General features: G+C 66.7%; 104 protein-coding genes and 1 riboswitch (1 of these 105 only partly in view). Of the genes, 33 read left to right on the top strand and 71 right to left on the bottom strand.

The annotated features are described in order from the left end of the window. The 3 genes in view from astD to BLR19_RS00500 are tightly spaced (at most 7 nt apart) and all read left to right on the top strand, a layout consistent with a single transcriptional unit that may run on beyond the window. Positions 1-678 carry the 3' portion of a succinylglutamate-semialdehyde dehydrogenase gene (astD, locus tag BLR19_RS00510; RefSeq protein ID WP_091745949.1) on the top strand. It extends 738 nt beyond the left edge of the window, so only the last 678 of its 1416 coding nucleotides appear in the window; its start codon lies beyond the left edge, outside the window; it ends in the stop codon at positions 676-678. Continuing rightward, the gene (gene astB / locus BLR19_RS00505) at positions 675-2012 is read left to right on the top strand and encodes an N-succinylarginine dihydrolase (RefSeq protein WP_091745947.1); all 1338 of its coding nucleotides are present in this window, start codon (positions 675-677) and stop codon (positions 2010-2012) included. Before astD ends, astB begins: the two co-directional genes overlap by 4 nt. 7 nt (positions 2013-2019) lie before the next feature. After that, positions 2020-3306 carry an MFS transporter gene (locus tag BLR19_RS00500; protein ID WP_091745945.1) on the top strand — a complete coding sequence of 429 codons (1287 nt, stop codon included), beginning with the start codon at positions 2020-2022 and terminating at the stop codon, positions 3304-3306. 6 nt (positions 3307-3312) lie between these two features. Here BLR19_RS00500 and phhA read toward each other — a convergent pair whose 3' ends face one another. Beyond that, positions 3313-4188 (bottom strand): phenylalanine 4-monooxygenase, encoded by an 876-nt coding sequence (gene phhA / locus BLR19_RS00495; RefSeq protein ID WP_091748993.1) that lies wholly within the window; start codon positions 4186-4188, stop codon positions 3313-3315. A 55-nt stretch (positions 4189-4243) separates the two neighbouring features. After that, positions 4244-4552, bottom strand: coding sequence for a heat shock protein HspQ (hspQ, locus tag BLR19_RS00490; protein WP_091745943.1), 309 nt, complete (start codon positions 4550-4552; stop codon positions 4244-4246). A gap of 145 nt (positions 4553-4697) precedes the next feature. Here hspQ and BLR19_RS00485 point away from each other — a divergent pair, with 145 nt between their 5' ends. Continuing rightward, a complete protein-coding gene (locus BLR19_RS00485; protein WP_091745939.1) occupies positions 4698-5798 on the top strand; it encodes a Ppx/GppA phosphatase family protein in 1101 nt (366 codons plus the stop codon). Here the strand turns inward: BLR19_RS00485 and BLR19_RS00480 are convergent, their stop codons facing one another. The 5 genes from BLR19_RS00480 to gyrA are packed head-to-tail and all read right to left on the bottom strand — an operon-like array spanning position 5799 to position 11768. Continuing rightward, positions 5799-6674: a peptidylprolyl isomerase gene (locus BLR19_RS00480; protein WP_217431764.1), complete on the bottom strand. Its 876-nt coding sequence runs from the start codon at positions 6672-6674 to the stop codon at positions 5799-5801. It lies immediately after the preceding gene. A 26-nt stretch (positions 6675-6700) separates the two neighbouring features. Continuing rightward, positions 6701-7564 carry a peptidylprolyl isomerase gene (locus BLR19_RS00475; protein WP_091745933.1) on the bottom strand — a complete coding sequence of 288 codons (864 nt, stop codon included), beginning with the start codon at positions 7562-7564 and terminating at the stop codon, positions 6701-6703. 13 nt (positions 7565-7577) lie between these two features. Next, positions 7578-8063 carry a pantetheine-phosphate adenylyltransferase gene (coaD, locus tag BLR19_RS00470; RefSeq protein ID WP_017504115.1) on the bottom strand — a complete coding sequence of 162 codons (486 nt, stop codon included), beginning with the start codon at positions 8061-8063 and terminating at the stop codon, positions 7578-7580. 53 nt (positions 8064-8116) lie between these two features. After that, on the bottom strand, positions 8117-8956 hold the full coding sequence (locus tag BLR19_RS00465; protein ID WP_091745930.1) for an aminotransferase class IV: 840 nt from the start codon (positions 8954-8956) through the stop codon (positions 8117-8119). 34 nt (positions 8957-8990) lie between these two features. Next, positions 8991-11768 (bottom strand): DNA gyrase subunit A, encoded by a 2778-nt coding sequence (gene gyrA, locus BLR19_RS00460; RefSeq protein WP_091745927.1) that lies wholly within the window; start codon positions 11766-11768, stop codon positions 8991-8993. Between the two features lie 122 nt (positions 11769-11890). Here gyrA and BLR19_RS00455 point away from each other — a divergent pair, with 122 nt between their 5' ends. Further along, positions 11891-12466 (top strand): superoxide dismutase family protein, encoded by a 576-nt coding sequence (locus BLR19_RS00455; protein WP_091745925.1) that lies wholly within the window; start codon positions 11891-11893, stop codon positions 12464-12466. A gap of 39 nt (positions 12467-12505) precedes the next feature. Here BLR19_RS00455 and BLR19_RS00450 read toward each other — a convergent pair whose 3' ends face one another. From BLR19_RS00450 to BLR19_RS00365, 19 genes are all read right to left on the bottom strand, one after another. After that, positions 12506-12922, bottom strand: a complete 417-nt coding sequence (locus tag BLR19_RS00450; protein ID WP_255366345.1) for a DUF1003 domain-containing protein — start codon at positions 12920-12922, stop codon at positions 12506-12508. Positions 12923-13069: 147 nt separating this feature from the next. Continuing rightward, positions 13070-14008 (bottom strand): DMT family transporter, encoded by a 939-nt coding sequence (locus BLR19_RS00445; RefSeq protein ID WP_091745919.1) that lies wholly within the window; start codon positions 14006-14008, stop codon positions 13070-13072. 118 nt (positions 14009-14126) lie between these two features. After that, entirely contained in the window at positions 14127-14624 is a 498-nt protein-coding gene (gene ssb / locus BLR19_RS00440; RefSeq protein ID WP_017504124.1) for a single-stranded DNA-binding protein, read from the bottom strand. Between the two features lie 168 nt (positions 14625-14792). Continuing rightward, positions 14793-15215, bottom strand: coding sequence for a hypothetical protein (locus BLR19_RS00435; protein ID WP_091745916.1), 423 nt, complete (start codon positions 15213-15215; stop codon positions 14793-14795). Continuing rightward, complete coding sequence (locus BLR19_RS00430; protein WP_055753196.1) at positions 15215-15886, bottom strand: hypothetical protein; 672 nt, start codon at positions 15884-15886, stop codon at positions 15215-15217. Before BLR19_RS00430 ends, BLR19_RS00435 begins: the two co-directional genes overlap by 1 nt. A gap of 81 nt (positions 15887-15967) precedes the next feature. Beyond that, entirely contained in the window at positions 15968-18676 is a 2709-nt protein-coding gene (locus tag BLR19_RS00425) for a glycoside hydrolase family protein (protein ID WP_091745913.1), read from the bottom strand. Between the two features lie 60 nt (positions 18677-18736). Beyond that, the gene (locus BLR19_RS00420) at positions 18737-19561 is read right to left on the bottom strand and encodes a flagellin (RefSeq protein ID WP_055753194.1); all 825 of its coding nucleotides are present in this window, start codon (positions 19559-19561) and stop codon (positions 18737-18739) included. Between the two features lie 135 nt (positions 19562-19696). Then, positions 19697-19978 carry a FlaG family protein gene (locus tag BLR19_RS00415; protein ID WP_200932932.1) on the bottom strand — a complete coding sequence of 94 codons (282 nt, stop codon included), beginning with the start codon at positions 19976-19978 and terminating at the stop codon, positions 19697-19699. 84 nt (positions 19979-20062) lie between these two features. Further along, entirely contained in the window at positions 20063-20800 is a 738-nt protein-coding gene (locus BLR19_RS00410) for a flagellin (RefSeq protein ID WP_055753193.1), read from the bottom strand. Positions 20801-20911: 111 nt separating this feature from the next. Then, positions 20912-21715: a flagellin gene (locus tag BLR19_RS00405; RefSeq protein ID WP_066629912.1), complete on the bottom strand. Its 804-nt coding sequence runs from the start codon at positions 21713-21715 to the stop codon at positions 20912-20914. 140 nt (positions 21716-21855) lie between these two features. Next, on the bottom strand, positions 21856-22599 hold the full coding sequence (locus BLR19_RS00400; RefSeq protein ID WP_055753191.1) for a flagellin: 744 nt from the start codon (positions 22597-22599) through the stop codon (positions 21856-21858). A gap of 287 nt (positions 22600-22886) precedes the next feature. Then, positions 22887-23705: a flagellin gene (locus BLR19_RS00395; protein WP_055808061.1), complete on the bottom strand. Its 819-nt coding sequence runs from the start codon at positions 23703-23705 to the stop codon at positions 22887-22889. Between the two features lie 218 nt (positions 23706-23923). Next, on the bottom strand, positions 23924-24115 hold the full coding sequence (locus BLR19_RS00390) for a hypothetical protein (RefSeq protein WP_091745911.1): 192 nt from the start codon (positions 24113-24115) through the stop codon (positions 23924-23926). Next, positions 24066-24545 carry a hypothetical protein gene (locus BLR19_RS00385; RefSeq protein WP_176758242.1) on the bottom strand — a complete coding sequence of 160 codons (480 nt, stop codon included), beginning with the start codon at positions 24543-24545 and terminating at the stop codon, positions 24066-24068. The genes BLR19_RS00390 and BLR19_RS00385 overlap by 50 nt, the downstream gene beginning before the upstream one ends. After that, positions 24542-24925, bottom strand: coding sequence for a M15 family metallopeptidase (locus BLR19_RS00380; protein WP_091745908.1), 384 nt, complete (start codon positions 24923-24925; stop codon positions 24542-24544). Before BLR19_RS00380 ends, BLR19_RS00385 begins: the two co-directional genes overlap by 4 nt. Continuing rightward, positions 24922-25191: a hypothetical protein gene (locus BLR19_RS00375; protein ID WP_255366342.1), complete on the bottom strand. Its 270-nt coding sequence runs from the start codon at positions 25189-25191 to the stop codon at positions 24922-24924. Before BLR19_RS00375 ends, BLR19_RS00380 begins: the two co-directional genes overlap by 4 nt. Continuing rightward, positions 25188-25343, bottom strand: coding sequence for a hypothetical protein (locus BLR19_RS14735; RefSeq protein WP_176758241.1), 156 nt, complete (start codon positions 25341-25343; stop codon positions 25188-25190). The genes BLR19_RS00375 and BLR19_RS14735 overlap by 4 nt, the downstream gene beginning before the upstream one ends. Continuing rightward, positions 25340-26776 (bottom strand): DUF2793 domain-containing protein, encoded by a 1437-nt coding sequence (locus BLR19_RS00370; protein ID WP_091745903.1) that lies wholly within the window; start codon positions 26774-26776, stop codon positions 25340-25342. Before BLR19_RS00370 ends, BLR19_RS14735 begins: the two co-directional genes overlap by 4 nt. Positions 26777-26919: 143 nt before the next feature. After that, entirely contained in the window at positions 26920-27381 is a 462-nt protein-coding gene (locus BLR19_RS00365) for a DUF4112 domain-containing protein (protein ID WP_091748990.1), read from the bottom strand. Positions 27382-27449: 68 nt separating this feature from the next. Here BLR19_RS00365 and BLR19_RS00360 point away from each other — a divergent pair, with 68 nt between their 5' ends. Next, the gene (locus tag BLR19_RS00360; RefSeq protein ID WP_091745900.1) at positions 27450-28403 is read left to right on the top strand and encodes an endonuclease/exonuclease/phosphatase family protein; all 954 of its coding nucleotides are present in this window, start codon (positions 27450-27452) and stop codon (positions 28401-28403) included. Here BLR19_RS00360 and BLR19_RS00355 read toward each other — a convergent pair. Genes BLR19_RS00355 through BLR19_RS00330 form a run of 6 tightly spaced genes read right to left on the bottom strand, consistent with a single transcriptional unit; the run spans position 28381 to position 33242 of the window. Next, complete coding sequence (locus BLR19_RS00355; protein WP_091745897.1) at positions 28381-29592, bottom strand: CCA tRNA nucleotidyltransferase; 1212 nt, start codon at positions 29590-29592, stop codon at positions 28381-28383. The genes BLR19_RS00360 and BLR19_RS00355 overlap by 23 nt on opposite strands. After that, positions 29589-30251: a CoA pyrophosphatase gene (locus BLR19_RS00350; RefSeq protein ID WP_091745894.1), complete on the bottom strand. Its 663-nt coding sequence runs from the start codon at positions 30249-30251 to the stop codon at positions 29589-29591. The genes BLR19_RS00355 and BLR19_RS00350 overlap by 4 nt, the downstream gene beginning before the upstream one ends. Continuing rightward, positions 30248-30793: a DUF1285 domain-containing protein gene (locus BLR19_RS00345; RefSeq protein WP_091745891.1), complete on the bottom strand. Its 546-nt coding sequence runs from the start codon at positions 30791-30793 to the stop codon at positions 30248-30250. The genes BLR19_RS00350 and BLR19_RS00345 overlap by 4 nt, the downstream gene beginning before the upstream one ends. A gap of 38 nt (positions 30794-30831) precedes the next feature. Beyond that, positions 30832-31326, bottom strand: a complete 495-nt coding sequence (locus BLR19_RS00340; protein WP_091745888.1) for a GNAT family N-acetyltransferase — start codon at positions 31324-31326, stop codon at positions 30832-30834. A 60-nt stretch (positions 31327-31386) separates the two neighbouring features. Continuing rightward, positions 31387-32160: an enoyl-CoA hydratase gene (locus BLR19_RS00335; protein WP_091745884.1), complete on the bottom strand. Its 774-nt coding sequence runs from the start codon at positions 32158-32160 to the stop codon at positions 31387-31389. Then, on the bottom strand, positions 32157-33242 hold the full coding sequence (locus BLR19_RS00330; protein WP_091745880.1) for an MBL fold metallo-hydrolase: 1086 nt from the start codon (positions 33240-33242) through the stop codon (positions 32157-32159). Before BLR19_RS00330 ends, BLR19_RS00335 begins: the two co-directional genes overlap by 4 nt. A gap of 126 nt (positions 33243-33368) precedes the next feature. Here BLR19_RS00330 and BLR19_RS00325 point away from each other — a divergent pair, with 126 nt between their 5' ends. The 4 genes from BLR19_RS00325 (at position 33369) to BLR19_RS00310 (ending at position 36721) form a co-directional block, all read left to right on the top strand. Then, complete coding sequence (locus BLR19_RS00325) at positions 33369-34307, top strand: hypothetical protein (protein WP_218119289.1); 939 nt, start codon at positions 33369-33371, stop codon at positions 34305-34307. A gap of 101 nt (positions 34308-34408) precedes the next feature. After that, positions 34409-35194: an exodeoxyribonuclease III gene (gene xth / locus BLR19_RS00320; RefSeq protein WP_091745877.1), complete on the top strand. Its 786-nt coding sequence runs from the start codon at positions 34409-34411 to the stop codon at positions 35192-35194. Positions 35195-35199: 5 nt separating this feature from the next. After that, positions 35200-35715 (top strand): hypothetical protein, encoded by a 516-nt coding sequence (locus tag BLR19_RS00315; protein WP_091745874.1) that lies wholly within the window; start codon positions 35200-35202, stop codon positions 35713-35715. Between the two features lie 88 nt (positions 35716-35803). After that, entirely contained in the window at positions 35804-36721 is a 918-nt protein-coding gene (locus BLR19_RS00310) for a cobalamin biosynthesis protein CbiG (protein ID WP_091745871.1), read from the top strand. A gap of 9 nt (positions 36722-36730) precedes the next feature. Here BLR19_RS00310 and recN read toward each other — a convergent pair whose 3' ends face one another. Next, on the bottom strand, positions 36731-38428 hold the full coding sequence (gene recN / locus BLR19_RS00305; RefSeq protein ID WP_091745868.1) for a DNA repair protein RecN: 1698 nt from the start codon (positions 38426-38428) through the stop codon (positions 36731-36733). A 76-nt stretch (positions 38429-38504) separates the two neighbouring features. Beyond that, positions 38505-39359, bottom strand: a complete 855-nt coding sequence (locus BLR19_RS00300; protein ID WP_091745865.1) for an outer membrane protein assembly factor BamD — start codon at positions 39357-39359, stop codon at positions 38505-38507. 190 nt (positions 39360-39549) lie between these two features. On the opposite strand from BLR19_RS00300, the gene BLR19_RS00295 reads away from it, so the two are divergent. Beyond that, positions 39550-40485: a ribose-phosphate pyrophosphokinase gene (locus BLR19_RS00295; RefSeq protein ID WP_091745862.1), complete on the top strand. Its 936-nt coding sequence runs from the start codon at positions 39550-39552 to the stop codon at positions 40483-40485. 83 nt (positions 40486-40568) lie between these two features. Continuing rightward, a complete protein-coding gene (locus BLR19_RS00290; RefSeq protein ID WP_091745859.1) occupies positions 40569-41702 on the top strand; it encodes a hypothetical protein in 1134 nt (377 codons plus the stop codon). A 71-nt stretch (positions 41703-41773) separates the two neighbouring features. Here the strand turns inward: BLR19_RS00290 and BLR19_RS00285 are convergent, their stop codons facing one another. Both BLR19_RS00285 and aceA read right to left on the bottom strand, forming a co-directional pair. Beyond that, entirely contained in the window at positions 41774-41983 is a 210-nt protein-coding gene (locus BLR19_RS00285; protein WP_045810109.1) for a hypothetical protein, read from the bottom strand. 19 nt (positions 41984-42002) lie between these two features. Then, positions 42003-43283, bottom strand: a complete 1281-nt coding sequence (gene aceA, locus BLR19_RS00280; protein ID WP_017504162.1) for an isocitrate lyase — start codon at positions 43281-43283, stop codon at positions 42003-42005. Between the two features lie 156 nt (positions 43284-43439). Between aceA and BLR19_RS00275 the strand changes: the two genes are divergently transcribed. Beyond that, positions 43440-44870: a helix-turn-helix domain-containing protein gene (locus BLR19_RS00275; protein WP_091745857.1), complete on the top strand. Its 1431-nt coding sequence runs from the start codon at positions 43440-43442 to the stop codon at positions 44868-44870. A gap of 3 nt (positions 44871-44873) precedes the next feature. Here the strand turns inward: BLR19_RS00275 and BLR19_RS00270 are convergent, their stop codons facing one another. From BLR19_RS00270 to petA, 5 genes are all read right to left on the bottom strand, one after another. Next, positions 44874-46514 (bottom strand): M28 family peptidase, encoded by a 1641-nt coding sequence (locus BLR19_RS00270; RefSeq protein WP_091745854.1) that lies wholly within the window; start codon positions 46512-46514, stop codon positions 44874-44876. Positions 46515-46586: 72 nt separating this feature from the next. Further along, positions 46587-48254 carry a M28 family metallopeptidase gene (locus tag BLR19_RS00265; protein ID WP_091745851.1) on the bottom strand — a complete coding sequence of 556 codons (1668 nt, stop codon included), beginning with the start codon at positions 48252-48254 and terminating at the stop codon, positions 46587-46589. A 152-nt stretch (positions 48255-48406) separates the two neighbouring features. Further along, entirely contained in the window at positions 48407-49282 is an 876-nt protein-coding gene (locus BLR19_RS00260; RefSeq protein ID WP_255366338.1) for a cytochrome c1, read from the bottom strand. 5 nt (positions 49283-49287) lie between these two features. Further along, complete coding sequence (locus BLR19_RS00255; RefSeq protein ID WP_091745848.1) at positions 49288-50592, bottom strand: cytochrome b; 1305 nt, start codon at positions 50590-50592, stop codon at positions 49288-49290. A gap of 16 nt (positions 50593-50608) precedes the next feature. After that, on the bottom strand, positions 50609-51166 hold the full coding sequence (petA, locus tag BLR19_RS00250; protein ID WP_045810115.1) for a ubiquinol-cytochrome c reductase iron-sulfur subunit: 558 nt from the start codon (positions 51164-51166) through the stop codon (positions 50609-50611). A 194-nt stretch (positions 51167-51360) separates the two neighbouring features. Between petA and BLR19_RS00245 the strand changes: the two genes are divergently transcribed. Next, complete coding sequence (locus BLR19_RS00245; RefSeq protein ID WP_091745845.1) at positions 51361-51816, top strand: tRNA (cytidine(34)-2'-O)-methyltransferase; 456 nt, start codon at positions 51361-51363, stop codon at positions 51814-51816. On the opposite strand, the gene BLR19_RS00240 is transcribed toward BLR19_RS00245, so the two are convergent. Next, positions 51807-53066, bottom strand: coding sequence for a dipeptidase (locus tag BLR19_RS00240; protein ID WP_091745842.1), 1260 nt, complete (start codon positions 53064-53066; stop codon positions 51807-51809). The two genes, BLR19_RS00245 and BLR19_RS00240, sit on opposite strands and share 10 nt — an antisense overlap. 103 nt (positions 53067-53169) lie before the next feature. Between BLR19_RS00240 and hemF the strand changes: the two genes are divergently transcribed. Then, on the top strand, positions 53170-54051 hold the full coding sequence (hemF, locus tag BLR19_RS00235; protein ID WP_091748981.1) for an oxygen-dependent coproporphyrinogen oxidase: 882 nt from the start codon (positions 53170-53172) through the stop codon (positions 54049-54051). Here hemF and BLR19_RS00230 read toward each other — a convergent pair. Then, entirely contained in the window at positions 54048-54923 is an 876-nt protein-coding gene (locus tag BLR19_RS00230; RefSeq protein ID WP_091748978.1) for a LysR family transcriptional regulator, read from the bottom strand. The two genes, hemF and BLR19_RS00230, sit on opposite strands and share 4 nt — an antisense overlap. Before the next feature lie 79 nt (positions 54924-55002). On the opposite strand from BLR19_RS00230, the gene BLR19_RS00225 reads away from it, so the two are divergent. After that, the gene (locus BLR19_RS00225; RefSeq protein WP_176758288.1) at positions 55003-56061 is read left to right on the top strand and encodes a YeiH family protein; all 1059 of its coding nucleotides are present in this window, start codon (positions 55003-55005) and stop codon (positions 56059-56061) included. Here BLR19_RS00225 and BLR19_RS00220 read toward each other — a convergent pair. Together BLR19_RS00220 and rlmJ are read right to left on the bottom strand one after the other, a co-directional pair. Continuing rightward, positions 56058-56789, bottom strand: a complete 732-nt coding sequence (locus BLR19_RS00220) for a glutamine amidotransferase-related protein (RefSeq protein WP_091745834.1) — start codon at positions 56787-56789, stop codon at positions 56058-56060. The genes BLR19_RS00225 and BLR19_RS00220 overlap by 4 nt on opposite strands. A 22-nt stretch (positions 56790-56811) precedes the next feature. After that, entirely contained in the window at positions 56812-57627 is an 816-nt protein-coding gene (rlmJ, locus tag BLR19_RS00215) for a 23S rRNA (adenine(2030)-N(6))-methyltransferase RlmJ (protein ID WP_091745831.1), read from the bottom strand. Positions 57628-57718: 91 nt separating this feature from the next. On the opposite strand from rlmJ, the gene BLR19_RS00210 reads away from it, so the two are divergent. Continuing rightward, positions 57719-58063 (top strand): hypothetical protein, encoded by a 345-nt coding sequence (locus BLR19_RS00210; protein WP_066550731.1) that lies wholly within the window; start codon positions 57719-57721, stop codon positions 58061-58063. Continuing rightward, on the top strand, positions 58063-59085 hold the full coding sequence (locus tag BLR19_RS00205) for a DNA topoisomerase IB (protein WP_091745827.1): 1023 nt from the start codon (positions 58063-58065) through the stop codon (positions 59083-59085). The genes BLR19_RS00210 and BLR19_RS00205 overlap by 1 nt, the downstream gene beginning before the upstream one ends. Positions 59086-59102: 17 nt before the next feature. Here BLR19_RS00205 and tdh read toward each other — a convergent pair whose 3' ends face one another. The 8 genes from tdh to BLR19_RS00165 all read right to left on the bottom strand — a co-directional run bounded on the left by tdh (position 59103) and on the right by BLR19_RS00165 (position 69941). Continuing rightward, positions 59103-60143 (bottom strand): L-threonine 3-dehydrogenase, encoded by a 1041-nt coding sequence (gene tdh / locus BLR19_RS00200; protein ID WP_369818838.1) that lies wholly within the window; start codon positions 60141-60143, stop codon positions 59103-59105. Between the two features lie 117 nt (positions 60144-60260). Further along, positions 60261-61451 carry a glycine C-acetyltransferase gene (locus BLR19_RS00195; RefSeq protein WP_091745821.1) on the bottom strand — a complete coding sequence of 397 codons (1191 nt, stop codon included), beginning with the start codon at positions 61449-61451 and terminating at the stop codon, positions 60261-60263. 42 nt (positions 61452-61493) lie between these two features. Beyond that, the gene (locus BLR19_RS00190; protein WP_091745818.1) at positions 61494-62408 is read right to left on the bottom strand and encodes a DUF4232 domain-containing protein; all 915 of its coding nucleotides are present in this window, start codon (positions 62406-62408) and stop codon (positions 61494-61496) included. A gap of 52 nt (positions 62409-62460) precedes the next feature. After that, a complete protein-coding gene (gene mce, locus BLR19_RS00185) occupies positions 62461-62883 on the bottom strand; it encodes a methylmalonyl-CoA epimerase (RefSeq protein ID WP_091745815.1) in 423 nt (140 codons plus the stop codon). Continuing rightward, positions 62880-65039: a methylmalonyl-CoA mutase gene (gene scpA / locus BLR19_RS00180; RefSeq protein WP_091745812.1), complete on the bottom strand. Its 2160-nt coding sequence runs from the start codon at positions 65037-65039 to the stop codon at positions 62880-62882. Before scpA ends, mce begins: the two co-directional genes overlap by 4 nt. Continuing rightward, positions 65036-66418 (bottom strand): methylmalonyl-CoA mutase family protein, encoded by a 1383-nt coding sequence (locus BLR19_RS00175; RefSeq protein WP_091745810.1) that lies wholly within the window; start codon positions 66416-66418, stop codon positions 65036-65038. The genes scpA and BLR19_RS00175 overlap by 4 nt, the downstream gene beginning before the upstream one ends. Continuing rightward, positions 66418-68397: an acetyl-CoA carboxylase biotin carboxylase subunit gene (locus BLR19_RS00170; protein WP_091745807.1), complete on the bottom strand. Its 1980-nt coding sequence runs from the start codon at positions 68395-68397 to the stop codon at positions 66418-66420. Before BLR19_RS00170 ends, BLR19_RS00175 begins: the two co-directional genes overlap by 1 nt. A gap of 8 nt (positions 68398-68405) precedes the next feature. Continuing rightward, a complete protein-coding gene (locus BLR19_RS00165; protein ID WP_091745804.1) occupies positions 68406-69941 on the bottom strand; it encodes an acyl-CoA carboxylase subunit beta in 1536 nt (511 codons plus the stop codon). Here BLR19_RS00165 and BLR19_RS14730 point away from each other — a divergent pair. The 3 genes from BLR19_RS14730 to BLR19_RS00155 are packed head-to-tail and all read left to right on the top strand — an operon-like array spanning position 69940 to position 72539. Further along, on the top strand, positions 69940-70077 hold the full coding sequence (locus BLR19_RS14730; RefSeq protein ID WP_153923009.1) for a hypothetical protein: 138 nt from the start codon (positions 69940-69942) through the stop codon (positions 70075-70077). The genes BLR19_RS00165 and BLR19_RS14730 overlap by 2 nt on opposite strands. Then, complete coding sequence (locus BLR19_RS00160) at positions 70070-71494, top strand: helix-turn-helix domain-containing protein (protein ID WP_091745801.1); 1425 nt, start codon at positions 70070-70072, stop codon at positions 71492-71494. Before BLR19_RS14730 ends, BLR19_RS00160 begins: the two co-directional genes overlap by 8 nt. Before the next feature lie 7 nt (positions 71495-71501). After that, entirely contained in the window at positions 71502-72539 is a 1038-nt protein-coding gene (locus tag BLR19_RS00155; RefSeq protein WP_091745798.1) for an oxidoreductase, read from the top strand. Here BLR19_RS00155 and pyk read toward each other — a convergent pair. The 5 genes from pyk to BLR19_RS00130 form a co-directional block, all read right to left on the bottom strand. Next, positions 72536-73981, bottom strand: coding sequence for a pyruvate kinase (pyk, locus tag BLR19_RS00150; RefSeq protein ID WP_055753148.1), 1446 nt, complete (start codon positions 73979-73981; stop codon positions 72536-72538). The two genes, BLR19_RS00155 and pyk, sit on opposite strands and share 4 nt — an antisense overlap. A gap of 136 nt (positions 73982-74117) precedes the next feature. Continuing rightward, positions 74118-75821: an alkaline phosphatase family protein gene (locus BLR19_RS00145; protein WP_091748975.1), complete on the bottom strand. Its 1704-nt coding sequence runs from the start codon at positions 75819-75821 to the stop codon at positions 74118-74120. Positions 75822-75893: 72 nt separating this feature from the next. After that, a complete protein-coding gene (locus BLR19_RS00140; RefSeq protein WP_091745794.1) occupies positions 75894-76838 on the bottom strand; it encodes a DUF808 domain-containing protein in 945 nt (314 codons plus the stop codon). A gap of 2 nt (positions 76839-76840) precedes the next feature. Beyond that, positions 76841-78049 (bottom strand): LL-diaminopimelate aminotransferase, encoded by a 1209-nt coding sequence (locus tag BLR19_RS00135; RefSeq protein ID WP_066554680.1) that lies wholly within the window; start codon positions 78047-78049, stop codon positions 76841-76843. A gap of 163 nt (positions 78050-78212) precedes the next feature. Next, positions 78213-80246, bottom strand: a complete 2034-nt coding sequence (locus tag BLR19_RS00130; RefSeq protein WP_091745791.1) for a TonB-dependent receptor — start codon at positions 80244-80246, stop codon at positions 78213-78215. Positions 80247-80369: 123 nt separating this feature from the next. Between BLR19_RS00130 and BLR19_RS00125 the strand changes: the two genes are divergently transcribed. Continuing rightward, positions 80370-80960: a class I SAM-dependent methyltransferase gene (locus tag BLR19_RS00125; protein ID WP_255366334.1), complete on the top strand. Its 591-nt coding sequence runs from the start codon at positions 80370-80372 to the stop codon at positions 80958-80960. Between the two features lie 3 nt (positions 80961-80963). On the opposite strand, the gene BLR19_RS00120 is transcribed toward BLR19_RS00125, so the two are convergent. Beyond that, positions 80964-82115, bottom strand: coding sequence for a glycosyltransferase family 4 protein (locus tag BLR19_RS00120; protein WP_091745789.1), 1152 nt, complete (start codon positions 82113-82115; stop codon positions 80964-80966). Between the two features lie 3 nt (positions 82116-82118). Next, positions 82119-83084 carry a glucosamine inositolphosphorylceramide transferase family protein gene (locus BLR19_RS00115; protein WP_091745783.1) on the bottom strand — a complete coding sequence of 322 codons (966 nt, stop codon included), beginning with the start codon at positions 83082-83084 and terminating at the stop codon, positions 82119-82121. 197 nt (positions 83085-83281) lie between these two features. On the opposite strand from BLR19_RS00115, the gene BLR19_RS00110 reads away from it, so the two are divergent. The 3 genes from BLR19_RS00110 (at position 83282) to BLR19_RS00100 (ending at position 87336) form a co-directional block, all read left to right on the top strand. Then, entirely contained in the window at positions 83282-83809 is a 528-nt protein-coding gene (locus BLR19_RS00110) for an RNA polymerase sigma factor (RefSeq protein WP_255366333.1), read from the top strand. Positions 83810-83918: 109 nt separating this feature from the next. Next, on the top strand, positions 83919-84875 hold the full coding sequence (locus BLR19_RS00105; protein ID WP_091745777.1) for a FecR family protein: 957 nt from the start codon (positions 83919-83921) through the stop codon (positions 84873-84875). Further along, positions 84862-87336: a TonB-dependent receptor gene (locus BLR19_RS00100; RefSeq protein WP_091745775.1), complete on the top strand. Its 2475-nt coding sequence runs from the start codon at positions 84862-84864 to the stop codon at positions 87334-87336. Before BLR19_RS00105 ends, BLR19_RS00100 begins: the two co-directional genes overlap by 14 nt. Before the next feature lie 27 nt (positions 87337-87363). Here the strand turns inward: BLR19_RS00100 and BLR19_RS00095 are convergent, their stop codons facing one another. From BLR19_RS00095 to BLR19_RS00085, 3 genes are read right to left on the bottom strand one after another with little or no spacing between them, the layout of a single operon-like run. Next, entirely contained in the window at positions 87364-89667 is a 2304-nt protein-coding gene (locus BLR19_RS00095; protein WP_255366332.1) for an ABC transporter permease, read from the bottom strand. Between the two features lie 8 nt (positions 89668-89675). Then, on the bottom strand, positions 89676-90737 hold the full coding sequence (locus BLR19_RS00090) for an HlyD family secretion protein (RefSeq protein WP_255366331.1): 1062 nt from the start codon (positions 90735-90737) through the stop codon (positions 89676-89678). Then, the gene (locus tag BLR19_RS00085) at positions 90734-92257 is read right to left on the bottom strand and encodes a TolC family protein (protein WP_091745767.1); all 1524 of its coding nucleotides are present in this window, start codon (positions 92255-92257) and stop codon (positions 90734-90736) included. The genes BLR19_RS00090 and BLR19_RS00085 overlap by 4 nt, the downstream gene beginning before the upstream one ends. A 294-nt stretch (positions 92258-92551) precedes the next feature. On the opposite strand from BLR19_RS00085, the gene BLR19_RS00080 reads away from it, so the two are divergent. Genes BLR19_RS00080 through BLR19_RS00070 form a run of 3 tightly spaced genes read left to right on the top strand, consistent with a single transcriptional unit; the run spans position 92552 to position 96271 of the window. Continuing rightward, the gene (locus BLR19_RS00080) at positions 92552-93541 is read left to right on the top strand and encodes an SDR family oxidoreductase (protein WP_091745764.1); all 990 of its coding nucleotides are present in this window, start codon (positions 92552-92554) and stop codon (positions 93539-93541) included. Further along, positions 93538-95385 carry a glycoside hydrolase family 15 protein gene (locus BLR19_RS00075; protein ID WP_091745761.1) on the top strand — a complete coding sequence of 616 codons (1848 nt, stop codon included), beginning with the start codon at positions 93538-93540 and terminating at the stop codon, positions 95383-95385. Before BLR19_RS00080 ends, BLR19_RS00075 begins: the two co-directional genes overlap by 4 nt. Next, positions 95378-96271 carry an SDR family oxidoreductase gene (locus tag BLR19_RS00070; RefSeq protein ID WP_091745758.1) on the top strand — a complete coding sequence of 298 codons (894 nt, stop codon included), beginning with the start codon at positions 95378-95380 and terminating at the stop codon, positions 96269-96271. The genes BLR19_RS00075 and BLR19_RS00070 overlap by 8 nt, the downstream gene beginning before the upstream one ends. Positions 96272-96330: 59 nt before the next feature. On the opposite strand, the gene BLR19_RS00065 is transcribed toward BLR19_RS00070, so the two are convergent. From BLR19_RS00065 to BLR19_RS00045, 5 genes are all read right to left on the bottom strand, one after another. Then, positions 96331-97134, bottom strand: a complete 804-nt coding sequence (locus BLR19_RS00065; protein ID WP_091745755.1) for an SDR family NAD(P)-dependent oxidoreductase — start codon at positions 97132-97134, stop codon at positions 96331-96333. Then, positions 97134-98678 (bottom strand): GMC family oxidoreductase, encoded by a 1545-nt coding sequence (locus BLR19_RS00060; RefSeq protein ID WP_091745752.1) that lies wholly within the window; start codon positions 98676-98678, stop codon positions 97134-97136. The genes BLR19_RS00065 and BLR19_RS00060 overlap by 1 nt, the downstream gene beginning before the upstream one ends. Beyond that, entirely contained in the window at positions 98675-100033 is a 1359-nt protein-coding gene (locus tag BLR19_RS00055; protein ID WP_091745749.1) for an alpha/beta hydrolase, read from the bottom strand. Before BLR19_RS00055 ends, BLR19_RS00060 begins: the two co-directional genes overlap by 4 nt. A 135-nt stretch (positions 100034-100168) precedes the next feature. Next, a complete protein-coding gene (locus tag BLR19_RS00050; protein WP_091745746.1) occupies positions 100169-103474 on the bottom strand; it encodes a DEAD/DEAH box helicase in 3306 nt (1101 codons plus the stop codon). Positions 103475-103658: 184 nt separating this feature from the next. Beyond that, a complete protein-coding gene (locus BLR19_RS00045; protein ID WP_255366330.1) occupies positions 103659-103883 on the bottom strand; it encodes a hypothetical protein in 225 nt (74 codons plus the stop codon). A 505-nt stretch (positions 103884-104388) separates the two neighbouring features. Then, positions 104389-104597: riboswitch (cobalamin riboswitch) on the top strand. A 106-nt stretch (positions 104598-104703) separates the two neighbouring features. Between BLR19_RS00045 and BLR19_RS00040 the strand changes: the two genes are divergently transcribed. The 4 genes from BLR19_RS00040 to BLR19_RS00025 are packed head-to-tail and all read left to right on the top strand — an operon-like array spanning position 104704 to position 107891. Beyond that, entirely contained in the window at positions 104704-105690 is a 987-nt protein-coding gene (locus BLR19_RS00040) for a DUF1852 domain-containing protein (RefSeq protein ID WP_091745740.1), read from the top strand. A 29-nt stretch (positions 105691-105719) separates the two neighbouring features. Beyond that, a complete protein-coding gene (locus BLR19_RS00035; RefSeq protein WP_091748966.1) occupies positions 105720-106781 on the top strand; it encodes a methionine synthase in 1062 nt (353 codons plus the stop codon). Next, positions 106778-107551, top strand: coding sequence for an acyl-CoA thioesterase (locus BLR19_RS00030; RefSeq protein ID WP_255366329.1), 774 nt, complete (start codon positions 106778-106780; stop codon positions 107549-107551). The genes BLR19_RS00035 and BLR19_RS00030 overlap by 4 nt, the downstream gene beginning before the upstream one ends. A gap of 1 nt (position 107552) precedes the next feature. After that, positions 107553-107891 (top strand): hypothetical protein, encoded by a 339-nt coding sequence (locus BLR19_RS00025; RefSeq protein WP_091745737.1) that lies wholly within the window; start codon positions 107553-107555, stop codon positions 107889-107891. A 540-nt stretch (positions 107892-108431) separates the two neighbouring features. Here the strand turns inward: BLR19_RS00025 and BLR19_RS00020 are convergent. Beyond that, positions 108432-109676, bottom strand: a complete 1245-nt coding sequence (locus BLR19_RS00020) for an MFS transporter (protein WP_091745734.1) — start codon at positions 109674-109676, stop codon at positions 108432-108434. Positions 109677-109883: 207 nt separating this feature from the next. On the opposite strand from BLR19_RS00020, the gene BLR19_RS00015 reads away from it, so the two are divergent. Further along, positions 109884-111740: a glycoside hydrolase family 9 protein gene (locus BLR19_RS00015; protein ID WP_218119287.1), complete on the top strand. Its 1857-nt coding sequence runs from the start codon at positions 109884-109886 to the stop codon at positions 111738-111740. Here BLR19_RS00015 and BLR19_RS00010 read toward each other — a convergent pair. Together BLR19_RS00010 and BLR19_RS00005 are read right to left on the bottom strand one after the other, a co-directional pair. Continuing rightward, positions 111724-113001, bottom strand: a complete 1278-nt coding sequence (locus tag BLR19_RS00010; protein ID WP_091745726.1) for a cation:proton antiporter — start codon at positions 112999-113001, stop codon at positions 111724-111726. The two genes, BLR19_RS00015 and BLR19_RS00010, sit on opposite strands and share 17 nt — an antisense overlap. Before the next feature lie 30 nt (positions 113002-113031). Next, on the bottom strand, positions 113032-114753 hold a 1722-nt coding region (locus BLR19_RS00005; protein ID WP_143007317.1), incomplete at its 5' end, for a glycoside hydrolase family 3 protein.

Here is a 114753-nt window from a genome sequence, read left to right as displayed (position 1 = left end):
GTCGCGGGCATCGCCGTTCAATCCGCCTTCATCACGACCGGCCAGCGTTGCTCGTGCGCACGTCGCCTGATCGTGCCGGAAGGGCCGCAAGGCGATGCCATCATCGAAGCCATCGCCGCCCTGTCCGACCGGCTGATCTTAGGCCCATGGGACAGCGATCCCGAACCCTATGCCGGGCCGCTGATCTCGGCGCGCGCGGCCGAGGCGGCGCTGAAGGCGTTGCAGGAACGGATCGACATGGGGGCCAAGGTCATCCGCGCCTCGGGCCCCGTCGCCAACCTGCCCGGCGCCTTCGTCAAGCCGGCCATCATTGATGTGACGGGGGTCGATGTGCCGGACGAGGAGATGTTCGCTCCCTTCCTGTCGGTGACGCGCGTCGGGTCGTTCGAGGCGGCGATCCAGGCGGCGAACGCGACCCGCTACGGCCTGTCCGCCGGTCTGGTCAGCGATGATCCGAAGAACTGGGACCACTTCATCCGCCGCATCCGCGCCGGCGTGGTCAACTTCAACCGGCCGACGACGGGCGCCGCCGGTGACATGCCGTTCGGCGGACTGGGGGCCAGCGGCAACCACCGGCCCAGCGCCTATTACGCCGCCGACTATTGCGCCTATCCGGTCGCCAGTTTCGAGGCCGACGCCGTCGCCAACATCGAAGGCGAGATCAAGGGATTGCGATGATTAGCGCTGTCGAGGCCAACGCCGACGGTCTGATCGGGCCGACACATTCCTACGCCGGGCTGTCGCCAGGCAATCTGGCGTCCAGCCTGAACAAGGGCGAGGCGTCCAACCCGCGCGCGGCCGTGCTTCAGGGCCTCGACAAGATGAAGACCCTGGCGGACCTGGGTCTGCCCCAGTTCGTCCTGCCGCCGCATGAGCGACCGAACATTCCCTTCCTGCGGACCCTGGGTTTCACCGGATCGGACGCCCAGGTCCTGGAGCGGGCCTGGCGGAGCGCGCCGTCGTTCGCCGCCGCCGCCTGTTCGGCCTCGCCTATGTGGGCCGCCAACGCCGCGACCGTGACGCCCAGCGCCGACGCCGCCGACGGTCGGGTGCATTTCACGCCGGCCAATCTGCACACCAATCTGCATCGCAGCCTGGAGCACCGGCAAACGAAGCGCGCCTTGGACGCCCTGTTTCCCGATACCAGCCGGTTCGCCGTCCATGACGCCCTGCCCGCGGTCGCGCATCTGGCCGACGAAGGCGCCGCCAACCACGTCCGCCTGTGCGCCCAACATGGCGGCCGCGGCGTCAATCTGCTGGTCTGGGGTCGCGAGGCGTTCGAGCCTTGGGACGGCCCCTTCCCGGCCCGTCAGACGCGCGAAGCGTCGGAAGCCATCGTCCGGCGCCACGAAGCCGGACGGCCGGTCCTGGCCCAGCAATCCCGCGCCGCCATCGCGGGCGGCACCTTCCACAACGATGTGGTCTGCGTCGGGGCGCTGGACACCTTGTTCTTCCACGAGCTGGCGTTCGAGGACACGGCCGCAACCCAGGCCGCCATTCGCCGCGCGGCCGATGGTCTGTTCGAGCCGATCTTCGTCGAGGTCTCGTCCGCCGACCTGCCGCTGGCCGATGCGATCTCGAGCTATCTGTTCAACTCCATGCTGATCCAGGTTCCGGGCGAGGATCGACTGACCCTGATCTGTCCGACCGAGACCCGCGACAACCCACGCAGCCATGCGGTGGCGCAAGCGCTGGCCGCCTCCAACGGTCCGATCGGAAGGGTGCAGTATGTCGATGTGCGCCAGTCGATGCGCAACGGCGGCGGACCGGCCTGCCTGCGGCTGCGCGTCGTCCTGACCGAGGCCGAGCTGGCGGCGACGAACCCGGCCATGCGCCTTACGGACGACCTGCATGCGCGTTTGTCGGATTGGGCCGGGCGCTGGTACCGCGACGAACTGCGCCCCGCCGATCTCGCCGACCCCCACTTGCTGGTCGAAAGCCGCAGCGCGCTGGACGAACTGACGACGATCCTGAACCTCGGAACCGACTTCTACCCCTTCCAGAGAGGCTGATCCGGCCATGACGACCACAGCGCCCATGAGCCCCGCCCGCCGATTGAGAAATATCGTCGGCGGATCGGCCGGCAATCTGGTGGAGTGGTTTGACTGGTACGCCTATGCGGCCTTCACCCTGTATTTCGCGCCCGTCTTCTTCCCCAGCGAAGACCCGACGGCGCAACTGCTGAGCGCCGCCGCCGTCTTTGCGGTGGGCTTCTTGATGCGGCCCATCGGGGCATGGATCATGGGTGTCTATGCCGACCGCAAAGGTCGCAAGGCGGGGCTGACCCTCTCGGTGACCCTGATGTGCACGGGTTCGCTGATCATCGGCGTGACGCCCGGCTATGCCACCATCGGCCTGGCGGCGCCGGCGCTGCTGCTGTTCGCACGGCTGTTGCAGGGGCTGAGCGTCGGCGGGGAGTACGGATCCAGCGCCACCTATCTGTCCGAAATGGCCGAGCCGCATCGCCGCGGCTTCTGGTCCAGCTTCCAGTACGTCACCCTGATCTCGGGTCAATTGATCGCCCTGCTGCTGTTGATCGTGCTGCAGAACACGCTCAGCGAGACGGCGCTGGCGTCATGGGGCTGGCGCATTCCCTTCTTCGTCGGCGCGGGCTTGGCGGTCGTCGTCTTCTGGCTGCGTCGCCGGCTGGACGAGACGCATAAGGCGACCGAGGCCAAGGACGCCCCGAAATCCAGCGCCGTGCAGTTGATCCTGAAACACCCGAAAGAGGCGTTGATGGTGCTGGGCCTGACGGCCGGCGGCACCTTGGCCTTCTACACCTACACGACCTACCTCCAGAAGTTCCTGGTCAATACGAGCGGGTTTTCCAAGAACACGGCGACCGAAATCAGCGCGGCGGCCTTGTTCATCTTCATGCTGCTTCAGCCGGCGGTCGGCGCGCTGTCGGACAGGGTGGGACGGCGTCCCGTGATGATCGCTTTCGGCGTGCTGGGGGTGTTGTGCACCGTGCCGATCATGACAACCCTATCGACGGTCGAGAACCCGTTCGGCGCCTTCCTCTTGGCACTAGCTGGGCTGGTTATCGTGTCGGGCTACACCGCGATCAATGCGGTGGTGAAGGCCGAGCTGTTCCCCGCCCACATCCGCGCCCTCGGCGTCGCGCTGCCTTACGCCATCGCCAATGCGGTGTTCGGAGGCACGGCGGAATATGTGGCGCTCTGGCTAAAGGGCGCGGGCGTCGAGAGCGTCTTCTTCTGGTACGTGACCGGGATGATCGGGCTGTCGCTGCTGACCTTCATCCGCATGCGCGACACCAAGCATAACAGCCTGATCACCCATACCTGAAGCCGATCAGGCCGCGAACCGCCCGCCGCGTTGGGCATAGGCCTGGGTGCCGCGGGTGAAGACCTGGTCGGTCGGCAGGACGGTTTCGATGGCGAGGTCGTCCTTGCCTTTCAGCGCCGCATAGACCGGCCCGAAGTCCTTGAGCGTCTCGTCCTTCAGGGCTTCCAGGCTGTCGATGACGAAATAGACCTGCTGGAAGTCGTCAATCCGGTAGAGGGTCCGCATCACCCGCTCCAGCTCGAAGCCCAGGCGGTTGGGCGACGGATCGTCCAGAGCAAAGACGCTCTCCGTCGCCGAGGAGACGATGCCGGCGCCATAGATGCGAAGGCCGTCCGCCTCCTTCATCAGGCCGAACTCGACCGTATACCAGTACAGGCGCGCCAGGTTCGGCAGCATGCCCAGGCCGGCCGCCCGCTGACCGCCCTTGCCATAGGCCTCCATGTAGGCGGCGAAATCGGGGTCGGTCAGCATCGGCACGTGGCCGAAGACGTCGTGGAAGATGTCGGGTTCCTGGAGGTAATCCAGCTGGTCCGGCTTGCGGATAAACTGGCCCGAGACGAAGCGGCGATTGGCCAGATGATCGAAAAAGACCTCGTCCGGGACCAGGCCCGGCACGCAGACGACCGTCCAGCCGGTCAGGGCCTGAAGCTTGGGATTGATCACGTCGAAGTCGGGAATGCCGCCCGCGTTCAAATCCAGCGCGTCCAGTCCCCGCATGAAGGCGTCGCAGGCGCGACCGGGCAGGATCTTCATCTGCCGGGCGTAAAGCGTGTCCCAGGTCTGGTGCTCGACCTCGGTATAGGCGGCCCAGTTCTGGGGAATGGTCCAGTCGGCGGCCGCGCCCTCGGGCGGCTTTTCGAAGACGTGTTCGAAGTCGGACATGGCGTATTCCTCTTTTGCCGCCATCCTAGCCCGGAGCCGCCACGGCTTCCAACCGTCAGTGCAGACGTTCATCCAGCGGTGCGTGGTGGCCCATGCCGTCGGTGGTGAACCACCGCTCGGCGTCGTCGGTCAGCAGCACGGAATCGCCATCTTCGAGAGCGCCCTCGGCGGCGTAGGCGACAAAGCCGCCATCATCGCCCAAGGCGAAGACGCGGTAGAAGGGCTGGTCCGGCCTGACCAGGCCGCTTTCACCGGCCGGTCCCTCATAGGCGTGATCGACATCCATCACGACGCCACGAAAGGCGTCGTCGCGGTGGCGGACGATCTGGCCGATAGCGAAACGTGCGGTCTGAATGCGGGTCATCGCACTTCATACGATTCAGCGCATGACCCTAATGCCTGCCGGTCTGTTCATCTTCCTGACAGAATGGCTTGGCGCGGACGATCTTGACGGGTTAGGCTGACCAAGACGGGCGCCGCTTTGGACCGCCCACAACGGATGACGGCCCATGCCGGAGACCCACGGCGCGCCCCGATGGCGCGACGAGCGGTCCCAGCCTTCCCGTTCGCGGGATGCGTCGGGTCGAGATGCGCCGCTGTATGGCGCGCTCGATCTGGGGACCAACAATTGCCGGCTGCTGATCGCGCGGCCGTCACGCGAAGGCTTTCGCGTGGTCGACAGCTTCAGCCGCATCGTGCGGCTGGGCGAAGGGCTGTCGCGGACGGGCCTTTTGGACCCGCGCGCCATGGACCGGGCGTATGACGCCCTGGCCCTGTGCGCCGAGCGGATCGTGCGTAAGGGCGTCGATTCGGCGCGACTGAGCGCCGTCGCCACCCAGGCCTGCCGCGCGGCCGAGAACGGCGCCGACTTCATCGACCGGGTGCGCAAGGGCACGGGCCTGCGCCTGCGGATCATCGATCCCGCCGAAGAGGCGCGGCTGGCGGTCGAGGGATGCCTGAACCTGATCGACCCCAAGGCCGAGGCGGTGCTGGTCATCGATGTCGGCGGCGGCTCGACCGAGATGTCGTGGCTGAAGCGCAGCGGGACCGACTGGACGACCACCGCCTGGATGTCGGCGCCGGTGGGGGTCGTGACCTTGGCCGAGCGGCATCCCGAGCCCCCGAACTCCGGCGAGGACTGGTACGAGGCGATGGTCGCCGACATGGGCGCGGCTATTGCAGCGGGCGGGATCGTCGACGAACCGATGCTGGACCTGTTTCGGCAGAACCGGGCGCATCTGGTCGGCACATCGGGCGCGATCACCAGCTTGGCCGGCATTCATCTGAATCTGCCGCGGTACAATCGAGACCGGGTCGATGGCTTGTGGATGACGCGCGCCGACTGCGAGGCGGCGGCGGATCGCCTGAAGGCGCTGGGCCCGGACGGCCGGGCGCGCGAGGCCTGCATCGGTCCCGATCGGGCGGACCTCGTTTTGGCGGGCGCGGCCATCCTGGAGGCCGTGCAACGCGCCTGGCCGTCGGAGCGGGTGCGGGTCGCGGATCGCGGCCTGCGCGAAGGCCTGCTGCTGCAACGGATGCGCGAAGACAAGAAGCCGCCGAGGGGACGGCGTCGTCGGCGCGGACGGGGGCGGCCGGCCCCCGCCGCCTGATCAGGCCGCCGGCGTGACGCGCACCGGCAGTTCGATGTCGCAGACCGAGAAATCCGCGCCACGCGCCTGACGCGCCTGCTGCGCCAGGGTCTGGAAGGTGGCGGAGTTGGTGTTGAGCACGGCCGCCGTCGGACGTTCGGCCGCGGGCAGATCCGACGCCACGCGAACGCGGGTCATCTGATCCGGTCCCTGGACCAGACCATCCGGCGTGTCGCTGGCCTTCAGCGATCGCACGACGTCCAGACCGGACACGACCCGGCCCCAGACGGTGTAGCGCTTGTCCAGCGCGGGATAGGCCTGACGCATCAGAAAGAACTGGCTGTTGGCGGTGTCATTGCCCTCGTCACGCGCCATGCCCGCGACGCCCGGGCAATATAGCGCCCAACCGTGCACCTTCTTGTCGCTGGTGCCGGACATCAAAGCGTCGGGCTGGGTCTGGACCGGGATGGAATCGACGAAACCGACCAAGGCGCCGACCGGAGCCGCCACCGGAGTGAAGGCCATGTCCGCGCCACGGCGGAAGGTGAACTCGGCCTTCAGGTCGGGATACCAGCTCTGCCCCTCGCCCGTGCCCAGCGGATCGCCGGTCTGGGCCATGAACCAGTCGATCACCCGGTGCCAGACCAGGTTGTCGAAGAATCCGCGCGACGCCAGCAACTTGATGCGTTCGACATGGGCGGGCGCGATCTCGGGCGCCAGTTCGACCAGAACCCGCCCCTTGTTGGTGTCGATGACCAGCAGGTTCTCGGGCGCGATGGTCCTCCATTCACCGGGCGGCGGCGGAGGCGCGGGAACGGCGGTCGCGTCTTGCGCCAGGGCGGCGCCCGCCGTGGCAGCCAGCACGGCCGCCGCCATCGCCATCGTTCGTATCGTCATCATCCCCTCCCCCGTTTGCGAAAGCCTCAGCCGCCAGTCACTTCGGCGACCGGCTGAACATCGCAGACGCTGAAGGCGGCGCCGCGCGCGGCGCGCGCCGTGGCGATCCGTTCGGCGAAGGCGGCGCTGCCGGCGTTCAGCACGCGCACCGTCGGACGCTCGGCTTCGGGCAGGGCCGAGGCCATGCGGACGCGGGTCATGGTGTCGGGATCGGTCACCTTGCCGTCCTCGGCGTCCGAACCCTTCTTCAGCTTGCCGACCACGTCGAGGCCGGACACCACCCGGCCGAAGGCGGTGTAGATGCCGTCCAGCTGTTCGCGCGCGCCCATCATCAGGAAGAACTGGCTGTTGGCGCTGTCAGGCGAACCCGAGCGGGCCATGCCCAGCACGCCGGGACAGAACAGGCCGTGGGCGTCGACCTTGAAGTCGGCGGTGACCATCATTTGGGCGTCGGGTTGGGTCTGGACCGGCAGATCGCCTACCAGACCGCGCACGCCCGCGCCGACGCTGGGCACCGCGACAAAGCCGGCGTCGCGCCCACGACGGAAACTGAACTCGGCCTTCAGGTCCGGCAGCTCGCTGCCGCCCTCACCCGTGCCCTTCGGATCGCCAGTTTGCGCCATGAAATCAGGGATGACGCGATGGAACTTCAGACCGTCGTAAAAGCCTTGGTTGGCCAGGGTGCGGATGCGTTCCGCATGGTTGGGCGCAGCGACGGGGATCAGTTCGACCAGCACCCGGCCCTTCGACGTATCGATAACCAGCAGGTTTTCCGGCGCAATGGTCCGCCAGTCGGACGCCGCCGGCGCCGTCTGCGCCACAGCCGGAGCCTGGGCCGCGCCAGCCGCGAGAAGAGCGGCGACGGTCGCTGCGATGATGGCCTTACGCATGGTCTTGTCTACCCTAACCGTTCTTTACCTTGGCCCGCACGCGCTCGGCGATGGCGGGGCTGACGAAACTGTCGATCGCGCCATCCAGTCGGGCGATCTCCTTGACGAGCCGCGAGGCGATCGCCTGATGGCGCGGATCGGCCATCAGGAATACGGTCTCGATGTCCTGATTGAGGCGCTGGTTCATGGCCGTCATCTGGAACTCGTATTCAAAGTCGGCGACGGCGCGCAGCCCCCGGATGATGACGCTGGCGTCCAGCTCTTCGGCGAAATGCATCAGCAGGGTAGAAAACGGCTGGACCACGATGTCGCCGCCGAGGGGCGCCATCTCGGCCTTCAGCATCTCGACCCGCTCGGCGGTGGAGAATAGCGGCCCCTTGTCATCGTTCTGGGCCACGCCGATGACCAGCCGATCGACCAGCTTCAGCGCGCGCTTGATGATGTCGGTATGCCCGTTCGTCACCGGGTCGAAGGTGCCCGGATAAAGTCCGATGCGCATGCGTGTCTCCCCGGCCTGTCGCGTGGCGTCAGCGTCGTTTAGCAGGTGCGAAATCAGCGGCCTAGCCGGCTGACGCCTTCGTCATCGTGATGCGCTGCGATGGGCTGCGGCGCCTGGGCGCTCCAAGCCGCTTCGACCTTGGCGAGCAGGGCCGGGTCATTGGCGAACGAGACATCGTCGATGGCGATGATCGGGCAGACGGGCGTGGCGCTGTTGCACAGGAAAGCGCCGTCGAAGGCGCCGATCTCGTCGAGACGGATCGGCCGCGTTTCGCTGGTCAGCCCGACGTGGGACAGCCCGCGCGTGATCAAGGCCTGGGTCACGCCCGCCAGCATCGGGGCCTGGGGCCAGACGATCCGGTCGCCCCGGACAAAGCCGATGTTCCACAGCGTGCCTTCGGTGACCCGCCCTTCGCCATCAACAAACAGGGCGTCGTCAAACCCGGCGGCGCGCGCGGCGCGGCGGGCCCGAATCAGGCCGAAGGTGGCGAGATGCTTCAGATGCGGCGCGTCGCGCTCATAGGGCATAGCGGTGATCCGCACCCGGTTCGCCAGCGGCGGCGGCGCAGGGGAGACACTGGTCATCACCTTCGGTCTGCCGACATAGGTCGGGTTGCGATGGCCGATCTCCGGCGAGAACAGGCTGACGCGCAGCCAGCAGGCGTCACGACCGGCGACCGCCAGCGCCATCAGACGCCGAAACTCCGCCTCGCCGGGGCTTTCGCCGAACAGTTCGACGGCGGCCTGCTCCAGACGCGCGAGGTGGAGGTCGAGGCCGCGCGCGGCGCCATCCTCGACGCGGAAGGAGGTGTAGGCGCCGTAGTTGACCAATGCCTGGTGCGCCAGGTCGTCAGGCGTGGCGGGAAGGCCGTCGATCAGAATCGTCGCGCTCAAACGACCCTCCCCTCTCCCGCTGGGCGGAGGCCGATCAGACCTCGCCGCCGTCTTCTCCGCCGACATCGGCATCATCTGCGCCGCCGCTTTCCGGCAGACGTTCAACCGAGACGACCTTCTCGTCCTTGCCGGTGCGGAAGATGGTGACGCCCTGGCTGGAGCGGCCGACGATGCGGACCTGGTCGATGCGCGTGCGGATCATCTGACCGCCCGAGGTGACCAGCAGCAGGTCGTCCGTCTCCTCGACCGGGAAGGCCGCCGCCAGACGCGTGCCGGCGCGACCGCCCAAACCGTGGGCCGTCAAACCCTGGCCGCCGCGCCCCGTACGACGATACTCGTAGGCCGAGGATCGCTTGCCGAAGCCGGTCTCGGTGACCGTCAGGATGAACTGTTCGGCGGCGCCCAGTTCGGCAATCCGCTCCACGGTCAGAGCCGCATCCGCGACCTCGTCTTCAGCCTCGACCGGGGCCGCGGCATCCTCTTCCGCTTCCGCGCCGGCCAGGGCCTTGCGCATGGCGTTAGCGTGTTTGACGTAGGCGGCGCGTTCTTCCGGCGTCGCGTCCACACGGCCCAGGATGGCCATGGAGATGACCTCGTCGCCGTCCTGCAGCCGCACGCCCCGGACGCCAGTCGAATCCCGGCCCTTGAACACGCGCACGTCGTCGGCCTTGAACCGGATCGCGCGGCCCAGCGCCGTCGTCAGCAGCACATCGTCGTCCGCCGTGCACAAGCCGACGCCGACCATGCGGTCAGAGCCTTCCAGCTTCATGGCGATCTTGCCGGCGCGGTTCACGGTGGCGAAGTCCGACAGCTTGTTGCGCCGCACGTCGCCGCTCGAAGTGGCGAACATGATGTCGTAGTCGCCCCAGGTCGTTTCGTCCTCGGGCAGGGGCAGGACGTTCATGATGCTGTCGCCCGGCTCGATGGGCAGCAGATTGACGAAGGCCTTGCCCCGCGATTGCGGATTGCCCAACGGCAGACGCCAGGTCTTCAGCTTGTAGGCCTTGCCGTTGGTGGCGAAGAACAGGACCGGGGTATGGGTCGAGGCGCTGAACACGCCGGTGATGGCGTCCTCGTCCTTCATCGACATGCCGCTGCGGCCCTTGCCGCCCCGATGCTGGGTCCGATAGGCGTTCAGGGCCACGCGCTTGACGTAGCCGCCATGGGTGACGGTGACGACCATGTCCTCGCGCGGGATCAGGTCTTCATCCTCCATCTCGCCGTCGCCTTCCCCGATCAGGGTGCGACGCGGAACGGCGAACCGATCCTTCACGTCGATCAGGTCTTCGCGGATGATGGCCAGGACGTTCTTGCGGTCCGACAGGATGGTCAGGTGGCCCTGGATGGTGTCGGCCAGGCCGTGCGCCTCGCCGAAGATGTCGTCGCGGCCAAGACCGGTCAGACGCGACAGGGTCAGGGCCAGGATGGCGCGGGCCTGTTCATCGGTCAGTTTCAGGCTGTCGCCATTTATCACGACGCTGCGCGGATCGGCGATCAGTTCGACCAGGGCCATCATGTCGCCGACGGGCCAGGCCTTGGCCTGCAGACGCTCGCGCGCCTCGGTCGGATCGGCCGACGAGCGGATGATATGGATCACCTCGTCGATATTGGCGACGGCGACGGCCAGACCGACCAGGACGTGGCCGCGATCACGGGCCTTGTTCAGCTCGAACTTGACGCGGCGAACCACGACCTCCTCGCGGAAGTCGAGGAAGATCTGCAGCAGTTGGCGCAGGCCCATCTGCTCGGGCCGGCCGTGGTTCAGCGCCAGCATGTTGACGCCGAACGAGCTCTGCATCGCGGTATAGCGCCACAGCTGGTTCAGGATCACGTCGCCGGACGCGTCGCGCTTCAGCTCGATGACGATCCGCATGCCTTGGCGGTCGGATTCGTCGCGAACGTCGGAAATACCTTCCAGCCGCTTCTCGCGCACCATTTCGGCGATGCGTTCGATCAGGGTCTGCTTGTTGACCTGATAGGGCAGTTCGGTGACGACGATGGCCTCGCGGTCCTTGCGGATCTCCTCCACCGAGGCGCGGCCGCGCACGACGACCGAGCCGCGACCGTCGCGCAGGGCGTTGCGCGGGGCTGTGCGGCCCATGATCTCGCCGCCGGTCGGGAAGTCCGGACCGGGCACGATGTCCAGCAGGGCGTCGTCGGAGACGTTGGGATCATCCAGCAGGGCCAGGGCCGCATCGACGACCTCGCCCAGATTGTGCGGCGGGATGTTGGTCGCCATGCCGACGGCGATGCCGCCCGCGCCGTTGACCAGCAGGTTCGGGATCCGGCTGGGCAGAACGACCGGCTCCAGCTCCTTCTCGTCGTAGTTCGGCTGGAAATCGACCGTGTCCTTGTCGATGTCGGCCATCAGGGCGACGGCGGCCGGGGCCATCCGGGCTTCGGTGTAACGCATCGAGGCGGGCATATCGCCGTCGACCGAACCGAAGTTGCCCTGGCCGTCGACCAGCATCAGCCCCATCGAGAAAGGCTGCGCCATCCGCACCAGGGCCATATAGACCGAGGCGTCGCCGTGGGGGTGGAACCGGCCCAGCACGTCACCGACGACGCGGGCGCATTTCGAATAGCTGCGCTCGGGCGTCATGTTCAGGTCGTGCATCGAATACAGGATGCGACGGTGAACCGGTTTCAGCCCGTCCCGGGCGTCTGGAAGCGCGCGCGAGACGATCACGCTCATGGCGTAGTCGAGGTACGAACGCTTCAGTTCGTCCTCGATCGTGATCGTGGAAATGTCGGAGCCGCCGCCTCCCGGAACGATCGGAGATGCGGCGTTTTCGTAGCTGTCGTCGGTCAATGAAGCGTGGCTTTATGCGGCCGGAATCGGAACGTGATCCGCTGTGACGATTTCTAGCATTCCAGGGCCTCGGTGGCAAAGCGACGTCGCCGTGAAAGCCCGTCTCTGAAAGGACTTTCGACATGCGCGCCACCCGCCTCGCCGCCGCCCTTCTCCTCGCCTCCCCCTTGGCCCTGACAATCGCCTGCGCCGCGACCGGAAACGCGCCCCAGGCGGCCGTCGAACGCGCCCCCGTCGGCGCGACGGGGCAAGCCGTTCTGATCAACGCCTCAGGCGCCAATATCGGCCGCGTCGACCTGCGTCAGGGGCCGACCGGCCTGCTGATGAAGATCGAGGCTTCAGGCCTGACGCCCGGTTGGCACGGCATCCACATCCATGCGACCGGCGAATGCGCCGCGCCGTTCACCTCGTCCGGGGCCCACATCAACCACGGCGAGCCCAAGGCTCCGCATGGCCTGCTGAACGCCGCCGGGCCGGACGACGGCGACCTTCCCAACGTCTGGGCCGGTGCGGACGGCAAGGTGAACGCCGAGCTGTTCACGACCCGCGCCCGGATCTCGTCCGAAGGCCCCGGCCAATGGCTGTGGGACGCCGACGGCTCGGCCATCATCATCCACGCCAACCCCGACGACCATTCGACCCAGCCCATCGGCGGCGCCGGCGACCGGGTGGCCTGCGCGGCGCTCAGCGCAAGCTAAGTCTTTCTCCGAAACGGAAGATGGCCCGCTGGACAGCGTTCAGCGGGTCTCTTTTTGTGCGAGCAGACGGCGGATCAGTTCAGTCTGCTCCTCCTGCCGGGCGGTCAGGTGCTCGACCTTTTCCAGCAGGGCCATGATCTCGATCTCGGCCTTCAGATTGACCTGATAGTCATTGCCCGCGTCCAGCCGATCCTTTGACGCCTGGCGGTTCTGGCTCATCATGATGACCGGCGCCTGGATCGCCGCCAGCATCGACAAGACCAGGTTCAGGAAGATGAAGGGATAGGGGTCGAAGGCTTCCTTACGCAGCAGCAGGTTCAGCCCGGTCCAGATCGCCAGGAAGACGCCAAACGCGATGATGAAGGGCCATGAACCGCCGAACGCCGCAACCCGATCGGCCAGCCTCTCTCCAAAGGTTTGGCGGTCGTCGAAGGTCTCGTTGATGTCTTCGGACACAGGGCGACGATCGGCGGTGCTCTGAACGACGACGGCTTCGTTCGCCGGAAGATCGTGCTTCGCCTTGCCCAGCCAGCGGCGGGAGACGTGGTCGGCGTCGAGGGGGGGCGTGATGCATGACGGGCTCCTGATAGGATCAGGAACAGATCAAGCCTTGGCGGCCCCCGCACGCAAGCCCCGTTCGGCCAGGGCCACAAGGGCCACCCCGCCCATGGTGATGGCCGATCCCGTCAGAATCTGCGGCGTTAGGATATCGCCCATGAAGCTCCAGCCGATGAACATCGACACCACGGGCGTGACCAGCAGATAGGGCGTCACCCGCCCCGCCTCGCGCCGCTGGACCAACCAAAACAGCAGGGTCGTCGCCAGCACGGACGACACGACGCCCGCCCACAGCAATGAGGCCCAGACCATGGGCGTGGCGCTCTTCACCGCCTCCCACTGGCCATGCTCGAACACCGCCGAGCCGAAGGCCATGACGGGAAAGGCGCCCAGCGCCAGCAGACCCTGCATCTTTAGCGGCGGGATGGAGGTGGTGCGACGCGCCACCACTGTGGTCACGCCCCAGGCGGCGCCGGCCGCGATGGCGACCAGAATGGCCTTCCAGTCCTGCAGCGCATGGGCGTCCAGCGTCATCCAGGCCACGCCGACGAAGGCCACGCCCATTCCGACCAAGGCCGCCTTGGACAGCCGCTCGCCCAGGATCAGAAAGGCGAACAGGGTGGTGAAGGGGATCCACAACTGGTTGGCCACGGTCACGGGGCTGACGTCCGTCGCCAGCCAGTAGGCGGTGTAGGCCAGGCCGTACTGGATCGGCCCGCCGATGATGACGATCAGCATCAGGCTCTTCCAGTCCGGAAACGGCGGCCGCACGAAGGCGATCAGACAGGCGGTGGCGATGCCGAACCGGATGGCGCCGACCAGCAGCGGCGACAACTCCTGCGTCGCCAGCTTGGCCCCGGCGTTGTTAACGCCCCACACCACGATGATCGCCACGATGGCGGCGATTTCCAGCCCTGTCAGGGCGTGAGGCCTGTTGGGCAGGGGCGCGGGCGCAGGCGCAACTTCGGAACGGACGTCGGTCATGACCGCCCTATGGCACGGTGCGACTGCCGCGTCGGCTCACTTTGGATGACCTCAGGTTTCCGCTCAGAAATCCGGCTTGGCGACCGCTCGCACCGATCGCCGAGCCAAGCAGTCAGTCTCAGAACGGGATGTCGTCGTTCAGGTCGTAGCTTTCCTTGGGGCCGCTCGGCTTGTTGGCGCCGCCGGTGGAGAAGCCCGAGGAATAGTCGTCATCGCCGCGACCACCGCCGCCGCCGTAACCACCGCCTGACGAGCCGCCTTCCGAACGGCCGCCCAGCATGGTCAGTTCACCCTTGAAGCGGCTGACCACGATCTCGGTCGAATATTTCTCGACGCCCTGCTGGTCGGTCCATTTGCGGGTCTGGAGCGCGCCCTCGATGTAGACGGTCGAGCCCTTCTTCACATAGTTCTCGACTACCTTGACGATGTTGTCGTTGAAGATGACGACCCGGTGCCACTCGGTCTTTTCCTTGCGCTCGCCCGAGGACTTGTCGCGCCAGGTTTCCGAGGTGGCGATGGACAGGTTGGCGATGCGGTCGCCGTTGGGCATGGAGCGGATTTCGGGGTCGCGCCCCAGATTGCCGACCAGAATGACCTTGTTGACGCTGCCCGCCATGGAAACTTCCTTCTCGTGTGAGGCGGCGACGACTTCGCCTGCCCCGTCAATTCAGTCCGATGTCTGACCGGGGCGGCGGCTCATCGCCAGCCCTTTCGACAGCAAACCCGCTAAATCAGTGGATAAGCATTAACCGAATGTTCCACTTTCGTTCTGGCCACGCAAGTCCTACTTCGCAGCGGGGTCGGCTGCGATGGCGATGGGACGACCCGTCTCGTCGCGCTGGATAGCGCCGGGGATGGCCAGACGGCCGTCGCCGGTGCGGGCCATAGCGAAGAAGCGGCTGCCGTTCAGGCTCTTGCCGATCTTGACCCCCTCGCGGTCCACGAAGATGAAGCGGCCCTGATAGGCGCCGGCGATTTCCTGGTTCGATCCTCCCATGCGCAGGAAGCGAAGACGCATCTCCTCCAGCCGCGCGGCGCATTGTTCAAGTTGCGGCTGGTCATCGGCGATCTTCTGCAGGCGCGGCGGCGCATTGTCCGGCGTCGCCACGAAGTAGCAGGCGCCCTCGGCGAACTCATATTTGGGTTCGTTGGAGCAAGCGCCCAGCAGAGCGATCCCGGCGACGGCGGCGAGGGCGACGAAACGCATCAGTTCATTCCCGTGAATTGGCAGTTGCGATCCTGCTCGGCCAGGGTCCTGAAACGGTTGTTGTCATTCGACTGTTCCACCCGACGTGGCACCAGACGCAGGGTCGTATCGCCCCAGCGGCCGTATTGGGCGTCGCCCGGTCCAACGCAGGTTCCGGCGTAAAGCGCCTGAACGCAGGCGTTCAGGCTCATGTTCGGCGAAAGGGTGCGCCAGTCGGAGCCGGTGTGGCGCAGGCAGGGGCTGCCGCTGGCCACGGGTGTGGGACGCGGCGCAGGCGTCTGTTCGACGGAAGCCGGCGGTGGGGTCTGGGCCATCTCGACGGCAGGCAGTTCGGGCGGGGGGGCGAAGGCGGCGGTCGGGGCGGCGGCCAAGGCGCCCGTCGCGTCCAGCCCGACGTCCAGAGCATCCGTCGCCAGTCCATTGCGCTGGGCGCAGACCGCCAGGGTCGCCATGCCGACGAACTGACCATCGACGAAGCAGCGCAGTTCCCGCGTCGGTTCCAGCGTCGGCGCCTCGGCCAGGTTGACCACAAGACCGCCCTTGGACGCCGGCGGCGCTTCCGTCGTCTTGTCGCCGCCGCCCGTAAAGATCAGGGCGAGCACGACGGCGATGACGATCGCCACGCCGGCGCCGACCAACAGGATGACGCGGTTGTCTTTCGGAAGGGCCATGAACGGGCTTTCGCGGATGAGGAGGTCAATAACTCCGACCCGGCCTCGGGCGTCAACCGCCTTGACCGGTCCCGACCGCGATCAAGCCGTCAGGCGGCTCAGCGCAGCCTGATAGTTGGCCAGTTGCGTCTGCTGGTAGGCGGTCGAGGAGCCGTTGCCGGTCTGTGTGTTGGTTATGCCGCCGGTCGATGGCGCGAGGGCGCGATAAGAAGACCGGACCGCCGTCATCGCCTGAGCCAGCGATTCGATGGCCGCCTTTATCGAGGCGGGATCGTTCAGGTTCAGCTTGTTCGACAGGTTCAGCCCATAGGTCTTGATCGCGTCCTTGTCCGGCTTCACCGGACCGACGAAACCGGGCGTCAGGCCAAGCGCGCCCAAGGCGTCCTTGCCGATCGCCCCAGCGGAGATGACGGCGCCGTCCTTGTTGGCCGCCGTCTTGATTTCCAGGCGCTGGACAATGGGTTTGGCTTTCAGGTCGGTGATGACCTTGGCTTCCAACTGGCGGCCAGAGGCGGCGTTGATCTTCTTGGCCAGGCTTTCCAGCGTGTCCTTGGCGTCGATGGTCACGGTAACGGCGCGGCCGCCGGCTGCGGGGCTGATCGAAAACTGATCGCCGACGCGGGCCGAGGTGGCGACGGTCAGCAGCTTGGAATCCGCCTGCATGATCTGGCCTTGAGGCAGGCCGAGGCGGTCGAGCACGCTGGCCCCGCCCGCTGCGATGCTCAGGCTGGTCGGCTTGGCCTGATCGCCGTCCGCGCGCCAGGTTCGGTTCGATTGGACCTGGCCCGTGGCCAGATCGATCTGCGCGAGATAGCCGGATGTGGGGTCGTCCTTGCCGGCGCCTTCCGCCCGGTTCGTGCCGGTGATCCAGACCTTGCCGTCCTTGATGGCGACGTCGGCGGCGGTGTCCGCGCCCGCCCCGCCGAAATAGGTCAGTTGGTCGCTGGCAGAGACCTGAAGGTCGGTCGACAAGGTGGCGATGAAGACGTCGCTGCCGCCGGCATGGACGTTGGTCACGGTAAAGATATCGAGGGCGGTGTTTTCAGTATGGCCGGTCACCACGACCTTGCCGTTCTCAACCGATATGCCGGCGATCGCGCCGCTGGCGTAGCCAAGGTCACGCGTCGAAGCCAGGCTCGGCACGCCGTCGGCGTCCAGGGTGAAGCGGCGCACGACCGCCTTCCCGTTCTCGACACCGGCCGTGTAGAGGTCGTTTCCTGACACCGTCATGGCCTGAACGGAATCGTCCCCGCTGGTGCCGAACTGCACGGTCGCGACGTTCACGCCCACGTCGGGGCCGTTGATCTTGATCGGCTTTTCCTGGAAGGCTTGAAGATAGGAATCCCAGCCGCCCAGGGCCGCATTGCCCGGCATGGCCGATTTCGACCGGCCGGCGACATAGACCATGCCATCGGCGCCGAAGCGAACCTCGGTCGCCTCATCGGCCGCCTTGGCCCCGCGACGCTGGGTCCACAGTTCCTGGCCTGAACTGTCGAAGACCGAAACGAAACTGTCGGCCACGGACGCGTTGTCGCCGCTCTTGCCGGGTTCCAGCGCCCCGGTCACGGATCCGGCCAGGGCAACCCGGCCGTCATCATCAATGGCGATCGAGAAGCCGTTGGCGCTGGAGGCGGCGCCGAGCAGCTTGGTCTGCATCAGATTGCCGGCGGAATCGTATTTCATCAGGGCGACATCGCGCGCACCCTTGATCGGCTGGCTGGCGTCGCCCGCCGTCAGTTCGGCGACGACCCAGACGGAGCTATCCGGGGCCACGGCGCTGGCCTTAACCGCGGCGATGCCGTCGGGAAGGTTGGCGTGCCCCACCCTGCCCTCGACCCAGAACGGATCGTCCACGCCCTGCTGGGCGGCCGGCGCCGCGCCGCCGTCGGCCTGGAACTTCAGCAGTTGGCCCGCCGTGCCGGTCTTGCCGACCCCTTGCGTCACATAGACGGCGTCGGAGGTTTCGACGGCCTGGAAGCTGATGGCCTCGCCGGTCCCGCCATTGACCTTCAACGCCCACCGATCCGGTCCGGCAGGCAGGGTGATGGTCTTGGTTCCGCTCTTGACCGTCTTGGGCTCGGCGGGGATCAACTGAGCGCTGATGCGCGTCGCGACGCCCGCGTCCTCCAGCTTGCCGTTCATATAGGCGGTGACATTGGCCAACGACCGATCGACCGCGCCCATTTCGGACAGGTCCATGGCGATCGCCTGCTCCCCGGCCGCCGTCTTGACGGTCACGGAAAACTTCACGTCACCCTCGAACGCCTTGACCGAGGCGGTGGGGTCGCCGTCGTGGATGGGGGCGGTGACGAAACTGGTCGGCGCCCGTTCCAGCGCATAGGTGCTCTTGACCGAGGTCTGGGCCACACCCTGCACCAGCCGCATGTCTTCAAAACTGGCGGTGCTCAAATAGGTCGACAGTTCGGCCAGGCCTTCGCCGAATCGCTTGGACACCAGGGCGGCTTCCGACGCGCTCAACCCCTTGACGCCGGCACGGTCGGCCAGAGCGCCCAGCGTGTTCAGGCCCTGATACAGGGCGAACATCTTGCGGTAGTCGGTGGAGACGCCAGCCAAATCCAGGCTGACATTGCTCTCGTCGATCAGGCGGCGGCCGCCCAGAGCCGCGCGGACCAGATCGCTGGCCTTCGCCGGTGTCGCCGTGGACGACCAAGGGGCCGTCGGCTGGGTCTTCTTGGTTTTGACAGTCGTGCTGGCGGTCGTGGTTACGCCTGACGACGACGTTCCCGTCGTCGTTCCGAAAAGACCCAGCAGATAGCTGTTGTTGATCATTCAGACGGCTCCGACCCTATCGTGCGGCGGGCGTCGATAAGGAACCGTTAAGCTGTCGGATCAGCCCTTGAACAGCGACAGGATGACCTGCGGCGCCTGGTTGGCGATCGACAGGGCCTGAACGCCGAGTTGCTGCTGGACCTGCAGGGCCTGAAGGCGGGCGCTTTCCTTGGCCAGGTCCGCGTCGACCAGATTGCCGATGCCGGCTTCCAGCGCGTCCGAGAGCTTGCCGACATAGGTGGTGTGGCGCTCGATTTGCTTGGATTGCGCCCCCAGTTCGGCCAGACGCGCGCTGCTGGTGGTGATGGCGGCGTTGACGGCGGCCAGTGCCGTGTTGGCGTTGGCCTGGCTGGTCAGGGTCGTGCCGGTCAGCGACAGGCCAGCGACGGTCAGGTTCTGACGATCCAGCGCGATGGTCTCGGCGCCGTCGGCGCTGGCCAGGAAGTTCAGCGTCGTCGTCGCCGAACCGTCCAGAATGTTGGCGCCGTCGAAGATGGCGTTGTTGGCGAACGAATCGATCGAGCTCAGCAGCGCCTGAAACTCATCATTGTAGGACGTGCGGGTGGCGGCGCTGGCGCTCGGGTCTGCCGCTGCGGTCGCCTTCTGCTTTAACTCCAGCAGGATGTCCGAAATCTGCTCGCCGGCCGCCAGCGAAACGTCGGCGATAGATGTCGCGCGGTTCAGGCTGGTGGTGACGGCTTCGAGCGATCCCCGGTCGGCGCGTTGACCTTGCGCGACCGCCCAGACCGCGGCGTTGTCGCGCGCGCCCTGAACCTTCAGCCCCGTGTTCACCCGGCTCTGCGTCGCCGCCAACTGGTCGTTGGTGCGGTTCAGATTCTGCAGGGCGATCATCGCCGAGGTGTTGGTGTGGATGCTGGTGGTCATGGCTTCAAGCCCCCGGACGTTCTGTGGGCTACAGGATTAACCATGAGTCGTAATCACATGGTTAACGCGCCGGAAACCATGATTGCGCCGTCCGGCGAGCCGGCGGCGTTAGAGAGTTTGAGCCCTCGCCTGTCGTCAGACGGCGGTATCGACCAGACGGCCTCCGCGGTAGGTCGGGTCGCTGTTCAACTTCTCGACATCCTCGCGCGGCAACTGGCGGATCACCTCGCCCGTCACCCGATCCAGGACCTTGTAGACGAAGCGGTTGTCACCCACGGCCTCGATGGTCAGTCGAAAGCGGCTGGCGTCGTGGTTGTCGTTCCTGGCCGCCGGCGCGGGCGTTGCAGGCTGAACGGCGATGGGACCAACGGGAGGGATCTGAGCTACGCTTACTGATCTTGCGACATTGTCTGTCATGGCTCCACGCACAGGTCGTCCTGCGCCCTCTAGAGAAACAAACGATCAGCCGGAGCGGTCGCGAAACCGCTCCGGCCGCGCGTCTTAGCGGAACAGGCCCAGCAGGATCGAGCTGCCCTGGTTGGCGATCGACAACGCCTGCACGCCCAGCTGTTGCTTGGTTTGCAGGGCGGTCAGCTTGGCGCTTTCCTTGGCCAGATCGGCGTCCACCAGATTGCCCACGCCGGCTTCAAGAGCGTCCTGAAGCTTGTTGACGAAGGTGATCTGACGGCCCAGCGACTTGGACTGGGTGCCCAAGGTGGCCAGGGCGCTCGTCGTCGCCGAGATGGCGGCGTCGACGTTCGCCGCGGTGGCGTTAGCGGCCGTGACGCTGCCGGTGTTCACGGCGGTGATCGCCGCGTTCGAACCCAGTGCCGTCAGGCTGTTCACGCCATCGAAGGTCGCGCCGGAGATGGCCGAGGCGACTTCCAGACCCAAGGCGTTGTAGTCGGCCAGATAGGCCGTCTGCGCCGAGCCTGTCGACGAGGCGATGTTGACGGCAAGCGACTTCATCTCTTCCAGGGCGGAAGTGACGGAATCGCCGGCGGCCAGAGCCACGTCGGTGATCGACTGGGTGCGTTGCAGGCCGGCGCGAACGGCGTCCTGCGAGGCGGCGTTGGCGCGTTGCGACGTGGCGATCGCGAAGATCGCACCGTTGTCCTTCGCCGACGACACCTTCATCCCGGTGCTGATCCGGTTCTGGGTCGTGTCCAGCTGTTGGCTGGTCTTGTTCAGGCTCTGCAGAGCGACTGCGGCGCCGTAGTTCGTATTGATGCTGGGCATTTCTAGCCCTCCTTTTCACTTCGTGAGAGCCCCGGCGTTTTGCCGGGGTGAGCGTTTTGCTCGGGGTTCAAGGCCACGACCCCGCCGCCGGGACGGCGAGGTCTCCGGGCCTTAGCGGAAGAGGCTCAGCAGGATCGAGCTGCCCTGGTTGGCGATCGACAGCGCCTGCACGCCCAGCTGTTGCTTGGTTTGCAGGGCGGTCAGTCGTGCGCTTTCCTTGGCCAGATCGGCGTCCACCAGATTGCCCACGCCAGCTTCCATCGCGTCCTGAAGCTTGTTGACGAAGGTGATCTGACGCCCGACCGACTTGGACTGTGTGCCCAGGGTGGCCAGGGTGCTGGTCACACCCGCGATCGCCAGATCGACGTTCGCGGTGGTGTAGTTGGCGGTGTTCGGCGTCGCCGCCGTGAACATCGCCAGTTGGGTGTTCGCGCTGACCGCCGTGGCGGTGCCCAGGCGATAGGTGCCGGAACCCGTCTGGACGTCGGTGGTCGTGCCTGCCGCCGTGTTCAACAGGTTGACCCCGTCGAAGCTGGCGCCGGCGATCGCGTCGTTGATTTCCTTGCCCAGGGCAGTGAAGTCGGCCTCGTAGGCCGTCTTCGCCGAACCCGTGGACGAGGCGATGTTGACCGCGAGCGACTTCATCTCTTCCAGGGCGGAGGTGATGGTGTCGCCGGCCGCCAGGGCCACGTCGACGATGGACTGACCGCGTTGCAGCGAGTTGCGAACCGCGTCTTGAGAGGCGGCGTTGGCGCGCTGTTGCGTGGCGATGGCGAAGATCGCGCCATTGTCCTTGGCCGAGGAGACTTTCAGGCCGGTGCTGATCCGATTCTGAGTCGTCTCCAGCTGGGCGCTGGTCTTGTTCAGGCTCTGCAGGGCGACTGCGGCGCCGTAGTTGGTGTTGATGCTGGGCATTTCTGGCCCTCCTTGTTCACTTCGTGAGATCCCCTGGCGTTTTGCCGGGGTGAGCATTTTGCTCAGGTCCGGGCGCCGGGAACCGACGACCGATCAGATGCGGCCTTGGCCCGACCGCCTTAGCGATCGGGCCGTGGGCCTTAGCGGAACAGGCTCAGTAGGATCGAGCTGCCCTGGTTGGCGATCGACAGCGCCTGCACGCCCAGCTGCTGCTTGGTTTGCAGGGCGGTCAGCTTGGCGCTTTCCTTGGCCAGGTCTGCATCGACCAGGTTGCCGACACCGGCTTCCATCGCGTCCTGCAGCTTGTTGACGAAGGTGATCTGGCGACCCAGCGACTTGGACTGGGTGCCCAGCGTCGCCAGCGACGACGTGACCGTCGCGATGCCGGCGTCGACCGCAGCCGTCGTGGCGCCCGCACGAGCGACGGAGCCGCCCGTCAGGCCCGTCACCGAGGCGACGCCCAGAGGCGTCGTCAGGCTGTTGGCGCCGTCGAACGAAGCGCCAGAGATCGCGGTGGCGATTTCCGCGCCCAAGGCGTTGAAGTCTTTCAGATAGGCCGTCTCCGCATCCGAACCGGCGACCGACGACTGGATGCTGACAGCGAGCGACTTCATCTCTTCCAGGGCGGAGGTGATGGTGTCGCCGGCGGCCAGGGCCACGTCGGTGATCGATTGGCTGCGTTGCAGCGAGTTACGCGTCGCGTCTTGCGAAGCGGCGTTGGCGCGCTGCTGGGTGGCGATGGCGAAGATCGCGCCATTGTCCTTGGCCGAAGACACCTTCATGCCGGTGCTGATCCGGTTTTGGGTGGTTTCCAGCTGGGCGTTGGTCTTGTTCAGGCTCTGCAGGGCGACTGCGGCGCCGTAGTTCGTGTTGATGCTGGGCATTTCTGGCCCTCCTTGTTCACTTCAGTGATTTCCGGCGTCGTTTTGCCGCCGGGAGCTTTTTGCTCGGTGAGTAAGAAGCAATTGCCGGGCCATTTCTGATCCGCACAAAAGCCTACAACTAACTGATTTTACTGGTTTACCTTTGATTTACCCTCCTTCCGACCCGGCAGCTCTTGCCGGGCTGGTCCGTGCACCAGGCAAGATTTGCCGGGTGCACGTCGAGTTGGTCTGCGCCTGTGCGGGTTCACCACACGGCGAAAGGCGAAGCCTTCAGCCCAATGGCGGGCTTAGTTGCGGAAGAGGCTCAGCAGTATCGAGCTGCCCTGATTGGCGATCGACAGCGCCTGCACGCCCAGCTGTTGCTTGGTTTGCAGAGCGGTCAGCTTGGCGCTTTCTTTGGCCAGGTCTGCGTCCACCAGGTTGCCGATGCCGGCCTCGGTCGAGTCCTGCAGCTTGTTGACGAAGGTCAGTTGACGCCCGACCGATTTGGACTGCGTGCCGATCGTGGCCAGGTCAGCGGTGATCTCGGTGATTGCCGCATCGACGATGGCGGTCGTGGCGCCGGCGCGGGCAGCAGTGCCGGCGGAGACGGCCGTGATCGGGGCGGCCGCTGCCTTGTCGGTCGTTCCGAAACCGATCTGATAGGTTCCGCCGCTGACGTTGGTGGTGATGTTGGTGGCCGTGGTGGTGTTCCACAGGTTGACGCCGTCGAAGGTTGCGCCCTTCAGCGCCGCGTCGATTTCCTTACCCAAGGCGTTGAAATCAGCCAGGTAAGACGTCTCCGCGGCCGAGCCGGCGACCGACGATTGAATGCTGACGGCCAGCGACTTCATCTCTTCCAGGGCGGCGGTGATGGTGTCGCCGGCGGCCAGGGCCACATCGACGATCGACTGTCCGCGCTGAAGTGAATTCCGAACCGCATCCATGGCGCCCATGTTGGCGCGCTGGGTCGTCGCGATGGCGTAGATCGCGCCATTGTCCTTGGCCGAGCCCACCTTCAGGCCCGTCGAGACACGGTTTTGCGTGCGCTCCAACATAGCGTTGGTCGCATTGAGGTTTTGCAGCGCGACAGCGGCGCCGTAGTTCGTATTGATGCTCGTAGCCATTTTGGCTTTCCTGTTCACTTCGTGTGATGTCCGACGCCATTTTAGCGTCAGGAGCGTTTTGCTCGGTCTTCAGGAGAGCAAGGGCGGGGCCAGTCCAAAATGCGACGCCAGCCAGACGCCGACATTGATTTCATTGAACTTATCTCGGCGATTTGCGAAACAACCCGGCAAGCCTGCACACCAGGCGGCAGAAGTTGCCGAGTCGTTTTTGCAGGGCGTCAGTCGCGGCGTCGCATCTGCGCGTCCTGCATCGCGCGTTCGGCCAACAAGGTCTCGACCGCCAGCCGCCGCGCCCCGTCGCAGGCCACGATTTGGGCGCCGCGCTGCACATAGGCCGCGTCCAGATCGCCGGCCGTCGGTTCAGCCGGCAGGGTCGCCAGCGCGCACGGGCGTGTCGTCGCCTCCGGCAAGACCAGTCGCGCCGGCGCAACCGTCGAGATTAGGGGCGATGCGGCACAGTTCGCCGTCATGGTCGCGCAGGCGATCAGCGCGGCGGTTGTCCAAGGTTTGGTCGGCATCTTCGGCGCTCCTGCTCTGGGCGACGGCGGCCGTGGTCGCCCGGTCCGCCGCCCCTGTGGTGTGGTGATAGTGATCGACGCGCTGGGCCTGAGCCGCGGCGCCTTCGGTCTCGATGCGTCGGGCGTCGGCCTGCGCCGCCGCCACGGCAGTCGCATCCCGCGCCTGAGTGCGCGCGGCTTCCAGACGCTTGTGCTGCAGGTTCAGCGGGTCCCAGCGAAAGCCGAGCCCGCCCAGCAGCACGACCCCCAGCGCCAACGCTGTCGCACCCACCACCAGCCAGCCGAGCGGCGTCACCGCCCGCAGTATCGATCCGGCGCTCATGGAAAAGCCTTTCGATCCAGCTCGAAATGCGGACCGTCCCGCAGCGTCTTCCAGTCGCCTCCCCAGATCAGAGGCGTCTTCAGGTCGAGCGCCGCCGCCTTGAACGCCTCGGCGATCCGGCCATACAGCGGCCAGTCCCATCGCACCTGCCCTTCGACCAGGGCGGCGACATCGACGGCATGGCCCGTCAGATGGCGCGAGCGCGTCGTGCGGCTGGCGCCCGCCTTGACCAGGGCGGCCTGACGTTCGGCCGAGCGCAGTCCCTCGGTGATCATGAAATCCACCGGCGTGCGCGCGATCGCCGCCTCGACCACCGCACTCAGGGCCGGATGCACGCCGACGAGCCGTGCCCGCGACCGGCTGGACAGACGAAGGCTCATGGTCGACCTCCGCTGATCCGCAGCCTTGCGGTGGCGATCAGGGTGATCAACTGCTGAGCGGTCGGCGCCACCAGATAGAGCACCAGGATCAGGGCCAGCAGGCCCATCAGCCCGTCCGTGATCCTGGGCAGCATCTCAGCCGGCGTCCGCCCGACCGTGCGCATCAACAGCACCCACAGTCCCGCACTGACGGCGAAGACATAGAGCCGACGGAACAGCCACCGCCCCTCCGCCAAGGGAATCGCCCCATGTCTGTGTCGGGTCATCGTTCGTCCTCCTCGTCATAGGTTTCGATGGCGCAGCGGCCGTCCCAGCCGGACTGGGCGCGCCATTCCCCGTCGCTGAGGCTGTCGGGCGCTTCCCACGCCTCGGCCTCCAGCACCTCGACCGGCTCAGCCGGATGTCCACGCCGGCTCATCCGACGACCGTGATCAGAACCGCGCCCGAAGCGCCCGAACCGCCTTGGCCGCCGAAGGTCAGACCCGCGCCGCCTCCCCCGCCCCCGGCCCCGAACAGCGCGCCTGAGCCGCCGGGGCCGCCCGCTGCGCTCGCTGATGCGTCGCCGCCCCCGCCGCCGCCGCCGACGATCGACAACAGCGGCTTGGGCGAAGCCTGCCCTGCAGCGCCCGCGAAGCCGCCGGCCGCGCAAAGGCCCGACCAGCCGCCCACGCCGCCCACGCCTCCGGCATAGGCGACACCGGCCGCGCTCAGACCGCCGCCTGCCCCGCCTCCGCCCGGCCCGTCCGCGCAGAGGGTTTCTGCGCCCGTCGCCGCCGTCGCGGTTGTCGAAGAGCTCCCGCCGGGATTGGCGAGCCGTTGGCCGATACCCCCTACTCCACCGACGCCAGGGCCGCCTGCGGTCCCGCCCGTCGCGCGCAACAGGACCGTGTCACCTGTCGCGACCTCACTATCGCCGCCCGACACGCCGCCGATCCCGCCGGCGCCGACCGTGATCGTCAGGACGCCGTCCAGATCGTCGGCCGACCAGCGTCCTAGGCTCAGCCCGCCGGCGCCGCCTCCGCCGCCGCCGAGACGCGACGCACCAGCCGGACCCGCCAGCCCTTCGCCACCACCGCCACCACCGCCCACGCAGGTCGCCTCGACCCAGCGCGCCCAGGCCGGCAGGGCATAGTCGTCATCGCTGGTGAATAGCGTCGTCTCGCGCCGGACCGCGCCTTGATCGAAGCCGATACGCCCCGTCGCGCGGTCCACGCGCCACACCGACCGCCATATCCCGGCGTCGTCGCAGGCCTTGAGGCTCAGGTCGTCGTCGCCGATCAGACCCAGCTCTGCGCGGGCGGCGTATCCGCTCTGGAACAGCAGCGACAGGACATCGCCCGCCGTCGTCTTGTTCAGCGTGAGGCGCAGGTCGCCGTCGCCGCCTTCCGCCTCACCGCGCGCCGTGAACAGGGCGGCGTTGATCTTGGCCGCCAGGGGATTGGCTTCGTCGGCGGTCGTCCCGAGACCCAGCCGCGTTAGGCCCTGCACCTCGCCCAGTCGCTGCCCCAGCGTGATCCAGCCCTCATCGGCCCGCACCACCACGACGCCTTCATCCAGGACGCCGGCGATCATGCCGTGCGGCGTCGTCACGACGGTCCAGCCGCCGCGCTCGAACCGCATCAGGGCGCCGGCCGCCTGCCCGGCCCAGGCTGCGCCTTCGGCCTCTTGCGGCAGGATATAGAGATCGCCATCCGACGCATCGGCCGGCTGGATGACCGTCGTGCGACTGACCACCGCCGTCTGCAACAGGGCGTCCAGCCGGGTCAGGGCCGAGTTCAGGGTCACATGCTTCTGCATCTGCCCCGCCGCCAGATAGGGCAGGTTAAGACGCGCGCTGAAATCGTCGCTCATTCTTCTCTCCGTTGTCGTGGAGATCAGTCTGGGCGCAGCCCTTCCTCAGGCCGGGAGACGGTCGGTGATTTGAATCAGGTCCTTGATTTCAGGCGGCTTAATTGCGGAGAAAACGATGGCTAGGCCGCCTCAGCCAGCGCATCTCAATCGTGCAGATAGATGATCCGCTTCAGCGTCTTGTCGTTTTGCACGCGGGCCTCGTGCATCTCGTGGTCGCCGGTGGCGCGCGCATTGGCCTCGGTGTCCTCGACCCAGTGGGTGCTTTCGATATGTTTTTGCAGCGCCCGCGCCGCCATCAGCTGTCCGGGAAAAAAGGTGTCGACGATGTCGCCTGCGATCGGCACCGTCCCAGTGGCGGTGTCGATGGCCATATAGGCCCCCATGCGCGCCAGCGTCGCCGGCGTCGCCTTGGCCCGCACGGCCTGAAGCATCAGCCAGCCGCCCGTCCCGACCGTGTATGCCGTGCCGACGACCGGCACCCAGGTCAGCATGGCGTCCAGCCCCATGCCGAACGGGCCGATGCCGATGACCCGGTCCGACAGTTTCTTGACGCCCTCGACATTGGACCAGATCTTCTCGATATCCCGGATCGACCGTCTGGCCATGTCGCCCTCCAAAGCGTCGCCTTAACGCTGGGCGAGGCTTCCTGTTCAATCCGTGAGATACGTCTTCGATGACCCTGATCAAGCTGGCGGCGAATGTGACGGCGAGCGCCCTGCTGCTGGGCTTGGCGGCTTTCGGCGTGGCGGCGCTCAGCGGCATCGGCCATCGCTGGGTGGATATCCTGGCGCAGTTCACATCGCCGGTGTTGCTGGCGGCCCTCGGCGTGACCGTGGTGTGTCTGCTCTTTCGCCTATGGCCGGCCTCGATCGTCGGTGGACTGGCGTGCGTGGTGCTGGCCCTGTCGGTCTGGCCGCAATGGACGCCGACCAAGGGCGTGCCGGTTCCCGACCAGCCGATCGTGCGGGTCTATTCGGCCAATCTGTATGTGTTCAACACCGACGTCGCAGCGATGCGCCGGTCCATCGCGGCCGCCGACGCCGACATACTGGTGCTGGTCGAGTTGGGGCAGGCGCCGGCGTCGAGGTTGGACCAGTTGCTGCCGGACTATCCCCACCGCGTCCTGATCGGCCAGGCGCGCGCCGGCGACCACGCGCGCTCGATCATCGCCTCACGCTATCCGATCCTGCAAGGCCTGCCCGAGCGTCCCGACGGCCTCAGCGCTGTAGGCGCGACGGTTCAGACGCCCGTCGGCCCGATCAACGTCTTCGGGGTCCACCTGACCCGACCCTGGCCCTATCAATATCAGTGGGGTCAGATCAGCCAGGTCATGGCCCTGGCCGAGCGGATGAAGGCCGCGCCAGACCATCCCGTCATCGCCGCCGGGGACTTCAACAGCGTCTCCAGCGCTCGAATCGGCAAACAAATCCAGTCCGACCTGGGCCTGGTCCCCGCGCCCGGCTGGCCCGGCACCTGGCCCAGCCAGATTCCCGCCTTCGCCGGCATCACCATCGACCAGATCTATCGCTCGCCTGATCTGGCCCTGATCACGCGCCGCCTGGGCGAGCCGACAGGATCCGACCACCGCCCCGTCATCACCGAGTTCACCCGCGCTCAGTCGCGATAAGGGTCTTCAGCCGCGCTTCATGACCCTCGGCAGGGAAGTCGTCAGCGACCCAGCCATCCTCGAACACCTTCAACACCCGTCCTGTCTCCGGCCCTGGCGTCAGGCCCAGACGCGCCAGATCGCGCCCCCCGACGGGCATCTTGGGCGGCGTCCAGTCGGCAGCCAGCGCCCGCAGCCGCGCGCCATCGCCCCCTCCGGTCGCCTCGGCGCGCATCAGCCGATCCTCGAACGCCCTGCGCCCCAACCTGTAGATCGCCGCCCGTGCTTCGGCGTCGCCCATCGTCGGCGAAACGGCAGGCCCGTCCGCGACCGCCGCCGCCAGCCGATCTCGGACCGCGTTCGACAATCTCAGACTACCCGCGATCTCCGTCACAACCGCCGCATTTGCTGGCAGCAAGGCCGACAGCCGCATCACAGGATCGTCGGTCAGATCACACAGCGCCTCGAACAACGGCAACGGCTGCACTTGCGGCAGCACCTGGGCCAGCACGCCGGTCTCGGCCATCGCCCGCACCGCCGCACACGGGTCGGGCGCCGCCAGCAGTTTCAACAGCTCCTTGGAAACCCGCTCGGCCGACAGCTGCGCCATGCCGCCCTTCAGCGCCGCGCACGCCGCCAGCCCGACCGCGTCCGGCTCTCCCCGCCCGTACCAGGCGTAGAAGCGGAAGAAGCGCAAAATGCGTAAGTAGTCCTCGCGGATGCGCGTCTCCGCCTCGCCGACGAAAACGATGCGCCCCGCCGCCGCATCCTCCAACCCGCCGCCGGTCGGATCGAACACCGTCCCTGCCGCATCGGCGTAAAGGGCGTTCAGACGAAAATCCCGCCGCGCCGCGTCCTCGGCCCAGTCCTCGGTGAAGGCGACCACCGCTCGGCGTCCGTCCGTCTCCACATCGCGACGCAGGGTCGTGATCTCATAGGGTCGCCGCTCCGACACGCCCGTCACGGTGCCGTGCTCAACGCCCGTCGGCACAGCCTTCAACCCGGCCGCCTTCAGCGCCGCCATGGTCTGTTCGGGCCGCAGGCGCGTGGCGATGTCGATGTCGTCGACCGGCTGGCCCAGCAGACTGTTTCTCACGCAGCCGCCCACGAACCGCGCGCAGCCCGCACCACCCGCCGCTTCCAGCGCCCGCATCACCGCCTGCGTCGCCTGGCTTTCCAGCCAGGGCTGTCCCTTCACAGAGACGCTCATGCCGCGTCCTCGTCGGCCGCCGACTCTGGCGCAGCCTCGTCGCCATAAAGCCTGACATGGAGAGCCTTCAAAATCCCCGCCGTCACGCCCCAGATGTAGCGCTCGCCCCAGGGCATGGCCCAGAACCAGCGCCGCAACCCCTTATCCAGATCGTAAAAGTCGCGACGATGGTTGGCGGCGTCCATCAGAAAGTCCCACGGCGTCTCGAACACCTCGGCGACCTCGTCCGGCGACGGCGTCGTTACCGGCGCCTCGCTCAGCCAGCCGATCACCGGGGTGACCAGAAATCCGGTCCCCGTCTCATAGGCGTCCGACAGGCCCAGCACCTCGACCGCCGACGGGTCCAGCGCCACCTCCTCGTCCGCTTCACGCAGCGCCGCCTGAACTGCGGTCTCGCCAGGATCCAGCCGACCGCCCGGGAAGGCGATTTGCCCCGTATGCCGCGCCAGGGTGTCCGCGCGCCGCGTCAGTAGCACCGTGGCCCCCTCGGGCCGCGCCACGATGGGGATCAGCACCGCCGCCGGCCGAAGTTCCTTGGCCGTCCGTGTCGCTTGCGGGTTCAGGTCGAAGTCCGACCGCGCCGCGACCAGTTCAGGCCGCCACGTCTCGACCGGCGCCAGCCGATCGACCAGCCGCGCCTTCAAGGTCTTCAGGCTCACGTCACCGCGCCCAGCGAGAAGACCTGGCCGCCCGACCGAACGACCAAGCGTCCATCGACCTCTTGGGCCATTTCGACCATTTCATAGAAGACCGACCGCGCGATGCGCGCCCACAAATCGCGTCGCACATGGATGCGCGGCGCCGGCTCGCCCGTCGTGGGATCGGTTTCAACGACGATGGGATCGGCCTCGCTCGCCCTCACCTCGTCCCCGACATCGGTGGTGAAAATCAGCGCGTCGCCTTCCCAACGCATCGCGACAGCCCGGAACGGCAAATCCTCGACGGTGATCTTCAGCTTTTCGACCGGCGTGACCAGGTGATAGCCGTCCGGGTCCTTCCTCAGCACCGTCGAGAACAGCCGCACCAATTCCTTGCGGCCAATGGGCGAGCCTTCGTGCATCCAGACGCCGTCCGTCCGGATGACGATATCGATGTCGCCGCAATGCTCGGGATGCCACAGGTGGACCGGCGGCAGCCCCTTGCCGGGCGCCTGTTTGGCCGCCTCGGCGACAGCGTTCAGTCCTGACTTGGGATTATCCATCCCCCTGACTTAGGCCCCGCGAACCGTGCGGGAAAGGGTCAGCCGATGCGAACCGAACCCGAAACCTGATCCACGCCGGTCCCCAACCACAGGACGCGGCGACGATCCACGGGTCCGGGCAGGATCGCCTCGGGCGCAGGTACAAATCCGAACCGCGCGAAATAGGCCGCGTCCCCGACCAGCAGCACGCCGCCGACGTCCAGCGTCCGTGCCTGATCCACGCACGCCTGAACCAGTTCGGCGCCCAGACCGTCGCTACGGCGGCCGGCGTCCACCGCGATCGGCCCCAAAAACAGAGCCGAGGTGTCTCCAACCACGACCGGCCATAGCCGCACCGAGCCCACGACTTCCCCGTCGCTCTTCACGACAAAGCCCGCGCTTGGCTGCGAACCTTCTCGCAGACGCTCGGCCGTCTTGGCGAACCGGCCAGGCCCGAAGGCGGCCATGACGAGTGCATCCACGCCTTCGGCGTCGGCCGGGGTCTCGGCTTGGATACGGCTTGCGGCCGGAGGTATGGAAAGGGCGTGCGACATCGGCGCGCGCACCTAGAAGCAAAGCTGCACCAAATCAAGGCAAGGCCTTGCGACGACCGCTCAACCCGCCTTCGAAAAGTCCGGCGCCCGCTTCTGCATAAAGGCCGTGAAAGCCTCCATCGCTTCGGGGCTCTTCATCTGAGAGCCGAAGGCTTCACCCTCACGCTGCATCAGCGCCCATAGACCTTCGACGTCACGCATCAGCCGCTTGGTCTTGCGGATAGAGTTGGGCGCTCGGGCCGCCACCTTGGCCGCCAGTTCCGCCGCCATCGCCTCGACCTGATCGGCCGGGACCGCGCGATTGGCGATACCCCACGCCAGGGCCGTCCGGCCATCCAGCGGCTCGCCCAGCGCGAACAGTTCGAAGGCCCGCTGATGCCCGATCACGGCCGGCAGCAAGAGGCTGGACGCCGCCTCGGGCGCCAGGGCCAGATTGACGAAGGGCACGGACAGCAGCGCGTCCTCCGCCACAACCACCAGATCGCAGTGCAGCAGCATGGTCAGACCGATCCCGACCGCCCGCCCCTTCACCGCCGCCACAGCCGGCTTGTCCAGATCCGCCAGCGCCTTCAGGAAACGAAACACAGGCATGTCGCCCGGCCCCGCCCCTTGCGACCCTAGGGCGATGAAATCCTGAATGTCATTGCCGGCCGAGAAGCTGTCGCCCTCGGCGCGCAGCAGCAGCACCCGCACCGCATTGTCGGTGCGCGCCCGCTCCGTCGCCTCGGCCAGGGCCGAATACATGGCCTGGGTGATGGCGTTCTTCTTGTCGGCCCGGTCCAGGGTGACGGTCAGGACGCCGTCGGCCAGTTCGCTGCGGATATGTTCGCTCACGTCGTTTCCTCGTCCTGTGCGACGGCGCTCCACCAATCGACGCCGCTCTCGTCCCGCGTCCGCTGGGCGCGGCCGCGTCGTTCCAGATAGTTCAGGTGCGCCTGGGCCTCGCCCGTGGCCATGCCCAGCACCCCGTCCCCGACCGCTCGACCGAAGACGGCGGAGAAGCCGTCGATCACCCTAGACGGTTGACGCAACGTCCGCTCAAGCCGTTTCAACGCGACCTCATGCCCTCGCTTCAGGGCATCGAGCCGCGCGTGGACGCCATAGAAGGGTTCGCCATGCGCCGGCAGGACGAACGCGCCCTCCGGCAACAGCGCCCTCAGCTTGTCCAGCGAGTCCATCCAGTCTCCCAGAGGGTCGGCTTCCGGCTCCGTCGACCAGACCGAAACATTAGACGAAATGCGAGGCAGGATCTGATCCCCGACTATGAAGACGTCGTCCGACCGCCGCCACAGGCAGACATGCTCCGGGCTGTGGCCTGACCCGACGACCACGCTCCAATCGTCTCCACCGATCTGAACAATGTCGCCGTCGGACAATCGCAGATAGCTGCGCGGCATTGTCGACACGCCCTTGCCGAACCCGCCGTAGTCGGCCCGCCAGCGCGCGATCTCCTCATCGCCCCAACCCGCCGCACGATAGTGCCGCTCACCGTCCACCGGCGCATCGCCCGCCTCCTCGGCCATCAGCATCCTCGCGGTCACATACTCCAGTCGCGACATCAGCAACGGCGCGCCCGACCGCTCGCAAAGCCAGCCCGCCAGTCCGATGTGATCGGGATGCATATGGGTGCAGATCAAGCGCGTCACGGGCCTGCCGCCCAGCGCGCCATCCAGCGCCGTCTCCCATGCAGCAACGGTCGTGGATGTCTTCAAACCCGTATCGACGACGACCCAACCGTCGCCGTCCCGGATCGCATAGACATTCACGTGATCCAGTTGAAACGGCAGGGCAAACCTCAGCCACCGCACGCCTCGCGCGACCTCGATCGCCTCGCCCGCGCCGGGCACGGCGTCGAACGGATAGGTCAGGCCCCGCCCATCCTTCGCGGCCGTCGTCGGCGCCGTTCCATCAGCCAAGTCAGTCTCCAATCGAAACGCGCAGATACTTAGCCCGTGTCCCTCGCCGCCGTCCACACCCGCCTTGACCCCGCCCAAATACACCGCCACGAAGCGGCCTTGCATTCAGAAACCCAAGGTGTTTCCATGAAGTCCCGCCTCGCCGCCGCCTTTGCGGCGCTTGTGTTCAGCGCCTTCGCCGTCGCGCCCGCCATGGCCCAAGAGCGCCAGCAACCTCGCAACAGCGGCGACGAAGCCGCCGTAACCCAGGGCACATCCCGCGCCGCCGCCGGCCGCCAACGCCGCGAACGCGCGCCTGCCCCGCCGACGCCCGAGCAAATCCTGGCCGCCGCCCAGGCGCAGATGGCTCTGACGACCACGGGCTGTCAGGTCAGCGAAGCCAAGTTGCTCGGCAAGACTGCGGCCGACACGACGGTTTATGAAGTCGCCTGCGGAACCGCACCGGGCTACATCGTCGAAACCAAGACCCCGCCCGAAGCGAGCAGCTGCATCATTCTGGCGCATTCCGCCGAGGTGGCGCGCGCCGCCGACCCGACCGCATCGCCTGCTCAGTGCACGCTGGCGGCCAATACCGATGTCCAGAAGTTCCTGCGCCAGTATGCGAAGGACGCAGGCGTTGCTTGCACCGTTGATCAGGCGAAGCTGCGCGGACAGTCCAGCGACGGCGCAGTCGTCTATGAGGTGGGCTGCTCGGACGGGCCTGGCTACTGGATCAAGCAGCAGGCTGCGACCTGGACGAAAACACCCTGCATTCAGATCGTCGCTGAGCGTGGGACGTGCGAGTTCACAACGACCGCTGAGAACGCCGCCTTCGTGAAGACTCTGCTGGCCGGTTCGGAAGCGGCGTCCTGCAACGTCACCGAAGCCCGCCTGATGGGTCAGAACGCCAACGGCGTCTTCTATGAGGCCAAGTGCGACGGCGCCGATGGCGTCATCGCTCGCTTGAACGCCGAAAATGTCGTTCAGCAGATCTATCCTTGCGCCACCGCCCAGCAGATCGGCGGCGGCTGCAAGCTGACGACGGCTCCGGCCGCTGCCGCGGCGCCCGCCGGCGGTCGCCTCTAAGCCAGTCAAAGGACTGATCCAAGGGCCGTCGGAGCGATCCGGCGGCCCTTTTCTTTTACGCCCTCTTTTCCAAAACCGAGACGCAGCCTAGCGTCGCCGTCATGCGCATCGCCACTTGGAACGTGAACTCCGTCAACGCCCGCCTGCCCACCGTGCTGGCGTGGCTGGAGCAGGCCGCCCCCGACGTCGCCTGTTTCCAGGAGATCAAATGCGTGGACGAGAAGTTCCCGCGCGAGGCTTTCGAGAGCCTGGGCTACAATGTCGAGACCCACGGGCAGAAGAGCTACAACGGCGTCGCCCTGCTGTCGAAGTATCCGCTGTCCGACATCCGACGCGGCCTGCCCGGCGACGAGACCGACGAACAGGCGCGCTATATTGAGGCCCTGGTCGAGGCGCCCCGGCCCATTCGCGTCGGCGCCATCTATCTGCCGAACGGCAATCCGATCGGGACCGAGAAGTTCGATTACAAACTCGCCTGGTTCGATCGGTTCAACCGCCATGCCCTGGATCTGCTGGCGTTCGAGGAGCCGCTGGCCCTGTGCGGCGACTACAACGTCATCCCCGAGGCGGAGGACACGAAAAATCCGGCCGCCTGGACCGACGACGCCCTGTTCCAGCCTCAGAGCCGTCAGGCTTTCCGAGCCCTGAAGAACCTGGGCTTGGCCGACGCGCACGAGATCGGCGGCGAACCCGCCGGCACCTACACCTTCTGGGACTATCAGGCCGGCGCCTGGCAGCGGGACCACGGCATCCGCATCGACTTCGCCCTGCTGTCGCCACAGGCCGCCGACCGGTTCCGGGGGATCGAGACCCATCGCGACGCCCGGGACATGGAAAAACCCAGCGACCACGTTCCCGTGGTGGTCGACATTGATCTAGAGGCCTGACGACCATGGCCGACGTCTTGCGGGTGGTGCTGCTGATCGCCCTCGCGGCGGCCCTGCTGACGACCCTGGCCCTGGCGCTGTCGTGGTGGATGGAGCCGCCGCGCCGCCTGCACCGCGCCATGCTCAAGACCCTGGGCGCCGCGCCGGAGGTCGAGGCCGTGTCGCCGGGCGAAGGTCGCGCCTGCGCCCTGAACTTCGACGTCGAACAGGTCGTCGTGCTGTGGGCCAACGGCGCCCACGGCCTGGTCTACGCCTTTGATGAGGTCGAGGGGGGCGAGGTTATCGTGGATGGCCACGTCGTCGCCCGCATTCGCCGAGGCGAGGCGCGCAAATCGCTGGACGTGCTGGCCCCCGACGCCGAACAGGTCGTGCTGCGCCTGATGTTCGCCGACGCCCGCCACCCAGAGTTCGAACTGGCCCTGTGGGACGCCGCCCTGCCCGTCCAGACCGGCTCGCCGGGCGAGGCGCTTCGTCTCGGCCGCCGCTGGTTGTCGCATCTGGAGGCCCTGCTGAAGGGCTGAGACGCCGCATGGGCCTTTCAGTCGCCGCGATGCGGCGTTAGAAGCCCGGCTCACTCCTAACCGACACGCCTTTATCAGGGAGGCCGCCTTGGCCCGCCTTTTCGACGCCTATATCGTCGCCGACTGGACCGCCGCCGAAACCAAGAAGCTCGGCGACACCTCGCTGTGGATCGGCGTGGCCAAGCGCGACGTGCGCTTCCGCCTCTATACCGAGACGCACAATGTCGCGACCCGGGCCGAGGGCGAAGCCCTGCTGGCCTCGATCCTGGCGGACCACAGAAAGCGCGGCGACCGGGTGCTGGTCGGGCTGGACTTCAACTTTGGCTATCCCGTCGGCACGGCCGCGCGCCTGGGGCTGGAGGGAACGGCGGGGCAGGCCCCGTGGCAGCTGATGTGGAAGTTCATCGCCTCCAACATCGTGGACAAGGCCGACAACACCAACAACCGCTATCAGGTCGCGGCCAAGATGAACCGGCTGATGACCGACGAGGCCTGGCCTCTGTGGGGCGCGCCCGCCAAACAGGCCCAGCGCTGGTTGACCACGACCAAACCGCCCGCAGGCTCCGGCGCCGACATCCCCGAGTTCCGCGCCACAGAAAACGCGGCTCGCAAGGGTCGGCTTCAGCCCAAGAGCGTGTGGCAGATGCACGGCGCGGGCGCCGTGGGCGGCCAGACCCTGGTCGGCATCCCCGCCGTGCGGCGGCTGCTGGAAAGCCTCGGCCCGTCAGGCGCCGTCTGGCCCTTCGGCACCGGCTGGCGCGCGCTGATGCCCGATGACGTGGAACCCTTGTCGGCCCTGGTTGTCGAGGTCTGGCCGTCGATGCATGAGACCAAGCCTCAACCCGGTGAGTTCAAGGACCAGGCCCAGGTCCGCTCCACGGCCGAGGCGCTCGCCCGGATGGACGAGGTCGGCGACCTGGTCAAGGCGTTCGCCCCGCCCAAGGACGCCTCGCCCGAGTTGATCGCCCAGGTCGAACAGGAAGAAGGCTGGATCCTGAGCGCCTAAAAAGTTTAGTCAGCCGATCAAGGCCCGCGCCGCTGCGCGTGCTTCGTCGGTGATCTCGGCGCCGGACAGCATTCGGGCGATTTCCTCCTGACGGCGCTGGTCGTCCAGGGCGACGACGGTGGTGGTGGTCAGGCCGTCGCGGTCGCCCTTCATCACCTTCCAGTGAGCATGGCCGCGCGCGGCGACTTGTGGACTGTGCGTTACGACCAGGACCTGGGCGCCGTTCGACAGGCGTTTCAGGCGCGACCCCACAGCCTCGGCCACCGCGCCGCCGACGCCTTGATCGACTTCGTCGAAGATCATCACGGGCTGACGGATGTCCTCACGGCTTGCGAGGGCCGCTTTCATCGCCAGGGCGAAACGCGCCAGCTCGCCGCCCGAGGCGATGGCGTCCAGCGGGCCGAAGCCGGTGCCGGCGTTGGTCGCGATCTGGAAGCGCACCGTCTCGACGCCGTCCGGCCCGCGTCGGCCCTCGATCGGCTCCAGCGCCACGCGGAACCGCGCGCGCTCCAACTTCAGCGGGCCCAGTTCTCCCATGACGGCGGCGGTCAGCCGCTCGGCGGCGGCTTCCCGTGCCGAGGTCAGGAAAGTGGCCGCCAGATCATAGGCTTCCGCCGCCTCGGCCGCCTCGCGCCCGGCGTTGGTCAGCGCCTCCTCCCCGTCCTCGATCAGCCGCAGCTGCTCGCGCAGGCGAATGCGCAGGGTCGGCAGGGCGTCGACCGTGGTGTGCAGCTTGCGGGCGGCGGCGCGCAAGGCGAACAACCGCTCCTCGGCCTTGTCCAGACGGCCGGGCTCATAGTCGAAGGCGTCGGCGGCGGCGTCCACGGCGGCGAGGGCTTCCGCCGCCTCGACCATGGTGCGGTCGATCGCCTCCACGGCGGCCGACAGTTTGACGATGACCGGATGATTGCCCTCGGCGCCCGCCTGCCCGGCCCGCTGGCGCGCATGTTCGACAGCCCTCAACGCCGCGCCCAACTTCTGGCTCAGCTTGTCGCCGCCAAGCTGAGTGCGCGCGTCGCCCAGATCGGCGATGGCCTTTTCGGCGGCGCCCAGCAGGGCGCGTTCACCTGCCAGTTCCGTCTCTTCGTCAGCCCGCGGATCCAGCGCATCCAGTTCGGACAGGTTCAGGCTGATCTCTTCGCGCCGCGCATCGGCGTCCGCCGCCTGCGCCTTCAGCTCGGCCAGCTTCGCCTCGGCGGCCTTGAGCTTGGCGGAGGCCGAGGCGACCGCCGACAACTGCGGCTGCAGTCCGCCATAGGCGTCCAACGACGCGCGGTGCGTGCGCCAATCCAGCAGGCCCACCGTCTCATGCTGTCCATGCACCTCGACCAGGGCCGCGCCGATCTCGCGCACGGCGGTCACGCCGGCCGGCTGATCGTTGACATAGGCCCGGCTACGACCGTCGGCGCCCAAGACGCGGCGAAGGATCAGATCTTCCCCCGGCTGCACCTCGAACCCCTTGTCGGCGATCAGGGCCAGCAGATCGGGATCGTCGGGGGCGGAGAAGACGGCGGTGGCCACAGCCTGTTTGGCGCCATTGCGCACCAGGCCCGCATCGCCGCGCCCGCCAAGCGCCAGGCCGAGCGCGTCCAGAATGATCGACTTGCCGGCTCCGGTTTCGCCGGTCAGCACGGTCAGGCCATTCTCGACCTCGAGATCGAGCACGTCCACCAGGACGACGTCACGAATGGAAAGGGCGGTCAGCATCGCGTCAGGCGCCGGCGGAACGAATCATGACCGACAGAATCCCGATCCCCGCCGGATTGCACAAGCCGTCGCGTGATCAGCCCGGAATGATCCGCTGGAGCCAGCTCTCGCGCTTGCCCTCGGGCGCCTTCTCCGGCGTCTGACCATTTTCGGTCAGCAGCGCATAGGCCTCGGCGTACCAGGGGCTGCCCGGGTAGTTGTAGCCCAGCACGGCGCCGTTGCGCGTCGCCTCTTCCTTCAGACCCAGCTGAAGGTTGACCTCGACCAGGCGATACAGGGCTTCGGGCGTATGCGAGGTGCGCTGGAAGTCCGGGTTGGCGATCACGGCCTTGTAGCGGTTCAGGGCCGCCAGCGGCTGGTTGGCGCGCTGATAGTAGCGGCCGATGTTCATTTCCTTGCCGGCCAGCTGGTCGTTGACCATGTCGATCTTGACGGCGGCGTCCGAGGCATAGGGCGTGCCCGGATAGCGGCGCGAGACATCCTTCAGACCCGCCAGGGCGGCGGTTGCGTAACCCTGGTCACGACCGACGTCAGTGATCTGCTCGAAATTGCAGACCGCCTTCATGTAGAAGGCGTAGGACGCCGACGGATTGCCGGGGAACAGCTGGATGAACCGGTCGGCCGCCGCGATGGCGTCGGCATAGGCGTTATTCTGATAGTAGGCGTAGATCTGCATCAGGATCGAACGACGCGCCCAGTCCGAATAGGGATGCTGGCGTTCGACTTCCTGGAAATAGTCCACGGCGTCGGACCAGCGGCGCTGCTGCAGCCGATCATAGCCGGTGTTGTAGAGCGCCTCGACCGGACGTTCCTCATAGGCCAGCTTGGGGCGGTTCTTGCCCGCGCAGCCTGAAATCGTCACTGCGGCGAGCGCCGCGGCCATCAGCACCATGCCGGAACGGAACTTAGAAGCGGACAAGGACGACCCCATGACGTGTGAAGGACGGCCCTGAAGCCGTTCCCCGGAAACCAACGCGGCGACCTCTAGCACCCGCAACCGAGCCGCGCCATGCCGAGGAAAACTCAGCATACGACTTGCCCTGCCCGGCTCCACTGGTAAAGAGCGCGCCAACCGACCGCCGTTCATGGGGGGCGGATGACGGCGAAAGGATGACCGGCCGATGAAGCTGCTCTCAGGCAACTCCAACCGCGCACTGTCCCAGGCGATCGCCGACCACCTGGATGCGCCCCTGACCAAGGCCCAGGTCAAGCGGTTCGCCGACAACGAGGTCTTCGCCATCATCGAGGAAAACGTCCGCGGCGAGGACGTCTTCATCCTGCAGTCGACCTCCTATCCGGCCAACGACAACCTGATGGAGCTGTTGATCATCACCGACGCCCTGGTGCGGGCCTCGGCGAAACGGATCACGGCCGTCATCCCCTATTTCGGCTATGCGCGGCAGGACCGTAAGACCGGCGGCCGCACGCCGATCTCGGCCAAGCTGGTGGCCAATCTCATCACCCGCGCCGGCGCCGACCGCGTCCTGACGATGGATCTGCACGCGGGTCAGATCCAGGGCTTCTTCGACATTCCGACCGACAATCTGGTCGCGACCCCGGTGCTGGCGCAGGACATCAAGGAAAACTACGCCCGCGGCGACGACCTGATGATCGTCTCGCCCGACGTCGGCGGCGTGGTGCGCGCCCGCGCCCTGGCCAGCCGCCTGGATGCCGATCTCGCCATCGTCGACAAGCGCCGGCCCAAGGCGGGCGAGAGCGAGGTCATGAACATCATCGGCGACGTGCAGGGTCGCCGCTGCATCCTGTTCGACGACATCGTCGATTCGGGCGGCACCCTGGTCAACGCCGCCAAGGCCCTGATCGACCAGGGCGCGACGGAGGTTTCGGCCTACATCAGCCACGGCGTCCTGTCCGGCCCCGCTGTCCAGCGCATCACCGACGGCCCGCTGAAGGAGCTGGTGATCACCAACTCTATCGAGCAACCCCACGAAGTTTTGAACTGCCCGAAAATCCGAACGGTTTCCGTGGCTCCGCTGGTCGGAGAGGCTATCCGACGGATCGCGAACGAAGAATCGGTGTCGAAACTGTTCGATTAACCTTCGGATAACCATAAGGCCCGCCTTATAAGCGCCAACAGTATTGGCGCTTTTTGCGCGCGTGTTCGCCTGAGGAAGTCTCCATGAAAACGGCCCTACTGAGCCGCGGCCTATCCGCTGCCGCCCTCGCCGCCGCTGTCCTGCTCGCCAGTTGTGAGAGCGGACCCTCGAAGGCCGAGCTGGAAGCCCAGCGTCTGGCGGCCGAACTGGCCGCCCGCAAGCCGCCCCCCGTGTCGCTGAACCAGGGCGTGGCCGACGCCGCCGCGATCTACGTCGCGTACTTGCGTGAAGCCCAGACGATCCAGCCGGGCGGCTTCCCCGATGCAGAATCGATCCAGGCCGCCCTGCGCAAGGGTTCGGCCTATGACGCCGACCAGCTGTCGCGCGGGCTGATCGCATACGGCGCCATCATCGCCCTGCAGGCGCCCGAGTTCGTCGCCGGCGTGCAGCAGTATGCGATCGATCCGGCGCAACGTCAGCGCATGGTCGCCCAGATCGTCGCCGATCCGGCCTATGCCGCCACCCTGCCCGGCGCCGACGCGGCCGCCGGCCTGATCTCGGCGACGGTGGGCAAGGACGCCATCGCCATGCGCGCCATCGCTGAGGCGATCGAGCAGGACGCCTACACCATCCAGGGCCGCAGCGATCCGCGCCGCCGCTGGGCCATTACGCCGATCCCGAACCGCGAAGTGCGGCTGGAAAGCGCAAAGACCTTGTCGGCAGCAAAGATGCTGCCCTCACCAGAAGAATCGAGCCGCCTGTTCGCCGCCGCCAACAGCGGCACGGGACTGGGGCTGGAGCCGTCGCGCAAGGGCCCGCCCTACACCCCCGCCGTCGTCCGCTCTCTGGCCATCGCGGCTCTGGGCGCGCTCGGCGCCGGCGGCGACGAGGCCCGGGTCAACACCGAGGCCCTGACGCACGAGCCGAACAGCGAGTTCTGCATGGATATGTCCAAGCTGATGCTGTTCCAGTGCCTGGCCGCCTCGCGCCCCAGCTATGAGGACATCTTCTGCCTGGGCCGCCACATCACCCGCGACCTGGCGACCTGCACCACCGAGGCGACGCAGATCACCACCATCGTCGTCGGCGATCCTCAAGAAACCGGCGCCGCGCCGGTGCGCACGCCCATCTCGGTCACCGTCCCGCAAGCGACGCCTGTTCCGACCCCGGCGGTTGCGACCACCCAATCGCTGAACACCGGCCCGACGACGCGCTAGGTCTTTCTGCCCAGATCGACAAAAGGCCCGCTCCGAGCGATCGGAGCGGGCCCTTTTCTTGAGCGGACGGTCTATTCGTAGCCGTGCGCCGCCTCGTTGATGACCTGTGACGGCATTGACGAAAAGTCCACGGCGACGGGCGTTGCGGTCTTGGACTGATAGGTCCGAAGCACGTGCGTCAGACGACGACGCACCTCACGTTCGGCCTCCGTGCCGGTGTCGAGCGCCAGGGGCGCCAGGCAGAAGTCGATGATGGCTTCGGTTCGGGTCAGCGGTTCCATTTGCGGGTTCCTTTCCGGTTTAAGCCGCGTGGGTGAACTGGGCGGTCTCGGTCGAGTCCTTCAGCGCCGTCGTCGAGGACGTGCCGTTGGAGATAACCGTGGCGACCTGGTCGAAATAGCCGGTGCCGACTTCGCGCTGGTGACGGGTGGCGGTATAGCCGATGGCCTCGTTGGCGAACTCGCGCTGTTGCAGCTCGGAATAGGCCGCCATGCCGCGATCGCGATAGCCGTCCGCCAGCTCGAACATGGAGTTGTTCAGGCTGTGGAAGCCGGCCAGGGTCACGAACTGGAACTTGTAGCCCATGGCCCCCAGCTCGCGCTGGAACTTGGCGATGGTGGCGTCATCCAGCTTGGCCTTCCAGTTGAAGGACGGCGAGCAGTTATAGGCCATCAGCTTGCCCGGATGGGCCTTCTGGACGGCTTCCGCGAACTTCTTGGCGTCGTCCAGATCCGGATGGGATGTCTCCCACCACAGCAGGTCGGCGATATTGGCGTAGGACAGACCCCGCGCGATACAGTGGTCCAGACCCGTGCCTTCCTTCAGGCGGAAGAAGCCCTCAGGCGTGCGGTTGTCCCGATCGATGAAGGGCTGGTCCCGCTCGTCGATGTCGGAGGTGATCAGTTGCGCGCTCTCGGCGTCGGTCCGAGCCACCGTGATCGTCGGCGTGCCCATGACGTCGGCGGCCAGACGCGCGGCGACCAGATTGCGCTCATGCGCCTGGGTCGGGATCAGAACCTTGCCGCCCAGGTGGCCGCACTTCTTCTCGGACGCCAGCTGATCCTCGAAGTGGACGCCGGCCGCGCCCGCCTCGATGAAGGCCTTCATGATTTCGAAGCTGTTCAGCGGCCCGCCGAAACCGGCTTCCGCGTCGGCGACGATGGGAACGAACCAATCGCGCTTGGCCCCGCCCTCGGCATGCTCGATCTGATCGGCGCGTTGCAGGGTGCGGTTGATGCGGCGGCACAGTTCCGGCGCGGCGTTGGCCGGGTACAGCGACTGGTCGGGATACATGGCGCCGGCCGTATTGGCGTCGGCCGCGACCTGCCAACCCGACAGATAGATGGCCTTCAGACCCGCGCGGACCATCTGCATGGCCTGGTTTCCGGTGACGGCGCCCAACGCATTGATGAAGGGCTCGTCGTGCAGCAACTGCCAAAGGCGGTTGGCCCCGCGCTCGGCCAGCGTATGGGTGATCGGCACCGAGCCGCGCAGACGCAGGACGTCTTCAGGGGTGTAGGGGCGCTCGATGCCGTCGAAACGGCCGGCGGGCGAAGGCACCAGATCGGCGAAGGTGGTCATGGTCGAACTCGGTCTCTGAAGGGCGCGGCCGCAGCCGCCGTCTCGGAGACAAGAACACGCGTCGGTCAAAACTGATACAGATCGAACCACGTCAACGAAGTCATCTTGTCACACTATGACTTTGCTTCGTCAGTCACGTTGTGACATCGTGCGACGATGAACGCCGCCGCTGACCGCAAACTGTTCCTGGGCGCCCGGCTCAAGCGGCTGCGGCGCGATCTGGGCCTGACCCAGACCGCGATGGCCGCCGATCTGGACGTTTCTCCAAGTTATCTCAATCACATAGAGCGTAACCAGCGCCCGGTCTCAGCCCAGCTCCTGCTGCGATTGGCCGACACCTATGACGTGGATCTGCGCGCTCTGAACCAGGGCGGGGCGGCGGACGAGGCGCGGCTCACGGAAATCCTAACCGACCCTCTGTTCAAGGGCCTGTCCGCGCCCCGGCATGAACTGGTGCAACTGCTGGAAGAAGCGCCCGGCGTGGCCGACGCCCTGCTGCGCCTCTATCAGGCTTTCGATGACGGTCGCACGCGCGCCCGCGCTGCGGCCGAGACGGGCGAAAGCCCGATCGAGACCAGTCCCGCAGAATGGGTGCGCGAATACATCCAGTCGCGCGGCAACCATTTTCCTGAACTTGACCAGATGGGCGAGGCCCTGTCCGACACCCTGTCCGCCGAGGCGCCCGCCCACGCCGACGGCTTCGAACCCGCCGCGCGCCATCGGCTGGCGGCCAGGCACGACCTCGGCGTCCGCACCCTGCCGGCCGAGGTCATGGTGGAATGGACCCGCCGTTACGACCTGCACCGCCGCCGTCTGCTGCTGTCGGAAACCCTGGGGCCGTCCTCGCGCGCCTTCGCCATCGCCTATCAACTGGCCCTGGCCGAGCAAGGGCCGGCGCTCAACGCGCTGGCAGAGGCCTCGAACGCCCCGGACGCGCCCACTCGATCGCTGCTGAAGGTCGCCCTGACCAACACGCTCGCCGCCGCGACCCTGATGCCCTACGCCGCCTTCCAGCGGGCGGCGGAAGAGACGCGCTACGATCTGGCTCGGCTCCAGGCCCGGTTCGGCGTCAGCTACGAACAGGCCGCGCACCGCCTGACCACCCTGTCGCGCCCCACCGCGCGCGGCGTGCCCTTCTTCCTGATGCGTGTCGATCAGGCGGGCAACATCTCCAAACGCTATGCGGCGGGCGCCTTTCCCTTCTCGCGTTTCGGCGGCGCCTGCCCGCGCTGGCGGCTGCATTCGGCCTTCCGCACGCCGGGCCGCATCGTCACCCAGATCATCGAAACTCCAGACGGCGGCCGCTGGTTCACCTTCGCCCGCACGGTCGAGCGGCAAGGCCACGACGGTTATGATGAGCGCCACGACCTCGCCGTCGGCCTGGGTTGCGAACTGCGTCACGCGCATCGCTTGGCCTACGCCCACGGCATCGACCTGCAGAACCCCGAGGTCACGCCCATCGGCCCGGCCTGCCGCCTGTGTCATCGTCACCCCTGCGCCGAACGCGCCGCCGCCCCCATCGACCGCCCCCTGGCGGTCGATGACTGGTCCAAGTCCGTCAGCCCCTATCCGTTCGGCGCGGCCTGAGGCCTAGCGTCTCTGGTCCGCCGTGCGGTCGCGGATGGCGTTGAACTCGGCCGTCGGCTTCCACGCGGGCCAGCTCTCGCTGTCGGCCACCGTCAGCCCCAGCCGATACAGCAGGTCTAGGTTCTGCAAGGCGGCGGTGAAGTCATAGTCGGCCCGCCATTCGTCGGTCAGCTTGTGATAGTATTTGGCCATGGCGCCCTCGTAATAGGGCTTGCCCGCCTCGATCCCGCCCTCGACGAAATCGCGGCCTGTCCACGGCATCAGGGCCGGCACCCCGCCGGCCGCGAAGTTGAAGTGGTCGGAGCGGTAGTAGAAGCCTTCCTCCGGATAGCCGTCGCCCGTCACCACCCGCCCCTGCACGGCGGCGAACCGGCCTAGGATGTCCTCCAGCTCTGACTTGCCGACGCCGAACACCGCCACGTCGCGCGTCGCTGGCGTGAAGGGCAGCATGTCGATGTTGATGTCCGCCGCCGTCTTGGCCAGCGGATAGACCGGATCGGCGGCATAGGCTTCCGACCCCAGCAGCCCCTGCTCCTCGGCCGTGACGTGCAAGAAGATCACGGTGCGCTTCGGCGCCGGTCCAGCCTTGAACGCCCGCGCCATCTCGATCAGACCAGCCGTCCCCGACGCATTGTCCCAGGCGCCGTTGAAGATGTCGTCACCCTCGGCGTTCGGGGTCCGGGCCTTGCCGACGTGATCCCAGTGGGCGGAATAGAAGACGTATTCGTCAGGCCGCTCGGTGCCGGGAATCTTGGCCAGCAGGTTGTTGGAGTGGATGACCTCGGTCGTCTCGGCGATATCGACGCTGAGACGCGAGCCCAGATCCAGAACGCCCCCCAAGGCGGTCGTCTTCGCCCGCTCGACGGCGGTTTCCAAGTCGGTGCCGCTGATCGCCGTCGCCGTGGCCATGTTGATGGATCCGCTGAAACGCGGGTCCTGAGCGCCCTTGACCGTCATCTGCGACCGGGTCGCGCCTCCCACGGCGCGACGCCAGCGGTTATCCTGGTCCTGAAGTGTAATGACGCCCACGGCTCCGCGCTTCAACGCCTCCTGGGTCTTGTGCGTTGTCGAGCCGTAGAAGTTGGGATCCTCGCCCATCACCATCGGCTGGCCGCGCAGAATGACCACGACCTTGCCGGTCAGGTCCGCATTGCCATAGTCGTCCCAGGTCGGCCCCGAAATGCCGTAACCGGCGAAGACCAGCGGCGCCTCGGCCGTCACGACCGGTTCCGCCGACCCGGCCCGCAGGGTGATGTCCGTCCCGGAAACCAACGGATGCGCCATGCCGTCCGCCCCGGTCCAGGAGGCCGTCGGCGGCCGCTCCGGCGTGAACCGGACCAGATCGACAGGCTGCAGCCATGATCCGTTGCGCCCGCCCGGCTCCAGCCCCATCGCCTCATACTGCGCCTGCAGATAGGCCAGGGTCAGCCGTTCGCCGACCAGGCCGGGAAACCGTCCCTCCATCTCGTCCGACGCCAGATATTTGATGTGGTCCGACAGGCGCTGGGCGCTGAACTGAGGCGTCGCGGCCGAGGCGACGGCGAAAGCGTCCAGCTTCGGCGCCGGCGATGCGACCGGCGTCGTCGCGCAGGCGGCAAGCGCAAGCGCCGCAAGGGCGATGAGGGGTGAACGGCGATGGATCATTGAACTGACTCGACAGGCGAAATGGCAAAGGGGCGGAGATTCCTCCCCGCCCCATCTTGATGTGTGAAAAGACTAGCGGCGTTCGGACGCGGTCGTGGCGCGCACCGGCGCGAACTCTGAGCCCGACTTCCACTGCGGCCAGTCGCGACCGTTCGCCAGGGCGCGACCGACATCGTAGAAGACGGTCATGTCCTCGATCATGCCGCTGTAGTCCCAGTCGGGCGACCATTCATCCGCCGCCTGGTGATAGCGTTTGGCGCCGTACTCCGACCGCGCCGCCTCGCGCGCGGCGATCGGTTCGTCGCGGAAATCGCCCCGGCTGCCGGCATAGGCCATCGGCACGCCGCGCTTGGCCAGCGGGAAGTGGTCCGAACGGTAATAGGTGCCGGCCGCATTCTCGTAGTCCGGGACCAGCGACCGCCCTTGCGGCTGAATTGCCGCCGCCAGACGTTCGTCGAAGTCCGACTGGCCATATCCGGTTACGCCCAGACCGGTGACGCGGCCATAGACGTTCATGGAGTCCATGTTGAACCCGCCCACCGTCTTGGCCAGCGGATAGACCGGGTTCACCGCATAGTATTCCGAACCCAGCAGGCCGCTTTCCTCGCCGGTGAAGCTGATCATCACGATCGAGCGTTCGGTGCGCGGCGCGCGACCGAACATGCGCGCCAGCTCCAGCAGACCCGCCGTGCCCGAGGCGTTGTCCACAGCCCCGTTGAAGATGCGGTCGCCGGTCGCATCCGGCTCGCCCATGCCGATGTGATCCCAGTGGGCGGTATAGAGGATCGTCTCGTCCGGATGGGTCGTGCCCGGCAGGCGGGCGATGACATTGTGGCTGGTGACCTGATTGGTGGCCACGTCGAACTCGGTCGAGAAGGATGCGCCGGTCAGGGCGACGGGCTGGAAGTCGCGGCTGCGCGCCTGGACCTTCAGCGCATCGAAATCCAGACCCGCGCGGCGGAACAGGTCGACCGCCACGTCACGCTGGATCCAGCCCTCCATCGGCACGCGTTCGGCCGCCGCATTCTGGCGCAGGATGTCGAACTGCGGCACGCCCCAGGAGTTGGCGACCGTCTGCCAGCCGTAAGACGCCGGCGCCGTCTCGTGCACGATCAGCACGCCCGCCGCCCCCTGTTTGGCCGCCTCTTCGTATTTGTAGGTCCAGCGGCCGTAATAGGTCATGGCCTTGCCGCCGAAGGTGTTCAGCGCCGGCTCCTCGAAGTCGGCGTCATTGACCAGCACGACCAGGATCTTGCCGCGCAGGTCCTGGCCCTTGAAGTCGTTCCACTGCCGCTCGGGCGCGTTGATGCCGTAGCCGACGAAGACCAGCGGCGCGTCCTTCAGACTGACGTGTTCGGCCGGGCGGCGGGTCGAGATGGCGACCTCGCGCCCTTGCGTCATCGGCAGGGTCCAGTCGCCCAGCTTCAGCGAGGCCCGCACATTGGACTGGGTGAAGCGGTTCAGGATCACGGCCTGCGTCCACTGACCGTTCGGCCCGCCCGGCTCAAACCCGGCGGCGGCGTAGCCTTCGCTCAGATAGCGGATGACCTTTTCCTCGGCCGGAGTAGCGATACCCCTGCCCTCGAAGCTGTCGTCCGACAGGGTCTTAATATCCTGCGAGATCCGCGCCGCATCGAAAGTCGGGACGGTGTGAACCGCAGCGGGATTGGACGCGGTGGCGCAGGCGGACAAGGCGGCGCTCGCCAACAAAACGGCGGCGAAAGAAGAGACAAGACGCATGAACTAATGGCCCCACAGCCGAAAACGATACGCGACCCTAGGGGGCGAACTTCGCCCTGTCGATGCTGCGCCCCGGACCTTTCGTCGCAAACGAAAAAGCCCGCCAAGGCGAACCTTGGCGGGCTTACGACTTTGATCCGGCGGCGATGGCCTTAGTGGGCGACGCCCTTCCAGATGCGGCGGTAGGCGACATAGGTGATGCCGGCGAACAGCAGCAGATAGATCATCACGCCGAAGCCCGCCTGCTTGCGCTCGACCATCTTCGGCTCGGACGTCCAGGCGATGAAGGCCGCGACGTCCTTGGCGTATTGATCCACCGTTTGCGGCGAACCGTCGTCATAGGTGACCAAGCCGTCCTTGAGGGGCGGCGGCATGGCGATGAAGCCGCCCGGCGGAACGTGCTTGTGATCGCCGGTCCAGAACGGCGTCAGGTCGCCGGCCATATAGGGGTTGTAGTGCTGCCCGTCGCGGATCTGCAGGCCGGCCGGGGCCGCCTTGTAGCCCGAAAGCAACGAGTAGATGTAGTTCGCGCCGTCGTGGCGGGCCTTGGCCATGACCGAAAGGTCGGGCGGGGCTGCGCCGCCGTTGCCCGCCGCCGCCGCCGTGGCGTTCGGATAAGGGGCGCGGAACTTGTCGGCCGGCGTGGCGTCGCGCTGGATCGGCTCGCCGGTCTCGCTGTCGATGTCGCCGACCTGCACTTCCTTGGCCAGAGCCTTCACGACGGGGTTGTCGTTAGGGTTCGGATACTTCGGATTCCAGAACGGCCCATGACGGTCGCCCAGGTTCCGATAGTGCATCAGGTTCATGCTGTGACAGGCCGAGCAGACCTCGTGATAGACCTTGTAGCCGCGTTGCAGCTGGCCCTGGTCATAGGTGCCGAAAGGCCCCTCGAAGCTGAACCCGCCCGAGCGGGGATGAGCGGCGGCGCCCGACGCCATGGCGGGAGCGGCCGCGCTCAACAGACCCAGCGCGATGGCGGCCGAGGTGATGATCGTCTTGAACGACACGGTCTTCATTCCAATCGTCATGATTTTCAGACCTTGTGCTCGACGGCGCCGGCGTCGGTCAGGACCGGCTCGGAGATCGTCGCCGGGATCGGCAGCGGCTGCTCCTTCAACCCGACCAACGGCATGATGATCAGGAAGAAGACGAAGTAGTACAGGGTGAAGACGCGCGTCAGCCACAGGTAGGAGTTCAGGTCGCCGTCGATCAGGGTGAAGGTCTTGAACGACCCGATCACCGGCGCGTCAGGCAGCTGACCACCGCACCAGCCCAGGCCCACGCCCACCACCAGGAAGATGATGAAGAAGGTCCGCATCGTCGGGCGATAGCGCATCGAGCGCACCTTGGACGTATCCAGCCAAGGCAGGACGAACAGCACGCCGATGGCGCTGAACATCGCCACCACGCCGCCGAACTTGTCCGGGATGGCGCGCAGGATTGCGTAGAAGGGCAGCATGTACCACTCGGGCACGATGTGCGCCGGCGTCTGCAGCGGGTTGGCCGGGATGTAGTTGTCGGCGTGGCCCAGCGCGTTCGGCTGATAGAAGACGAAGATGGCGAACAGGATCAGGAACAGGATGATCGCAAAGCCGTCCTTGACCGTGAAATACGGGTGGAAGGGCAGCGTGTCCTTCTTCTCGCGATCCTTCGGGATCAGGATGCCGACCGGGTTGTTCTGACCGGCCGAGTGCAGCGCCCAAAGGTGCAGCACGACGCAGCCCAGGATGGCGAACGGCAGCAGATAGTGCAGCGAGAAGAAGCGGTTCAGCGTCGCATTGTCGATCGCCGGGCCGCCGCGCAGCCAGATCAGGATCGGCTCGCCCAGCACCGGAATGGCGCCGATCAGGTTGGTGATGACTTCCGCGCCCCAGAACGACATCTGTCCCCACGGCAGGACGTAGCCCAGGAAGGCGGTGGCGATCATCAGGAAGAAGATCACGCAGCCGATGATCCAGATCATCTCGCGCGGCGCCTTGTACGAGCCGTAGTATAGGCCGCGCAGCATGTGCAGATAGACGGCGATGAAGAACATCGACGCGCCGTTGGCGTGGACATAGCGGATCAGCCAGCCGCCGTTCACGTCGCGCATGATGCGCTCGACCGAGGCGAAGGCCAGATCGACGTTCGGCGTATAGTGCATGGCCAGGACGATGCCGGTGACGATCTGCGTCATCAGGCACAGGGCCAGGATGCCGCCGAAGGTCCACCAGTAGTTCAGGTTCCGCGGCGTCGGCAGGGACATGTAGTCCGCGCCGAAACGGATAATCGGCAGCCGGGTGTCCAGCCACTTCTCGACGCCCGTCTTCGGGACGTAGGTGCTCTCGTGATCGCTCATGATTCCCCCTTGGTCCTCAGCCGATCTTGACGCGGGTGTCGGACAGATAATCGTATTCCGGCACCACCAGGTTCAGAGGCGCCGGCCCCTTACGAATGCGGCCGGAGGCGTCGTAGTGCGAGCCGTGGCAGGGGCAGAACCAGCCGCCGTAATCGCCCGCGCCGAAGGTCGGCACGCAGCCCAGGTGCGTGCACGAACCGATGACGACCAGATATTTCTCGTGACCCGGCTTGGTGCGCTCGGCGTCGGTCTGGGGCTGTTTCAGGTCCGGGGCGTGATCGTCCGCGATGACCTTCTGCAGCTCGGCCGGGGTGCGATAGCGCACGAACACCGGCTTGCCCTGCCATTTGATGACGACCTGCTGGCCTTCCTGAACCTTGGTCAGGTCGAACTCGATCGACGCCAGCGCCAGCGTATCGGCCGCCGGATTCATCTGATTGATCAGCGGCCAGGCGATCATGGCGCCCGCGCCGACCGCTGCGGCGCCCGCCGCGATGTAGATAAAGTCCCGACGATTGGGATCACCGCCCTCAGGGCTGTGACCGTCTTCCGTATGCACGACCGATTCGGCCACGTTTCCACCTCTCGAACGCCGCAGAAGACCCCCAAGGGCGTCCCCAGCCACGGCACGAACCAACAAAAGACGCCGGGAATCCCCGACGGCCCGTGACTTGCGCCGGTTTGGACGCAAGCTGCTGACGTTTCTTGCGAAACGCTCGCAAACAGACCGCGACAAACCCCCTCGCCGCGCGTATGTCAGGCCTTAGAATGCGTCTCGCCCTTTTTCAACCGGACATTCCTCAGAACGTCGGAGCCTGCATCCGATTGTCGGCCTGTTTCGGCGTCGATCTGCATGTGATCGAGCCGACGGGCTTCCGTTTCGACGACCGCGCCATGAAGCGCGCCGCCCTCGACTACGGCCCGCTGTCCCACATGACTCGCCACGCCGACTGGGAGGCCTTCCAGGCGGATCGTGCGGCCGGGCGTCTGGTGCTGTTGACGACCAAGGGCGCGACGCCCCTGCCCGATTTCGTCTTCCAGCCTGACGACACTCTGCTGTTCGGCAAGGAAAGCGCCGGCGCCCCCGACTATGTCCACGCCGCCGCCGACGCCCGTGTCGTTGTGCCGCTGAGGCCCGACGCCCGTTCGCTGAACCTGTCGGTCACCGCCGGAATCGCCCTGTGGGAAGGCCTGCGCCAGACGGGCGCCGTCGGTCAGTTCTGACTCGAAGCGGGCTCCAGCCGCGCCATCGACGGCCGCTCGCCGGCCTTTGACGCCGCGACGGTCTCGACCGCCCGCATGACCCGCAGCAGGTTCTCGCCGGCGATCTTGCGGATGTCGGCCTCGGTCCAGCCCGCCGCCATCAGGGCGGCCAGGATTCGCGGATAGGCGTCCACCCCGCCTATGCCTTCCGGCAGGCTGCCGATGCCGTCGAAGTCGGCGCCCAGGCCGACATGATCGATGCCCGCCACTTCGCGCACGTGCTGAATATGCGCCACCACGTCGGCCAGGGTCGCCTGGGGCGTCGGATTGGCGGCGGTCCAGGCGGTCACCGCGGCCTCCACCGCGCCGGGATCGCCGGGATTCAGCGTCTTCAGCCGCGCCTCCTCGCCCGCCTTGGCGCCGTTCCAGGCCCGCACCCGTTCGGAGACGAAGCCGGGCGCCAGGTTGATCATCACGATGCCGCCGTCCTGCGGCATCATCCGCAGTACCTGATCCGGCACGTTGCGCGGATGATCCGTGACTGCCCGCGCCGACGAATGGGAGAAGATCACCGGCGCATCGGACACGCGCATGGCGTCCAGCATCGTCTCCTCGGAGACGTGGCTCAGGTCGACCATCATGCCCAGCCGGTTCATCTCCTTGACCACCGCCTCGCCGAACGGGCTGAGCCCGCCCCACTTCGGCGCGTCCGTCGCGCTGTCGGCCCAGGTCGTGGTCTTGGAGTGGGTCAGGGTCATGTAGCGCGCGCCGGCTCGATAGAACTCCCGCAGCAGGGCCAGGGAATCGTCGATCGAATAGCCGCCCTCCATCCCGATCAGGCTGGCGAACCGGCCCGATCTGAACACCGCATCCACCTCGTCCGCCGTGGTCGCCAGGCCGAAGGTGTCGGGATAGGCCGCGATGATGCGCTTGGCCGTGTCGATCTGCTCAAAGGTTTCCTCGACCGCCTCCAGCGGCGTCAGGCTGGCGGGCACATAGACGGACCAGAACTGCCCTCCCACGCCCCCGGCCCGCAGGCGCGCGATATCGGTATGCAGTTTGGTCGACGCCGCCAGATTCTTCGTCATATCAACGGCGTAAACGTCATTTCCATATTGCTGTCGCAGCGCCCACGGCAGGTCGTTGTGCCCGTCGATCAGCGGCGTGGTCTTCAAAATCTCCATCACACGCGCCTCATCGGCGTCCTGAGCGTGGGCCACCCCTTCCAGCGCGAGCGAGGCGACGGCGACGGTGACGAGACGGCGGATCATTGGCGGGCTTCCTGAAAACGGCAGACGGCCATTAGCGCCCGCGATTCTGCTTATGACAACCTGTCCGGATGACGCCGCGGCCGCGACGTGGTTCAAGCGCGCCATGAGCGACGCCGTCTTCTCCGATCCGCTCGACCTTAAGAAGGTCGAGACCCGCGCCTGGTTCGAACATCTGCGCGACCGCATCCATGCCGCCTTCGAGGCGCTGGAGGATGCCGCCCCCGCCGACCTGTTCCCCGGCGAGCCCGGTCGCTTCGTCCGCACGGCATGGGAGCGGCCAGAGGGCGGCGGCGGCGTCATGGGCATGATGCACGGCCGCCTGTTCGAGAAGGTCGGCGTCCACGTCTCGACCGTGCATGGCGCCTTTCCCCCCGACTACGCCAAGAATGTGCCCGGCGCCGACGTCGATCCGCGCTTCTTCGCGACAGGGATCAGCCTGATCTGCCATCCCGTCAGCCCGCGCATTCCGGCCGTTCACATGAACACGCGCTTCATCGCCACGACCAAGAGCTGGTTCGGCGGCGGCGGCGACCTGACGCCGGTGCTGATGGCGGATCGTCGTCAGGATCACCCCGACACCGTCGCCTTTCACGCCGCCATGCAGGCCGCCTGCGACGCCCACGACCCGACCTGGCACGCCAAATACAAGGCCTGGTGCGACGAGTATTTCTATCTGCCCCACCGCAAGGAGCCGCGCGGCACCGGCGGCGTCTTCTATGACCATCACGACAGCGGCGACTATGACCGCGACTTCGCCTTCACCCGCGACATCGGCCTGGCCTTCCTGGACGTCTATCCGCGCATTGTCGCCGCCCGCATGGCCGAGCCCTGGACGGCCGAGGAGCGCGAGGAACAGCTGATCCGGCGGGGCCGCTACGTCGAGTTCAACCTGCTCTACGACCGCGGCACCATGTTCGGGCTGAAGACGGGCGGAAACGTCGACTCGATCCTGTCGTCCATGCCGCCGGTGGTGAAGTGGCCCTAGCCCATCGCCTCGACAAACACGTCGCCGGCGCGGCTGCGATACCGTTCGCGGTGTCGTAACAGGCGGAACGGCCGCTCGGGCAGGGTAAAGGGCGCCGTCACCAGCCGTCCGGCGGCCACCGACGCATAGGCCACGCTTTCCGACAGCGCCGTGGCCCCGGCCCCGGCCTCGGCCGCCGCCAGCACGGCCTCGTTCGACGGCAGGGTCATCGACACCGACAGGGTCGCGGGATCGACCCCAATGTCCCGCACCGCTGCCTCCAGAGTCGATCGCGTGCCCGAGCCTACTTCGCGCAACACCCAAGGCTGGTCCGCCAGATCATTCGCCTCCAGCCGACGTCGCGTCGCCCACGGATGGTCCGGCGTCACCAGCACGGCCAGCCGATCCGACCCCACCTGAACCTGCGACAGGGCCGGCTCGTCCACGGCCCCCTCGACCAGGCCGATCTCGGCAGCGCCGCTCAACACGGCCTGCGCCGCCTCGCGCGTGTTTCCGATCTCGACGGCCAGTTCGACGCCGGGATAGGCCGTATGGAAATCCACCAATCGGCGCGGCAGCCAATAGCTGGCGATGGTCTGGCTCGCGAACACCGCCAGCCGCCCGCGCCGCAGGGCGCTCATGTCCGCCAGCGCCGCCTCGGCCGCCGCCGCCCGCGCCAGCACCGCCTTGGCCTCAGGCAGGAAGGCGCGGCCGGTCTCGTTCAGCACGACGCCCCTCCCGACCCGATCAAACAGCCGCACGTCATGCTCGGCCTCGAGAGCAGCGATGGCGTTCGACACGGCCGACTGCGTCAGGTTCAGCGCCCTCGCCGCCGCCGTCACGTGGTCACGCTCGGCGACGGCGACGAAGATACGCAGGCGTTCCAAGTTCACGATTGATCTCCAAGTCGGATTGAAACGACCATAACTATCCGTTGGACCGCCGTCGAGGGCAGGCGCATCACGCTTGACGATGAAGTCCGCCGCCCTGCCCGCCCCCTTCCAAACGCCCACTTTGGCGTCGGTGACGGCGTCCGGACGCACGATCCGGCCGGGCGTCATGCTGTGCCTGCTGGTCACTCTGGCCGCCATCGGCCTGACCAGCATCGAGCGCGATGTGATCGGCCATGTGTGGCTGGAGCCGCTGGTGCTGGCCATCCTGCTGGGCGCCGCCGTCCGCACCGCCTGGACGCCCGATGCGCGGTTCAAGGCCGGGATCGACTTCTCGGCCAAGACCCTGCTGGAGGTCGCGGTGGTGCTGCTCGGCGCCTCGGTCAGCGCCGCCACCCTGTCGTCGTTAGGGGCCGGCTTCGTCCTGGGCATCTTCGCCCTGGTCGCGCTCGCCATCGTCGTCGGTTTCGGCGTCGGCCGCGCCCTGGGCCTGAACCCGCGCATGGCCCTGCTGGTCGCTTGCGGCAACGCCATCTGCGGCAACTCGGCCATCGCCGCCGTCGCCCCCGTCATCGACGCCGATGGAAAAGAGGTCGCCGCCTCCATCGCCTTCACCGCCGTGCTCGGCGTGATCGTGGTTCTGGCCCTGCCCCTGCTGGGGGGCCTGATCCATCTGAACGGCCTGCAATACGGCGCCCTGGCCGGTCTGACAGTCTATGCGGTGCCGCAGGTTCTGGCGGCCGCCGCGCCCTTCGGCGCCCTCGCCACGCAAACCGGCACGGTGGTCAAGCTGGTGCGAGTGCTGATGCTGGGTCCCGTCATCCTCGCGCTGTCGCTGATTTTCCGCGAGCGCGCGCCCGGCGCCGCAAAACCCGGCCTGTCGCGCCTGCTGCCCTGGTTCATCATCGGCTTCCTGATCATGATCGGCCTGCGCTCGTTTGACCTGATCCCGCAGGCCGCGCTGGCGCCCATGGCCGCCGCCTCGGGCCTTCTGACCGTCGTCGCCATGGCCGCCTTGGGCCTTCAGACTGACATTCGCGCGGTTGCACGGGCCGGCGGCCGCGTCGTCGCCGCCGTCATCCTGTCGCTGGGCGCCTTGGTGGTGCTAGCGCTGGCGCTGATCCGGCTGCTGGGGCTCTAGATCCCGCTGCCGTCATCCTCGACCGGCGGCGGGGTCAGCAGCAGGAAGGCGCGGATCCAGGCGGTCAGCACGGCCCGGTCGTTGGGCCGCTTCAGACTGTCGATCGCCTGATCCGCCACATCGTGCGGGATGCGCGCCCCGCGCCGTCCCTCGATCAGGGCCGCCGCATAGTCCGGCTGAAACTCCGGGTGACACTGGAACGAGATCGCATCGTCGCCCCAGGCCAGGCCGGCGTAGGGCGTAAAGCCGCTGGACGCGATCACCCGCGCATCGTCCGAAACCGCGACGACCTGATCCTGATGCGACACGGGAATGGCGATCGTCCGCGCCCGTGGATGCATCCACGGCGCATCCTCGCGCACGTCATAGCGGTGCAGCCCCACGCCCCAGCCCTTGGGCGATTTCTCGACCACGCCGCCGAACGCATGGGCCAGCGCCTGATGCCCGAAACAGATGCCGACTAGCCGCGTCCGCCCCCGCGCCGCCCGCAGCCAGTCGATCAACTGCGGGATCCACGGCAGGTCGTCATAGACCCCCGCCGCCGACCCCGTGACGATGGCCCCTTGGAAGACCGACGGATCTTCGGGCAGATGCCCCGACTGCACGTCAAACCGCGTCGTCGGCACGCCCTCGCCCAGCAGAGCCCGAAACCGCGCGGGATAGTCGTCGAAATCGTCCTTCAGATGCTCCGGCGGGTGTCCGGTTTCCAGAATGGCGATGCGCGTCATGCGATCAACCTAGTGACTGCGGTCAGAAGGTCCAGACCTCGGCCCGTCCGCCGGCTTCGCCCAGCGCCCCCGCGACCCAGCCGCAGATCTCGGTCGCGGCCGCTTCCGCGCCCGCCGGCGGATTGACCACCACCAAAGCGCAGCCGTTCATCTTCATCGGATTGGTCAGCGGCCTCAGCCGCGCCTCGGCGACCAAGGTCGGCCCCGCCTTGCCTTGCAGCCGCCGGATAAAGCCGTCGAAGGTCTCCAGATCCTTCAGCGGCGTCCAGATCGCCACCGTCGCCGTCGGATCGCGCTTCACCACCGAAATCGCGGTCTCGGCCGAGCGGATATAGTCATCGGGCTTTTCGAACGGCGGGTCGATCAGCACCAGCGGCCCGCGCACTTTCGCCGCCTCCCCCGCCACCGCCGCATAGCCGTCGCCCTCGCGCGCCTCGGCGTTCGCTCGCCCCGTCAGCGCCTCGGCCAGCACGGCCCGCACCGGCGGGTTCAGCTCGAACCCGACATACCGACCGCCGGGCGTCAGCGCGTCCGCGATCAGCAACGGCGACCCCGGATAGAACCGCGCCCCGCCGTCGGGATTCAGCGCCGCGACCTCGGCCGCCAGCGCGTCCATCAGCGGCGTCCGCCCCCCGGCGGACATCAGCCGCGCCACGCCGGCCTCGGCCTCCCTGGACCGCGCGCCGTCGCCCGACAGATCGTACAGCCCCGCCCCAGCATGGGTGTCGAAGACCGTCAGCGGCCCAGACGCCTGCCGCGCCTTCACCAGCCAAAGCACCAGGGCGTGCTTGACCAGGTCGGCGAAGTTTCCGGCGTGAAAGCTGTGGCGATAGTTCATGCCGCCTCGTCCCGCGCCCGGCCCGCGCGGTCAAGCGGAACTCGCGCGCCAGACACGGCGTTCGGTCTAAGTCCTTGTACGGAAAGATGCGATGGCCGCCAAAACCACCCTCACCGACGCGCAACGCAAGCCGCCCAAGGGGGTCGCGACCCAGGCCAAGCGCGGTCTCGACCTGCGCGACAAGCACGACCGGGGGGGCACCGAGGTCGGCGTACGCCGCGCCCATCAGTTGGCGGATCAGAAGCCCGTCTCGGACAAGGACATCAAGGACATCTACAGCTACTTCGCCCGCCACACCGTGGACAAGGACGGCAAGGGCTGGGGCAGCCGCACCGATCCTTCGGCCGGCTATATCGCCTGGCTGCTGTGGGGTGGCGACCCCGCCGAGCGCTGGATCAAACGGCTGCATGATCGCCTCGAAAAGGCGAACGGGTGATGGCCGACGGATCGCACGCCTTCGACATCGCCGCCGAAGTTCCCCAGGGCCTCAGCTATTGCAGCGACGAGTTCGCGGGCCTGACCCGCCGCCGCGCCGGCAAGGGCTGGTCGTATCGCGACGCCAAGGGCAAGACCGTGACGGACGCCAAGACCCTGGCCCGCATCCGCGCCCTGGCCATTCCGCCTGCCTGGACTGACGTCTGGATCTGTCCCAAGGCCAACGGCCATATCCAGGCCACCGGCCGGGACGTGAAGGGCCGCAAACAATATCGCTATCACAACGACTGGAGCACGGCCCGCTCCGAGAACAAGTTCGACAAGCTGCCGGCCTTCTCGCGCAACCTGCCGAAACTGCGCGAGAAGGTCGAACACGACCTGGCCCTTCGCGGCGTCTGTCGCGACAAGGTGCTGGCGACAGCCGTGCGCCTGCTGGAGATCACCCTGATCCGGGTCGGCAACTCCATCTACGCCAAACAGAACCGCAGCTACGGCCTGACGACCCTGCACAAGCGCCACATCGATGTGGATGGTGCGGCCCTGACGTTCGAGTTTCGAGGCAAGAGCGGCAAGGATCACAGCGTCAGCGTCAAGGACCGCCGCCTGGCCAAGGTCGTGCGACAGCTGGAAGGCCTGCCCGGCCAGCAACTATTCAAATACCGCGCGGCCGACGGCACGCTGTGCCCGGTCGATTCCGATGACGTGAACGCCTACATCCGCGAAGCGATGGGCGAGCAGTTCTCGGCCAAGGACTTCCGCACCTGGGCCGGCACCGTCTCGGCAGCGCGGGCGCTGCGCGAGACCGAGGCCCCGACCTCGCCCACCGACGCCAGGCGAAAGATCACCGTATGCGTGAAAGCCGTCGCCGGTCTGCTGGGCAACACCCCCACCGTCTGCCGCGCGTCCTACGTCCACCCCAAGGTCTTCGCCCTGTTCGAAAGCGGTGAAATCGGCAAGGCCTTGCCGGGCGCGGAGACCAAGGGGTTCGAAAAGGCGCTGATCAAACAGTTGCTCGCTGTCTGATCAGCGTTACTCGTCTCTTAGGCGGCCTTGTCCCAGTCCAGCACGACCTTGCCCGACTGGCCCGACTTCATCGCTTCGAAGCCTTCGCGGTAGTCGGCGTAACCCAGGCGGTGGGTGATCAGCGGGCTCAGGTCCAGCCCGGCCTTCAGCAGGCCCAGCATCTTGCGCCAGGTCGTGAACATCTCGCGCCCATAGACGCCCTTGATCGTCAGGGCCTTCAGGATGATGGCGCCCCAGTCCGTCTCCATCGGCTTGCCCGGAATGCCCAGCATGGCCATGCCGCCGCCCATGATCAGGGTATCGACGCACTGTTTGAAGGCCACGGGCGAACCCGACATCTCCAGCGCCACGTCGAAGCCGACCTTCAGGCCCAGCTCCTTCATCACGTCGTGGATGTCTTCCTTGGTGGTGTTCACGGTGCGCACGCCCGGCGCCACCTTCTGCGCCAGCTCCAGCCGGAAATCGTTGATATCGGTCAGGACCACGGTGCGCGCCCCCGCATGACGGGCCACGGCGGCGGCCATCATGCCGATGGGGCCGGCGCCGGTGACCAGGACGTCCTCGCCCAGCAGGTCGAACTGCTGCGCCGTGTGCACCGCATTACCGAACGGATCCAGGATCGAGCCGATCTCATAGGGGACGTCGTCCGGCAGTTCGATGACGTTGAAGGCCGGCGCCACCACGAACTCGGCGAAGGCGCCCTGGCGGTTCACGCCAATGCCGCGCGTCTTGGGGTCCAGGTGGAAATGTCCGGCGCGGGCCGCTTCGGAGTTCAGGTCGATGACGTGGCCCTCGGCCGAGACGCGCTGGCCGATCCTCAGCGGACGATCGACGTCCTTGCCGATGGCGACGATCTCGCCGGCGAACTCGTGGCCGGTGATCATCGGGGTCGGGACGTTCTTCTGGGACCATTCGTCCCAGTTCCAGATGTGGATGTCGGTGCCGCAGACGGCGGTGCGATGCACCCGGATCAGCACGTCTTCCGGTCCCGCCTCGGGGATCGGGGCGTCGATCAGTTCCAGGCCGACGCCGGGCGCGGTCTTGGCCAGGGCCTTCATCGTGTCGGTCATAGTCTCAACTCCCTGAAATCACGGCTCCGGGTTCATCCCGAAACCCGCAGCTGAGGCCCCACGCCTCCTCGCCGCTTGGTCTTCGTCGATGGCGGGCGAAAAGGGCTAAATGACGCCCAGCTCGCGTCCCGCCTGGGTGAACACTTCGACCGTCCGGTCGATCTGGTCGAAGGTATGAGCCGCCGACATCTGTGTGCGGATGCGGGCCTGGCCACGCGGCACGACGGGGAACGAGAACCCGATCACATAGACGCCCAGCTCCAGCGCCCGCGCCGCGAAATCCTGCGCCAGTTTGGCATCGCCCAGCATGACAGGGATGATTGGATGCTCGCCGTCCAGCAGGGTGAAGCCCGCGTCCGACATGGCCCCGCGATAGCGATGGGCGTTAGCCGACAGGCGGGTGCGCAACGCATCGCCCTCGGCGCCTTGTGCGATGCGGATCGCCTCCAGGCTGGACCCGCACACAGCCGGCGCTAGGGCGTTGGAGAACAGATAGGGCCGCGCCCGCTGTTTCAGCAGTTCGACCACCGACTTCTTCGCGCAGATGAAACCGCCCATGGCGCCGCCCAAGGCCTTGCCGAAGGTGCCAGTGACGAAATCCACCTCGACGCCATGGTGGGCGAACGAGCCCTTGCCTTGCGGGCCCAGGAAGCCGGTCGCGTGGCAGTCGTCCACCATGATCAGGGCGTCGTATTTGTCGGCCAGCGCCCGGATTTGATCCAGCTTGGCGATATAGCCGTCCATCGAGAAGGCGCCGTCGGTGGCGATGATGATGTCGCGGGCGCCGGCCGCACGGGCCTCCTTCAGCCGGCTCTCGAGCTCGTCCATGTCGGAGTTGGCGAAGCGATAGCGTTTGGCCTTGCACAGCCGCACCCCGTCGATGATCGAGGCGTGGTTCAGGCTGTCGGAGACGATAGCGTCGTTCTCGCCCAGCAGCGGCTCGAACAGACCGCCGTTGGCGTCGAACGCGGCGGCGAACAGGATGGCGTCCTCGAAACCAAGATAGGCGGCGATGGCCGCTTCCAGCTCCTTGTGGATCTCCAAAGTGCCGCAGATGAAGCGCACGGACGCGGTGCCCGCGCCCCACTTCGCTTGCGCCGCCATCCCGGCCTGGGTCACGCGCTCGTCACCGGCCAGGCCAAGATAGTTGTTGGCGCAGAAGTTCAGCACGTCGCGTCCGGCGACCTGGATCACCGGCCCCTGGCGCGAGGCGATGATGCGTTCGGGCTTGGTCAGGCCCTGGGCGTCAATCTCGGACAGTTCGCCGGCGACGCGGTCGTAGAAGCTCTGGGTCATGGGCCGCGACCTACGCCGATTTTCGATCGGTTTCCACCCGCCTCAGGTCGCCGGCGCCGGGTTGGCCTCGGCCCGGATCGGACTGACACGAATGCGGCCGCCGCAGGGACTGAACGAGAACGGCAGGCTGACGGCGGCGGTATCACTGGGCGCAGTGACCTTTATCGTGGCCGCATCGGGACACGTCTTTTGCATGGCTTCATTGGGCACGACGCTCCAGGCCATTTCGAAATAGGCCTTGGCGCGAGGCGCCAGCTGGACCGGCGTCGGGGCCTGGCCTTGGCGGAAATAGCTTCCTGGGCTCTGTTCGGCGCGAATGGACGACAGGGTGCGCCCGCGCGCGTCTTGCAAGGTCACTGTCGGATAGCCGGTCAGGCTGCAGGCCTGGGTTCCAATATTCTGAAGACTGAAGTTGCTGACCCGATTTCCCGCGCCCGCATCCCCGTCGCCCGCCGCCAGCGTCAGTTGCGGCCCCTTGCAGGGCAGCGCAGCGGGCAAGACCCCACCGGCCGCCTCGGTCGGCGTCTGACCCGGCGCCGGCAGCGGTCCGGGCGTCATTTCAGCGCCGGGGATCGGCCGCGAGCAGCGCTCCAGCACCGCGACGCCGGTCGTGCCGTCCGGCCCCAGTCGGCTCAGCGTGCCGCTCTCCTGTCCGTCACGCGTCGCCGTCCACCATTCCACCCCGCCGCCGACATAGCGCGCGCCGCTGGCGGCCTGCACCGAACGCAAGGCATAGGTCTGGTTCTGATGGGTCAGCCTGGCGTTGTCGCTGTCGATATACTGGACCTGAAGCGTCGCGCCGCTTTCGCAGGCATAACCGATCGAGGGCGCATCGGATGCAGGGGCGGCCGCTGGCTCGACCGGGGCGGCGGGCTGTTCGGGCTCGGTGCGAGAGCAGGCTGCGGCGCCGGTCAGGGCGGCTATGGCGACGAATGCGGTCAGGCGGTGCGACATCATGTCATGTCCTCTGGTTTCGCCTTCAACGGCCCAACCTGACCAAAGGCTCCGCTTAATGCCCCGCTTTTGGCGTCTCCATCAGCTCGATCAACACGCCGCCCATGTCACGCGGATGCAGGAAGACGACCGGCGTCCCGTGCGCCCCGATGCGCGGCTCGCCTGTGCCCAGGATCGTCACCCCCTTGGCGCGCATCTCGGCAACGGCGGCGTGGATGTCGGCGACCTCGAAACAGACGTGATGCTGGCCGCCCTTGGGATTCTTGGCCAGGAAGCCGACAATGGGACTGGTGTCGTCATAAGGTTCGATCAGCTCGATCTGAGCCGTCGGCGTATCCACGAAACAGACCTTCACCCCCTGCGCCGGCAGGTCAAACGGCTCGCCGATCTTCGTCGCGCCCAGGATATCGCGATACAGTTTGATCGAGTCGGCGATGGAGGGCGTGGCGACGCCGACGTGGTTCAGGGCGCCGATCATGACTTGTCCTTGTCGGGGGTCGGCTGGGCGTAACCCAGACGCTGGTTCAGCTTCTCGATCAGGTCGACCGCCGTATCGGCGATGGCCGAACCGGGCGGATAGACGGCGGCTGCGCCCATATCGAGCAGGGGCTGGACGTCGGACGGCGGGATCACGCCGCCGACCACGATCATGATGTCGGGCCGGCCCAGTTTCTCCAACTCGGCCTTCAACTCGGGCACCAGCGTCAGATGCCCGGCCGCGAGCGATGATGCGCCGACCGCGTGAACGCCCTTTTCCACCGCATCCTTGGCCGCCTCGGCCGGCGTCTGGAACAGGCTGCCGGCCGTGACGTCGAAGCCCAGATCGCCGTATCCGGTCGCGACGACCTTCTGGCCCCGGTCGTGCCCGTCCTGGCCCAGCTTCGCGATCAGAATGCGCGGTGGGCCGCCGTCGTTTTCGACGAAGGTCGCAACCATCTCGCGGGCGCGGGCGAAGCGGGCGTCGGTCCCCGCCTCCTTGGCGTATACGCCCGACACGGTCTGGACCGTCGCCACGTGGCGGCCGAAGGCGGCCTCCAGCGCGTCGGAGATTTCGCCCACCGTCGCCTTGGCGCGGGCCGCCTGAACCGCCAGTTCCAGCAGGTTGGCATTCCCGCGCGCGCCCTCGGTCAGGGCGTTCAGCGCCGCATCGGTCGCCGCCTGATCTCGCTCGGCGCGCAGGCGCTTCAACTTGTCAATCTGGGCCGCCAGCACCGCCGCATTGTCGACCTTCAGCATCGGAATGTCGTCGACGACAGGGTTCAGATATTTGTTCACCCCCACCACCGTCTGCTGGCCGGTGTCGATCCGGGCCTGGGTCTTGGCGGCGGACTCCTCGATCCGCAGCTTGGGGATGCCGGCTTCGATCGCCTTCGCCATGCCGCCCAAGGCCTCGACCTCGGCCATATGGGCGCGCGCCCGTTCGGCCAGTTCGTGGGTCAGCCGTTCGACATAGAAGCTGCCGCCCCAGGGGTCGATCACCCGCGTCAGCCCCGTCTCCTGCTGCAACAGGATCTGGGTGTTGCGCGCGATCCGTGCCGAGAAGTCGGTGGGCAGAGCCAGGGCCTCGTCCAGCGCATTGGTGTGCAGGCTCTGCGTCTGGCCGCCCGCCGCCGCCATGGCCTCGACCATGGTGCGGGGCACATTGTTGAACACGTCCTGCGCGGCGAGGCTCCACCCCGAGGTCTGGCAGTGGGCGCGTAAGGACAGCGACTTGGGATCGACCCCGCCTTCCTTGCGCACCGCCTCGGCCCACAGCAGGCGGCCGGCGCGCATCTTGGCCACCTCCATGAAATAGTTCATGCCGATGGCCCAGAAGAAGCTGAGGCGCGGCGCGAACCGGTCGATGGGCATGCCCGCCGCGACGCCCGCCCGCAGATATTCGATCCCGTCCGCCAGCGTATAGGCCAGCTCGATATCCGCCGAGGCTCCCGCCTCCTGCATATGATAGCCGCTGATCGAGATCGAGTTGAACTTCGGCGTCTCCTGCGCCGTCCAGGCGAAGATGTCGGCGATGATCCGCATCGAGGGTTCGGGCGGATAGATGTAGGTGTTGCGGACCATGAACTCCTTCAGAATATCGTTCTGAATGGTTCCGGTCAGCTTGGCGTGCGGCACGCCCTGTTCTTCCGCCGCGACGACATAGAGGGCCAGGATCGGCAGCACCGCCCCGTTCATCGTCATCGACACCGACATCTGGTCCAGCGGGATCCCGTCGAACAGGGTGCGCATGTCATAGATGCTGTCGATGGCCACGCCCGCCATGCCGACGTCGCCCTTCACCCGCGGGTGATCGCTGTCATAGCCCCGGTGGGTCGCCAGATCGAAGGCGATGCTCAGCCCCTTCTGACCGGCCGCGAGGTTGCGGCGATAGAAGGCGTTCGACTCCTCGGCGGTCGAGAAGCCGGCGTATTGCCGGATCGTCCAGGGATTGCCCGCATACATCGTCGGATAGGGCCCACGCACAAACGGTGCGAACCCCGGCAGGCCATGCGGGTGATCCAACTCGTCCAGGCCCTCGGACCCATACGCGGTCTCGACCGTCAGTCCCTCGGGCGTCAGCCACGGCGCGCGGGTTGGCCCCTGCCCGGTCGCATCAAGGTTTAGGGCGATCTTGCTGAAGTCTGGAAAGCTCACTGAGCCGCCTCCTCGAAGGCCGCGGCGAACCGGATCGGAGCCAGGGGCTCGCACACCCGCTCGACCGCCACAGCCGTCTCATCGCCCGCCTCGACCGGCGCCGGCCGCACGTCCGCATCGACATATTTGGTCACGCCGATGATCTGCGCCGCGCCGTTCGTCAGCGCGGCCTCGCGGACCGCGCGGGCGCGGGCGATACGCGGCTGAATGACCGAGCCCTTCAGGGCCTCGACCAGACCGCGCTCGGCCTCGATCATCTGGAACTCGGCCCAGCCGGCTTCGGCGAGGTCGCGGGTGCGGGCGTCGAGATACCAGGAGCCGGCGGCGGGATCGTCGACCCGGCCCAGATTGGCCTCCTCCATCAGCACCAATTGCGTATTGCGCGCCTGACGCCTGGCAAAGGCGTCAGCCCGCCCCGAGGCGCGGGTGAAGCCATCCAGCACCACGACGTCCGCCCCACCGACCGCGCCGGCGAAGCCCGCCGCCGTCAGCCGCAGCAGATTGGGCCAGGGATCGCGCGCCGACAGCATCCGCCGCGACGAGCGCGCTTCGATCACCGCCGGAACATCCACGTCGAACGCCTTCGTCAGGCTGGCCCAGATCAGCCGCATGGCCCGCACCTTGGCCAGGCTGTCGAAATATTCCGCATCGACCGACAGGCCGACGACCGTGCCGCGCAAAGCCGCCTCGACCGACATCCCGGCCTCCACCGCCGCCTTCGCATGGGCCACGACGCTGGACGCCGCAAAGGCCAGCTCCTGCGCCGCCGATCCGCCCGCCTCGTGCGCCACGCGCCCGCTGGCCAGGAAAAAGGTCGCATCGGGATAGGTGCCCGCATGACGCGCCGCTGTATTGGCCGCCAGGCTCAGATGCTCTTCTACCGAACGCGGGGCCCCGCCCGCCTCAGCGAAGGCCGAGACCGGGTCCATATTAAATCGCAGCTTGGCGCGCGGAGAGCCCTTGGCGCCGACCGCCAGGGCATTGGCTGCATCCGGCCCGTCGATCCCGGCGTCCAGCGCGACGGGCGCCAACTCCAGCGCCACGCCTTCCAGCGCCCGGCCCAAGGGCGCGGAATCCGCCAGCACCCGCCCCTTCAACACCACCGAGGCCGCGCCGTTCTCCAGATCGGTCAGGACGGCGGCGTTGACCGCCTCGGCATCGTCGCCCTCCACCAGCGTCCGCAGATCCCAGGCCCGGCCTTCGGAGTCGGACGGACGCGGGGCGAAGATCGGCTGCACGCCCGTCGCGCCTGCGTACAGCGGCCGCGTCACCAGTTGATCGGCGTCGAGATGCATCAGCGACTCGATCGGCCGATCCTTCAGCGCCTTCTGGGCCGCCTCGCGCCATTCCAGCGGCGTGGGCGCGGGAAAGCCCGTCATCACCCGAACTCCACCAGCACGTCGTCCGCCGCCACGGGATCGCCGTCCTTGGCGCCGACGGCCTTCACAACCCCGTCGCGCTCGGCCTTCAGGATGTTCTGCATCTTCATGGCCTCGATGATGGCCACCGTCTCGCCGGTCTTGACCTCCTGACCCACGACCACCGGGATCGAGACCACCAGACCCGGCATCGGCGACAGCACCATCTTGGAGGTGTCCGCCGCGACCTTCTCCGGCAGGCGCGCATACAGTTCGGCGACGTGGGGCCGCAGCACCCGCACCCGCGCCCTGGCCGCACGGTGGCGGATGTCGAAGCCGTCGGCGACGCGTTTGACCTCGGCGGTGAAGGGCTCGCCGTCCAGATCGGCCTTGAACTGGGCCAGACCTGGCCGCCAGTCGATGTCCGACAGGCGGATTTCGCCACCGCCCGTCAGGGTCAGGATCATCTCCTCGTCCTCGTCATAAGACAGCCCGACGCCGTGAGGGGTCTTGTCGATCATCACGATCCAGTCGGTGCGGTCCGACGGATCGCCGTCCTGTTCGGCGATGACCTCGTGCATGGCTAGGGCCGAGGCGATCAGGATGCGCTCCTGGTCCTGCGTCGGTTTCAGGCCGTGGAAGCCGTCCGGGAACTCGTCCTTGATGTAGCTGGTCGACAGATTGCCCGACTTGAACCGGTCCTGGTCCATCACCGCCGCCAGGAAGGGCACATTGTGGCCTAGGCCCGACAGGTGGGTGTCCTCCAGCGCGCGAGCCATGCCCTCGACCGCCGCCTCGCGCGTCTCGCCCCAGGCGCACAATTTGGCGATCATGGGATCGTAGAACATGCTGATCTCGTCGCCCTCGCGGACGCCGGAATCGTTTCTGACCGTATAGTCCCCCTGATCGCCTTCTTCGGGTTGCTCGTAGCGAACCAGCCGGCCGATGGACGGCAGGAAGCCGCGATAGGGATCTTCGGCGTAGATGCGGCTCTCGATGGCCCAGCCGTCGATCTTCAGGTCCTTCTGCTCGAAGGCCAGCGTCTCGCCCCAGGCCGAACGGATCATCTGCTCGACCAGATCGACGCCCGTGATCAGCTCTGTTACCGGATGCTCGACCTGCAGCCGGGTGTTCATCTCCAAGAAGTAGAAGCTCTTGTCTTGCCCCGCGACGAACTCGACCGTACCGGCCGAGTCATAGTTCACCGCCTGGGCCAGGGCGACGGCCTGCGCCCCCATGGCGGCGCGGGTGGCCTCGTCAAGCAAGGGGCTGGGCGCCTCCTCAATGACCTTCTGGTTGCGGCGCTGGATCGAACATTCGCGCTCGAACAGATGGACCACATGGCCGTGCTTGTCGCCCAGCACCTGGATCTCGATATGGCGCGGATCGACGATGAACTTCTCCAGGAAGACCCGGTCGTCGCCGAAGGCGTTCAGCGCCTCGGCCTTCACCGCCGCAAACCCCTCGGCCATGTCGGCGTCCGAATGGGCCACCCGGATGCCCTTGCCGCCGCCGCCGGCCGAGGCCTTGATCATGATCGGATAGCCGATCTCGTTGGCGATCCTGACCGCCTCGTCCGGCGTCTCGATCAGCCCCATATGCCCCGGCACGGTCGAGACGCCCGCCTCGGCCGCCAGCTTCTTGGAGCTGATCTTGTCGCCCATGGCGTCGATGGCCTCGGGGTTCGGGCCGATGAAGGCGATCCCCTCGTCCCTCAGCCGCCGCGCGAATCCGGCGTTCTCGCTCAGGAACCCAAAGCCCGGATGCACGGCCTGCGCCCCCGTCTGGCGCACCGCCTCGACGATCTTGTCCGCCAGCAGATACGACTGCGCCGCCGGCGCTGGCCCGATCAGCACCGCCTCGTCGGCCATCTCGACCGCCAGCGATCCAGCGTCGGCCTCCGAATAGACCTGCACCGTCTGGATGCCCATGTTGCGGCAGGTCTTGATGATCCGAACCGCGATCTCGCCCCGGTTGGCGATGAGGATTTTGGAGAACATGTCTGAGCCTACAGCGGAATGTTGTCGTGCTTCTTCCAGGGGTTCTCCTGGACCTTGTTCTTCAGCGTCCGCAGCGCCTTCACCAGCCGCCGCCGCGTACCGTGCGGCATGATGACGTCGTCGATATAGCCCAGGCCCGCCGCCACGAACGGATTGGCGAACCGGTCCTTGTACTCCGCCTCGCGCGCGGCCAGGGCCTCGGGATCGCCGGCCTCCTTGCGGAAGATGATCTCGACCGCCCCCTTGGCGCCCATGACCGCGATCTCGGCGGTGGGCCAGGCGTAGTTGACGTCGCCGCGCAGGTGTTTGGAACTCATCACATCATAGGCGCCGCCATAGGCCTTGCGCGTGATCAGGGTCAGTTTCGGCACCGTCGCCTCGGCATAGGCGAACAGCAGCTTGGCCCCGTGTTTGATCAGGGCGCCGTACTCCTGCTTGGTCCCCGGCATGAAGCCCGGCACATCCACCAAGGTCACCAGCGGAATGTCGAAGGCGTCGCAGAAGCGCACGAACCGCGCGGCCTTGCGGCTTGAATCGATGTCCAGCACGCCCGCCAGTACCTGGGGCTGGTTGGCGACGATCCCGACCGTCTGGCCGTCCAGACGCCCGAAGCCGGTGATGATGTTCTTGGCGAAGTCGGCCCCGATCTCGAAGAAGTCGGCCTCGTCCACCACCTTCAGGATCAGTTCCTTCATGTCATAGGGCTGGTTCGGATTGGCCGGGATCAATGTGTCCAGCGACGGCTCATCCCGCTCCGGTTCGTCATAGCTTTCGCGCACCGGCGGCTTTTCGCGGTTCGACAGCGGCAGGAAACCGATCAGGCGGCGCACCTCCGACAGGGCCTCCAGATCGTTCTCGAACGCCCCGTCCGCCACGCCCGACTTGCCGGCGTGGACGCGGGCGCCGCCCAGGTCCTCGTGGCTGACCACCTCATTGGTGACGGTCTTCACCACATCGGGTCCGGTCACGTACATGTAGCTCGTGTCCTTCACCATGAAGATGAAGTCGGTGATGGCGGGCGAATAGACGTCGCCGCCCGCGCACGGCCCCATGATCACGCTGATCTGGGGAATGACGCCGCTGGCGAGCGTATTCTGCAGGAAGATGTCGGCGTAACCGGCAAGGCTCTCGACCCCCTCTTGGATCCGCGCCCCGCCGGCGTCGAACAGGCCGATGATCGGCGCGCCCGTGGTCAGGGCCATCTTCTGCAGCTTGACGATCTTGGCCGCATGGGCGCCCGAGAGACTCCCGCCGAAGACCGTAAAGTCCTTGGAGAAGACATAGACCAGCCGCCCGCCGATGGTGCCGCGCCCCGTCACCACGCCGTCGCCGGGGATACGCTGGTCCTGCATGCCGAAGTCGTGGCTGCGGTGCTCGACGAACATGTCGGTCTCCTCGAAGGAGCCTTCGTCCAGCAGCACGTCGATGCGTTCGCGCGCCGTCAGCTTGCCCTTGGCGTGCTGGGCGGCGATACGCTTTTCCCCACCGCCCAGTTTGGCGGCGGCGCGACGGCGCTCCAGTTCTTCAAGGATGGCTTGAGTCATGATGGATCTTCGCCTCTCGTTCAAAGAACGCGTGGCGCCTTCATCGCAAAATGGCAAACGCAACTTTGCAAAAAGTGTGGAACTGCGCGGGCTTGCAAAGGATGGCGATATGATCTGCAAAGTTGCGAATGGCTGAGAAGCTTTTCCTGGGCGCCAAGCTGCGAAAGCTGCGCGAGGCGCGCGGCTGGACGCTGGAGGCCTGCGCCGAGCGGCTGGGCCTGTCGCCGTCCTATCTGTCGCAGATCGAGACCAACCAGCGCCCGGCGACCGCCCGCGTCCTGATCGCCCTGACCCGCGCCTTTCACGTGGACGCCAGTCTGTTTGACCTGGAAGGCGACGCCCGCCTGATCGCCGACCTGCGCGAAGCCACCACCGATATCGCCGGGGAAGCAGAGCCGCCCACGGCCGCAGAACTGAAACAGGCCGTCGCCAACACCCCGCGCCTGGCCCGCCAGTTTCTGGCCCTGCACCAGACTTTCCGCCGCCTGGACGAGCGGGTGAAGGCGCTGGACGACACCCTGGGCCGGGACGAACACGGCGCCAGCGTCGCTCTGTTGCCCTACGAAGAGGTGCGCGACTTCTTCCACTATCGCGACAACTATATCGACGCGCTGGACACCGCGGCCGAGGCGCTGGCGGCGACCCTGGTTCAGGACGGCCAGATCGAGCGGGCGCTGGAGTCTGCGCTGAGCCAGGCGCACGGCGTTCGCGTCGCCTATGTCGCCGGTCAGGAGGCGCTGCGTCGCTACGATCCCGCCAGCCGCGTCCTGACGCTGGACGCCTGGCAGCCCGGCGCGACGCGGTCGTTCCAGCTGGCGCACCAGCTGGCCCTGCTGTCCTTCCGCGATTCGATCGAAGCCGAACTGGATCAGGCCGCGTTCCGCACTGACGCCGCGCGGGACGTCGCCCGGGTCGGCTTGGCCAATTATGCGGCCGGCGCGTTGCTCTTGCCCTATCGCGCCTTCCTGGAGGCCGCGCGCGAGGAGAAGCACGACATCGACCGGCTGCGCACCCGTTTCCAGGTCAGTTTCGAACAGGTCTGCCACCGGCTTTCGACCCTGCAACGGCCCGGCTGGCGCGGCGTGCCCTTCTATTTCGCCCGCGTGGACATGGCCGGCAACATCACCAAGCGCCACAGCGCCACCCGCTTCCAGTTCGCCCGCTTCGGCGGCGCCTGCCCGCTGTGGAACGTCCACGAAGCCTTCGCGGCGCCGGACCGGATCGGGGTGCAGTTGGCCGAGATGCCGGACGGCTCGCGCTACATCTCCATCGCCCGCAGCGTGTCCAAGCCCAGCGGCTCCTATCTCGCCAACGACCGCCGCTACGCCCTGTCCCTGGGATGCGAGGTCGAACATGCGGGCGCCCTGGTCTATGCCGCCGGGCTCGATCTGAACGGCCCGGCCGCGCGGATCGGCGTCAGCTGCCGCATCTGCGAGCGCACCGACTGCACCCAGCGCGCCTTCCCGCCCCTGGACCGGACCCTGCACGTGCCGGAGAACGAGCGCGGCGTGGTGCCCTATGTGCTGGATGGCCCGCGCCCCGACCGCTATTAATCGGGGCATGACCTCTCATGCACCTATCGGCGTCGCCGTCGCCGGCTACGGCCTGGCGGGCCAGACCTTCCACGCCCCGCTGATCAAGGCGACGCCCGGCCTGACATTGACCGCTGTCGTCTCGTCCCGCCCTGAAGCGGTCCACGCCGACCTGCCGGAGGTCGAGGTCCTGCCCGATCTGGACACAGCCATCGCCCGCGGCGACATCGGCCTGATCGTCGTCGCCACCCCCGACGCCCTGCACGCCGAACAGTCGATCGCCGCGCTGAGGGCCGGCAAGTCGGTGGTGGTGGACAAACCCTTCGCCGCCACTCTGGCTGACGCCGAGGCGGTCGCCGCCGTCGCGGCCGCATCGCCTGGCGTGTTCAGCGTCTTCCAGAACCGCCGCTGGGACGCCGACTTCCTGACTCTGCGCCGCCTGATCGACTGTGGCGAACTGGGCGACGTAGCCGTGTTCGAAAGCCACTACGATCGCTTTCGTCCGACCGTCACGGACCGTTGGAAGGACAAGCGCGACGGCGGGGTCTGGGCCGACCTGGGCCCGCACCTGATCGACCAGGCGGTGCAGTTGTTCGGCGCTCCGCTGGCCATCTATGCCGACCTTCAGGCCCAGCGTGTCGGCGCCACGGCCATCGACTACGCCCACGTTCTGCTGCGTTATGGCCGGCTGCGCGTCATCCTGAACATGAGTCACCTCGCCGCCGAGGCCAGCCTCCGCTACGCCGTCCACGGCACGGGCGGCAGCTTCATCAAACACGGCCTCGACGCTCAGGAAGGGCAGTCCAAGGCCGGCCTGCGTCCCGGCGATCCCGACTGGGGCGTCGATCCTTCGCCCGGCGTGCTGACGAAACAGATCGACGGCGACACCGTCCGCACCACGCCGACGCCCGAGCGCGGCGACTATCCCGCCTTCTACGCCGCCATGCGCGATGCGATCCTCGGCGAGGGACCGCCGCCGGTGCCCGCCGATCAGGCCCTGACCGTCATGCGCATCCTCGACGCCGGTCTGCGCAGCGCGGCGGAGCGTCGCGAGATCGCTTTCTAGCTCTTCTTGCGGCCCTTCGACGTCGCCGCAGGCGCGTGGGCCAGTCGCAGCAGGTTGGCCGCACCGGGCGCTCCGAACGGCGTGCCCGCCAGGATCAGGATGCGCTGGCCCGGCTCGGCCAGACCATATTTCACCGCGCTGTTGACGGCGTCGTCCGTGACGGCCTCCAGCGAGTCCGGCTGCTCGCCCAGACGCGGCTCCAGCCCCCAGACCAAGGCCAGTCGGCGCGCGGTGTTGGGATTGGGCGTCAGCACTAGGATCGGCTTCAGCGGCCGCTCACGCGCCATCCGCCGCGCCGTGCCGCCCAGGGTCGTGAACACCACCAGACAGCCGGTCGAGGGCGCATTCGCCGCCATCCGCGCCGCCCCGACCAGGGCGTCCACGTCATGCTCGTCCATGCCGGCGTGTTCGGCGCCCATCAGGCTGGGCCACATCGGATCGCGTTCGACCCGCTCGATGATCCGGCTCATGATGCCGACGGACTCCAGCGGATAGTCGCCCGACGCCGTCTCGGCCGACAGCATCAGGGCGTCCGCGCCCTCATAGACCGCATTGGCCACATCGGTCGCCTCGGCGCGGGTCGGGGCCGGGGCGCTGGTCATGGATTCCAGCATCTGGGTGGCCACGATCACCGGCACGCCGCGATTGCGGGCCGCGCGCACGATCTGTTTCTGCGCCACCGGCACATCCTCGGGATCCAGCTCGACGCCCAGATCGCCGCGCGCCACCATCACCCCGTCACAATAATCCAGAATGGCTTCCAAATCGGCCAGGGCCGCCGGCTTTTCGATCTTGGCGAGGCAGGCCGCCTGCCCGTTCACGATCCGCTTCAGCTCGGCCATGTCCTCGGGCTTCTGAACGAAGCTGAGCGCTACCCAGTCCACGCCCATCCGCAGGGCGAAGGCCAGATCCTCACGGTCCTTCGGCGTCAGGGCCGAAACCGGGATCACCGCCTCCGGCACCGCCACGCCCTTGCGGTCCGACAGCTTCGAGCCGCTCTCGACCGTCACATCCGCCCACTCGTCGGTCCGCTCACCCACACGCAGCCGCACCCGTCCGTCGTCCAGCAACAGCAGCATGCCCTTGCGCAGCGCCTTGAAGATTTCGGGATGCGGCATCTGCACCCGCGTCTCGTCGCCGGGCGTCGGGTCCAAGTCGAAACGCATGGTGTGGCCCGGCTTGACCGAAATCTCGACGTCCTTGAACCGGCCCAGACGCAGCTTCGGCCCTTGAAGGTCGGCCAGCACGCCCAGCGGACGCTGCAACGCCATTTCGGCGCCGCGCACCGCCTTCAACGCGGCGGCGTGATCCTCATGCGACCCGTGGCTGAAGTTCAGGCGGAACACGTCCACCCCCGCCTGGGCCAGCGCCTTGACGGTGCTGGGCGCACGGCTGGCGGGTCCCAGGGTGGCGACGATGCGCGCGCGACGGGCTCGGTTCATGACGTTTCCTGTTGGCTCTCTCGGACGGCAAAACGGGGCCGCCTGGGCGATTTCGCCCTCTTCTGCCAACGAAACCCCCGCTGCGTAAGGCCGCCTTCCCCTCAGGAAACATGAGTTGACGGCCGGAAACAGGAGTTTATCTGGCCGCCGCCCCGCAAGCCGCCACGGCAAACCCGTTCAGATCGATGCAGCGGCCCTCGACCTGGGGCGCGGCGACGCCGATCACATGGGCCAGAGTCGGGGCGATATCGACGGTCCGGATCGGCAGGAACCGCTCCTCGGCCTTCGCGCCCGGCCACCAGAAGATGATCGGCACGCGACGGTCGTATTCCCACGGCGTGCCGTGTCCGGCCAGGGTCGAGCCGACGCGGCCGCCTGAGGTAGTGTTCTGGGTCCAGGCGAACTGGATGTCGGGCGATCGCTCGGCGACCGTAGACAGTCGCATCCGCTCGCGCACCGTCATCATCTCGGGCTGACGGCTGTCCGGCAGAGGCTCGGCCAGCAGCCGGTCGCGCGTCTCGGCGAAGGCCACGTCCGGCAGGGCGCGCAGCATCTCGACCGCCGCCTCCGCCACCTGTGTCCGCAACGGATCGGGCAGCGACTTGTGATCCGCATCGGCGACCATCCAGCCGCTTCCGCCGGACTGCAGCGGATCGGCGTCAAGATTGAAGCGCGCCTTCAGCGCGGCGTTGACGCCCTTGATTGCATCGGTGTCGGCGCGGTGCGCCTGCGGATAGCCATGCTCGTGCAGTCGCTCGACGAAGTCCGAACCGCCGTGGTCGGCCGTCAAGACCACCAGCGCGCCGCCCGGAACCTGGGCCAGCTTGTCCAGGAAGGCGCCCAGCGCCGCATCCAGCCGGTGCATCTGCTCGCACATCTCCGGCCCCTGGGTGCCGTACATATGGCCGATCCGGTCGGTGGCCGACAGGCTGACGCCCAGCATGTCGGTCGCCGTCCCCTGCCCCAGCTTCTGGCTGTCCAGCAGATATTCCGCCGCCTTCAGCGTCTGCTCGTCCAGCAATGGCGAGGTGTCGAACTTCAGCCCCGCCGGCGGCAGCACCGAATGGAAGGTCTGGCCGCGAATGGTCCAGTCGCCCGCCAGCGCCCGGCAGTCCGCGTTCTGATAGTCCCAGGCTGTCGGCGTCGCCGCCGTCCAGGCGTTGAAGTCGCGGTTGAACGCCGCGACCGGCGCCAGCTTCGCCTCAGCCGTCTGACCCGGCTCGACATAGGTCGTCAGTCCAAACCCGTCGGTGAACCAGAAGGCCTGCCCCTGATGACCGGCCAGATTGATCGCCCCGCGATCCTTGCCCGACACCGCCATCACCTTGCTGTCCGGGCTGACGGCCTTCAGCCAGTCGCCCAGCGTCGTCGCGCGCAACTGGTCCGGGCCCACCGGCCCGTTGTCGGTATCGTCGCGCCCGTGCGCCAGATGGTTCTGCGGCGCGGCCAGGCAATAGACCTCCTTGCCGGTCTTGGCGTCGATCCAGTCGTTGGCGGGAATGCCGGTCTCGGCCGGGTGCATGCCGGTCAGAACGGTGGAATGGCCCGGGCAGGTCTCGGTCAGACCGTGGGTCTGATAGCCGTTGATGGACACCAGCCCCTGGTCGGCCAACCGGCGCAGGCCGCCGCTGTAGCGGCTGCGATACTGGTTGAAGAGGTTGGCGCTGAACTGATCGACCACGATGGTCACGATCAATTTGGGCGGCGTCAGGGCCGCAGCCGATGTCTGAGGCGCGGCGGCCTGAACCGGCGGCCGGGTGACCGGCGCGCCCGCACAGGCGGCGCCCGCGATCGACAAGGCGGTCAGACACGCGGCGGCGACGTGACGCGACAGGGACATGAACAACTCCAACAACAGCCGTGCGGCCTCTAGCTGTTGCGGATGGCGCCCGCGTGACAGCTCGGCTCGCTCCTAGTGCGATTCCTTGGACCGCAGGCGCGCGACCTGATGCAGGACTAGCACCACCACCCCGCCGACGATCAGCCCGATCACGGCCGAGGCCACCGCCGTCGTCAGCCAGCTCATCACGCCGGCCAACGGCCCGAACAGTTCGCCGACGGCATGCGACAGATGCTCGACCGGTACCGCCGGCCAGTGCAGCCCCAGAGTATGGGAACCATGCAGCAGAATGCCGCCGCCGACCCACAGCATGGCCCCCGTGCCGATCACGGACAGTGCGCTCATCACCATCGGCATGCCCCTGACCAGACCCCGCCCCAAGGCGCGAACACCACCGTTGTCACGCTTGGCCAGGCTCAGACCGATGTCGTCCATCTTCACGATCAGGCCGACCGCGCCATAGACGACGACGGTCATGGCGATGCCGACCACAGCCAGCACGGCGGCCTGGGTCAGGATCGGCTGCGCCGCCACATCGGCCAGGGCGATGGCCATGATCTCGGCCGACAGGATCAAATCGGTGCGCACCGCGCCCGACACCGTCGTCTTCTCCAGCGCCGCCGCATCGCGCGCGACCGGCGCGGCATCCTCGTGCCCGCCATGCCCCATCGCCTCCAGCAGCTTTTCCGCCCCCTCGAAACACAGATAGGTCCCGCCGCACATCAGGATCGGGGTGATGGCCCAAGGCGCGAAGGCGCTGAGCACCAGGGCCACCGGCAGGATGAAGATCAGCTTGTTGCGAAACGACCCGAGCGCGATCTTGCTGATGATCGGCAGCTCGCGGCTGGGCGACAGGCCCATTACATAGCGCGGCGTCACCGCCGCATCGTCCACCACCACGCCGGCGGCCTTGGTCGAGGCCTTGCCGGCCGCCGCTCCCACGTCATCCAGCGACGCGGCCGCCAGCTTTGCGATGCCGGCGACGTCGTCCAGCAGCGCGATCAGTCCAGACGGCATAGTCAGTCTTCCCGGCTGGGCGGCACATTGACGCCCTGCGATTTCAGATAGGATTTGATGTTGCGCGCGGCCTGGCGGATGCGCTGTTCGTTCTCGACCATGGCGATGCGCACGAAGCCCTCGCCGTTCTCGCCATAGCCGACGCCCGCCGCCACCGCGACCTTGGCGTGGGTCAGCAACTGCTTGGAAAACTCCAGACTGCCCAAATGCTTCAGCGCCGGCGGCAAGGGCGCCCAGGCGAACATGGAAGCGGCCGGCTTGGGAATGTCCCAGCCCGCGCGGCCGAAACTCTCGACCAGCACATCGCGCCGGCGGTGATAGAGTTTGCGGTTCTGCTCGACGATGTCCTGCGGCCCGTTCAGCGCGGCGCACGCCGCCGCCTGGATCGGCGTGAAGGCGCCGTAGTCGAGGTAGGATTTCACCCGCGTCATCGCCGCGATCAGCGTCTTGTTGCCGACCGCAAACCCCATGCGCCAGCCCGCCATGCTGTAGGTCTTGGACAGGGAGGTGAACTCGATCGCCACGTCCTTGGCGCCCGGAACCTGCAGGATCGAGACCGTCGGCTTGCCGTCGTAATAGAGTTCCGAATAGGCCAGATCGCTGATGATCCACAGATCGTTCGCCTTGGCGAAGTCCACGACGCGTTCATAGAAGGCCAGATCGACCGTCTCCGCCGTCGGGTTCGATGGATAGTTCATCACCAGAATCTTGGGCCGCGGCACGGTGAAGGCCATGGCCCGCTCCAGCGCCTCGAAATATTTCTCGTCCGGCGTGGTCGGCACGCTGCGGATCGCGGCGCCGGCGATGATGAAGCCGAAGGTGTGGATCGGATAGGACGGATTAGGCGCTAGGATCACGTCGCCCGGCTCGGTGATGGCGGTGGCCAGGCTGGCCAACCCCTCCTTGGAGCCCATGGTGACGATCACCTCGGTCTCGGGATCCACATCGACGCCGAAGCGGCGGCCGTAATAGTTGGCCTGGGCGCGGCGCAGGCCGGGGATGCCGCGTGACGCCGAATAGCCGTGGGCGTCGGGCTTCCTGGCCACCTCGATCAGCTTGTCGATCACATGCTGCGGCGGCGGCAGGTCCGGGTTGCCCATGCCCAAGTCGATCACGTCCTCGCCCGCCGCACGGGCCGCCGCGCGCATCGCATTGGTCTCGGCGATGACATAGGGCGGCAACCGCTTCATGCGGTAGAATTCTTCGGACATGACAGGCTCGTCGTTGGGATCTGCGGCCGTGGATCGACCGCCTTTAGCGCTTAGCGCGCCAGCGGCCTCGCGCAACAGCATTGAAGGTCATTTTCACCCGTCAGGCGGACGAAATCTGTGCGTCGCGCAAAAACCTGGTCGACAAGACCGTCGGTCAGCGCCCTCAATAGCTCAACCGCAGACCGAGGCTGATCGTTCGCGGCGGGCCGTATCCGGCGACGCCCGTGCCCGTCTCCGACACCTCGACATCCTCGTCGAACAGATTGTCCGCCGCCACCCAAAGAGTCGCGCTCCGCGTGAAGGCCCACTCCCCTCGCGCATCCAGCGTCACGGCGGCGTCCAGCACCCGGCTGTTCAGGTCGTCATCGAACCGGCTCGATTCATAACGTGCGGCCAGAGCCAGGGTCAGTCGATCGGTCGCGCGCCAATCCAGCCCGGCCGTCGCGCTCCATTCCGGCGCCTGTGCGGGGCGCAAGCCGGTCAGCTGTGCGGCGGACGATCCGCCGTCGATCTCGGCGTCGGTCCAGGACGCAGCGGCGTTCAGCGACACGGCTGACGACAGGTCCAGCGCCCCCGTCAGTTCCACGCCCCAGGCGTCGATGGTCCCGGCGTTCTGACGCTGGCGCAGCACGCCGCCCGCCGGCACGAACCCGGCGCGCGGGAAGGTCGCCGGCCCGGACCCGAGCGTCACATTGACGATGGCGTCCTCGATCTGGTTCCAGAACACAGACGCGCCCCAACGCACGCCCTCGCGGTCGAAGGCCAATCCCGTCTCCACGCCCTGCAGCGTTTCCGGCGTCAGGGCGGCGTTGGCCTCGGTGATGTCGTTGCCGACGCGGAATGGCCGATGCAGTTCGTTCAACGTGGCGGGCCTAAACCCGGAATAGGCCGCCGCCCGCGCCGCATAGCCGCCGCCCAGATCACGCCGCACGGCCAGACGCGCGCTGACCACCTCGCCCGACCGATCCGGATCACTTTCGTTCAGCAGGACCGCGCCGGTCGCCAGCGTGTTCTCCTTACGGAATCCCCCCATATTCTCCCAGCGATCCACCCGCAGTCCGCCGGCCACCAGCCAGTCGGCCGCGGTCCAGGACGCATCGACATAGGCCCCGGCCACCGCCGTCTCCCCGCCCGCACGCCGAATACGGGTGAAACCCGCGCCCGTTGGATTGCTGAAGAGTTCGTTGGTCTCGCCGTCGTTGAAGCGCGCATCCGCGCCAAGCTCCCACTCCAGCCGTCCGCCCGCGAACTCCGTCATTCGACGGCGCAGCGCCGCATTCAGCCCCCATCCCGTCGCGGGCGTCTTGAACTGATCGTTGGCCGGCGTCGTGGTCGAGCGGTCGGCCGACACCGAGGCCGAACTGTTGGCCAGATTGCTGTCGATCCGCCATGCCTGCAGCCGCCAGCCATAGCCGTCGGCCATCGGCGTCTGCGCCGCCGTGGCGCTCAGGCTGTGCCCGCTGGCGTTGGCGCGCGTTCCGGCCAGCCCCGATCCGCGATCCTCCTCCCAGGTCGCCGCCCTGACGGACAGGTTCGCCTGTCCCAAGGCCGTATCGACGCGCAGCGCTGCACTTCGGCTGTCGAGATCCAGCGGCGTGTCCGCCGCGCCTGCCGCCGGCCCGCGCACGGGCACATAGCCGTCGCTGACTTCGCGCAAGCCGCTCAACGTCACCGCCAAAGGTCCCAGTCGGGTGGAGCCGGAGCCCGCCACCCGCAAGCCGCCGCGCTCGGACGCGGACACATCCAGCGCGCCGCCTTTCCCGCGTTCACGCAGGGTGATCGTGCCCGTCAGCGCGCCCGCGCCATAGGGGCCCGAGCCCGCCCCCCGGATCACATCCAGGCTCTCCAGAGATTCCGGCGTCGCCTGGGACCAGATGACCCAGCCCCCGAACGGATCGTTCAGCGGCACGCCATCCAGCATCACTAGCGTCCGTCCTGCCCCAGACGGCGCGATGGCCCTCAGCGAAATCCCTTGCGTCGTCGGATTGGCCGCCGCGCTGCTGGTGCGTCGAAACAGCGACACCGCCGGCACGGATCGCAATGCCTCGTCCAGACGCGACGACCGGGACAGCACCGCCTCATCGATCCTCACAACAGAAAACGCGGCGTCCGCCGCCGCCGGCGGCAGACGCGCGGCGGTGACGACGATCTCGGGCAAGGCGGTGGGCGTGACGGGGGGAGGAGCGTCCTGGATCATGCGCCGTCAGTAGGCGGTCGTTTCGCCACATCAAAGCCCGGCGACCCGAAACGCCCGGAAAAGCGCGAGACAGATCGCCGCCCCCTCGATAACAACCGTATCGAACAGTCCAAGGGGAAGCACGTGGGTCTGGGAACGCTCGTCAGGGGTCTGATCTTTGGCAAGGACGCCGACCGCAGGCGACGGTCCGCCAAGGCGGCGCGAATCCGCGCCCTGCCCGACCGACAGGTGATGGCCGACAGCTATGTTCCAGCGTTGGCGGCCGACGGCGGGCGCATCCTGTGGGTCGGTTGCCGCGAGTATACTCTGGACGACTACGCCTTGCTGGAGGCGCAGGGCGGCGAGGTCTGGACCACCGACATCGATCCGGCGGCCGCACGCTGGGGCCGCGAAGGTCGCCACCGCACCGGCGACATATGCGAGGCGGATCGGCTGTTCTCGGACCTGACCTTCGACGCCGTCGTCTGCAACGGCGTGCTGGGTTATGGCGTCGACAGTCCCGACCAGCAGCAGCGCGCCTTGAAGGCTCTGGCGGCCATCCTCCGCTCGGGCGGCCGCCTGCTGCTGGGCTGGAACACCGACAAGATCGCCGATCCCGTCGCCGCCGGTTTGACTAACGCCGACTTCCATGCCGCGCCCCTGGGCGACCAGCCGACGCGCGTGCGCTTCGACGCCGTCACCCACGTCTACGACAGCCTGATCCGAAGGGGCTGAAGCCTAGCCCTGAAGCCGGGTCAGCGACGCCGCCGGCCCAAACAGAGGACGCCTCCGCAGCGTCGGCTTCGGCGTGACGAATGCCTTTTCGACCAAGGCCTCGCGCAAGGCGTCCAGCTCGGCGGCGCGCGCGGCCGGCGAATGCACCCGCTCGACATAGGCCTGCCCGCCACGCGCCAGGGCCAGACGTTCATCCGGGTTTTCGACCAGACGCATCATGGCGCTTGTCAGCGACCCGGCCTCCTCGACGTCAACATAAAGCGCATATTCGCCGCTGGCTTCGCGCAGGCCGCCGCGTCCCGACGAGATCAGCGCCGCGCCCGCCGCATGGGCCTCCAGCGCGGCCAGTCCCAGGGCCTCGCGCACCCGCGACGGCGTGACCGCGATGGCGGCGCGCTGCGTCATCGTTAGCACCGCGTCCAGCGACGCCGACTTGTGGATTTCGACCCGATCGCCGAACCGCTCAAGCATCTGCACCTGCGGCGCGGCCCAATCCTGATGCTTGTCCCAGTCGCCCAGCATCAGTGCGCCGCGCCAGTCGGTATGACGATCCAACGTCTCGGCCAGGGCTGCGCAGAACAGATCCAGCCCCTTGTCCTTCATCGCCCGGCCCGAAAACAGGATCAGGTTCTCGCGCTGCTCGGGCGATGCGCGCCAGGCGTCGCTTTCGATCGGATTGCAGACCGACGAAACACGCCCGGCCAGACGCGGATAATCCGTTGCGAACTCTTCACCCGCCGCCCGGCTGACGAACACCAGCCGGTCGAATCGCGCGAGGCGTCGACCGTATCGCAGACGTTCGATCAGGTTGCGCGACGGCTTGATCCGCGTGTGGCGATAAAGAACGTGGATCGCGTCAGGCAGTTGTCTCGCCAGCTCCGAGGCCGCCTTCAGCTGTTGATGATATTCCACGATGTCCGGCGACAGTTTCTTCAGAACGTCAACCACCGCCGCATTTCGCGCCTTGCGGCCCAGTCCGGCCGGCACCGTCACCATCTGCACGCCGGACGACGTCGGGCCGCCGGCATCGGCGATCAGCGTCACCAGCCGGTTCAAACGGCTGTGCGCCGACAGGGTGCGCACCACCGTCTCCATGGAGTTGGTCTTGTCCGGACAGAAGGTGCACCCACGCGGCAGAACGACGGCGATACGCATGGTCTAGCCTTCCTTCCGAACGGAAGCGGTCTCGAAAATCTTGGGGTGGACGGCGGCGCCGGTGGCGCGGCGACCGCGCGGCCCGTTCAGGCCCAGCAGCCGACGCGCCTTGAACCCGGCCTTCAGCCAGGGCTCCGCCGACGACCGGCGGATGCCCTTCACGTCGATGAAGGTAACGTCGCGGTGACCGGACAGGGTGTGCAAGCCGTCGCCGTAGCCGTCCAGCAGATGGCCCGGCTCGAACCGTCTCACAACCACCGCCGAAAATGCGTCCGGCGACAACACATCGATCCGCAGCAGATTGATGGCCGCCCCATAGGTCACAGCGCAGTCCTGCACCGGCAGATGAAGCGCGCCGTCACGGACGAACGCCGAGCCGCCCGGCCGCGAGGTCTGAAAACCGCTCAGCACCGGATTGGTCGAATGCGGCGTCCAAGGCCCCGTCAGGCTGTCGGCCCAGGCGATGTGGAGTTCGCGCATCGCCCGGTCGTCCGGTCCGGGAAGCGCATGGAACATCCACCACCGGCCGTCGTGCTTGACCACCGTCGCGTCGATCGCAGCCGCCTCGCCGATACGGGCCACCGCCTCCCACTGATCCGGGAAACGGACACAGCGATAGAGGATCAGCCCGCCGCTCTTGTAGCCTTCCGGCAGCATGTAGAGTTCGCCGCCGTCCTCGATCAGCGTCGGATAGGACAGGTGCCAGGGCTCGGACAGAGCCACGCCCTGCCCCACCAGCCGGTCGTCGGCGTCATACTGGCGATAGTGAATCTCGCCGCGGCGTACATGATAGTCGAACGCCTCGACGAAGACGGTCAGCACCCCGTCGCGCGTGATCCCGAACGGGTCCGCGACATAGGCATGAGGTCCGCAGTCCGGCAGCCAGACGATCTCGTCCGCGCGCGGCTCATGGTCAATGAAGCTGCTTAAGGGACGGCGGATAAAGCCCGAGCGCCAGAGATCGAACACGACGACGCCCTAGCCGACCGAAAGAACCGGAGCCGTCGTGCCGTCATGTCCTGCAAACGCGCGCATCTGGGTCCTGCTCGTCGCCGCGACACGGCGCCTTCATGACAAGGACGCCGCCGACCAACCCTTGCCTCATGAAAATCGTCACGGCATTGAAGGTCTTGGCCCGTTTGGCTGCACGAGAGGACTTCGCCCGTTTGACCGCGCCTTCCGCGCATCCCCTGATCGCCGCCTATCTTGCGCAGCGCGAGGATCTGGCCCGGTTTTGCCGCGCGCGGCTGGGCGGTGCGTCTGGCGATGTCGATGACGTGCTGCAGGACATCTATCTGAAGGTCTCGACGCTCGCCCCCGACCCGCCGCCGGACAATCCCCGCGCCTTTCTATTTCGCCTGACTTCCAACCTGCTGATGGACCGCTGGCGATCCGGGCAAAGGTCGGCGAACCGCGACGCCCAATGGCGACAACTGAACCATGAGACCGGCGCCGCCGAAGATCTGGACGCGGCCCCTTCGGCAGAGGCGGTCGTGGCCGGGCGCGAGAAGCTGGCCCGCCTTCTGGCCGCTCTCGAGACCCTGCCGCCCAAGACGCAGACCGTCTTTCGCCTGCACAAGTTCGATGGCGTCAGCTACGCCGACGTCGCCGTCCAAATGGGCATTTCACGCAGTTCGGTCGAGAAGCACATGATGGACGCGCTGCGCGTTCTTTCCCGCAAGGTTCAACCGTGATGCCCTTTCTTTTCACGCCCTGGGGGAATTTGTCTGAAGGTGAAAGCTTGGCGGCGCCGTCTTGCTATCAGGAGGCGCGGTGCACGGCGTTCCTCCAGGCTGGGATCGGATGACCGCACAAACCGACATCGAGGAAAAGGCGCTGCACTGGTTCGTCGTCCTGCGTGACGACGAGGCGCCCGAATCCGCCTGGCTGGAATTCCAGGACTGGCTGGAGGCGTCGCCGGCACACGCCGCCGCCTATGACGCCGTCGAGCGTCTGTGGGTCGATCTGGACGCCCCTGCCTCGCCCGCATCAATAAAGACCCCAGTCATCGACCTCGCCGCCGCGCGTGCACGTCGCGCCAAGCCGCGTTCGCCCTGGCTGGGCGCGGCGATCGGCATCGCCGCCAGCGTGACGCTGGCTTTCGGCCTGTTCCTGTGGCTGACGCCGGGCTCGCAGGTGTACGCCACCACCGACGCGCCCCTGACGGTCGTGCTCGAGGATGGTTCGCACGTCTATCTGAACCGCCATTCCACATTGGACGTTCGGTTCGACGGCGACAAACGTTCGGTCTCGCTGACCGAGGGCGAGGCCGCCTTCGACATCGCCCACGACCCGGCCCATCCGTTCATCGTCGCCGCCGGAGATCATCAGGTCGAGGTGCTGGGCACCGCCTTCAACGTGCTGAACCATGGCGACCGTTTCGCCGTCGCCGTCGAACGGGGCGTCGTCGCCGTCACCCCCGTCAACGCACCCAAGGTCCGACTGGTCGCGGGTCAGGCGCTCGCGCAGAGCGGCGTGCAGCCCCCTGCCTTGTCGCAAGTGTCTCCGGACCAGACTTCGCCTTGGCGACAAGGCGTTCTCGTCTATCGCAATCGCCCGATGACCGATGTCGCGGACGATCTTTCACGTTATCTCGACAAGCCGGTCGTGCTATCGACATCGGCTCGGGCGCTGCGGTTCACCGGCGCCCTTCGCATTGGCGACGAGGCCGTGATGTTGAAGCAGTTGCAGGATTTCGTCCCCGTCCGCGTGGACGCCTCGACGCGCGAAGTCCGCGTCAACGCCCGTGAGGCCGGTTAAGGGCGGGCGGCCCCAACGCCTCGCCCTGTCCAAGCCACACGCCGCCACCCTTCTTCCCAGTCTCTTTCTGTTCGCCACGACGGCCCTGAGCACGCCGGCGCAGGCCGATGCGCGCCTGCTCGATATCTATATCCCGCGGCAGTCCGTCGACGACGCCCTGCTCGACCTGGCGCTTCAAGCACGCGTTTCGCTGGGCGGCAGTTTGACGTCTTGTACCGGCGTCAGCCCCGCGATCAGCGGGCGGATGTCGCTGGACGCGGCCCTCACACGATTGCTGGCGGGCAGCGGATGTCGCCACGCCATTCGCCAGGACGGCGCTGTGATCATCAGCAGGCAAATGAGCGCGGCGCCCGCTCCCGCTCGACCGATCACCCCACGCCCCGCCGCCGCTATGACGCCGCCAGAAGACGTGCCTCAAGTTAGCGAGGTCGTCGTGACCGCCCCCCGCCGACCCGAACTGATCCAGTCTTCGTCATCGGCAATGACGGCGGTCGGCGCCGACCGCATCACCCGTGCTGGGGTCACGGGCATGCAGGGACTGGACAGCCTCGTGTCCGGCATGACTGTGACCAATCTCGGCCCCGGCCGGAACAAGATCCTGCTGCGCGGCATATCGGACGGCGTCTTCACCGGCCTGACCCAATCCACCGTCGGCCTGTACCTCGACCTGACGCCGGTCACATACGCCGCCCCGGACCCGGATCTGAAGCTGATCGACATCGACCGGGTCGAGGTGCTGCGCGGCCCGCAAGGTCCGCTGTACGGCACCGGCCCCATCGGCGGCGTCGTGCGTATCGTCACGCGGGCTCCGGCGATGGGCGAGGAATCTCTGTCGCTCTCTGCGACCCGGTCGCGCACTGACGGCGGCGGCTGGAACTCCGACTATGGCCTGGTCGCCAACCTGCCTATCGCCGGCGACCGCGCCGCGATCCGCGCCGCCCTCTATGGCGAGACCTACAGCGGCTATATCAACGACGTCGAACTGAACCTGCGGCGGGTCAATGACGGCACGCGGCGCGGCGGCCGGCTGTCCGCCGCGCTGGAGATTGCGCTCGGCTGGACGGCACGCGCCGGCGTCGTTCACCAGTCCATCGTCACCGAGGACACCCACTACGTCTATCGCGGCCTCGGCCCTTTTAGGCGCGCCAATCTGGTTCGAGAACCGCATCAGAACCGCTTCGACCAAGGCTCGGCCTCCATCGAGGGGCGCGGCGCCTGGGGCCGGCTGAACGCCTCGGTCTCGGTCGTCGAGCATGGTTTCAAGAGCCGCTACGACGCCTCCAGCGCCCTTCGTCGCTTCGGATCGGGCTGGCGCATCGGCGCGCTGGACGAAGGCAAGGATATCCACCTGGTCGTCGGCGAGGCAAACTTCGCCTCTCCCGATATCGGTCGCTGGCGCTGGCTGGCCGGCGGTCTGGTGTCGTCCAACACCACACGCACCAATCCCGTCCTATCCGCCCTGACGCCCGAGCCTCGCGCCATCTATTCCGAGGCGCGGCGCGACCGGCTGAACGAGGCCGCCGTTTACGGCGAAGCGTCGCTGGATCTGCCCTACGACCTGACCTTGACCGCCGGGGCCCGCTACTACGCCCTTGAATACGACACCACCTCCCTGGTTCGACAGTTCAGCCGCTCGCGATCCTTCGACGGACGTGGGGAATCCGCCGGCTTCACGCCCAAGATCGCACTCGCTTGGCAGCCCAGCGATCGCCTCAATCTGTCCGCTCTGGTCAGCCAGGGCCACCGGACCGGCGGCTTCAACACCGCAGGGGTCATCGGTCAGGACTTCAGCGGCCGATCCGATTCACCAGCGCGCCAATACCAGCCAGATAGCTTGTGGAACGCCGAGTTGGGGGCCAAGTACCGATCGGCGGACGGTCGCACCCGCCTCCGCGCCGCCGTCTACGCCGCACGCTGGCGCAATGTGCAGAGCGACCAGTTTTTGCCCAGCGGCCTGGCCTATGTCGTCAACGTCGGCGACGGCGCCGACAAGGGCTTCGAGGTCGAGGCCAACTGGCGTCCCTCTGAGACGCTTGAGCTTTTCGCCAACGGGCTCGTCGCCGACCCGCGCATCACCTCGCCCAGCGCGCGGTTTGATTCCCGTCGTGACGCGAGCTTGCCCGGGGTGCCCCGGGCTTCTGCGAATGTCGGCTTCAGCTGGCGTCGTCCGCTTGGCGAGCGTCTTGAACTTTTGGCCGACGGCGGTCTGTCCTACGTCGGCGCGTCGCGCCTGACGTTCGACGGACGCCAGCAATATCGAATGGGCGATTACGGTACGGGCAGGCTGGCCTTGGGCGTCGAGGCGTCGGCGTGGACGGCGACCGTCTTCGTGGACAATCTGTTCGACACCGAAGCCAACACCTTCGCCTACAGTGACCCGTTCCGCCTTCCCGACGCCCAGGCCATCACCCCTTTGCGCCCTCGCACGATTGGCCTGACGCTAAGGTGGGCGTCGCGCTAGCCATCCCCCGTGCGCTTCGATTGGTCCTTATTCTGTCGCTGCGCTTTGCGACAATGACGACCTTGCCGCCACGCGCAGAGAGCCGCGCACCACCCACAAGCCGCCATAGACGACGGCGAGGCCTGTCAAAATGGCTGCCAAACCTGAGACTTCTGAAAGCCTGGCGCCCATGGCGTTCAGGCGAACAAAGGCCTGAACGGCAGCGGTGGACGGTGAAAGATGCGCGAGCCAGACGAGGCCTTCAGGCATCATGAAATGCGGCCACGCAGCGCCGGACAGGAAGAACAAAGGTGCGGAAGTGCCGACCAGAACCTGCAAGACCCGCTCATGGCGATCGAAAAGCGCGCCTAGAAGCAGACCCACAGCGGCGACCGCCGCTGAAAAAATGGGCGCCAGCAGTAGAACGCCGATCAGGTTGCCGGCGCGGGGATAGTCCTGAAACCAGAACACGAAACCGAAATAGAAGAGGCTGGATGCTGTCCCAATCGCCGTAAGCGCCAGCCACAGACCCAAGCGCGCGCTGCGTTTCAGCGTAGCCGCGCCGGTCTCTTGACGCACCGCTGTGATTACGCCCGCGCCCAGCAATAGCGTCTGCTGCAGGATTATAAGACTGACCGCCGGCACGGCGTAACCGCCGTAGCCCTCCGTTGGATTGAAGAGGGACACCTGCTTCAGGGTCGGCGCCAATCTGACGGCGCGGGCGATATCAGGCAGCCCTTTCAACTGCGCCTCGGCGACCTGCGCAGCCGCGGCGGCGACGGCTCTGCCAACGGCCGTGACACGAACCAGATAACCGCCGTTCAGCCAGATGGCCACGCCCGTCGGCGCCCCCCTGACCAGATCGGCCTCAAAACGCTGAGGCAGGACGACGACCCCATCGACCACGCCGCGCCGCATCAGTTCAAAGCCCTCAGCAGGGGATGAAATCACGGCGGCGACCTCGATCTCGCGCGAAGCATTCAGGTCTTCGACAAGGGTGCGCGTCAGCGCTGTCTGCGTCGGTGTCGCTATGGCGATGGGCAGTCCCGTCGCGGCCTGGCCGGCATATGCGGCCGGATAGTAGAAGGCGTAGAGGACGACGGCCAGGATCAGCAGGCTGCTGACCTGCCGCGCACGCGGCAGGTTCCGGAATGTCGCGGCAAAGGCGGCGATAACGCCCTGTTGCGGAAGCGGAAAGTTCAAATTCTCCGGCTTGGGGACAAGACGCGCCCGTCCCCGGATGAAGAGCGCCATTAGAAGAAAACCAACGACGGCGACGCCGCTCAGGATCATCAAGTCTCGCCATGCCGATGCGGAAGTCGCACTCGTGACTAGCTGGCCGGTCTGCAGCCGTAGATAGTGCGTATAGGGAAGGATATCGCTCCAGATCCGGGCGAAGCGCGGCCCATGGTCCAGCGGGAGAGTGCCATTGGAAAAGGCGATAGCCGCACCCGAATAGATGGCGGTGGCCGAGAACGCCATATCCACCTCGCCAAGCGCGGCGACCAGAAAAGCCGACAAGACAACGCTCACCGCCATCAAGGCTAGTATGCCAAGGATCAGCAGAGGGAGCGAGCCTGCTACACCCCAGCCACGGACGCCGCTGAGCCAAGCGATCCAGGCCAACCCCCACAGGCTGAAGATCACGAAGTGCGGAATGAGTCGCCCGATCAGAGCTGTCGTCGTGAAGCCGTCTGTCTCGGCCTTGAAGCATTTGAAGGAGCCGCCCTGCATCAGCCGACCAACCGCCAGCACCGCGGAACAAGCCGCCAGCAGATGAAGGACCCCCGGCGCCAGAAGTCCGCCGAGAAAAAGCTCGAAGCTGAGCTGCGGATTGCCGACGATCGACACTTGGACAGCGGGGAGTTGCAATGCGGTTTCGGGCAATCCTCTCTGGCGCGCGCGTTCTTGCAACTGCTGGCCGGCCGCTGATGCGATGGCCGCGCTCTGTCCCAAGGCGGACAAGGCGCCGACCGTCTGGAAGGCGCCGTTGAATGATACGGTCACCTGTTCCGGCCGACGAAACGCACCGTCAGAAAAATCTGCTGGAAAATGAGCGACGCTGTAAATCTCGCCCCGCCGCATCAAGGCCATGGCCTCCGTCATCGTCGCCGGAGCATGGGTCACGCGAACACCGGGGCTCGCCTCCATGTTGCGGATTGCGGCGCGGCTGAAGGCCGAATTGTCCTGATCGACCACGGCGACCGGGGCCTGACGGATCACTCCAGGGGCCAGCATTGCCGCGATGACCATCAGCAGGATCAGCGGCAGGCCGAAGGCGACGAACGCGTCCCACGGTCGGGTCACCAAGATGCGCGCCTCGTCCCGAACGGCCGATACGAAGACGGCCAAGAGGCGTTTCACCGTGCGGACCAATCGAACAGGACGCTCATGCCAGGCCTCAGGCCGTTGACAGGTCGAACAGGCTTGGCCTCGACCTGAAAGCTTCGCACATCATAGCCGCTCGACTGCCGGGTTGAGCGCCAAGTGGCGAACTCGCCTTGAGGACTGATGGCGGTGATACGGAAAGCAACGTCAGTAACGCCGAGTGCGGGCACGTCGCCACGCACGATCGCGCCGATTTTCAGATCGCGAAACTGATCCTCGCGCACACTGAACGTAACCCACGGGTCGCCGATGTCCACGATTGTGAAGACTGGCACGCCCGTGAGCACGAGCTCGCCGACATTGGCGAAACGCTCCGCAACCTCGCCGTCATTTGGAGCGAGCAGTCGTGTCTCGCCTTGCAGGCTTTGGACCTCAGCGACGGCGGCCTGCGCGCCTTGCACATTGGCGTCGGCAACAGATTTTTCCTGTGGCCGTGTCCCTGCCAATGCCTTCAGGTACTGCTGACGGGCGGCTTCGGTCTGCGAGGCTGTAGCAGCGCGAGCGGCCACGGCTTCGTCACGGCGCTGGGCGGAAATCACGCCTTCGGCGAACAGGTTCTCCGCCCGCCGCGCAGTTTGGTCCGCCAAACGAGCCGTCGCCTGGGCGGCGCGCCAGATGGACTCGACCGACTGCACATCTTCGCGCCGAGCGCCTTCGCGGCTCATTGACTGAATGGCTTGGCTCGACTGAAGCAAGGCGCGGGCCTGAGCGTCCTTTGCTGCAACCTCCGGGCTGCTCATCAGAGCCAACTCTTGACCTGCCTTCACCTGATCGCCCTCTGACGCGAGGAAGCGCTCCACGCGACTGGGCACCTTGGTCGCAACAGTGAAGGTCTCCGCCTCGACCATGCCCTGAACCTGATTCCTTACAGGACGGGCCGCGAGGAAGAGGCCCACGATGATGAAGCCGATCAGCAGCACGAGGCCGACGCCCACGATCACAGGCAGAATACGTCGCCGTGCAGACGTACGACTGGCCGCGATGGTCGGCGCACCGTTTGTCGAGGCATCGGCAAAGGGAGGCGTCTCGCTCATGGCGCGCTTATCCGGTCTTCGCGTTGCAGATAGTCGTTCAAGGTCAGATCGCTTCCCGACGCCGCCAGCAAGGCGGCCAGGCTGAGATCATATTCGTAAGCTGCTGCTGCGCGTTGCAAACGCGCGGCCCCCAGAAGATTGCGGGCGTCCACGACGGAGGCGGCTGTGGCCTCGCCTTCACGGAACCCAACCTCCTGAACTCTAAGATTCTCGCTGGCGGCCTCCAGGCTGCTGTCCATGCTCAGAAACTGACGACGCGCCAACTCCGCCTGATTATAGGCTCGCGTGACCAGCAATCGGGCGTCGTCTCGGGCCTGTCGTTCCACCTCCGCAGCAGCCGAGGCCTGGGCGCGTGCGGCCCCCAGCATACGTCGTCGATCCACCGTCGAAATCAGAGTGTAACGGGCGCCGATCCCAACCGCCCAATCCGGCTCGGTCGGCAGAGCGTCGTCTGAGTTCAGGTTGTAGGTTCCGAATGCATAGACGGACGGCTTCATTCGTGACGCCGCGAGATCGGCGCCCGCCTCGGCCAGATCGCGCCCGGCTTGAGCCTGCGCAAGGCGAGCGTTCGTCTGGCTTGCCTGGTCAAGAAACACGCCGGCTGGATCGACTGGGTCACGGTTCACGAACAGGGGCGTGGTTGGAATGAAGGGGCCATTGGTGTCAACAACCCTGGCGAGGGACGCCACGGCGTTGTCGTGCTCCAGTTCGGCCCTGCTGACCTGCCGCTGAGCCGCATCGCGGGCGACTTCGACCTGAAGCGTCTGGGCGTGGCTGAGCACGCCTTGCGATTCCAACAGTCGAGCGTTGCGCAAATGCAGATCGAAGCCGTCACGGGTCTCGCGTGCGATCTTCAGCGCTTCGGCTGCCAACACCTGGCCAAAGTACGCCCGCGCCAGATTTACGTCCTCCAGACTGACCGCTTCCTGCTGCTTCGCCTGCGCCAGATCCACATTGGCCGCCGCCGCTCGTCGTAAGGCTGGAATTGCGCCGCCGGTATAGATCGGCTGAAGCGCCGTCACCGTGGGGCGAAAGGTCGTGTCGTCGACCTGCAATCGGACGTCTTGCGGCAAGGCGGCGAAAATTTCGGGAAGCGCCGCTTCCAGCCGCTGGCCGACACTCTGCAACACGTCACCCGGCACACCGGGCAAATCCGCGATGAGCCCAGGAATGGCGGCGCCGAGCTCGGCCTGTGCGCGGTCCAGCGTGTCGCCCAGCGAGAGATCGAATGTCTTGCGATAACGGATCAACTGAGCATCGAGCGCTACGGTCGGCCGATTCAGCCCGGCAGCCACATCCGCCTGGGCCTTGGCGGCCTGCATCCCATAGCCCGCAGCGCGACCGAGACTGGAGTTGGAGCGAATACGTTGCTGAGCGGCCGCATAGGTCAGAGCGACTGTAGCGTCGCCTTGGGCCGCCTCTTGGGGTGCGGCCTGAACTTGGGAGACCGCCGCAAGGGCGTTCGGCGCTGATCCGGCCAAAATGCCCACAGCAACCCAGCCGATCCAAGCTGCACGCATCGTTTCACCCCGCCTTCAGCAGAGAGAAACTATCCGAAGCTGCGCCGCTTGGTCCAGCGGCTCCGCACCGCACGACAGCGAATGACGTTGCACAGTCTTTGCCGCCGTCCTGCATGCTCGTGCCCGTCCATCTCTATGGGCGAAGCTTTGCGCCAGCATCAAAATGCTGACTAGCGACTTAAGCGCCGGTCGCCGGAAAGACGGCAACCTTCCTCCGGACGTGTCGTTGTCAGAGCCTCCCCGTTCGGCCGCAACCGCGATCGTCATTCCGCAATCGAGATCAGAAGGATCGCCATGCCGGTCATCGTCGTCACAGGCGCCAGCGCCGGCATCGGTCTCGCGATCGCCGAGCGGTTCGCCCAAGCCGGATGGCAGGTCGTGGTTATCGCCAGACAGGCTGAGCGGCTTTTCAAGGCCGTCGAACAGCTGAAGCGTTCGGGAAACCGAGTGATCGGCATGGCGGGCGATGTGTCCGATCCAGAGTTCGTCGAGCAGGCGGGCCGCGACGTCGTGAGCGCTCTTGGCGGCATCGATGTCTGGGTCAACAACGCCATGTCCACGGTCATCGGGCGCGATGAAGATCTGACCGACGCCGATTACCGCCGCGTCGTCGAGACGACCTATCTGTCTCAGGTCTACGGAACGCGCGCGGCGCTTCGGGTCATGCGGCCGGCGGACAAAGGGGCGGTGATCCAGATTTCCTCAGGATTGGCGCTGCGCCCTGCCCCGCTGCAGGCGGCCTATTGCGGCGCCAAGGCCGCCGTCGACGGGTTTACCGAGGCTATTCGGGCCGAACTGATCGCCTCAGCCTCCAACGTCACCCTGACCACCGTCTATCTGCCGGCCGTCAACACGCCCCAGCCTTTGTGGTCACGCAACCGGACCGACCGGGCGCAGGTCATTCCAGATCCCCTGTTCGATCCCCGCCTGTGTGCAGACGCCGTCTGGTCGGCTGTGCAGAGGCCCAGCCGCAAGGTCTTCGTGGGTCGCACGACATGGCTGATGGCGCTGGCGCAACAGTTCGCACCGGCGCTGGCGGATCGGCAGGCCGCCAGGATGATCACAGCGCAGCAGGGCGACCCGCAACTGCCGCGTCTCGGCAATCTCGATCAACCCGAAGACGGTCCGGCGGCGATCGACGGTCCGGACACCGAACGGGTCGTCAGACCGTGGATCGGTTTCGTGTCCAGCCGCCAGATCGCGGCGATCAAGGTCGCGGCGGTCGGTGTCCTAGCCGGCCTTGCGGTGACGGCGGGCTTTGCGATCGGATCGTCCAAACGATGATAGAGACGGCCTTCACGCCCCATCCGGCGCGCTCGTCACAGACGCTCCGTCCCGACGGTTACGTCGCCCTCGAAGACTACGGCGTTCTGGGCGAAGGCCGGACGGTGGCGCTTTCAGCGCTGGATGGCGGCATTGACTGGTGGTGCGTGCCGGCGATCGACGCGCCGCCGCTTTTCGACCGCCTGCTGGATCCGGAGGGCGGCCGGTTTGCGATCACGCCGACCGAGGCCTTCACGGCGACCCGCCGCTATCGTCCCGCCAGTAATGTGCTGGAGACGGAATTCACCACCGCCGCCGGGCGGGCGCGCCTGACCGAGAGCCTGAACAGCGGCACGGCCGGCCGCCTGCCGTGGTGCGAACTGGCCCGCCGTATCGATGGCCTGGAGGGCGAGGTGACCTTCGCCCTGGACATGCGTCTGGGGCGTCGGGGCGATACGGCCAATCCGTACCATTCCAAGATCGGCGAACACACGGTCTTCCACGTTGAGCGGGTGCTTGGCCTGTTCGTCCACGATCCGCGCATCTCATGCGAATGGTCCGATGAGGGCATTGTCGGAACCATCGTTGTCGGCGCGGGCGAGCGGCGCACGGTGGCCATCGTCGCCGGGCGGGACGAGCCGTTGGTCGTGCCGTCCATCGAAGAGATCGACGCCCGCATCGACCTGTCGGATCAGGAATGGCGGGACTGGGCGGCGCGTCTGAACTGTCCCGGCCTGTATCGCGACGACTTCATTCGCAGCGCCCTGGCGTTGAAGTTGCTGCTGTACTCGCCGTCAGGCGCCATCGCCGCAGCGGCCACGACGTCCCTGCCCGAGCGTCTGGGCGGCGACAAGAACTGGGACTATCGCTACGCCTGGCTGCGCGACGCCGGCTATACGATCGAAGCCTTCCTCGCGGCCGGCGCCCAGGCCGAGGCCAAGGCCGCCTTCAGCTGGCTATTGATGCAGCTGAAGCGCCATGGCGCCAAGGTCTGCTACAGCCTGGACGGCGCGCTCGTGCCGCCGGAAACGCACTGGGATATGCCGGGCTATCAAGGCTCACGTCCGGTCGTCACCGGAAACCGGGCCGCCGATCAGGCCCAGCACGGCGTGTTCGGCGACATCTTCGAGACCGCCTCGCGCTTCGTCGGTTGCGGCAACATCCTCGACAGCGCCAGCGCCCAGCAGTTGTCGGAACTGGCGGACCAGTGCGCCGACGCCTGGAGACAGCCGGACGCGGGCATGTGGGAGCTGGAGGATCAGCAGCACTACACTATGTCCAAGATCAGCTGCTGGCAGGCCTTGGCCCGTGCGGTCGAGCTGGCGGACGCGGGACAACTGCCGACGACTTGCCGGGATCGCTGGCGGCGGGAGCGCGACCGGATTTTTGACTGGGTCGAGACGCATTGCTGGTCCGAAAGCCTTCAGGCCTTCGTCATGTATCCAGGCAGCGACAAGCTGGACGCCGCCCTGGCCCTGGCCGTGCGGTTCCGGTTCGATGGCGAGGATCGACTGCGCGCAACCCTTGAGGCGCTAGATCGCCATCTCGGCGCTGGCGTCTTTCACTATCGCTATACCGGCATGCAGGGCGAGGAAGGCTGTTTCATCGCCTGCTCCTTCTGGATCGCCGAAGCCTGGGCGACGCTCGGCGAACCGGACAAGGCGCGCGCCCGCATTGACAGCCTGCGCGAGGCTCTCAGCGGCCGCTGGGGCATGCTGACCGAGATGATCGACCCGGACACCGGCGCCTACCTCGGCAACATGCCGCAGGGGCTCAGCCACCTCGCGCATCTGACCGCCCTGACCGCAGTCGGCAAGGCGCAGACCACTTCCCCCCAGCCCGAAACGGAGACGTTCCATGACTGATCGCCTGACCCTTCAGGATCCGCGCGAGCAATATCCAAAGCCGCCCTTCCCGCGCCAACCGCAGCCTGTGCCCGGCGAAGCGCGCGAGATGGACCCCAAACCCGATCATGGCGAGGACAGCTATCAGGGTTCCGGCAAGCTGAAAGGACGCAAGGCCCTGATCACCGGCGCAGACAGCGGCATCGGCCGGGCGGCCGCCATCGCCTATGCTCGGGAAGGCGCCGATGTGGCCCTCTCCTATCTGCCGTCCGAGCGCAAGGACGCCGCCGAAGTCATCGCCCTGATCGAGGCTGAGGGCCGCAAGGCCATCGACCTTCCAGGCGACATCACCGATGAAAACTGGTGCCGGCAGATGGTTGAACAGGCCGTGTCGGAGCTGGGCGGACTGGACATCCTGGTCATTAACGCCGGCCGCCAACAGTATCGCGAGGACATCTCTCAGGTGACGTCGGAAGACTTCGACAAGACCTTGAAAACCAACCTCTATGCCATGCACTGGATCGCCCAGGCGGCCGTCCCGCATCTGCCGGCTGGCGCCTCGGTCATCACCACCGCCTCGATCCAGGCCTATGAGCCTTCCGCCATCCTGCTAGACTACGCCACCACCAAGGCCGGGATCGTCGCCTATACGAAGGCCCTGTCCAAGCAGCTGATCGAAAAGGGCATACGCGCCAATGTCGTGGCGCCCGGCCCCTTCTGGACGCCGCTGCAGTCGTCTGGCGGACAGCCGCAGGAAGCCGTGATGAAGTTCGGCGAGCAGGTGCCGCTGGGTCGTCCGGGACAGCCCGTCGAGATCGCCCCGGTCTATGTGCTGCTGGCCTCTCAAGAAGGCAGCTACATCACGGGCGAAGTCTTCGGCGTCACCGGCGGCATGGGCGTCGCCTGACAAGACAAAACCGGCGGCGGGATCATCCCGCCGCCGGTCTCTCTCGTTCTGCCGGGCGACTAGCCGGCGATGGTGGCAACGGAGCCGGAATCCACCCGGATGCCCGCGCCGTTGATGAAGCTGGCGCGATCCGAACACAGGAAGGCGACGGCCGCTGCGACCTCCTCCGGCTTGCCCCTGCGATCCAACGTCATGCCGGGCCGCTCTTCCTTCAGGAAGCTCTTGATCGCCTCCTCGAAGGTTTCGCCGCGTTCCTCGGCACGCTTCTTCATCATGGCGTCGGTCATCGGGGTGGCAATGAAGGCGGGCGAGACCGTGTTCACCAGCACATTGTCGCAGCCGTAGGCCTTGGACAGACCCTTCGCCAGGCTGAGAATGCCGGCCTTGGAGGCGCAATAGGCCAGTTCATCGACGTAGGGCTGCACCGCATCTTCCGAAGCGAACAGGACGATGCGGCCCCAGCCCGAACGCCGCATGGCCGGAATGGCCTGGCGGCACATCCGCACCGCGCCCATCAGATTGATGTCGAGCGTCTCCAGCCAACCGGCGTCATCGACATCCAGGAAATCGCCGGTCGCGCCGGTCACGCCCGCTGCGTTCACATAGATATCCGGATCGCCCATGCGGTCTCGGACCTCCGCCCACAGGCGTTCGACATCGTCGGCCTTGGTCACGTCGCCGGTCACGCCGATGCATTCGCCCAAGGCGGAAAGCTCCTGGACGGCTTCATCCAGCGTGCCGTCAGGCTTGTCGGTCAAGGCGACCCTTACGCCGGATTCCAACAGCAACCGCGCCGTCTCCTTGCCCATGCCGGAATCGGCGCCGGAAATGAGGGCGATCCGCCCCTTGATCCCGAGGTCCATCACAAATCTCCTGTTCGTTGACGTTCGAGGAAGCGATCGGCCGTGCGCAGGGCGACGGCCATGAGGGTCAAGGCCGGGTTGGCCGAAAGCGCGCTGGGGAAGACGGAGTTGTCGCAAACGTACAGATTGTCGATCTCGACGCTGCACCCGTCGGCGTCGACGACCGCCCCGTCCGCCTTGTCTCCCATCCGGCAGCCGCCGATGGTATGCGCCGACCGGGCTACCGCGAAGATGTCCTCGGCGCCGGCGGCGGTCCAAATATCCGCCATGACGCGCCGGGCATGGGCGTCCAGACGCCGCTCGTTCTCGCCATAGCTGAAGTCGATCCGCGCCTTGCGCAGCCCGACGGCGTCGACCTCATCGGACAGGGTCAGGCGGTTGTCGTCGTTCGGCAGACACTCTCCATTGATGCCGATCCCGGCGAGCCGGCGATAGTTACGCAGCGTATCGACCAGCGGCGCGCCCCATAGGCCCGCGCCGCGCGCGAACCCGCCCGCCAGGGTGACCGGCATGACGCCAAGGCTTTGGATCAGATAGCCGCCGGCGAAGTTCGCGTCCGACGGACGCACCATTTCTTCGCTGATCAGGGAAGACGGATAGCCGCGGTTCATTGACATATCGGCGTCGAACCGCCCCCAGACCTGGGTCGCCACGTGGGTCATGAAGTTGCGGCCGACCTCGCCGCCGGCGTTGCCTAGTTCCCAGTTCAGCAGCAGGCGCGGCGTCTCGACACCGCCCGCACAAAGGAACAGCGTTCGACATTTCAGCCGTTGATCCTGCCCGTCGCGACGATAGATCACGCACTTGATCCGTCCACCGGCGTCACGCTCGACGCCTATCGCCCGCGCGTTGGCGATAATCTTGGCGCCACTGGCTGCGGCCATCGGCAGAAAGCTGTTGTCCGCGCCGCCCTTGGCGCCGGTTCTGCATCCCTGATGGCAGGCGCCGCAGTTGACGCAGGCCATGCGGTGGGGCGTCGCCCCCGCCTCGCGATCGCGGGACAGCACGGCTGCCGGCGCATCCGTAACGGTCAGCCCGACGGCCGTCGCACCACGGGCCATCGCATCCGCCGGGGCGTTGCGCGGGACAGGCGGATAGGCGAACTGTCGCCCGCCCCACGGATAGTCGGCCGGGCCTGAGACCCCGATCACCGTCTCTACGGTCTCGACATAGGATTTCAGTTCGTCCCAGCCGAACGGCCAGTCCCGCCCGCGACCCGTCTCCGAGGCCAGCGTCAGATCACGGGGATCGGGTCGTGGGCAAAAGGCGCCCCAGTGCAGGAGCGAGCCGCCGACGCCCTGGCCGGAGTTGTTGGCCCCAAGGGCGGTTGGGTCGCGCCCTCCGCTCAGGCGCTCCTCCATCCAATAGAGATCGGCCGTCGTTTCGTCGGGCGTATGCTCCGCCGGATCGAAAGCCCGCCCTGCCTCCAACACCGTGACCGAAAGCCCGGCCTTCGCCAGCCTGGCCGCGATCGGAGCACCGCCGGCCCCGCTGCCGATGATGACGACATCGGTTTCGCCGGCCGTCCTTGCAGGCGCGCTCAACCCACGCCCTCCATCGGCAGACGCCAAGGTTCGGTGTGGTCCGCCGCCGTCTGATCGTAGCCCTGAAACCGGCCTTCGCCGCCCGTGGCGAAGCCGTCGTAACCGATCTGGGCCCAGGTGGCCGGCAGCGACATCCACAGGCGCGCGGCCTCGGACACGACGTCCTCGAACCACAGCCTCATGGCGTCCGCCGAAAGCCGGCCCGGCTCGGGCCATTCGCCCTGTGAAATGGTGCGCAGGATGTCTTCCTGGCGATCGGGGGCCAGGGTTGCGAACTCCGGCGCCATGGCGGCGATCTCATCCAGCCCGCGTCGCCAGGCCTCGGCGTCCGAGGGAAGATCGGCGAACCGCCACCCGTCGCCCTGTCCGCTGGCGAGCCCCACATCCAGACGCCGCGTCAGATCATCCGGATCGCCTGCATCAGACAGAATGCGCGCGATCATCGCCGACAGCACGGCGCGCTGGGACGGGTTCAGGACGCCGCCCTCGGCTGGCGCCGGACCGAAATGACGATCCAGCATTGCGCGTCGTGTGCGATCCGACACGTGATCGGACGCCATCAGACGCACGAAGGCTGGAGGCAGCGCGGATGAACCGACTTTCTCGACGAACTCCAGAACCAGGCCCGTAAGACGCTCCGGCTGTTCCTGAGGGATCAGGTGCGCCGCATCCGGCACGACCACCACGTCAGACGCGCGATAGTGGGGGGCGTTGACACGCCGCTGCGCCGCGTCGTCCAAATCGCCATCCTCTGCGCCGGCGATGATGAGGGCAGGGAAAGGCAGGACGCCGACTTGATCGGACCAGTCCTCGCGCGATCCTTCGGCCAACCATCCCCGCCAGGCTTGGGGGCTGGTTCGGGTGAAATCGGCCAGCGCGTGATCGAAGGCGGCTTGCGGCAGACCGGCGGCAATATTGGCGTCGATGAACTGGCGTCCCCGATCCTCGATCCTGGTCGGATCGTCGAACCAGGTCAGCATATCCGCGCGCCTGTTCTCGTCCATCGGCTCCTGCGAGGGTGGCGATCCGGCGACCAGCACCACGCCCAGCAACCCGCTCAGGCCCGCCGCCCCGTCACGCGCCCGCGCGGCGATCAAGGTCGCAAACTTGCCGCCCATGCTATGGCCGACAAGGATCCAGCGCGGGAGATGGAGATCGATCAGGCGGCGGCTCACGTCCTCGAGCACGGCTTGGACATCGCCATAGCCTTCCCCCGCCCTGTCCCCGAACCCTGTAAGATCGATTGCGACAGTCAGTACCTCATCGGAAAGCCGGTCGATCACCGCGTCCCAATCGTGGCGGCTCGAGCCCAGAGAATGAAGGAAGACGACAGTGAGGCGGGTGTCTGTGGGCATGCAGGGGCTTTTTAGAAAGCGGAGACGCGAGGCTCCGCCGTGATCGGTCGGCGGTCGTCGATCAGCGCGCCAGCGGCGCAATTGCTCCCAACAAAACAGAACCCGGCCGCCGAAACCGCTGAAACTCGCCCCGCCTCAGGCCGCCGCCAACTCGGTCAGAAGCTTTTCAATGAAGGCTGTGTCGTGCGGTTGGTCGTTGGCGGCGTCGACGATCATGCGATCCTCGGACCAGCGTCGATCATCACGCAACGGAAAGGACGCTTCCATGCCGGGCCGACGCGCCGCCGCGATCCGCAACGCCGTCGCCTTCGGTCCCGACACGATTTCCGTGACGCCGGCATCACGGGCGAGCACCGCAAGGCGACGGCCGGTGAACAGGTCCTCTGCGGGGTCTGGCAAAGAGCCGAACCGATCTTCGGCTTCGTCTCGCAAGGCGTCGACATCTTCCGCCGTCGTGGCGCGCGCCAACCGGGCGTACAGATTGATGCGCACGGTTTCGTCGGGGATGTAGTCCGCCGGCAGATGCCCTGTCGCGCCGACGTTCAGACTGGGAGAAGCTTGGTCTGGATCGGGATCGCCTTTGGCAGCCGCGAGCGCCCGAGCCAGGACGGCTTGATACAGGGCCGAGCCGATCAGCCTGACATGTCCGGCCTGTTCCTCGCCCACCAGATCGCCGCCGCCGCGCAGGTCCAGATCGCGCCCGCTGATCGCGAAGCCCGCCCCCAGTCGGTCCAGAGCCTCCAATGTCTGAAGCCGGGCCTCCGTCGCCGCCGCCATGGGCGCTTCAGGATCGGAAAGCAGATAGGTGAAGCCCTGTCGCCGCCCCCGGCCGACACGCCCGCGCAGCTGATGCAACTGCGCCAAGCCAAACCGGTCCGGCCGCCAGATCAACATCGTATTGGCGCGCGGCACATCCAGGCCGGTCTCGATGATATTCGTGGCCAGAAGCACGTCCCCCTCGCCGTCGGAGAAGCGGCTCATGACCTCGTCGATCGCGGACGGGGACATGTCGCCGTGCGCCAAGACCACCGACAGCTCGGGCGTCAGGGTCTTCAAGCGTTCCGCCAAGGGTTCCATATCCTCGATCCGCGGCACGACCACGAAACTCTGGCCGCCTCGCGCCTTCTCGCGCATCAGCGACAGGCGAACCGCCCCGGCGTCGAACGGGGTCATGAAGGTTCGGATGGGCCGGCGTCGGGCGGGCGGACTGGCGATCAGGCTGACGTCCTGAATGCCGACCATGGCGCTCTGCAAGGTTCTTGGAATCGGCGTGGCCGACATCGACAACAGATGCGGCGCCTTCTCTGCCAAGGCAGATTTCATCTGCGCGCCGAAGCGGTGTTCCTCATCGATGATGACAAGCCCAAGACTGGAAAACGCTAACCCTTTCGACGCCAGCGCCTGCGTACCCACCACGACGCGCATGGAGCCGTCCGCCAGCCCTGCCTTGACCGCCCGCGCCTCCGCGCTGTCTGCGGCGCGCGACAGGTGGCCGATTTGAATGTCAGTATCCTTGAACCGTCTCTTGAAGACCTCGAAATGCTGGCGCGCCAGGACGGTGGTCGGGGCGACGACGATGACCTGTTTGCCGGCAAGGGCCACGGCCGCCGCGGCGCGCAGCGCGACCTCGGTCTTTCCGAAACCGACATCGCCGCAGACGAGCCGGTTCATGGGCTTGCCGGATCCCAGGTCCGACAGGACCGCCTCGATGGCGCGCGCCTGATCGGTCGTTTCGGGGAAGGCGAAGCCGGCGGCGAACCGAGCTAGCGGCTGACGCGGCGCGGTGATCGGCTCGGTCCTCAGCGCTGCACGCGCTTCGGCCCGGGCGGACAGGGCCGCTGCGGCCTCGTCGATCTGCGCGCTGACCTTGGCGCGTCGCTTTAGCCATCCCTGGGTATTCAGCCGATCTAGCGACACCGCGTCCGGCTCCGAGCCATAACGCCAGATTTTGCCGAACTCCTCGATCGGCGCGAGGATGGTGCCTCCGCCGTGATATTCGATGCGCAGAACGTCGCGCTCGACACCATCGGCAGCGACCCGCTCCAACGCCTTCAGGACGCCCAGACCGTGGTCTTCATGGATGACCACATCGTCCAACCGCAGTTCGGTCTCTCCGAACGCATCGTTCGTGTCGCCGGATCCTCGCGCGATCCGGCCGCCGAAAATGTCCGAGGGCGTCAGGACGACTAGACCGGCGGCCGACTGTCGGAAGCCTGTGTCCAGATCGGCGGTTACGACGGCGATCTGCCCGGGCTGCAGTGGTGCGATCGCGCTCCAGCTCTCGAGCGCCACGGGCGTATCGATATCGTGGCGACGCAGCAGGCGTAGGATGATCCTGTGCTCATGAGGCAATCCTGTCAGAACGATGCGGTCGCCCGCCTCGCGCCGCTCGGCAATGAATTGTTTAAGGGCCCGCCCCGGCGACTTCTCCAATGCGAAGGCCGGCGTCGGCGCCCAACCCTTGACGCTCAGGGGTTTGGCGCCTTTCAACGCCTGCCGAACGTCCTTTTCCGTCAAATAGAGGCTGTCGGGTTTCGCAGGACGCGCGCCCTCACTGAACCGCAGGCGCGTGTCATAGGCTTCGGCCACATGCGCGCGAATGCGTTCGAACCGATCCTGAACGCCCACGTCGGTCAGGATCATCGGCTTGTCCAGGAAATCAAACAGGGTTGTTGAGGTCTCAGCATCGACCGACGGCCCCGTGTCCTGATGATCGGCCTCATCATCCTCGGGCGACCGGTCGCTCCACTCAGCCGCCGGGGTCAGACAGATCGTCTCGATCTCGGCGCCCCGGCGCTGTGACACGGGATCGAAGGCGTGAATCTCGATGATCCGGTCCGCCTGGTCCAGGGCGATGCGATAAGGCGTTGCGGACGCCGGCGGGAAGACGTCGACCACCGCGCCGAGCAGAGCGTACTCGCCAGGTTCGTCGACCCGCTCATCCGCCGCATAGCCCGTATCGGTCAGAAACGATTCCAGGACTTCGCGATCCAGCGCCTCGCCCGCCGCGAGCGACAAGCGGGCCTTGATCCGCTCGCGCGACGGCGTCCGCTGCACGATCGCATCGGGCGAGGTGACCAAGAACACAGGCCTTGCGCTGGCTTCGTTCAGGGCGGCCAGGACCGCCATACGCCGCCCCATGCTTTCTCGCGAAGGCGCGGCGCGGTCGTAAGGCAGGCAGTCCCAGGGCGGCAAGACCAGCACCTCGGCGTCCTTCACCATCGGCGAGAGGGCCGCCGCAATCTCATCGGCGCGGCGTTCGCTGGTGGCTATGAAAACCACCGCCTGCGATCGCCTTGCCTTCATCTCAGCAAGTCCAGCCGCCACAGCCGCGGCCGGCATTTTCCAACGCTTGCCGTCGTCCTGCTCGGGCGCTGGCCCTCCCACGAGGACCTGTTGGCCCGTGGCGGAAAGATCGGTGTCGGCAAGTGACGATTTCATCTTGGCTCAACCCCAAGGCCGGCCGGGGGTTGCGCCCGCTTTCGTACCCCCAGTCGTTTCAGCCGCCAGCGCGACGGAACCGCCCTAAAAGGAAGTTGCAGGATCTTTCCGTGCGGCGGCTATTTCGGCCGTCGGCGTATCGCACGCATAGCCTAAGCCACAACGAAACGATGGAATGCTGTCATCATTCGCGCGTCTCGGACAAACTGGCGAACCAATCCGCGTAGGGGGTGTTGCGCACCATGCGCCGATTGAGATCCGGTGAGCCGTCGCTCCACCAAACCGGCCCCCGCTCGCCCAGCCCCACCTTGGCCTTGTCCACGCTCCGCCGCGATGCGGCCAGAGCATCTGGATCCTCAGCCGCCAGGGCCGTCCGCACCGCCCGGCGCGCCGACATCAGATGATGCACCAGTTCGTCCCTCGCCGCAGCCGACAACGCTGGATTGGCGCATCGCCAAAGCCGGCCTCGTACCACGAAATAGCGGCCGTCTGGAGTCGTAGGGTATCGAAAGGGCTGCTTCATCGTCGGGACAACGCGCAGCGCGCCCGATGGGCGCCGCCCAGAGGGTTCAAGCCCCTGAGTGATTGGGCTAGCGCAATCTGCGGACTTGACAGAACCTCTTCGAATTAAGGTGCCTCATTTCCACCAAACCTCGAGGATTCGTTATCGTTATCAGCGCATAAGCTAGCACCTCGAGCGCTTCGCCCGTGCCTTCGCGCAGCCTCAGTATTGTCGGACGACGAACTTCCCGGCGGCGTCTGTGGCAGACCGGGATCCAAAGAGATGCTGTTCAATCTTTGATGGGCTCGTGGAGCCATGACCCCGGAAAGCTGAACAGCAGGAGCGATGATAGAAGCCGCCAGAAGCCATAAGGATATCCTTATGCGTTTCTTGACTTCGGCGTCGGGTGCGCGTCTCATGAATAGGTCGAGGTTCTGCGCGTCGCCTTCGGGCGATGCGGAGCTAAGAGGGAAGCCGGTGCGATGCCGGCGCTGCCCCCGCAACTGTGAGCGGCGAGCCGAAGGTCCATTTCGTGTCACTGACGTCTTCGGACGTTGGGAAGGCCGGACCCGAAGCCGTGACCCGTGAGCCAGGAGACCTGCCCCGACAGATAACGTCCTCCGGCGGGGTGTCCGGTCAGGTCGCATGAACGCCGCGACGGGACGACTGCGCGCGAGCGGTCGCGCGTCCCTGTCCGCTGTCTCGCCACAGCATCAACGGCAGAGACATGGCGAGCACCGACTTCACATTCAGGATCACGCGGACCGCGCTCGACGAAGACTATCGTCCCGCCGAGACGACGCGGATCACCACCAATTTCGCCAACCTGGCGCGAGGAGACAGCCGCCGGGACAATCTGCGCAATACCCTGCGGATGATCGACAACCGCTTCAACTCGCTGGCGCACCACAAGAATCCGAGGGGCGATCGCTATGCGCTGGAGCTTCAGATCGTCTCGGTCGAGATGAGCCTTTGCTCGGAGCGCGACGACGCCTTTCCGCTGATCGAAATCCTGCAGACGACGATCATAGACAAGGAGACGAACCGGCGGATCGATGGCATCGTGGGCAACAACTTCTCTTCCTATGTCCGTGACTACGACTTCAGCGTAGTCCTGCCCGAACACCTGAAGGCGCATCCGAACGGCGGCGTGCCGGACGACTTCGGCGATCTGCACGGAAAGCTGTTCCGGCACTTTCTGACGTCGCGCGCCTATCGCGACAACTTCGCCAAGCCGCCGGTCATCTGCCTCAGCGTCTCCAGCAACAAGACCTATCACCGCACGGGCTTCGACCATCCTGTGTTGGGCCTGGAATACGACAACGACGCCTTTTCGCCGACCGATCGGTATTTCGCGAAGATGGGGATGAAGGTCCGCTACTTCATGCCACCGGGCAGCGTCGCGCCGTTCGCCCTGTACCATGTCGGCGACCTGACCGGCGACTACACCGGCCTCGAACTGGCCAGCACCATCGCCACGATGGAGACCTTCCAGAAGATCTATCGGCCCGAGATTTACAACGCCAACTCCCCGGCGACCGAGCTGTATCAGCCCAGCCTGAAGGCGCAGGACTATTCGCTGACCCGCATCGTCTACGACCGCGACGAGCGTAGTCGGCTGGCCGTCGAGCAGGGCCGTTTCGTCGAGGAGCGGTTCATCAAGCCGCACCGCGCCCGCCTCGACCAATGGTCGGCCGCCTTCGCCGCCGCCTGATCAGTTTCCAGATTTCAGAGTCTCCCCTCATGAAAACCCTTCTCCCGACCTCGACCGCCGGCAGCCTGCCCAAACCCGTCTGGCTGGCCGAGCCCGAGACGCTCTGGTCGCCTTGGAAGCTGCAGGGCGATGACCTGATCGAGGCCAAACAGGACGCCCTGCGCCTGTCGCTCGACGATCAACGCCGGGCCGGCATCGACATCGTCAGCGACGGCGAACAGACCCGCCAGCATTTCGTCACGACTTTCATCGAACACCTCGACGGCGTCGATTTCGAGAACCGCAAGACCATGCGAATCCGCAATCGCTATGACGCCAGCGTCCCGGTGGTCGTGGGCGCCGTCAGCCGTCCGAAATCGGTCTTCGTCGATGACGCCAAGTTCCTGCGAGCCCAGACCGACCAGCCGATCAAATGGGCCCTGCCCGGGCCGATGACGATGATCGACACCCTGTATGACGACCATTACGGCAGCCGCGAAAAACTGGCCTGGGAGTTTGCCAAAATTCTCAATGAGGAGGCTTGCGAACTGGAGGCCGCCGGCGTCGACATCGTCCAGTTCGACGAGCCCGCCTTCAACGTCTTCTTCGACGAGGTGAACGACTGGGGCGTGGCGACCCTGGAGAAGGCGGCCGAGGGGCTGAAGTGCGAGACGGCGGTCCACATCTGCTACGGCTACGGCATCAAGGCCAACACCGACTGGAAGAAGACCCTCGGCTCGGAATGGCGGCAGTACGAGGAGGCCTTCCCCAAGCTTCGGACCTCCAGCATCGACATCATCTCGCTCGAAGCCCAGAACGCGCGCGTCCCGATGGATCTGATCGAACTGATCCGGGGCAAGAAGGTGATGGTCGGCGCCATCGACGTCGCGACCGACACGATCGAAACGCCCGAAGAGGTGGCGGACACCCTGCGCAGGGCGCTACAGTTCGTGGACGCCGACAAACTCTATCCGGCCACCAACTGCGGTATGGCGCCCCTGTCGCGCCGCGTCGCCAACGGCAAGCTGCGCGCCTTGAGCGCCGGCGCCGAGATCGTGCGCGAGGAACTGTCCCGCGACCTCTACTACGGCGCGGAAAGGTGCGAGCCGTGAGGGTGCGCCTGATCGACATGGTGTTCCCCGGCGACGCCAACCACCATGGCACCCTGTTCGGCGGGGTTGGTCTGGCCCACTTGGACAAGGTCGCCTTTCTGGCCGCCAGCCGTCACGCGCGACGGTCCGTGGTCACGGCCGGATGCGAGCGGATCGACTTCGCCGCCCCTGCCCGGATCGGCGAGATGGTCGAGGCGGTCGGCCGCGTTGTTCGGATCGGGCGCTCGTCCTTGGGCGTCGAAGTCGAACTGCACGCCGAAAGCCTGCTGAGCGGCGAGCGCCGCCTGTGCACGCGCGGAGCCTTCAACATGGTCGCACTGAGGCCGGCGGACGATCATCAACCGTTGGCGCCGCTCGATCAGGCAGACGAAACGGACGACGGCTGGCTGAGGACCGCAGAGATGGTCTTTCCCGGCACGACCAACCACTACGGCACCCTTTTTGGCGGCGACGCGCTCAAGCTCATGGGTAAAGCCGCCTTCGTCACAGCGACCCGCCATGCGCGCGAAGTCATGGTCATGGCAGCGACCAACCGTATCGACTTCAAGGCCCCGATCGACGGCGGCGACATGGTCGAACTGGTCTCGCGCGTGAAGATGGTTGGGCGAAGCGCCCTCTCGGTCGAGGTGCAACTCTGGGCAGAACGCCTCCTGACAGGAGAACGGCGACGCTCGACCACGGCCGAGTTCGTAATGGTGGCCGTCGATGACGCGGGCAAGCCGAAGACAATCAAAGCCAGGCGGAGTTTAGAGGAGGTTGAGATGCTGTAGAATGACGCAGCTGTATCCCTCTGCCGCAAGCGCTGACGGCCAACGCGTCGGACGTTTTCACGAAGCTTTAGAGGACAACGACGACGAAGATATCCGCGCGGAGATCCGCCAGCGGGTCAGCCGCATGGATACCTACCTGTTGGACGGCCTGGGCAAGTTCGACCTGCAGGTGCATGGCAGGTTGGGCGTGTTGCTAGGTCTGAGTGAAGCCCGGACAGCAAAAAGCCCCGCCATTTCGGGCGGGGCTTCTGGGTGCCTCACAAGGTGTGAGGTTGATCTGGGTGCGGGAGCATGCACTGGCCTTGGTAGTATATTTGGCATGATTGCTGTCCCCGCCTAACCGAAGGCCTCGAAATCCGTCATTTCGCTCCGTCGCGAATGCGCTAGAAGCGGACGTTGGCACCCACGCGCAAAGCGGACATCCTATCCGTTCGGGGGCCGATGTTGTTTCCCGTGCCCTAGTGGTATCGGCGAGCTGTCCAAATGGGTTCCACCCACTCTGTGATCAAGCTTCTGAAGGAGCGGTTCTCACGATCAGGCGGAACGCTAAGCTTCGATGTCTTGATCCGTGATCTCTCCATACTTCTTCAGGACGAGTCCCTCTTGAGGATAGTCAGATCCTTCTGGATTCAATCTCCCCCTGAGAGTCAAACACGGCTGCGGCGATCAGACGTGGATGTCGATGATCGACCGGATCTCTATCCGTCTGCGATCCTTTAGACATCTGATGACCTGCCCCACCCTTCGTAGCTGCCGCGCCGAAGCTCAGGCAGCATCGGTGGCGGCCACCACCTGAGATTTTATGTGTAGGGGCAAAGTGTGTCCTGCCTTGGTCAGCCTGACAGCACGCTTCAGCCCGTGCAGGTTAATCCGACAACGCTCATGTCCGGGCTGACCGAAATAGACTCATGACGACCGCAGCAGCAGCGAAACACGCTGCCGCAGCGACGTAGAGGCCTCGAATATCGAAGCCCACCTGTTCCAAAATGAGGGCGGCGATTGGGGCCATCGCCTGAGGTAAGGCGACCGCCAGATTGTTGAGGCCCATATCCCGACCACGATTGTCTTGTGTGGGAAGGGCATCCGCCATCAAGCCCATTTCCACGGATCCATAGGCCCCCTGCCCCACTCCATAGAGCGCGAAGGCGAGGATCACGACTGTCCATGATGGCGTGATCGCCAAGGCGAGAGCCCCGATGCTAAGGGCCACCGCTCCTATGAAAGCAATAGGTTGACGGCGCGTGATTCGCGCCCCGAACAGCGCCATTGTGATAGTAATGATTACGACGCTCGCGAACGCTACGCCCGTCAGCACGGCATGTGACCGTTCTGGACTACGCCCTGGCCATCCAACGGCATCGGTGACGAAATACAGCAGGTAAGTGCTGACGAGAGCATAACCGGTCGCAATCAGGAGACGAGCAGTCCAGACCGTCGCGAAATTGCGGGATTCGAACGGGGCAAGCAGATGTCCGGTCCTGCCAGAGTAGGCTGACGGCGCCCTGCCTTGTCGTTCCGAAGACGGCTCATCGAAAACTATGAGGAAGAAAGCGGCCGCACCGATAAGAATACCCGCCAGAAGCGCTAATCTGCCGGGTTCGTGCTGCGGACCAAGCGCCATCAGACTGGAGCCCAAAGCCACAGCGAGCGGATACGACAGTCCCAGCATCGCCGAGACCGTACTTCTCAGCAAAATCGGCACGCGATCCGCAAACACGGCTGAGAGCGGAGCCATGAGCACGTTGAACGCAAGTTGAAATCCGACCAAGGCCCATACGAATTCGCCCGGCGTCGACGACCGCCATATGCCAACGTAGCTTAAAACCGTCAGCACTGCTCCGAGCGCAATCCAGGGTCGGCGACGCCCAAACCGCGAACGTGTCCGGTCGCTGATCGCGCCCATGGCGATATTCGCCACGGCGGCCGTGATCGCGCCCCAGACCATGGCACGGCTAAGGATTTCCGTTTTACCCCGGGCGTCAAGAGCGGCGGCGTGGAGCGGAGCGACGATTTGGAACAGAGGCGCTAGACCGATGAAGGCGGCAAGGAACAGCACCAGATACGCCGCCAACACCAGAGACGTGCGGCGGGCTTGAGAACGGTTGGAAACTTCACCCTCCTCCATCGAGCGGCCCCCGCCTCTATGGCACGTGGCCCGACGCGCTTGCTAGCGCGATCGTGGCGTCATCCGGTGTGAGTAGCTGCAACAGAATGCGATCAGCAAATCACTTGTGACAACGCTGTCAGCTGCTAGGGTTTTCGCGAGGATCGTGCGGCACGTCGGCGTATCGGCGTCGCTCATGAAAGAACACAGGCCTTGAGGGAGGTTGGGATGAGAAAGAGATCGAGCGCGAGCGTCGCGGCTGTGGCCTTGGCGGCCGCCTTCGGTGCGGCACAGGCGGAGACGGAGACCAGCGCCGTCCGGATGAGCCAGGTCGGGTTCGAAACCCAGGGGCCGAAGACGGCAACGGTCGAGGATCGCGCCACCCGCCCCCTGCCTTGGCGCGTGGTGGACCGGGCGGGCGCTAACGTGGCCCAAGGCACGTCCAAGGTCTTTGGCCAAGACGCCGCCTCGGGCCAAGCCGTGCATACGGTCGATTTTCAGTCGCTGCAGACCAACGGCGAAGGCTATCGCCTGATCGTGGGATCGCACGAAAGCCGCCCCTTCTCGATCCAGCCACATCCTCACGCCCGGCTGAAGTACGACGCCCTGGCCTATTTCTATCAGAACCGGGCCGGCGTGCCGATCCTGGCGGTTCACGTCGCGCGGCCGGATCTGGCGCGTGCAGCCGGGCACCCGCACGAGGTCGCGGCCTGCTTCTCGGGCGCGGACACGGCCGGCGTCGTCTGGCCCGGGTGCGACTATACTCTGGATGTCACCGGCGGCTGGTATGACGCCGGCGACCACGGCAAATACGTCGTCAACGGCGGCATCTCGGTCTGGATGCTGCTGAATGCCTATGAGCGCGCCATGGCCAAGGGCGGGCCCGGCGCGAGCGCCTTTGCGGACGGCAAGGTCGATAGTCCCGAGGCCGGAAACGGCGTCAACGACCTGCTGGACGAGGCGCGTTACGAGATCGAGTTCCTGTTGAAGATGCAGATCGCCGACGGCGTGAAGCTGAAGGTCCCGGTCGGCGCTCAGGCGGCGGGTCAGCCGCTGACCCTGACCGAGATCGACGCCGGCGGCATGGTCCACCACAAGGTGCATGATGCACAGTGGACGGGCCTGCCGATGGCCCCGGCGGACGATCCCCAGCCGCGCCTTCTCTATCCGCCCAGCACGGCCGCGACGCTCAATCTGGCCGCGGTCGGCGCCCAGTGCGCGCGGATCTGGCATGACATCGATCCGGCCTTCGCGCGCCACTGTCTGACGGCGTCCCAGCGCGCCTTCCGCGCCGCGCTGCGTAATCGCGACGTTCGGGCCGGAGAGAATTTCGCTGGTGGCGGCGCTTATGGCGACAGCGACTTTTCGGACGAATTCTATTGGGCCACGGCCGAGCTTTTGGCCACGACCCGCAATCCGGCCTATCTGACCGCGCTGAAGACCTCGCCCTACTATCTGGGCGGACCGCTGTCGGGCAAAAGCGCAACGGGCGATCCGGGCTTCTCGTGGACGGCGTCGCTGGGGTCGCTGACGCTGGCGACTGTACCGGACGTTCTGCCGTCCGAGGATCTGGTCACCGTGCGCGCAAACATCGTGACGGCCGCCCGCGCTTATGTCGACGCCGGCTATGGTCAGGGCTACGGCCTGCCGGTGTCGGGCGTGAAATACGAATGGGGTTCGAACGGCGCCCTGATGAGCCGGGCGGTGATCCTGGGTTCCGCCTTCGACTACACCGGCGACTGGAATTTCCGCAACGCGGTGATCTGGTCCTTGGACTATATTCTCGGCCGTAATCCCATGGATCGGTCCTATGTGACGGGCTACGGCGACCGGCCGGTCCAGAACCCGCACCATCGCTTCTGGGCGCACCAGGCAAACCCGGCATACCCCCTGCCACCAGCAGGCGCCCTGTCCGGCGGACCGAACAATCAGGCCATGATCGACGACGTCGCCAAGACCCTGGTCGGCAAGTGCGCGGCCCAGACCTGCTGGGTCGACGACATCAACGCCTATGCCCTGAACGAAGTGGCCATCAATTGGAACGCGCCCCTAGTCTGGGTCGCCGCCTTCATCGACAACCATTGAGGTCATCTACAGCCTTGAGTTCGCCCCGCCCTCTCGCCTTCCGGCCGTAAACCCATTCGAACAGGGGGGAGGCCATCAGGGTGGTGATGATGGCCATCAGCACCAGGATGGAGAACAGGGCCGGGCCGATGACGCCTTTTTGCAGGCCGATGTTGATGATGATCAGCTCCATCAGGCCGCGCGCGTTCATAAGGGCGCCGATGCCCATGGCCGTGGCGTTGTCCTGACCCGTCAGGCGCGCGGCGGCCCAGCAGGCGCCGCCCTTGGCCAGGATCGAGCCCAGCAGGATGACGACGGTGACGGCCAGCAACCCCAGGCTGTTGACCATGGTGAGCTGGGTGTTCAGGCCCGAGAAGGTGAAGAACATCGGCAGCAGCACCAGGACGGCGAACGGCTCCAGCTGGCGCCGGATTTCCTCGCCCAGCAGGCCGCGCGGCATGGCGACGCCCAGGATGAACCCGCCGAAGACAGCATGGATGCCGACTGCGTCCATGGCCCAGGCGCTGAGCATGAACAGGATCAGCACGATCCCAAGCACGGTCGGGCTGAGCCGCCCTTCCCGCTCGACGATCCGGCCCAGCGGCGCCAGCAGCTTCGGTCCCAGCGTCAGCATGAACAGGGCGAAGGCGCCGCCCCCCGCGATGGCCGTCACCGCCAGCATCGGCCCGGCGCCGAAGCTGGCCAAAACGATGGCCAGGACGCACCAGGCGCCGGCGTCGTCGATGGCGCCCGCCGCCAGGGACAGCGAACCCAGCCGCGTGCCGCTGAGCCCCCGCTCATGGATGATGCGCGCCAGCATGGGAAAGGCCGTGATCGAGATGGCCGCGCCCATGAACAGCATGGCCTGCCAGGTCTGGATGCCCTGCCCGAACAGACCCTCAGCGACCAGCCAGGGCGCAAGGGCGACGGCGACCACGAAGGGCGCCGCCATGCCCGCCAGCGACACGGCAGCCGCACTTTTCGCATTGGCCCGGAAGTGGTCGCGACGGAAGCCCAGCCCGACCAGGAACATGTAGAGGCCAACGCCCAACTGGGCGCCGACGAACAGGATCGACCGCGACTCCTTGGGGAACAGGGCCGCCTGAAGATCGGGCGCCAACAGGCCAAACAGCGATGGCCCGAGGACCACTCCGGCGATCATCTCGCCCACCACCTGCGGCTGGCCGAGGTAGCGTTTGGCCAGCCAACCCACGATGCGGCAGGCGGCGATGATGATCGCCATCTGCAGGAAGAAGGCCACGCTCAGTTCAGCATTGGTCACGCGGCCGGTTCCCCCTTGGCGAGCGCCAGCCTACTGCGTCGGACAGACGGCGTCGCCCTCGTTCGACGCCAGGCGGATGTCCTCGACCGTGACCGCGAAGTCGGCATTGGCGCGCAGGCCCCAGGGTTGATCGACGGCGGCGATGTCAGCGCCGCGGTCGCGCAGGCACGACAGCCGCACCTTCAGCGTGCGCCATTCACCAACGGGCGCGGCGTTGATCAGGCTGGAGATGTCGACCGATCCGGCGCCCAGCGTCAGGAAGACCGGGCCGCGCGCGCGCGCATCGACGCGATAGCGGAAGGCGATGGCCATCTCGCCGTTCGACTGGCGCGTCAGATCGACCGCTTGAGCCGCGATGATGGCCTGCCCCCCGCCCTGCGAGAAGGTCAGGGCGCGCGCCGATTCCTGACCGGCGCCGTCGGTGGCGCGTGCCGACACGCCGCCGCGCGGACTGGCGCCGCTCTTTTCGGCGCCCAGGCGGAACTCGCCGCCGGCGTCGCGCAGCATCAGCGACCAAGGAGCCACGAAGCGGCCATCGACGAAATAGCGATCCAGATTGCTGCCGGACCCGACCACGCCGCTGTCTTCGGACAGGGCGCCGACACGCGCCGTGCGGGCATAGGTCAGGCCGTAGCCATAGGCGAACTGCGGGTCATAGCCCGGCTGGCCCACGTTCAGCGGCTCGCCCCTGGCGGTCTTGGGCCAGCTGAAGGACAGGGTTCCGGTAAAGTCGTTGCGTGGCTTGCCCGCCGCATCGCCGACCAGCACATCGGCGATCCCGCCGCCCTCCGTGCCCGGCAGCCAGGCGGCGACGAAGGCGTCGGATGCATTGATCTCAGGGTTGGTCCACATCGGGCGGCCCGACAGGAAGACCGACACGGTCGGAATGCCCGCCGCCTTCAGGCGCTTCAGCGTCTCCAACGGTTCGGTCGGCAGGAAGTCCAGCGTGTCCACATCGCCCTGGAACTCGGCATAGGGGGTTTCGCCGAAGACGACGATGGCCACGTCGGGCTTCTGGGTGAAGGCCCCGTCGGGGCTGAGCGTCGCCTGACCGCCGCCCGCGGCGACCGCCTCGCGGATGCCGCCCCAGATCGACTGGCCGTTGGGGAAGTCGGCGTTCGAGTTGCCCGTGCCCTGCCATGTCAGGGTCCAGCCGCCCGAGGCCTGGCCGATATCGTCGGCGTGACCGGCGACCAGCACCCGCGCGCCCGAGCGGATCGGCAGCACCGAGCCCTCGTTCTTCAGCAGCACCAGCGACTTGCGCACCGCCTCGCGCGCCAGGGCGCGGTGGGCCGGCGAGCCCAGTTCGTTCAGATGCCCCTCGACCGGGCGGCTGTCGTTGAACAGGCCGGTCTTGACCTTGACGCGCAGGATGCGACGCACCGCCTCGTCCAGGCGCGCCATCGGGATTTCGCCCGACTTCACCTGGGCCAGGGTCGAGGCGAACAGCGGCTTCCAGCTGTCCGGCGCCATGAACATGTCGATGCCGGCGTTGAAGGCCAGGGCGCAGCTTTCGTTCGAACAGCCCGGCAGCTGGCCCTGAGCGTTCCAGTCCGACACCACGAAGCCGTCGAAGCCCAGCGGGCCGCGCAGCACGTCGGTCAGAATGGTCTCGTTGCCCGAGTGTTTGACGCCGTTCCAGCTGGAGAAGCTGGCCATGATCGACAGCACCCCGGCGTCGATGGCCTGGGGATAGCCGGACAGATGGGTGCGGATCATCTCCTGTTCGGACCCGGCGAAGTCGCCCTGGTC

The organism is Brevundimonas sp. 374, assembly GCF_900102995.1.
In the GTDB taxonomy this organism is placed as follows: domain Bacteria; phylum Pseudomonadota; class Alphaproteobacteria; order Caulobacterales; family Caulobacteraceae; genus Brevundimonas; species Brevundimonas vesicularis_C.
Note: the sequence above shows the minus strand (reverse complement) of the source record. Positions and strands in the feature narration are given on the sequence as shown.

Coding starts and splice junctions, on each gene's coding strand:
- astB (WP_091745947.1), top strand. CDS start 675: ATGATTAGCGCTGTCGAGGCCAACGCCGACGGTCTGATCGGGCCGACA.
- BLR19_RS00500 (WP_091745945.1), top strand. CDS start 2,020: ATGACGACCACAGCGCCCATGAGCCCCGCCCGCCGATTGAGAAATATC.
- phhA (WP_091748993.1), bottom strand. CDS start 4,188: ATGTCCGACTTCGAACACGTCTTCGAAAAGCCGCCCGAGGGCGCGGCC.
- hspQ (WP_091745943.1), bottom strand. CDS start 4,552: ATGACCCGCATTCAGACCGCACGTTTCGCTATCGGCCAGATCGTCCGC.
- BLR19_RS00485 (WP_091745939.1), top strand. CDS start 4,698: ATGCCGGAGACCCACGGCGCGCCCCGATGGCGCGACGAGCGGTCCCAG.
- BLR19_RS00480 (WP_217431764.1), bottom strand. CDS start 6,674: ATGACGATACGAACGATGGCGATGGCGGCGGCCGTGCTGGCTGCCACG.
- BLR19_RS00475 (WP_091745933.1), bottom strand. CDS start 7,564: ATGCGTAAGGCCATCATCGCAGCGACCGTCGCCGCTCTTCTCGCGGCT.
- coaD (WP_017504115.1), bottom strand. CDS start 8,063: ATGCGCATCGGACTTTATCCGGGCACCTTCGACCCGGTGACGAACGGG.
- BLR19_RS00455 (WP_091745925.1), top strand. CDS start 11,891: ATGCGCGCCACCCGCCTCGCCGCCGCCCTTCTCCTCGCCTCCCCCTTG.
- BLR19_RS00445 (WP_091745919.1), bottom strand. CDS start 14,008: ATGACCGACGTCCGTTCCGAAGTTGCGCCTGCGCCCGCGCCCCTGCCC.
- ssb (WP_017504124.1), bottom strand. CDS start 14,624: ATGGCGGGCAGCGTCAACAAGGTCATTCTGGTCGGCAATCTGGGGCGC.
- BLR19_RS00435 (WP_091745916.1), bottom strand. CDS start 15,215: ATGCGTTTCGTCGCCCTCGCCGCCGTCGCCGGGATCGCTCTGCTGGGC.
- BLR19_RS00430 (WP_055753196.1), bottom strand. CDS start 15,886: ATGGCCCTTCCGAAAGACAACCGCGTCATCCTGTTGGTCGGCGCCGGC.
- BLR19_RS00425 (WP_091745913.1), bottom strand. CDS start 18,676: ATGATCAACAACAGCTATCTGCTGGGTCTTTTCGGAACGACGACGGGA.
- BLR19_RS00420 (WP_055753194.1), bottom strand. CDS start 19,561: ATGACCACCAGCATCCACACCAACACCTCGGCGATGATCGCCCTGCAG.
- BLR19_RS00415 (WP_200932932.1), bottom strand. CDS start 19,978: ATGACAGACAATGTCGCAAGATCAGTAAGCGTAGCTCAGATCCCTCCC.
- BLR19_RS00410 (WP_055753193.1), bottom strand. CDS start 20,800: ATGCCCAGCATCAATACGAACTACGGCGCCGCAGTCGCTCTGCAGAGC.
- BLR19_RS00405 (WP_066629912.1), bottom strand. CDS start 21,715: ATGCCCAGCATCAACACCAACTACGGCGCCGCAGTCGCCCTGCAGAGC.
- BLR19_RS00400 (WP_055753191.1), bottom strand. CDS start 22,599: ATGCCCAGCATCAACACGAACTACGGCGCCGCAGTCGCCCTGCAGAGC.
- BLR19_RS00395 (WP_055808061.1), bottom strand. CDS start 23,705: ATGGCTACGAGCATCAATACGAACTACGGCGCCGCTGTCGCGCTGCAA.
- BLR19_RS00385 (WP_176758242.1), bottom strand. CDS start 24,545: ATGAGCGCCGGATCGATACTGCGGGCGGTGACGCCGCTCGGCTGGCTG.
- BLR19_RS00380 (WP_091745908.1), bottom strand. CDS start 24,925: ATGAGCCTTCGTCTGTCCAGCCGGTCGCGGGCACGGCTCGTCGGCGTG.
- BLR19_RS00375 (WP_255366342.1), bottom strand. CDS start 25,191: ATGACCCGACACAGACATGGGGCGATTCCCTTGGCGGAGGGGCGGTGG.
- BLR19_RS14735 (WP_176758241.1), bottom strand. CDS start 25,343: ATGAGCCGGCGTGGACATCCGGCTGAGCCGGTCGAGGTGCTGGAGGCC.
- BLR19_RS00370 (WP_091745903.1), bottom strand. CDS start 26,776: ATGAGCGACGATTTCAGCGCGCGTCTTAACCTGCCCTATCTGGCGGCG.
- BLR19_RS00365 (WP_091748990.1), bottom strand. CDS start 27,381: ATGGCCAGACGGTCGATCCGGGATATCGAGAAGATCTGGTCCAATGTC.
- BLR19_RS00360 (WP_091745900.1), top strand. CDS start 27,450: ATGACCCTGATCAAGCTGGCGGCGAATGTGACGGCGAGCGCCCTGCTG.
- BLR19_RS00355 (WP_091745897.1), bottom strand. CDS start 29,592: ATGAGCGTCTCTGTGAAGGGACAGCCCTGGCTGGAAAGCCAGGCGACG.
- BLR19_RS00345 (WP_091745891.1), bottom strand. CDS start 30,793: ATGGATAATCCCAAGTCAGGACTGAACGCTGTCGCCGAGGCGGCCAAA.
- BLR19_RS00340 (WP_091745888.1), bottom strand. CDS start 31,326: ATGTCGCACGCCCTTTCCATACCTCCGGCCGCAAGCCGTATCCAAGCC.
- BLR19_RS00325 (WP_218119289.1), top strand. CDS start 33,369: ATGAAGTCCCGCCTCGCCGCCGCCTTTGCGGCGCTTGTGTTCAGCGCC.
- xth (WP_091745877.1), top strand. CDS start 34,409: ATGCGCATCGCCACTTGGAACGTGAACTCCGTCAACGCCCGCCTGCCC.
- BLR19_RS00315 (WP_091745874.1), top strand. CDS start 35,200: ATGGCCGACGTCTTGCGGGTGGTGCTGCTGATCGCCCTCGCGGCGGCC.
- recN (WP_091745868.1), bottom strand. CDS start 38,428: ATGCTGACCGCCCTTTCCATTCGTGACGTCGTCCTGGTGGACGTGCTC.
- BLR19_RS00300 (WP_091745865.1), bottom strand. CDS start 39,359: ATGGGGTCGTCCTTGTCCGCTTCTAAGTTCCGTTCCGGCATGGTGCTG.
- BLR19_RS00295 (WP_091745862.1), top strand. CDS start 39,550: ATGAAGCTGCTCTCAGGCAACTCCAACCGCGCACTGTCCCAGGCGATC.
- BLR19_RS00290 (WP_091745859.1), top strand. CDS start 40,569: ATGAAAACGGCCCTACTGAGCCGCGGCCTATCCGCTGCCGCCCTCGCC.
- BLR19_RS00285 (WP_045810109.1), bottom strand. CDS start 41,983: ATGGAACCGCTGACCCGAACCGAAGCCATCATCGACTTCTGCCTGGCG.
- aceA (WP_017504162.1), bottom strand. CDS start 43,283: ATGACCACCTTCGCCGATCTGGTGCCTTCGCCCGCCGGCCGTTTCGAC.
- BLR19_RS00275 (WP_091745857.1), top strand. CDS start 43,440: ATGAACGCCGCCGCTGACCGCAAACTGTTCCTGGGCGCCCGGCTCAAG.
- BLR19_RS00270 (WP_091745854.1), bottom strand. CDS start 46,514: ATGATCCATCGCCGTTCACCCCTCATCGCCCTTGCGGCGCTTGCGCTT.
- BLR19_RS00265 (WP_091745851.1), bottom strand. CDS start 48,254: ATGCGTCTTGTCTCTTCTTTCGCCGCCGTTTTGTTGGCGAGCGCCGCC.
- BLR19_RS00260 (WP_255366338.1), bottom strand. CDS start 49,282: ATGACGATTGGAATGAAGACCGTGTCGTTCAAGACGATCATCACCTCG.
- BLR19_RS00255 (WP_091745848.1), bottom strand. CDS start 50,592: ATGAGCGATCACGAGAGCACCTACGTCCCGAAGACGGGCGTCGAGAAG.
- BLR19_RS00245 (WP_091745845.1), top strand. CDS start 51,361: ATGCGTCTCGCCCTTTTTCAACCGGACATTCCTCAGAACGTCGGAGCC.
- BLR19_RS00240 (WP_091745842.1), bottom strand. CDS start 53,066: ATGATCCGCCGTCTCGTCACCGTCGCCGTCGCCTCGCTCGCGCTGGAA.
- hemF (WP_091748981.1), top strand. CDS start 53,170: ATGAGCGACGCCGTCTTCTCCGATCCGCTCGACCTTAAGAAGGTCGAG.
- BLR19_RS00225 (WP_176758288.1), top strand. CDS start 55,003: ATGAAGTCCGCCGCCCTGCCCGCCCCCTTCCAAACGCCCACTTTGGCG.
- BLR19_RS00220 (WP_091745834.1), bottom strand. CDS start 56,789: ATGACGCGCATCGCCATTCTGGAAACCGGACACCCGCCGGAGCATCTG.
- rlmJ (WP_091745831.1), bottom strand. CDS start 57,627: ATGAACTATCGCCACAGCTTTCACGCCGGAAACTTCGCCGACCTGGTC.
- BLR19_RS00210 (WP_066550731.1), top strand. CDS start 57,719: ATGGCCGCCAAAACCACCCTCACCGACGCGCAACGCAAGCCGCCCAAG.
- BLR19_RS00205 (WP_091745827.1), top strand. CDS start 58,063: ATGGCCGACGGATCGCACGCCTTCGACATCGCCGCCGAAGTTCCCCAG.
- tdh (WP_369818838.1), bottom strand. CDS start 60,143: ATGAAGGCCCTGGCCAAGACCGCGCCCGGCGTCGGCCTGGAACTGATC.
- BLR19_RS00195 (WP_091745821.1), bottom strand. CDS start 61,451: ATGACCCAGAGCTTCTACGACCGCGTCGCCGGCGAACTGTCCGAGATT.
- BLR19_RS00190 (WP_091745818.1), bottom strand. CDS start 62,408: ATGATGTCGCACCGCCTGACCGCATTCGTCGCCATAGCCGCCCTGACC.
- mce (WP_091745815.1), bottom strand. CDS start 62,883: ATGATCGGCGCCCTGAACCACGTCGGCGTCGCCACGCCCTCCATCGCC.
- BLR19_RS00175 (WP_091745810.1), bottom strand. CDS start 66,418: ATGACGGGCTTTCCCGCGCCCACGCCGCTGGAATGGCGCGAGGCGGCC.
- BLR19_RS00170 (WP_091745807.1), bottom strand. CDS start 68,397: ATGTTCTCCAAAATCCTCATCGCCAACCGGGGCGAGATCGCGGTTCGG.
- BLR19_RS14730 (WP_153923009.1), top strand. CDS start 69,940: ATGATGGATCTTCGCCTCTCGTTCAAAGAACGCGTGGCGCCTTCATCG.
- BLR19_RS00165 (WP_091745804.1), bottom strand. CDS start 69,941: ATGACTCAAGCCATCCTTGAAGAACTGGAGCGCCGTCGCGCCGCCGCC.
- BLR19_RS00160 (WP_091745801.1), top strand. CDS start 70,070: ATGGCTGAGAAGCTTTTCCTGGGCGCCAAGCTGCGAAAGCTGCGCGAG.
- BLR19_RS00155 (WP_091745798.1), top strand. CDS start 71,502: ATGACCTCTCATGCACCTATCGGCGTCGCCGTCGCCGGCTACGGCCTG.
- pyk (WP_055753148.1), bottom strand. CDS start 73,981: ATGAACCGAGCCCGTCGCGCGCGCATCGTCGCCACCCTGGGACCCGCC.
- BLR19_RS00145 (WP_091748975.1), bottom strand. CDS start 75,821: ATGTCCCTGTCGCGTCACGTCGCCGCCGCGTGTCTGACCGCCTTGTCG.
- BLR19_RS00140 (WP_091745794.1), bottom strand. CDS start 76,838: ATGCCGTCTGGACTGATCGCGCTGCTGGACGACGTCGCCGGCATCGCA.
- BLR19_RS00135 (WP_066554680.1), bottom strand. CDS start 78,049: ATGTCCGAAGAATTCTACCGCATGAAGCGGTTGCCGCCCTATGTCATC.
- BLR19_RS00130 (WP_091745791.1), bottom strand. CDS start 80,246: ATGATCCAGGACGCTCCTCCCCCCGTCACGCCCACCGCCTTGCCCGAG.
- BLR19_RS00120 (WP_091745789.1), bottom strand. CDS start 82,115: ATGCGTATCGCCGTCGTTCTGCCGCGTGGGTGCACCTTCTGTCCGGAC.
- BLR19_RS00105 (WP_091745777.1), top strand. CDS start 83,919: ATGACCGCACAAACCGACATCGAGGAAAAGGCGCTGCACTGGTTCGTC.
- BLR19_RS00090 (WP_255366331.1), bottom strand. CDS start 90,737: ATGAGCGAGACGCCTCCCTTTGCCGATGCCTCGACAAACGGTGCGCCG.
- BLR19_RS00085 (WP_091745767.1), bottom strand. CDS start 92,257: ATGCGTGCAGCTTGGATCGGCTGGGTTGCTGTGGGCATTTTGGCCGGA.
- BLR19_RS00080 (WP_091745764.1), top strand. CDS start 92,552: ATGCCGGTCATCGTCGTCACAGGCGCCAGCGCCGGCATCGGTCTCGCG.
- BLR19_RS00075 (WP_091745761.1), top strand. CDS start 93,538: ATGATAGAGACGGCCTTCACGCCCCATCCGGCGCGCTCGTCACAGACG.
- BLR19_RS00070 (WP_091745758.1), top strand. CDS start 95,378: ATGACTGATCGCCTGACCCTTCAGGATCCGCGCGAGCAATATCCAAAG.
- BLR19_RS00065 (WP_091745755.1), bottom strand. CDS start 97,134: ATGGACCTCGGGATCAAGGGGCGGATCGCCCTCATTTCCGGCGCCGAT.
- BLR19_RS00055 (WP_091745749.1), bottom strand. CDS start 100,033: ATGCCCACAGACACCCGCCTCACTGTCGTCTTCCTTCATTCTCTGGGC.
- BLR19_RS00050 (WP_091745746.1), bottom strand. CDS start 103,474: ATGAAATCGTCACTTGCCGACACCGATCTTTCCGCCACGGGCCAACAG.
- BLR19_RS00040 (WP_091745740.1), top strand. CDS start 104,704: ATGGCGAGCACCGACTTCACATTCAGGATCACGCGGACCGCGCTCGAC.
- BLR19_RS00035 (WP_091748966.1), top strand. CDS start 105,720: ATGAAAACCCTTCTCCCGACCTCGACCGCCGGCAGCCTGCCCAAACCC.
- BLR19_RS00025 (WP_091745737.1), top strand. CDS start 107,553: ATGACGCAGCTGTATCCCTCTGCCGCAAGCGCTGACGGCCAACGCGTC.
- BLR19_RS00020 (WP_091745734.1), bottom strand. CDS start 109,676: ATGGAGGAGGGTGAAGTTTCCAACCGTTCTCAAGCCCGCCGCACGTCT.
- BLR19_RS00015 (WP_218119287.1), top strand. CDS start 109,884: ATGAGAAAGAGATCGAGCGCGAGCGTCGCGGCTGTGGCCTTGGCGGCC.